Source organism: Micrococcus sp. 63XJN7_8_ISO-PGPR-S23-253 (assembly GCF_056173425.1).
Window position 1 is genome coordinate 337,682 of record NZ_CM149673.1, and the last position, 111,866, is coordinate 449,547.

Here is a 111,866-nt window from a genome sequence, read left to right on the forward strand (position 1 = left end):
AACGACGAGATCCGGGCGATCGCGGCGGCGGCCGGCCACGACCTCGCGGGGGAGCCGACGCTGCCGGAGTGGCTGCACGAGTGGCGGCGCAGCGTGGCCCTGCCGTCGGCCCGGACGCCCCTGCCCCACGCGTGGGACCTCGACACAGTGCGGCGAGGATGAACGTTCGAGTGATATAGGGCACGATGGTCGGGTGAACAACAGACTCCTGATCGTCGCGACCCTCTCGCTGGCCGCGCTCGTCGTCGTGCTGGTGGCCGCCATCGGCGGCGGCGCGTGGTGGGTGCTGGCGGTCCTCCTGGTGGCGCTGCTCGTGCTCGCCGTGTGGGACATGACCCAGAAGCGGCACGCGATCCTCCGCAACTACCCCGTGCTCGGCCACATGCGGTACCTGCTGGAGTCGATCCGCCCCGAGATCCAGCAGTACTTCATCGAGCGCAACTTCGACGGCAAGCCGTTCGACCGGGACACCCGCTCGATCGTCTACGCCCGTGCGAAGGGACTGGACAGCCACAAGGCGTTCGGCACCGAGCGGGACACCGCGGAGATCGGCTACGAGTTCCTGTTGCACTCCACCGCCCCGGTCAACCCGCCGGAGGAGCCCCCCACGGTGCGGATCGGCGGCCCGGACTGCCGCCGGCCCGTGGACATCTCGCTGATGAACATCTCCTCCATGTCCTTCGGCTCCCTCTCCGCCAACGCCGTGACCGCCATGAACAAGGGCGCCGGCCTGGGCGGGTTCATCCACGAGACCGGCGAGGGCGGCCTCACCAAGTACCACCGCGGCAACGGCGCGGACCTGTTCTGGGAGATCGGCTCCGGCTACTTCGGCTGCCGCAACGAGGACGGCACCTTCAGCCCGGAGAAGTTCGCCGAGAAGGCGCTGCTGCCGGAGGTCAAGGGCATCACCATCAAGATCTCCCAGGGCGCGAAGCCCGGCCTGGGCGGCATGCTGCCCAAGGAGAAGATCTCCCCCGAGATCGCCGAGGCCCGCGAGATCCCGATGGACAGAGACTGCCTCTCCCCGGCGTCCCACTCCGCGTTCCACACCCCGCGCGAGATGGTCAGGTTCATCGAGCAGCTCCGCGAGCTCTCGGACGGCAAGCCGATCGGCATCAAGTTCTGCGTGGGCTCCCGCGTGGACGTGCTGGCCATGACCAAGGCCATCTGGGAGGAGCGGATCGCCCCCGACTTCATCATCGTGGACGGCTCCGAGGGCGGCACCGGCGCCGCCCCGCTCGAGTACTCGGACCGCGTGGGCACCCCGCTGACCGAGGGCCTCATGCTCGTGCACAACGCCCTCGTGGGCACCGGCCTGCGCCACATGATCAAGCTCGGCGCGGCCGGCAAGGTCGCCACCGGTTCGGACATCGTCAAGCGTCTGATCCAGGGCGCGGACTTCACCATGTCCGCCCGCGCGATGATGATGGCCACCGGGTGCATCCAGGCGCAGAAGTGCCACACGAACGAGTGCCCCGTGGGGGTGGCCACGCAGGACCCGCGTCTGATGCGCGCCCTCGACGTGGAGGACAAGGGCAACCGCGTCTTCAACTACCACCGCCTGACCGTGCGCGAGGCCGTGCAGATCATGGCGTCCATGGGTCTGACGCATCCGTCCCAGCTGAACACCCGCATGCTGCGCCGCCGCGTGGACCACCTGAGCACCCGCTCGTACGCGTCCATCTACCACTGGCTGCGCACGGACGAGCTGCTCAACGACCCGCCCGCGGGCTGGGCCATGGACTGGGAGGAGGCGGACGCAGACCACTTCGGCGAGCACGCCCGCGTGGACTACCTCACCGAGCGTGACCCCGAGTGGCGCTCCGAGCTGCTGATCCCGGGCCGCGAGGCGGGCGGCGCCCCCGTGCAGGGCTCGCCCATCTCCGGGACGGGCTCCACGCTGGTCGACGCCCGGCGGGCCGAGTCCGTGCCGCTGACCACGTCGCCCATGCCGCGCGTCAGCGCGTTGGGTGAGGGCGAGTCGCTGTGCACGCACGGCGGCCGTGGTCGGGCCCCGCAGGGCCCGGCACCCGCCGCCACCGCCGGCGAGACGCCCACCGACGAGAACGAGGGCCTGCCGGCGGAGGCCGGCGAGCGGCCCGAGCGCCAGGACGGCGCGGAGGTAACCCAGCGGGGGACCACCGGCCGCGTGGAGGGTGAGCACCGTGGGGAGGGCCGCGTCGGCTGACCTGTCCCCGCCCGGCTGACCCTATGTGGCCGACGCCCTGCGACATCACCGCCGTTCTGACCGGCGGTGATGTCGCAGGGCGTCGGTCGTCTCGGCGGGGCAGCCCGGGCGCCCGGGCTAGCCTGGGGCCGTGACCCCTCCCGCCCCCGCCGCGCGCCGCCCCTCCGCGGCCCTGCTGTGGGTGCTGCTGGCGGCGATGGGCGCCGGGCCCCTGTTCAACTACGGCGTCTCCGCCTCCGCCACGGTCGTGATGGAGCGGCTCGACGTCACCTCGGGCCAGCTCGGCACCGTGATGACGGTCGTGTTCGCGGCGGCCGCCGTCGCGGGTGACTACCGGGCCGGCTTCGCCGTCGTCGCGGGCGGGTATCTGCTCGCCCTGGGCGTGGTGCTGCTGCTGGGTCGCCACGTGGGCCGGCGGGGCGCGGCCTGACGCGCAGGGCCAGGATCAGACCCACCGCAGAGGACCGCGCTTCAGCGACATCACCGCAGTGCTGCCCTGCGGTGATGTCGCAGCGCCGCGGTCGAACGGGCGTGCGGCGGAGTGCGGGGGTGTGCGGGGCGCACGGAAGCGCACACGACGACGCCCCCGGTCCGTGCGGACCGGGGGCGTCGGAAGCCGTGCGTCAGGCGAAGATCAGAGCTTCGTCACGTTGGCGGCCTGGAGGCCCTTGGGGCCGTCCTGGGTCTCGAACTCGACGCGGTCGTTCTCCTGGAGCTCCTTGAAGCCCGAGCCCTGGATGGCGGAGAAGTGCACGAACACGTCCGCGGAGTTGTCCTCGGGGGCGATGAAGCCGTAGCCCTTCTCAGCGTTGAACCACTTGACAGTACCGACAGCCATGATGGTGTCCTTTCGATGCGCCCCCGCGGTGCGGTGGCGGTGTTGGACCGCGGCCCGGATGTGGAACGCGGGTGAAGCGGCGAGACTGAACCGCTTGCCCAACACTCATCGACGCCGGCGAGGCCGGGCTGACGAGCAGTGAAGATGGCGGGATACAGCTTGATCAACTTCGGGCTCCATCATTGCACGGATCTCGCCGACCGGGAACCAGGGGCCCGATTGTTCACCTGGAGTTCGCTCAGAGCGCGCGCAGGCCGTGGAAGAGATTGCGGTGCAGGGCGGCCGGGGGAGCGGCGTCCGTGTGATCCGCGAAGGCCGTCACCTCCAGCAGCACCACCGTGTGGTCGCCCGCCGGGACCTCGGCGTGCACCCGCGTCTCGAGCCAGAGCGAGGAGCCCCCGATCAGCAGGGCGTCGTGCGGGCTGTGGTGCACGTCGAGACCGGCGAAGCGGTCGCCCTCGCGGGAGGCCAGCTGACGGCACAGCGGCGTCTGGTCCGCTGCGAGCAGGGAGACGCCGATCGCCCCGGCCCGGCGCAGGCGCGGCCAGGTGCGGGAGCTGTTCTGCGCGGAGAAGGACACGAGGGCCGGCTCCCAGGAGATGCCCACGCCGAAGGAGGAGGACACCATCACCTCGGGGGTGTCGTCGGCGAGGCCCGCCAGCGCGACGACCCCGGTGGGGAAGGCCGAGAGGCCGGAGCGGAGGTTGCCGAGGGACAGGTCGGTGTCCCACGCGGCGGTGTGGGGTTCGTGGGTCAGGGTCATGGCGCGCGTCCTCTTCCGATGACTGACGCGGCTCCGCAGACGGCGGGAACGCGGATCGCCCGGATCCGCAGAGGCGCGGTACTTGCCCGTCGGGGTGTCCGAGGGGCCGAATCATCACCTGGAGCACCCCACTACTGCGTGAGAGGGTTGCCGTCCCGCCGGCCAGGGCCGTGAATGACGGGAACTCGTGATTCTGGGGACCAGCCTACGGACGGGTCCGTGGGGCGGTCAAAGCACGGCGGTCGCCCGGCGTCATGCGAGCTCCTCCGATGTGACGCTTGACACACCGGGCATCCCCGGCCAGGATCGAGTCACTCGAGGGGGGAGGCTCGAGATCGCGGCCCGCGGCCCCCGCAGACGGTTCGCCGAGAGGGATCAGATCATGCGGATGGACATCACGACGAGGCGTGCGGCATTGTCGGCCGCCGTGTCCCCGCCGCTCTCCTCAGTACCGCCATTTCGGGATGCTCCGCTTCCCAGAGCAGCGTCTCCTCCAGCGCGACTGGTGCGTCCAGCCCTTCGGTGGCACCGTCTTCCCCTGCCCGTGCCACGGCGCCGGTCCCGTCCGACACCACGTGGGCCGACGAGGGGCCGGTGCCGCTTCCGGACGAGCTCTTCCAGGACGGCGGCATGACTCTGAGTGAGTACAGCACGTCGGATCAGCCCGGGACGCAGTACATCGACACGGCGTCCGAAACCGTCGTCAAGGAGGGGGTCGGCACGGGGGAGTATCAGGTGACCCTGGACGATGCGCGCCGTGGGGAGCGCTATCGCGTGCAGCTCGTGTGCCCGTCCGATGCGACGGGGAAGAGCGACGTGTACGTCTCCGACTCGCCCACGTCGAAGGGGCAGTGGCAGGCGGGGTCCGAGGCCATGTGCGGTGACTGGTCGGCAGGCCTGCCTCCCCGCCAGAAGGACGGGCCTTTCACCGTCACGGTGCAGGTGGAGAACGATCGCCCGTTCCGGGTGGCCGTCACGAAACTTCTCGGCGGATGACGGCGCGGGCGTCGGCCCACCGTCGGCTCCGGCGGTGGCCCGCCCGGGCCGTTCGGATCGGGGAGGACTGAGACGCTCAGCGTCTGTCGCGGCCGCGCAGCGCGTCCAGCTGCCGGCGGTCCCGCTTGGTGGGCCGGCCCGCGCCGCGCTCGCGGTACGGCACGGCGAGCAGTTCACGCGGCACGGGCGGCGGGGAGTGGTCCACGTACTGCTGCCGGGCCACGGGGGCGCCCACCCGCTTGGCGATCAGCCCGGTGACCTCGAGGATCCGCTCACGTCCGTCCTGGCGCACCCGCACCCGGTTCCCGACGACGACGGGCGTCGCCGCCTTCACGGGCTCGCCGTCGATGCGCACGTGGCCCGCGCGCACGGCCGCCGTGGCCGCCGACCGGGTCTTGTACAGCCGCACGGCCCACAGCCACGCGTCGATGCGGACGCCGCTCACTCCCGCTCCCTCACGCGAAGCGGGCGCGGATCGCGGCGCCGTGCGCGGGCAGGCGCTCGTCCTCGGCCAGCACGCCGATCCCGTCCGCGACCTCCTTGAGCCCGGTCTCCGTGTAGCGGATGCGCTGCTGCAGGCGCAGGAACGTCACGGTGTTCAGACCCGACGAGAAACGGGCCGTCCCGGAGGTGGGGAGCACGTGGTTGGACCCGGCCGAGTAGTCGCCCAGCGGCACGGGGGCGTGCGGGCCCACGAACACGGCGCCGGCGTTGCGGAGGCGCCCCACGAGGGCCTCGGGGTCGCGGGTCTGGATCTCGAGGTGCTCGGTGGCGTACCGGTCGGAGACCTCCACGGCCTGGTCCATGTCCCGCACCAGCAGCACGCCGGACTGCGGTCCGGTGAGCGCCTCACGCAGCTGCTCCTCGTGGAGCTGCCCGGGCACCTGCGCCTCGATCGCCGCCTGCACGTCCCGGAGCAGGTCCTCGGAGTCCGTGATGAGCACGGAGGCGGCCAGCGGGTCGTGCTCGGCCTGGCTGATCAGGTCCGCGGCCACCCAGTCGGCGCGGGCGGTGCCGTCGGCGATCACGGCGATCTCGCTGGGCCCGGCCTCGGCGTCTACGCCGATCACGCCCTGCAGCGCGCGCTTCGCGGCGGCCACGTACACGTTGCCGGGCCCCGTCACCAGGTCGACGGGCGCGCAGAGCCACCCGCCGTCGTCGTCCTTCACGCCGTGCGCCAGCATGGCGACGGCCTGGGCGCCGCCGGCCGCGTAGACCTCGTCCACGCCCAGCAGGGCGCACGCGGCGAGCACGGTGGGGTGGGGCAGGCCGCCGTGGTCCCGCTGCGGGGGCGAGGTCACCGCGAGGCTCCCGACGCCGGCCGCCTGCGCGGGCACCACGTTCATCACCACCGAGGAGGGGTACACGGCGCGGCCGCCGGGCACGTAGAGGCCCACACGGCCCACGGGGAGCCAGTGGTTCTCGACGACGGCGCCCTCGCCGAGCTCGACCGTCGAGTCCTGGGGGTGCTGGGCGGCGTGCACGAGCCGGGCCCGGCGGATCGACTCCTCCAGCGCCGCGCGCACCTGCGGGTCGAGCCCGGTCAGGGCGGCCTCGAGCGCCTCCGCGGGCACGCGCAGGGCCGGCGGGCGGACGCCGTCGAACCGCTCGGCCAGCTCCAGCAGGGTCTGCTCGCCGCCGTGGCGGACCTGCTCGAGGATCGGGGCGACCACCGGCACCACGGAGGACACGTCCACGTTCGCCCGCGGGATGATGCGGGACAGGTCCGCGGTGGCGGTGTCGAGCGGGCGCAGGTCGGTGACGGAGAGCACGGATTCCTCCAGAGGGGCGGCGGCGGGGCGGCGGGACGGGGCGCGACGACGGCCGGGCCCGGACCGCGCGGACGGTCAGGCTCCATTGTGCTCTTCTCCGGGGTGCGTCCGGGGGCGGGTGTCAGACTGTCGTCATGGTCCTCCCCGCCCTGTCTGCCCTCGCGCCCCCGCCCCTGCTGACCGCCCTGGACCGCCTGTTGGCGGGCGAGACCGTGCCGTCCGGGGTGGAGGGGGACTTCCAGGACGGGGCGGCCGCCACCACGCGGGCCTTCGGCGTGGAGTGGGGGACGTTGCTGACCGTGCTGATGGCGTTCGCGGTCGGCGCGGCGGTCGTGTACCTGGCCCTGCAGGTGGCACGCGTCGTGCTCGTGCGCCGCCCCGCGTTCCAGCACGGCGCCGCGCGGCTGAGCCTGCCGGCCGCCGTCGCCGCCGGCCTGCTGGCCTCCCGGATCTGGCTCGGGGTCATGGCCGAGGAGCAGACCTGGTACCGGCCGGCGTCGTTCCTGATGCTTATCGCCGTGGCCGCCGCAGGCGCGTGGGCCGCGTGGCGCCTGGTCGGCGTGATCGAGGCGGGGATCCTCGGCCGCTACCAGGAGACCGGCGTCGAGCACCGCCGCGAGCGACGCATCCGCACGCAGACCATCCTGATCCGGCGCATCCTCAACGCGGTGATCGTGGTGGTGGCCGTCGCCGTGGTCCTGCTGGGGGTGCCCGAGGTGCGCTCGCTCGGGGCCGGCCTGCTCGCCTCCGCCGGTGTGATCTCCGTGATCGCCGGCCTGGCCGTGCAGTCCACGCTGACCAACGTGTTCGCCGGCTTCCAGCTCGCCTTCACGGACGCGATCCGGGTGGGCGACGTGGTGGACATGGAGGGCGTGTTCGGCACCGTCGAGGAGATCACCCTGTCCAACGTGGTGCTCAAGCTCTGGGACGGTCGCCGCATGGTCTACCCGTCCTCGCACTTCACCACCCAGCCGTTCGAGAACTGGACGCGGGTGGGCTCCGAGGTCTCCGGCGTCGTGGAGCTGGACGTGGACTGGCGCGTCCCCATGGACGCGCTGCGCGCGACTCACCCAGCTGCTCGAGTCCACGGACCTGTGGGACGGACGCGAGCACGCGCTGCAGGTGACCGACGCGACCGGCGGGGTCGTGCGCATCCGCGCCGTGGTCTCCGCCCGCAACTCCGGCGACCTCTGGGACCTGCGCTGCCTCGTGCGCGAGGACCTCGTGACCTTCCTGCGCCACGAGCACCCCGAGGGCATCGTGGTGCAGCGCATGGTGGACGGGCACCCCGCCCACGACGACGCGGCCCCCGCCTCCGAGGGCTCCGACGCGGGGGCCCGCGATGGCGACCCGACGGGTCAGCCGGGCCCGGACCGCTCCGGGGTGGCGGCCCGCGAGCCGCGTCCGCGCACCGCGCCGCTGCCGCGCGTCGACGGCGCCGATCTGCGCCCGGACACCCTCACCACGCCGCTGACCCGCGTGGGCGACCACTCCGGTCTGTACACCGGCTCGATGACGGCGGTGCAGCGCAACCGCGAACTCGCCGGCCCGGGCGAGGAGGCGTTCGCCGAGCGGCGCGCCCAGCAGGCCAAGCAGGCGGCGGAGGCCGCGGCGGCGGACGAGGCCGGACGGCGCAGCGGCGCCGGCTCCCACGCGGACGGCCTCCTCGACGACGCCGTCACCCGCCGCCGTCAGGACGACGAGGACTGAGGCCCGGCGGGAGCGCTCAGCGCTCGAGCGTCGGGTCCCCGGGGTCGACGGGCGTGAGCCGACGCCGCTCGGCCATCGGCTCGGACGCGGGCAGGCCGTGGGCGGCCGGGTCCGTCTCGGCCACGTGGCTCACGGCCTCGGGCGTGTGGTCCCCGTACTGCCGGTACTCCTTCACGCACAGCACGGGCTGATCGATCTCCTGCAGCAGCTCGTCCGAGACCGATCCCATGACGAACCGGCCGAAGCCGCCGCGGCGGCGCACGCCGATGACCACGATGGACGGGTCCAGCTCCGCGGCCACGTCCTTCATCTCCTCCACCGTGGATCGGCCGCGCGCGTACTGGCGGAACTCGGCCGTCACGCCGGAGGCGTCCAACCGGGCCTGCACGCCGCGCTGCTGCTCCTCCGTGACGAGGGACTTGGTGCGGTGCTCGCCGCCGGGGCCGGCATTGACCACCACCACGCGCTCGCCGGTGGAGCGGGCGATGTCCAGGGCGGTGTCCAGCGCAGCGTCCGCGGCCTTCGAGGGGGCGTAGCCGACGAGGATGGTCATGGGGTGCCTCCGCGGGGTCGAGGGGTCGGGTCTGAGGTCAGCGTAGTGCGGGCCGGGCCCGCGGCGGAGGGGCTCAGCCCTCGCGCAGGTGGCGCAGGTGCGCGGCCACCGTCTGGACGGCCACGCGGGCCACGGTGCCGGTGAGGCCGGGGTAGATGCGCGGGGCCAGGTCCTCGGGCGTGATCGTCGCCGCCTCGGTCTCGGGCAACGCGGCCAGGGCGGTGCGAATCTGCTCCAGGCGGCCCTCGCGGTGGTGCCGGTAGTCGCGGGCGACGACGTCCAGCGGCTCCGGCACGGGCCCGTGCGCGGGCAGCACCGTGAGCGGGCCCGCCGCCTCGAGGCGGCGCAGGCTGGCCAGGTAGTCGGTGAGGGTGCCGTCCGGGTGGTCGAGCATGGTGGTGCCCGAGCCGAGGATGGTGTCGCCCGTGATGACCGCGCCGTGCGCGCCCGAGTCCGGGACGGCGAACGAGTAGGAGTCCGAGGTGTGGCCCGGGGTGTGCCACGCCAGCACCGGGGTGCCGGCGACGTCGATCCGTTCGTCCGGCGTCAGGACGGCGGCCCCGCCGCGGCACCAGTCCGGGTCCGCGGCACGCACGGGGGCGCCCGTGGCCGCGTGGAACGCGTCCACCCCGCCGGTGTGGTCGGCGTGCCGGTGCGTCACCAGGATGAGCGCGATCCGGCGCCCCTCGGCCGCCGCACGGACGCGCTCGAGGTGGGCGGCGACGTCGTCCTCCGGGCCCGGGTCCACCACGACGGCCGCGTCCGAGTCCGGTGCGGCGACCACGTACGTGTTGGTGCCCGCGAGGGTCATCGGGGAGGGGTTCTGGGCGGTCACGCAGCGCACCAGCGGGGCGGGCGTGAGGCCGGGCGTGGCGGTGGTCGTCGTCATACGCTCGAGTGTATGGAGAACCAGCAGACCGGCCAGGCCGCGGACCGCGGCACCATCGACACGCGCGAGGGGCTCACGGGCAACTACGTGCAGTCCGGGGCGGAGTTCACGCGGGACACGAACTACATCGCGGACCGGATCGTGGCGGACCCGGAGGCCGTGCGGGCCCTGCCCGCGGCCGAGCCGTCCACGGTCGGCCGCGTGGGCGGCGGGCTCACCGAGGGGGCCGAGGCGTGGCCCGTCGAGGCGGGCCGCTACCGGCTCGTGGCGGCGCGGGCGTGCCCGTGGGCGAACCGGACGATCATCGTGCGGCGCCTGCTCGGCCTGGAGGACGCGATCTCGCTGGGCACCCCGGGGCCGACCCACGACGAGCGCTCCTGGACCTTCGACCTCGACGAGGGCGGGAAGGACCCCGTGCTCGGCACCGAGCGGATCCAGGAGAACTACTTCACGCGGTTCCCCGACTACCCGCGGGGCATCACGGTGCCGGCGATCGTCGACGTGCCGACGGGCGGCGTCGTGACCAACGACTACCCGCAGATCACCCTCGACCTCTCGACGGAGTGGGCCGCGTTCCACCGCGACGGCGCCCCGCAGCTGATCCCCGACGCCGGGCCGGAGCGGGACGAGATGTTCGAGGTGATCGAGCGCGTGTTCACCGAGGTGAACAACGGCGTGTACCGGTGCGGCTTCGCGGGCTCGCAGGAGGCGTATGACGCCGCGTACGAGCGGCTGTGGGCCGCGATGGACTGGCTCGAGGAGCGCCTGACGACGCGGCGCTTCCTGATGGGGGAGCGGATCACCGAGGCCGACGTGCGGCTGTTCACCACGCTGGTGCGGTTCGACCCCGTGTACCACGGGCACTTCAAGTGCAACCGGAACAAGCTGGCCGAGATGCCGGCGCTGTGGGGCTACGCGCGGGACCTGTTCCAGACCCCGGGCTTCGGGGACACGATCGACTTCGCCCAGATCAAGGAGCACTACTACGTGGTGCACGAGGACATCAACCCGACGGGCATCGTGCCCGCCGGTCCGGAGCTGGCGAGCTGGCTGAGCGAGCACGGGCGTGAGGCGTTCGGCGGGGACCCGTGGGGCGGCGGCACCGCGCCCGGGCCCGTGCGCGAGGGCGAGCGCGTGGACCCGGAGCACACGCCGCTGCGGTGAGGTCGCTCGGCCCGGCCCGCAACGCGGGTTGAGTTATCGCGGGTGGCGCGGCTGAACACCCGCGATAACTCAACCCGCGTTGGTATGCGCACCGGGTGAGCGCCAGGAGGACGCGCCGGGGATTGTTGAACAATCCCCCCTCATGCCTCAAGATTGTGTGACCGGCACCTCAGCCGGGCCCGATCCGAGAGGACTGCACTGTGTCTCACGCGCCGCAGATCGACCTGAACTCCGACGTCGGCGAGTCCTTCGGCTCGTGGACGATGGGGGACGACGCCGCCATCATGCCCTCCGTCTCCTCCGCCAACGTCGCGTGCGGCTTCCACGCGGGCGATCCCACGGGGATCGCCCAGACCTGCCGTGACGCGGTCGCCGCCGGCGTCACGATCGGCGCGCACGTGGGCTACCGCGACCTGGCCGGCTTCGGCCGCCGCTTCCTGGACTGCACGCCCACCGAGCTGGCCGACGACGTCCTCTACCAGATCGGCGCCCTCGACGCGCTCGCCCGCGCGGCCGGCGGCCAGGTCCGCTACGTGAAGCCGCACGGCGCCCTCTACAACACGATCGTCCGTCACGAGGCGCACGCCCAGGCCGTCGTCGACGGCGTCAAGGCGTTCGGCTCCGACCTCCCGCTGCTGCTCCTGCCCGGCTCCGTCGCCCTGGACAAGGCAGCCGCCGCGGGGCTGCGCGGCGTCGCCGAGGCCTTCGCGGACCGCGGCTACAACCCGGACGGCACGCTGGTCTCCCGCCGTGAGCCGGGCGCGGTCCTCCACGACGAGGACGCCGTCGCCGCCCGCATGGTGCGCCTGGCCACCGAGGGCGTCATCGAGGCCGTGGACGGCACGGACGTGCGCGTCGACGCCGAGAGCATCTGCCTGCACGGCGACACGCCCGGCGCCGTGGCCATGGCCGCGGCCGTGCGCCGCGCGCTCGAGGGCGCGGGAGTGTCCATCAAGGCCTTCGCATGAGCGCCCCACGTCACCCCGCCGCCCCACCGCCGGCCCGCCCGATCCGCTGGGTCGGCACGCAGGGCTTCCTCGTCGAGTGCGCCTCGCTCGAGGACGTCATGGCCGTCCACGCCCATCTCACGGCCCACCCGGAGCGCGGCCAGCGCCAGGTGATGGCCGCCGCCGCGACCGTCCTGGTGACCTTCACCTCGCAGGCCGCCGCCGAGCACGCCGCACCGCGGGTCAGCACCCTCACCCCGGACGCCGGTGAGCTGACGGGGGGTCGGATCGTCGAGATCCCCGTGGTCTACGACGGCGAGGACCTCGCCGAGGTCGGCCGGCTCACCGGGCTCGGCGTCGACGGCGTCATCCGGGCCCACAGCGAGGCCGACTGGTTCGCCGCGTTCGGCGGCTTCGCGCCGGGGTTCATGTACTGCGCCTCCGAGGCGGCCCCGTTCGAGGCGCCCCGCCGCAGCTCGCCCCGCACGGCCGTCCCCGCGGGCGCCGTCGCCGTCGCCGGGGCCTTCTCCGCCGTCTACCCGCGCACCTCGCCCGGCGGCTGGCAGCTGCTGGGCCACACCACCGCAGCCCTATGGGACCTCGGCCGCGAGCAGCCCGCCCTGCTGCAGCCCGGCGACCGTGTCCGCTACGTCCCCGTGCGCCCGACGGCGTCCGTCACCTCCGGCACGGACGCGGCGGTCGACGCCACCCCGCCCGCCGACGCCGCGGCCGGCCTCCCGTCCGCGGCCGGCCGCCGCGGCGTCACCGTCGTCGACCCGGGGCTCCTGACCCTGGTCCAGGACCTGGGTCGCCCGGGCCTGGGCGACCTCGGCGTCGTCGCGTCCGGCGCGGCCGACCGGGACGCGGCGCGCCAGGCGAACCGGCTCGTGGGCAACCGCTCACGCGAGGCGGTGCTGGAGACCGTCCTGGGCGGCCTCACCCTCACCGCGCACGGCCATCAGGTGATGGCCCTGGCCGGCGCCGAGGCCGGCGGGACGATCACCGCGGCCGACGGCGCCACGCGCCGGGTGCCCGCCCGCGCCCCGTTCGTCGTGCTGGACGGCCAGACGCTGACGGTGGACGAGCCGGTCGGCGGCCTGCGCGTGTACGTGGGCCTCCGGGGCGGTCTCGACGTGCCGCCCGTGCTCGGCAGCCGCTCGACCGACACCCTGTCCGGGCTCGGCCCCGCCGCGCTAGCGGCGGGGGACCGCCTCGCCCGTCGCGTCGGCCCGGATGCGAGGGGCGCCGCCGGCGCCTCGGCCGCGAGCCCGACCGCCGCCGGCGCCCCCGCCTCGGAGGAGGCCGGCGTCGTGATGGTGGGGGACCCGGAGACCTCGCTGCGCCCCATGCCCGCGCCCGGCCAGGTGGCCGTGCTGCGCGTGGTCCCCGGCCCGCGCGACGACTGGTTCGGCGAGGCGGGCCTGGAGCGCCTGTTCACGCAGGACTGGGACGTGAGCCAGCAGACCGACCGGATCGGGGTGCGCCTCACGGCCCCCGACGACGGTGCGCCGCTCGAGCGCGTGCGCGAGGGCGAGCTGAAGTCCGAGGGCGCCGTGCGCGGCGCGCTGCAGGTGCCGCCCTCGGGTGAGCCCGTCCTGTTCCTCTCCGACCATCCGGTCACCGGCGGCTACCCGGTGATCGGCGTCGTGGCCCGCGCGGACCTCAGCCTGGCGGCCCAGCTGCCGCCGGGCGCCCGCGTCCGCTTCGTCCCCCATCCCCGCCCCGGCGCCGAGACCGTCGTCGACTCCGCATCGCCCTCCGAGGAGACCCCCGCATGACCACCACCCCCGCCGCCCGCCCCGTGACGCGGGTGCTCATCGCCAACCGCGGCGAGATCGCCGTGCGCGTGGCCCGCGCCGCCCGCGACCACGGCATCGCCTCGATCGCCGTCTACTCGGATCCGGACGCCGACGCCCTGCACGTGGCCGTCGCGGACGAGGCCTTCCACCTGCCGGGCGCGTCCTCGGCGGACACCTACCTGAAGATCGACGCGGTCCTCGACGTCGCCCGCCGGGCCGGCGCCGACGCCGTGCACCCGGGCTACGGCTTCCTCTCCGAGAACGCCGACTTCGCGCAGGCCGTGATCGACGCCGGGATGACCTGGATCGGCCCGTCGCCGGACGCGATCCGCGCCCTCGGGGACAAGATCACCGCCCGCTCCCTCGCCCAGGAGGCGGGCGCCCCGCTGGTGCCGGGCTCGGACGGCCCCGTGCCGGACGCCGCCGCCGCGCGCGTGTTCGCCGAGGAGCACGGCCTGCCGATCGCCATCAAGGCGGCCTTCGGCGGCGGTGGCCGCGGCATCCGCGTGGTGCGTGAGCTCGGCGACGTCGAGGACGCGTTCGAGGCGACCGTCCGCGAGGCCGTGGCCGCGTTCGGCCGCGGCGAGTGCTTCGTGGAGCGCTTCCTGGACCGCCCCCGCCACGTGGAGGCCCAGGTCCTCGCCGACGAGCACGGCCACGTGGCCGTGCTCGGCACCCGCGACTGCTCCCTGCAGCGCCGCAACCAGAAGCTCGTGGAGGAGGCCCCGGCGCCGTTCCTCACGGACGAGCAGCGCGAGCGCATCCACACCTCCGCCCGCGAGATCTGCCGCGCCGCCGGGTACACCGGGGCCGGCACGGTCGAGTACCTCGTGGCCCCGGACGGCCTCATCAGCTTCCTGGAGGTCAACACCCGCCTGCAGGTGGAGCACCCCGTGACCGAGGAGGTCTTCGGCGTGGACCTGGTGCGCGAGCAGTTCCGCATCGCCGCCGGCGAGCCGCTGAGCATCCCCGAGGACCCCACGCCGCGCGGCCACGCCCTCGAGTTGCGCCTCAACGCCGAGGACCCGGCGTACGGCTTCCTGCCCGTGCCCGGCCCGATCGACGCGTTCGAGGCCCCCACCGGCCCCGGGGTCCGCATGGACTCGGGCGTCCGCACCGGCTCCGTGGTGCCGGGGGAGTACGACTCCCTGCTCGCCAAGCTCATCGTGTGGGGCGAGGACCGCGCCCAGGCCATCGCCCGGGCCCGCGACGCCCTGGCCGAGCTGCGCATCGACGGCGTGCCCACCGTGGTGCCGTTCCACCGCGCCGTGCTCGAGCAGGACGCCTTCACCTCGGGGGACCGCCTCGGCGTCTACACCACGTGGATCGAGTCCGAGTTCGCCGCGCCGCTGGCCGCGTCCCCCTACCTGGGCGCCGAGGTGCCCGCCGGCGGCCGCACCGCCGTCACCGTGGAGCTGGACGGCCGCGCCGTGCGCCTGGGCCTGCCCGCGGATCTCTACGGGGCCCTCCTCGGAGGCGGCGGTGCGGGTGCCGCGGCTCCGGCCGACGCCGCGGGCGCCGGGAAGCCCGACGACGACGGCGCCGTGGCCTCGCCGGTCACCGGCACCCTGGCCTCGTGGAAGGTCGAGGACGGCGCCGAGGTGGCTGAGGGCGACACGGTCGCGATCGTCGAGGCGATGAAGATGGAGACGCCGATCCGTGCCCCGCGTGCGGGCCGGATCCAGCTCCTCGTGGCCGAGACCCCGGCCTCGGTGACGCGCGGCCAGGCGATCGCCCGGCTGGGGGCGTGAGGGTGCCGGCGCGCGGCGGTGTCACCGGGGACGACCTCGCGCCCGGCGCCGGTGACGGGGAGTCCGCCCCGGCTCCGGCTCCCGTGGCCGCGGCCGCGCAGCTGCGGCAGCGGATCGCGGCGGCCGGGCTCGTGCCGGGGGAGCGGCTGGGGGAGGTGGCGCTGGCCGCCGAGCTCCAGGTCAGCCGCAACAGCCTGCGCGAGGCGTTCACCATGCTGGCCGCCGAGGGCCTCGTGGAACGCCGGCCGCACCGCGGGGTGTTCGTGGCGGCGCCGGGTCCGGAGGACGTGCGCGGGCTGTACCGCACGCGTCGGGTGATCCAGCTCGGCGCCCTCGAACACGGAGAGCTCACCCCCGGCGCGGCGCGCCACCTGCGCTGTGCCCAGGACCTGCTCTCCGGCGGCCCGGACACCCCCGCGCGGGTCCTGGGCGACGCCAACCATCGCGTCCACGTCGGCATCGTGGACCTGGCCGGCGCTCCCGAGCTCACGCGGCTCATGGCGTCGGTGCAGGCCCGCGTGCGCCTGGCGTTCCACCCCATGGACGAGCAGACGCGCCTGCACGTGCAGTTCGCGGACCGCAACCGGTGGATCGTGGAGCGGCTGCTGGCCGGCGACCTGCCCGCGGTGCACGCCATGTTCGGCGGCTACCTGGACGAGGCGGAGCACTTCGTCCTGGCGCACCTCGCCGCCGCGGGGGACTGACCGCCTCCCCGGGCCCGGGCGGTCACGGGGCCTGGAACATCCGGTCCGGCAGGTCCGTGATGAGCATGTGCCCGGGCGCGTGCGTGATGGCCAGCGGCGGGCGGGACTCCATGATCGCCGCCTGCGGCGTCACCCCGCACGCCCAGAACACGGGCAGGTGGCCCTGCGGGACCTCGACGGCGTCGCCGAAGTCCGGTGCCGACAGGTCCGTGATCCCGAGGCCGGCCGGGTCGCCCACGTGCACGGGCGCGCCGTGCACCGCGGGGTAGCGGGAGGTGATGCGCACGGCGTCGGCCACGCGGTCGGCGGGGAGGGGGCGCATCGAGACCACGAGCGGGCCCGTGAGGCGGCCCGCCGAGGCGCAGCGCCGCGTGGTGCGGTACATCGGCACGTTCACACGGGCGTCCTGGTGGGCCATCCGGATGCCCTCGGCCACCAGGGCGGACTCGAAGGTGAACGAGCAGCCGATCACGAACGTCACGAGGTCGTCCCGCCACACGTCGAGCAGATCCGTGGGGCGGTCCGTCTCGACGCCGTCGCGGTACACCACGTACTGCGGCACGTCCGTGCGGACGTCGCCGTCCAGTGCGGGGCCGTTGACCTCGCCGGCCTCGAACACGCCGAGCAGCGGCAGGGCCTTGGGGTTGCGCTGGGCGAAGAGCAGGACGTCGTAGGCGTGGTCCTGCGGGATCGAGACGAGGTTCGCCTGCGCGTAGCCGTCGGCGATCCCCGAGGTCGGCCGCACGAGCCCCGCGCGGAAGCGCTCGCGGGCCTGCGCGGGGGTCGTGGCGCCGTCCAGCGGCGGCAGCGGCGTCGTCGTGGTCATCTCAGCCACCGGTGATCATCGTGACCATGGGGATGAACCCGCGCACCGCGATGAACACGGACACGATCCACGCCAGCGCGCCGATCACGAGCAGCCACGCCGGGTAGCGGTAGCCGTGCAGCAGGTCGCGGCGGCGCCAGGCCACGTACAGGAGGGCCGCGAAGCCGACCGGCAGGATCATGCCGTTGAACGCGCCGGCGAACACGAGCAGCGTCTGCGGCGCCTGGCGCAGGGCCAGGTAGAGGGCGGTGCAGACCACGATGAAGGCGACCGTCAGCAGGTTGCGGGTGCGGGCGCTGGTGGTGGAGCGGGTGATGAAGCTGATCGAGGTGTACGACGCGCCGATCACGGAGGTCACGGCGGCGGCCCACAGGACGATGCCGAACATGCGCAGCCCGATGTCGCCGGCGGCGGCCTGGAAGGCGGAGGCGGCCAGGCTGTCCTTGGCCAGGACCGCGCCCGAGGCGACGACGCCGAGGATCGCCAGGAACAGGAGGGCACGCATCAGGCCGGTCACGAGGATCGAGGCCACGGAGCTGCGGGTGATGTCCTGGACGTCGTCCACGCCCTTCACTCCGGAGTCGATCATGCGGTGGGCGCCGGCGTAGGTGATGTAGCCGCCGATGGTGCCGCCCACGAGGGTGACGATCACGAAGAAGTCGACCTTCTCCGGCATCACGGACTGGCGCAGGGCCTCGCCCACGGGCGGGGCGGAGGTGATGGCCACGTACAGCATCAGCAGGATCATGACGGCGCCGAGCACCACCACGATCCGGTCCAGGGCCACGCCGGCGCGCTTGGAGAGGAAGATCAGCAGCGCGATGAGGGCGGAGACGGCGCCGCCGATCAGGGGGTCGACGCCGAGCATGGCGTTCGCGCCGAGGCCGGTGCCGGCGATGTTGCCGATGTTGAAGACCATGCCGCCGAGGAACACGAGCGCGGCGAGGACCCAGCCGAGGCCGGGCAGGACGCTGTTCGCCAGCTCCTGGGCGCGCATGCCGGAGACGCCGATGACGCGCCACACGTTCATCTGGACGGCGATGTCGATGAGGATCGAGACCAGGATGGCGAACGCGAACGCGGCGCCCATCTGGACGGTGAACGTGGCGGTCTGCGTGATGAAGCCGGGGCCGATGGCCGAGGTGGCCATGAGGAACATGGCGCCGAGCAGTGCGGTGCGCCGGGTGGCGCTCGCGGCACGGGAGTCGGTCTTCGGCGCGGTGCCCGAGGGGGTCGAGCCGTCCGGTCCGGCGTGGGGGATGTCTGCGTGGGACACGGTGGTCACCTTCGTCGAGGGCGCCAGGCGAGGTGACGGGCGTCACGAGGCGCTGGGGAGACGGTAGCTGTTGTTGAACAATCCTGGCAACAGCGAGGCCGGGTGTCGTGGCATCCCCGTCCGAAGGAACGCCTCACCTGCCTGGCGCGCCCCGCCCCGCGCCGCGACCATGGAGACATGTCGCACACGTCTGAACAGTCCTCGCCCCTGGCCGATCAGGTCCCGCCGGGCGGTCCCGACGAACCGCACGCCGCCGGCGGCGTGCATGCCCGCCTCAACTGGCTCCGCGCCGGCGTGCTCGGTGCCAACGACGGCATCGTGTCCGTGGCCGCCACCGTCGTCGGAGTCGCCGGTGCGACGACGGCGCTCACCCCGATCCTGCTGGCCGGCGCCGCCGCCGTGGTCGGCGGCGCCTTCTCCATGGCGCTGGGTGAGTACGTGTCCGTCTCCTCGTCCTCCGACTCGCAGAAGTCGCTGATCGCCAAGGAGCGCCGCGAGCTCGAGGAGGATCCCGAGGGCGAGCTGGAGGAGCTCGTGCAGCTCTACGAGGCGGACGGCCTGAGCCGGGCCACGGCCGAGGCCGCCGCGCGGGAGCTCAGCGAGAAGGACGTGCTCGCCGCGCACCTGCGCATGGAGCTGGGCATGGCGGAGGAGGACGTCGTCAGCCCCTGGGCCGCCGCCGGGGCCTCCTTCCTCTCGTTCCTCGTGGGCGCGCTGCTGCCCTTCCTGACGGTCGTCCTGGCGCCGGTGGACTTCCGTATCCCGCTCACGTTCGCGGTCACCCTCGTGGCCCTCGCCGTCACCGGCTGGGTCGGGGCCCGGCTCGGCGACGCGCCCGCGCTGCGGGCGGCCGTGCGTGTCGTCCTCGGCGGTGCCCTGGCGCTCGGCCTGACCTTGGCGGTGGGCTCGCTGCTGGGGGCGTCGGTCGCCTGATCCGCGCCGCAGGGGTGGGCCGGCCCAGCGCCCGTGGCCGCGCCGAGCCGTGGCGCGCGGAGCGGCCCTGGGGGCCGAGGACCGTGCGCATACCACAGGCGCCCCCCGTCGAGTTGAAGCGACGCCCACGGTTCGCGTAAGGTGGGACGGCGCACGCCGCGTTGTTCTCGTCGTTCCATCGGTCAGGTGACCGGGCGGACGGCGGGTCGGAAAAGCAACGCGCTCCCGCAGACCGGATCCCGGGACGTCCTCAGGGCGGACCGGGGCTCACCGTCCACACCAGCGATCCCATAAGGAACTTCGGTTGGCTCTCACCCAGCCTGGTCCCCCTTTTCGAGAAGTCGCAGTAAGAGTGCGGTGTCCACACCCGGGGCGGGGCTCACAACAGGTGTCCGCGGACAGGTCCGCGGCTCGCCGCCATGCGGGTTCCGCCCGTCCTTTTACTACTACTTGCCACGAGGAGTGATCATGGCAGCTCACTGCCAGGTAACCGGGGCTGGGCCGGGATTCGGCCACAGCATCTCCCACTCGCACCGTCGCACCAAGCGCCGGTTCGACCCGAACATCCAGAAGAAGACCTACTGGGTCCCCTCCCTGCGCCGCAACGTCACCCTGACGCTGTCCGCCAAGGGCATCAAGACCATCGACGTGCGCGGTATCGACGCCGTCGTGGCGGACCTGATCGCGAAGGGAGTGAAGCTCTGACATGGCCAAGGACAAGGACGTTCGTCCGATCATCAAGCTGAAGTCCACCGCCGGCACCGGGTTCACCTACGTGACCCGCAAGAACCGCCGGAACAACCCGGACCGCATCACCCTGAAGAAGTACGACCCGGTGGTCCGCAAGCACGTCGACTTCCGAGAGGAGCGCTGAGATGGCCAAGAAGTCCAAGATCGCCAAGAACGAGCAGCGCAAGGCCATCGTGGCCCGTTACGCCGAGAAGCGTCTCGAGCTGCGCAAGACCCTCGTGGACCCGAACGCGTCGGACGAGGCCCGCGAGGCCGCCCGCCTGGGCCTGCAGAAGCTGCCCCGCGACGCCTCCCCAGTCCGCGTGCGCAACCGCGACGCCATCGACGGTCGCCCCCGCGGCACCTTCCAGCGCTTCGGCATCTCCCGTGTGCGCTTCCGCGACATGGCGCACCGTGGCGAGCTGCCCGGCGTGACCAAGTCCTCCTGGTGACCTGAGGCCCGGTCTCCGGGCGCTCGGCACCACCGCGACGGCGGCGTCCCTCCTGAGGAGGGGCGCCGCCGTCGTCGTGCATCGGGGATCAGGGCCGCCCAGGTCACGGGAAATCGCGGATTCTCGCGGTTCAGGGGGCGATTCGCCCGCGGAGAGATGGTACGTTCACAATTGGCAGCCCGGTCCGAACGGCCCGGGAACCGTAACCGACGTCCCATAGGGAGGACCCATGGCCATGAACCGCAAGGAACTCGTCGCCGCCGTCGCCGAGCGCTCCGGCAACACCCAGGCCGCCGTCAGCGATGTGCTGGACGCCCTCTTCGAGGTGTTCACCGCCCAGGTCAAGAAGGGCGAGAAGGTCTCGATCCCGGGCTGGCTGGCCGTGGAGCGCACCGAGCGCAAGGAGCGCACCGGCCGCAACCCGCGCACCGGCGAGGAGATCACCATCCCGGCCGGCCACTCCGTGAAGGTGACCGCCGGCTCCAAGCTCAAGGCCGCCGCCTCCGAGTGATCCCGGCCGCGGCGCGGGTCCCCGGACCCACGCCGTACGCCGCAGGACGGGCGCCCCACCCTCGGGTGGGGCGCCCGTCGTCGTCTCCGGCCGCGTAGGATGGGCGGACGATCGTCCGGCCGACGTGGGCCGGGGCCGTGCGGAGAGGAGTCGTGGCATGCGCAGCGCCGTCGCCGCCGCTCCGTGGGCCCCGTCCGACCTCCAGGACCCCGGTCCGCGCGTCGTGCGTGGGCCGGCCCGTCTGGCCCGGGGCTGGGCCGGGGCCCTGGCGATGACCGCCCTGGCCGCGCTGTTCCACACCGCCGCCGAGCCCGGCCACGGGTTCCCCGAGGTCGGCGTCGTCGCCTTCGCGGCCGTCCTCGCCGCCCCGCTCTGCACCGCCCTGGCGGGCCGCGCCCTCTCGCTGTGGCGCACCGCCGCCGCCGTCGCGATCGCCCAGGGGCTGTTCCACGTGCTCTACGGGCTCGCCGCCGGCGGCCACGCCGTGGCGCCGGCCGCCGGCGTCGACCCCGCCCACCTCGGCCACGCCCGCCCCGGCGCCGGGGCCCTCCTGGCACCGGGGGAGGCCCTGTCCGGCGCCCCCGCCGGCCACCTGACCGACCTGCGCATGCTCGCGGCCCACGTGATCGCCGCGGCCCTCACCGTGCTGGTGCTGCGGCGCGGTGAGGCCCTCGTGCTCACCATCGCCGAACGCGTGGTGGCCGCCGTCTGCCCGCCACCGGCCGCGCACGGCCCCCTGCCGACGCCGGCCCGCCTCCGTGTCCCCGTCCCGCCGGTGCTCCGGCCGGCGACGTCCCTCGCCCTCCTCAGCTCTCCGGGGCGGCGCGGCCCGCCGTTCGCCCTCGCGGCCTGAGGACGCCGGCTCCGTCCGCGTCTCGAGGCCCGACCGCGCCCGACGACCCTTCGGAACGGTCCGCCCGCGACTCCCGTCCGGGACCGCGGCAGACCCGTGAGGACACCACCATGCACCACCAGACCACCCCTGTCCGCCGCGCCGCTCGCGCCGCCGTCGGACTCACCCTGCTGCCCGCCCTCGTCGTCGCCGGAGCCGCCCCCGCGGCCGCGCACGACGAGCTCATCCGCACCGCCCCCGCGGTCGGCGAGACGGCCACGACGGCGCCGTCGGAGGTCTCACTGACCTTCAGTGGCGAGCTGATCGATGGCGAGGGCATCCAGAACCTCGTGCAGGTCCGCGACGCCGACGGCAATCAGTGGCAGTCCGCCGCCGGCACCGTGGACGGCTCCACCTTCTCCGCGCCGCTGTGCGAGGGCCTGCCCAACGGCGACTACGAGGTCGCCTACCGCGTCGTCTACTCGGACGGACACTCCGAGGAGCGCTCGTTCGACTTCGCGGTGGACGACCCGGCCGCACCGGCCGCCGGCACCGCGCCGCAGGGCTGCGGCACCGCCGTCGCCGGGGCCTCGACCGCCGCCTCCCCGGAGGCCACGGCAGGCCAGGGCGACGCCGCGCAGCCCGCGGACTCCGACGCGCTGCCCGCCTGGGTGTGGGTCGCCGGCATCGCCGGCCTGGCCGTGCTCGTGGTCGCCTTCCTCCTGATGGGCCGCCGCGCCCGCGCGCTCGGCCACCTCGACGACGGCCGCTGACCTCTGACCCCCGGCCGGCCCCCTGACGGGACCGGCCCCGCCCTCGCGCGCGCCCGCAGGCCCCGCGCGTCGTCGCGCGCCCGCATGACAAGGAACCCCACAGACATGACCACCACCTCCCCCCGCGCCCCTCGCCGCCTCGGCGCCGCCGCCGTGCTCGCCGTCGCCGCCCTCGGCCTGACGGCCTGCGCCGGAGACGACTCCGGCTCCGCCCCGAGCGCGTCGGACGCCTCGAGCGTCGCGTCGGCCACGGACGCCTCGTCGGCCGCGTCCATCGCGGACGGCCAGGCCGCCGGCCTCACGATCACCGACCCCTGGACGAAGGCCACCGAGGAGGGCATGACCGGCTCCTTCGGCATGCTCGAGAACTCCTCGGACCAGGACCTGCACATCGTCGGCGTCCGCTCGGAGCTGGGTGAGACGGTCGAGCTCCACGAGATGGTCTCCGGCGAGGACGGCCAGATGGTGATGCAGCAGAGCCCCGACGGCTTCACCGTGCCCGCCGGAGGGAGCTTCGAGCTCGCCCCGGGCGGCAACCACGTGATGTTCATGGGCCTGACCGACCCGATCGAGCCGGGCGAGGACGTGACCTACGACCTCGAGCTGGAGGACGGCTCCACCCTCGAGGTCACCTCCGTGGTCCGGCCCTTCACCGGCGCCAACGAGTCGTACCACGGCGGCGAGTCCCACGAATCGGAGGACCATGCCGACCACTGACCCCGCCGTCCGGTCGGACGACCACCACGGGCCGGACGGGCGCGAGGACGCCCGCCCGGCCCCGGGGGGCCCCTCCCGCCGCGGCCTGCTCCTCGGGGCGGGCGCGGTGGGCGGCGGCCTGCTGGGCACGGCACTCGGCTACGGCGCCGGCCACACGTCGGCCTCCGCCGCCCCGGGCGCGTCCGCCGCGCCCGGGGCGGGGGTCTCGCCCCCCGAGGTCATGGGCGACACCGGCATCGAGGGCGACGTCGGCCGGGCCGGCTGGGCCGAGCCCGGCGGCCAGGCCGCCCGGGTGGCCGTCAGCTCGCCCGTGGGCACGGACACCGTGCCGTTCCACGGGCCGCGCCAGGCCGGCGTCGACACCCCCGCCCAGGCCCACGCCGTCTTCCTCGCCCTCGACCTGCGCGAGGACGCGGACCGGGTGCGCATCGAGCGGATGCTGCGCCTGCTCACCGACGACGCGGCGCGCCTGACCCAGGGCCGCGCCACGATCGCCGACACCGAGCCGGAGCTCGCCGCCGCCCCCGCGCGGCTCACGGTGACGTTCGGCTTCGGCCCGGAGCTCGTCCGCCGCGTGGCCCCGGACCGGGCCCCGGCCTGGCTGCGCCCGCTGCCGGCGTTCGAGCAGATCGACCGCCTGGACCCCGCGTTCAGCGACGGCGACCTGCTGCTGCAGATCTGCGGCGACGACCGGATGTCCGTGGCCCACGCCCGGCGCATGCTCCTCAAGGCGGCCCGGCCGTTCGCCACCGAGCGCTGGGTGCAGGAGGGCTTCCGCTCCGCGCGCGGCGCCCACCCCACCGGCACCACGATGCGCAACCTCTTCGGGCAGGTGGACGGCACCGGCAACCCGGCCGCGGACACCCCGCACCTCGACCGCGTGGTGTGGGGCGTGGGCGCCGAGCAGGTGGGCATCACCCCGTGGATCGCGGACGGCACGTCCGTGGTGATCCGGCGCATCGAGATGCTCATGGACACGTGGGACGAGCTCGACCGCCCGGCCAAGGAGAAGGTCATCGGCCGTCGCCTCGGCACCGGCGCCCCCCTCACGGGGGAGCAGGAGCACGACGAGCCGGACTTCGACGCCGTCGGCCCCACGGGCTTCCCGGTCATCTCGGACATCGCGCACCTGCGGCGGGCCCGCGGGGAGGAGCCCGAGTACGGGATGCTGCGTCGCGGCTACAACTACGACGACCCGCGCGGGGCGCTGGAGGCGGGCTCCGGCCTGATCTTCGCCGCCTACCAGGCGGACGTGGACCGACAGTTCGTCCCCGTCCAGGCCCGGCTCGCCGAGTCGGACCACCTGAACCTGTGGACCGTGCCCGTCGGTTCGGCGGTCTTCGCGATCCCGCCCGGCTGCGCCGAGGGCGGCTTCGTGGGCGACGCCCTGTTCGCCTGACCCAGGGGCCCGACGACAGCGGGGCCGCTCCCGTCGTCGTCGGGCGTCCGCACGCTTTGAGAGGATGGACCCCATGTCCGCCGCCACCGCCCCCGCCCGGGGCAGCCACCCCGCCGAGAACGACGACGCCGCCCGCCCTGGTCCGTCGGGGCCGGTCGGTGTGCCCCGGTGGATCTGGGTGCTCGTGGCCGCCGCGGGAGCCGCCGGCCTCGCCGCCGCCGGCTGGCTGACCGGCGTGACGGCCGCGCGCCAGCTCTCCGACCCGGGGTGGATCACCCGCTGGGGCGTGCCCGTGGGGGAGCTCGTCTCCAACCTGGCGATGTCCCTGACCATCGCCGCGCTGATCTTCGCGGCCGGGGTCCTGCCGCCGCACGCGGCGGGCACGGAACGGTGGCACCGCTCCGCCCGGCAGCGGCGCGAGGACACGGACGCCGCACCGCTGCCCGAGCACCCCGCGTTCACCCGCGTGATGCGGATCGCCGCCCTCAGCGCCGGCGTGTGGACGGTGGCCGCGCTGTCCGTCGGCGTGCTGTCCTACTCGGATCTCGCCGGCATCCCCGTCACGGCGGGGCAGGGCTTCACGGACGGCCTGGCGGCCTACGTGGTCGGCATCTCCGTGGGCCAGGCGTGGTTCTGGGTCACCGTGATCGCCGCCGTCGTGACCACGTTGGCGATCGCCGTCCGCTCCCACAACGGCCTGTTCTGGACCGGCATCCTGGCGATGCTCGCCCTCGTGCCCCTGGCCCTGATCGGGCACGCGGCGGGCGGTGACGACCACACCGGCGCCGTGAACTCGATCGGCCTGCACCTGCTCGGCGTCGTCGTCTGGGTGGGCGGACTGCTCGTGCTCGTCGCGATCTCGGACACCCTCGTGGGGCCCAACGGGGCGCAGGGGCGGGGCCGCAGCCTGCGCCGGCAGGGCCCGGCGCCCCTGCTGCACACGGTCCTGACCCGCTACTCCGTGCTCGCCGGGCTGGGCCTGGTCACGGTGGCGCTGTCCGGCGTGGTCAACGCGTCGATCCGCATGGACGATCCGGCCCAGCTGCTGAGCCCCTACGGCATCCTCGTGTCGGCCAAGTTCCTGGCGGCCCTGGGCCTCGGCCTGATCGGCCTGCTGCACCGCCGGTGGGTGATCCCCCGCCTCGACGCCGGCCCGGACCGTCCCAGCCCCGCCCCCGCGCGTCGCCTGCTGTGGCAGCTCATCGCCGTGGAGGCCGTGATCATGGGCGCCGTCATGGGTGTCTCCTCCGTGCTCTCCCGGACGGCCCCGCCCGTGCCGGAGGAGATCGCGCCGGACGCCACCCCGGCCCGCATCCTCACCGGCTACGAGCTGCCGCCGGCCCTCGAGGGCGCCCGGTGGATCACGATGTGGCGGTTCGACTGGCTGTGGGTCGCGATCATCGCGTTCCTGTCCCTCTGGTACCTGCGCTCCGTGTGGCAGCTGCGCCGCCGCGGCGACCGCTGGCCCGTGCTGCGCACCGTCGCGTGGTTCGCGGGGCTGGCCGTGCTGCTGTGGGCGACCTCCGGGTCCCCGGCCGTGTACGGCCGCGTCCTGTTCAGCGCGCACATGGTGGGCCACATGACGCTGACGATGCTCAGCCCCGTCTTCCTCGTCCTGGGCGCACCCATCACCCTGGCGCTGCGGGCCCTGCCGGCCCGCACGGACGGGACGCGCGGCCCCCGCGAGTGGATCCTGTGGATCGTGCACTCCCCGTGGGGTCGGTTCATCACGAACCCGATCGTGGCGGGGGTCAACTTCGCCGGCTCGATCCTGGTGTTCTACTACACGGACTTCTTCCGGTTCTCGCTGCAGACCCACGTGGGCCACGAGTTCATGAACGTCCACTTCCTGCTGACCGGGTTCCTGTTCGCCCTGGTCATGATCGGCTCGGATCCGCTGCCGCGCCGGCCCCCGTACGCCCTGCGGCTCGTGCTGCTGATGGCCACGATGGTCTTCCACGCCTTCATCGGCGTCGCCATGACCACCTCCACCGGCCTGATGCAGGCGTCCTGGTTCGGCAACATGGGCCGCGACTGGGGCCCCACCGCCCTGGAGGACCAGCGCATCGGCGGCGCGGTGATGTGGGGCATCGGCGAGTTCCCCACCGTGATGATGGCGGTGATGGTGGCCGTGCTCTGGTATCGCAGCGACCGCAAGAACGCGGACCGGCTGGACCGGCAGGCCGACCGCGACGGCGACGCGGAGCTGCGCCGTTGGAACGAGATGTACGCCCACATGCGCGGCACCCCGGTCACCGACGCCCCGAGCGACGCCCAGCCCGTGGCCCGTGACTCCTCCACCGGCCCCGAGGAGGCCCGTGATGTCCGCTGACCGTGTACGTCCCCTCGCTCGCCCGGCCGCGCCCCGGCGTGGTCGGCCACGCCTCGTGGCCGCCGTCGCCGCCGGCCTGCTGGCCCTGACGGGCTGCGCGGCCGGGGACAACGATCCGGCCGCCGCGTCCGCGCCCGCGGACGGAGTCCACGACGACGCCGGCACCGCGGCGCCCACGGAGTCGGCGGCCCCGGAGGGGCTCGGCCTGGGCGACCGCCAGGACGAGCGCATGGCGGAGGCCGCGGCCGAGCGTGCGGCCACGTTCGGCTTCGTCCGGCAGCGGGCCGCCACGGCAGAGGAGATCGACGCGGCCCGCGAGGACTCCCGGGACCGGCGCGCGGACGCGGACCGGACCACCGTGCAGCCGGCGCAGTGCAAGGCGCCGCTGACCGCCCTGGACTTCTCGCCGATCGCCCTCGACGGGGCCGAGGCCACGCGCGTGGACGTCGGCGCCGACACCTTCACGGGCACGGGCACCGTGGAGGTCGCCCGGCTCACGGGCCAGGGCCGCCAGGACGTCGAGCGGCACATCCAGACCGTCAACGCCCTGCGCGCCGACTGCCGCGAGATGACCATGACCGTGCAGGAGGGGGACGCGACCGTCGACTACCGCCTCGAGGTCTCCGACGCGCCGCTGTCCGACGGCACCCCCGCGCAGTCCGCCCTCGTGTGGGAGCGGACCCTGGCCTCGGAGTCCGAGCCCCAGCTCACGGCCCAGGTGCTCACCGCCGTCACCTCCGACGCCGTGGTGATGGTCTCCTTCGTGGGCCGACCCGAGGCCGGGCGCAAGGAGTTCACCCTCATCGCCGAGGAGATGCTGGCCGCCGCCCTGGCCGCCGACTGAGCCGGACCCGCCCGGCGGCGTCGTCTTTCCTCCTGTGACGCCGCCGGCGTCCGCTCACGGCTGACGCGTCCGGGACGTGCGCCATGATGGTGGGCATGACCGCACCGCAGACCCCGAACCCCGCCCCGTCCGCTGACGCCCCCGCCGCCGTGCCGCGCGCGGCCACCCGGGTGCGCGCGTCCGAGCTCGTGGGCCGCGGCTGGCTGAACACCGGCGGCGAGCAGGTGACCCTCGAGGACCTGCGCGGCAAGGTCGTCCTCCTCGACTTCTGGACGTTCTGCTGCATCAACTGCCTGCACGTCCTGGACGAGCTGCACCCGCTCGAGGAGGAGTTCGCGGACGTGCTCGTCACGGTGGGCGTGCACTCGCCCAAGTTCGAGCACGAGGCGGACCCGGACGCGCTGGCGGCCGCCGTCGAGCGCTACGCCATCGAGCACCCCGTGCTGGACGACCCCGAGCTGACGACGTGGCAGGCGTACTCGGCGCGCGCGTGGCCCACCCTCGTGGTGGTGGACCCGGAGGGCTACATCGCCGCGCACCTGTCCGGCGAGGGGCACGTGGCCGGGCTCTACGGCCTCGTGCGCGAGCTCGTGGCCGAGCACGAGGCCAAGGGCACGCTGCACCGCGGCTCCGGCCCCTACGTCCCGCCCGCGCCCGTGGCCCGGGACCTGTCGTTCCCCGGCAAGGCCGTGTCCCTCGGCGGCCGCGGCTCCCGCCCGGGCTCGTTCCTCGTCTCGGACACCGGCCACCACCGCCTCCTGGAGGTCGCCGAGGACCTGACCACGGTGCTCCGCGCGTTCGGCGGCGGGGACCCCGCCACGGCGGGCGCGGGCCAGGCCGAGCTCGCATTCCCCACGCCCGGGGAGAAGGGCCACGCGGACGGCGGGCCGGACGAGGCGCTGTTCAACGAGCCCCAGGGCCTGGCGCTGCTGCCCGAGGACGTCGCGGAGCGCGTCGGCTACGACGTGGTCGTGGCGGACTCCGTCAACCACCGGCTGCGGGGCCTGCGCCTGTCGGACGGGCACGTCAGCACCCTCGCCGGCAACGGCGTGCAGAAGCTCATCGACTCCGAGCGCGCCAAGGAGGCCGCCGCCGTCGAGGACGAGGAGGACGTCGCCGTCGACCTCGCGGACCTGCCCGGGGAGCCGACCGCGGTCTCGCTGTCCTCCCCGTGGGACGTCGTGTGGCACCCCGCCCTGGGGCGTGTGGTGATCGCGATGGCCGGCACGCACCAGCTCTTCGACTTCGACCCCGTCACGGGCGCGCTCGCGGTGCACGCGGGCACAGCGCTCGAGGGCCTGCTGGACGGTGACGCCGGACGGGCCTGGTTCGCGCAGCCCTCGGGGCTGTCCGTGGGCGCGGACGGTGCGCTGTGGGTCGCGGACTCGGAGACCTCCGCGGTGCGCTGGGTGCGGACCGGGGAGGACGGGCGCCGCGAGGTCGGGACCGCCGTCGGGGCGGGCCTGTTCGACTTCGGCCACGTGGACGGGGAGGCGGACCGCGCGCGCCTGCAGCACCCGCTGGGCGTCACGGCCCTGCCGGACGGCTCCGTGCTGATCGCGGACACGTACAACGGCGCGATCCGCCGGTACGCCCCGGCCGGCGAGGACGCCGCGGGCCGGGCGGTCCCGGCCACGGTGACCACGGTGGCGCGCGGGCTGCTCGAGCCCTCGGACGTGCTCGTGGAGCACGACGCGGACGGGAACGACACCGCGATCGTGGTGGTCGAGTCCAACGCCCACCGGCTCACGCGACTGGCCGTGCCGGAGGAGTTCCTCACCGTGGACGAGGGCGCGCGGCAGACGCAGCGTCCCCGCACCCCGGTGGTGGCCGGCGACCTGGACCTGACGATCGGCTTCGCCGCGCCCACGGGGCAGAAGCTGGACGACCGCTGGGGCGACCCCACGCAGCTGAAGATCTCCTCCTCCCCGGAGGAGCTGCTGCTCGAGGGCGCGGGCACGTCCACGGGGCTGCACCGGACGCTGCGGCTGAACCCCGAGGTCGAGGAGGGCGTCCTGCACATCACCGCCCGGGCCGCCGCATGCGACGGGGAGAAGGGGCAGCCGATCCCGGACCACGCCGCCTGCCACCTGTACCAGCAGGACTGGGGCATCCCGGTCACGGTGCACACCCCGGATCAGGCCCCGGAGGGCGCCGAGACCCGCCTGGACCTGGACCTGCGCGGGATACACTGAGCGCGTCGTCCGCCCCCGACCCCGAAGGCTGCGCCCCACCATGACCACGCTCATCGTCACCTCGTCCGCCCACGGATCCACGCGAGAGATCGCCGAGCGTGTCGCGGAGGTGCTGCGCACGTCGCAGGCCGTCCCGACCGTGGTGGAGGACGTCGAGGGCGCCGCCGCGTGGCTGGCCACGGCGGACGCGGTGATCGTCGCGGCTCCGGTCTACACGGGCTCGTTCGCCGCCGACGCCCGGGCGTTCCTCGACACCCGTCGGGCCGAGCTGGCGGACCTGCCGCTCGTGATCCTGGCCTCGGGCGGCGCGCCCGAGCTGGCCCGGCCGGTGCGGGAGAAACTCGAGTCCTACGGTCCGCGCGAGGTGGCCTACTTCCGCGGGGCGCTCGTCGAGGAGCGCCTGGGCCGGCTGGAGAAGCTCAAGCTCAAGCTCTCCCGCAACGAGCACTACGGCGACTTCCGCGACTGGGACGCCATCGAGGCCTGGGCCAAGACCCTCTCCGGCGCCGGCGTGCGCTGACGCCCCACCGCTGTCGCCGACGAGACGGCGGGGGCGGCGGAGCCTCCGCAGACGCTTTCGTTGACGAAACGGCGCCGGAGGCTCTCGTGTCCGCGGCGAAGGCGAGCGGTTAGCCTGGCCGCATGTCCCCTTCCGCCCGTCGCCCCGCCGCGTCCTCCCGCCCCGCCCGGCCCCGCCCGACGACGGCGCCCCTCGCCCTGCCCGACCGGCCCGGCTGGGTGCGGCTCGCCGCGGGTGCGGTGGTCCCGGGCGTCGTCGCGGCGGTCGCGGCGCTCGCGGCCCTGCAGGTGTTCGTCCTCAACCCGTTGGCCGCCGCGCCCGGCGACCGTGGCCTCGGGAGGATCTACGCGGACCTGAGCGCGGCGGGTGAGCTCGGCATCCCCTTCGTCCTTTCGGCCGTGATCCTGGCGGCCGGGCTCGGTGTGGCCGCGATCCTGTGGTTCCTCACGTGGCGTCGCGAGGAGGTCGACCCGCTGGCGGTCCTCGCCCTGGGCCTCGCCTCGCTCGTCGCCGCGTCCCCGGCCTACTTCATGGCCTCGTTCGGGCCGGGCATGGCGCTCGCGGACGCCTACGGCATCGGCGGGGGCGACCACAGCCCGTGGGCCTGGCCGATCTACGTGGTCAGCGCGCTGGCATTGGCGGGGCTGGTCGCCGTCGTCGTGCTCCTGCTGCGCGGTCCGGCGGGCGGACTCGGCGCCCCGCGGCGCCGAGCCTAGGCCGGCGGGACCGACCTGACCACGACCCCACCAGGACGACAACCACCAGCTCATCCCGCGGCACCGCGCCGAGATGGACGCCGCGGCCCGGGAGGGCGGGCACGTGGCGATGATCTCCACCGGCTGGGACCCGGGCCTGTTCTCGCTGAACCGGGTGCTGGGTGCGGCGCTGTTCCCGCAGCCGCAGCAGAACATGTTCTGGGGCAAGGGCCTCTCGCAGGGCCATTCCGACGCCGTCCGGCGACGGCCGTGCCGCTGCGCGTCTGAGGGCCCAGGGGGAGACGGGGGCGCGCACCATGCTCGAGGTCGCCCCGTACCTGCTGTCGCCCACGGGGCTGGACGAGCTGATCCGCCGGGACGTCTGAGCCGCGGCGAGGCGTCCGGCGCGTGGCACCGGGCCGGGCGCCGTCGTCGTCGGCGTCAGGCCAGCAGCAGGGCGACGGCGATCATCGCCGGGATCGCGACGATCGTGGTGACCAGGATCGTGTCCTTCGAGACGCGCAGGCCCGTGTCGTAGCGCACGGCGGTGACGAACACGTTCTGTGCGGTGGGCAGGGAGGCCAGGACGACGGCGACGAACACGTGCCGCGCGTCCAGGCCGAACACGAACTGCGCGAGCAGCCAGGCCAGCAGCGGATGGACCACCAGTTTCACCGCCGAGGCGAGCAGCACGTCCGCGCGTCGCCCGCCGGACCGCTCGAGCGGGCGCGAGCCGACCAGGGACATGCCGAACGCCAGGAGCATCGCCGGGATGGACAGCCCGCCGATGAGCTCCACGGACTCCATGAGGGGGCCCGGCAACGACCAGCCGGTGAGAGAGAAGACCAGGCCGGCCACCGAGCCCAGGATCAGGGGGTTGGCGACCGTGTGGCGGACCTGGTCGGCCACGGCACGCCCGGGGGAGCGGCGCACCGCACGACGCCGGCCCGCCGTCGTGCGTCGCCGGGCCTCGCGCGCGGTGGCGGCGTCCATCGCGGCCACGTAGAGCGGCGTGTAGATCGCCAGCTGGAAGATGAGCGCCGGGGCGGCCAGGGCGGCGTCGCCGAGGACGTAGGCCGCGATGGGGATGCCGAGGTTCGCCGAGTTCACGAGCGAGGCGCTGAGCGCGGACATGATCCGCTCCGAGGCCGGCCGGCCCTTCAACAGCGGGATCGTCACTGCGAGGTACAGCGCGGCCGCCGCGAACGCGGACAGCGAGGCCACCCACAGCTGGGGGCCCAGCACGGCGCCCACGTCCGCGCGGGAGAGCGTGACGAACAGCAGCGCCGGGTTGCCGATGAAGAACGCCGCGCGGGAGAGCACGGTGCGGCCGTGCTCGCCGAGCACCCCCGTGCGCCCCACCAGGACGCCCACGAGGATGATCACCCACACGACCGCGAAGCCGGAGAGCACCTGGGTCACGGACGGGCCTCCACGGGTCGGGGTGGGGCGGTCCGCGGCGGGGTCAGGGGCATGGCGCGATCCTACGCCGCGGGCGTCGGCTAGCCTGGATCACGACGGCGGCGCCCACCGCCGAGCGCGCCACGCGGCCCGGCCCCGCGCGGCAGGGCCCTGCAGCCCGGCGCGAAGGGGAGCGGATCCTCGGGCTCACCCGCACGCGACGGACGTCGTCCCCGACCCGCGGCGCGGCATGGCCGGGAGCGCGCCTGCGAGGATGCACCATGACCCGTCAGTCCGACCTCAAGACCCTGATCCGCGCCCGCATGGCCGTCACCGGTGAGCGGTACACCGCCGCGGCGGCGGCCCTCGCCGACGAGTGGCAGTCCGCCGAGCGCTACCACGCGACCGTGCTCGCCCGCTTCTTCGACGGGGACCGGCTGCGCTCCATCCCTGCGCGCCGCAAGCCGCGGGTGGCCGTCCTTCTCGAGCTGCTGCGTCGCTTCAGAGCGGGCCGCGCCTACGCGGAGGCCGAGGTCAACGACCTGCTGCGCCCCGCCCACGAGGACGTGGCCACGCTGCGTCGCGAACTCGTGGACTACGGGTTCCTCGACCGCGCCGACGGTGTCTACCGGCTGGCGGACGCCGGGCCCGACCTCGACCCGCGCTTCGCCGCGGACCTGCCGGTCGACCTGGAACGCCGGCTGCGCGAGATCCGCGCGGGCCGGTGAGGCGAGCGGGACGGCGTGGACCGACACGGCCCCGGGTCCCTCGCGTGAGGGGCCCGGGGCCGTCGTCGTGGTGTGGAGCGGGCGACGGGAATCGAACCCGCGTATCTTGCTTGGGAAGCAAGCGCTCTACCATTGAGCTACGCCCGCGCAACCGCTCGGCTTCCGCCTGCGGCGCGGGCACCACCTTACACCAGCCCGGCCGGTGGCCCGGCCCCGCGTCGTCATCGAGCCCCGCGGGCCCGTGCGTCAGTGCACCGGGTCTGCCGCCGCGACCTCGTGCGACCGCACCCGCCGCGTCGCCGCCCGGGCCCGCGAGCGACCGAACGCGTCCGCGTACCGCGTGAGCACCGGCCCGGCGATCACGATGGAGAACTCCCCGCGGATCGTCAGGGCCGCACCCGCTCGCGGCGAGGTAGCCGGTGGCCACCTTCGTGGCGGCCGTGACGAGGGCCAGGGCCAGCGCGGCCGTCAGCACGGGCGGCAGGGTGCGCGGATCCACGCTCATGCCGCACCTCGTAGGTCGTGGCCGGGTCGTCGACGTCCTGGCCGCCGTTTCCCGAACGAAAGCGCGCCAGGGGCCGCCGTTTCCCGAACGAAAGTGCGCCAGGGGCCGTTGTTTCCCGAACGAAAGTGCGCCAGGGGCCGCTGGTAGAGTCCGAACCGCGCCCGGCCGCGGCCGGACGCGTCCGGAAGCCCCCGTCCCGGAAGGACGTCCCATGCGCGACACCACGGCCGACGCGGCCCAGGTCCCCGCCCGCCCCGACGACGCGGCGGTGTACCGCTACCTCGCGTTCGGGGAGGCGGACCGCCCCTTCCTCGTGGGCGGTCCCCGGCCCGCACCGCCCACCCCCGCCGCGACGCCGTCCCCGGTCGCCGACCTCGAGTCGGTCCGCGCCGCGATCCGCGCCCACGGCGGTCCCCTGGCCTCGACCGCGCACATGCGCGGCCGCCCCGCCCCGACGCCGTCGGCCGCCGACGCGTCCCGCGGCCTGCGCGGTGCCGCGCGCACCCTGACCGCGACCCGCCGCGACGTCGCCGCACGCCTGGCCGACTCCCGCGAGCGCGCCGACGTGCCCGTCGAGGCGCTGCTGAACTCGGCCTTCGTCGACGCCCACGCGGACGAGCGCCCCGCCGATCGCGGCGTGCCGCGCGGGCGGCTCGCCGGCCTGGTGGACGCCGTCCTCCCGCCGGCCCGCCACGCGGACGACGACGCCGCGGCCGGCCTGCTGCTCGCCCTGCGCGAGCCGGTCCGCGAGGTGTTCGCCTCCGACTCGTTCGCCGCCCGCCCGTACGCCGACGCGCCCACCGTCCGCGCGCTCTTCGAGGACTTCCTCGCCCACCCGCGCCGGCACGACCCCGAGCGCTTCTGGCGCCTGCTCAACCTCGAGCTCTGGCTGCGCGACGCGGTGGACGCGGACGCCGCCCCGGCCGGCCCCGCCACCGCGGTCGACGAGGCCCCCACCGCCCCGGCACCGGCCAAACCGGACCACGAGCCGAACCCGGGCAAGGAGCTCGACCTGGTCTCCGCCGAGGACGGCCGCCGCTACCGCCGCTTCCCTGTGCAGACCGGCCTGGTGGACCGGGACACGGACCTGCAGGCCTACCTGCGCGGCGAGATCGAGGACTTCTTCCGCGACCTGCCCGCGGACGCGATGCCGCAGGACGCCCCGTGGCACTTCTCCGTGTCCGAGAAGATCGTGGCCATCACCCAGGGCCGCTCCTACTACACCTGGGAGGTCCGCCCCTCCATGGCCGCGCGCGCCCTCTCCCGCCTGGTCACCCGCACGCCCGCGGGCATCGGTCTGGGTGACCCCACCACCATGCAGCTGGCCATCCAGGAGGCCGGCCTGCCGCGCATCGTGCTCTCCGCGGCCGCCGGCGCCGCCGGCAAGGTCGCCGGCAAGCGCGGTGTGTTCTACAACGTGGTGGGCGGCAACGTCCGCGCGATCGACGGGCCCACCACCTACTCCACGTTCCCGGCCAACGTCTCGGCCAAGCTGCCCCCGGCCGAGCCGGACCGGGTGGCCGCCGAGGTCTCGGCGATGATCCGGGCGGCGGACATCCCGGCCTGGGCGAAGGCCTCCTTCGCCGGCACCGTCGTGATGGACGCCAACGACATCGGCCGCAACGCCCTCGGCAAGGACACCGCCGCGTCGGCCGCCGTCCTCGAAGCCGCCTTCGCGGACAACCCGCTGGGCCAGGGCCGCGAGCGCACCCCGCTGGCCGTCGTCGTGCGAATGGACTGAGCCGTGCTGCTCTCCGACCGCGACATCCGCGCCGAGCTCGACTCCGGGCGCGTCGGCCTGGACCCCCTCGACCCGGCGATGGTCCAGCCCGCGTCCGTGGACGTGCGCCTGGACCGGTTCTTCCGGCTCTTCGACAACCACCGGTACGCGCACATCGACCCGCGCCAGAAGCAGGACGAGCTGACCCGGCTGGTGGAGGTGGACCCGGACGAGGCGTTCATCCTGCATCCGGGGGAGTTCGTGCTCGGCTCCACCTATGAGCAGGTCACCCTGCCGGACGACCTCGCCGCCCGCCTCGAGGGCAAGTCCTCGCTGGGGCGGCTGGGCCTGCTGACGCACTCGACCGCCGGGTTCATCGACCCCGGGTTCTCCGGGCACGTCACGCTCGAGCTGTCCAACGTGGCCACGCTGCCCATCACGCTGTGGCCGGGGATGAAGATCGGCCAGCTGTGCTTCTTCCGGCTCTCTTCGGCGGCCCAGTCGCCGTACGGCACCGGGGCCAACCAGAACCGGTACCAGGGTCAGCGCGGGCCCACGGCCTCCCGGGCGCACCGCGACTTCCATCTCACCCGCATCGAGCGATGACCGACGTCGCGCTCCCGCCGGTCGCCTCCGCCGCCCCGCGCCGCCAGGTGGCCGCGTGGGCGCTGTGGGACTGGGGCTCGGCCGCGTTCAACGCGGTCATGGTCACCTTCGTGTTCGGCACCTACCTGGCCTCGGACGCGTTCGGGCCGGACGAGCGGGGCACGGCGTGGCTGTCCACGGCCCTGGCGATCGCCGGCGTCGTGATCGCCCTGACCGCGCCCGTGATGGGCCGGCGCGCGGACGGCGCGGGCCGGCGCCGCCTCTGGCTGGGGGTGATGACGGCGGCGGTGATCGCGTGCACCGCGGCCTGCTTCTGGGTCACCCCGGAGGAGTCCTCGCTGCTGCTGGGCGTCACCCTGATCGCCCTGGGCACGGTGTTCTTCGAGTTCGCGGAGGTGCAGGTCAACGCGATCCTCGTGCACATCTCGACGCCGGCCACGATCGGCCGGATCTCGGGCATCGGCTGGGGCGCGGGCTATCTCGGTGGCATCCTGCTGCTGCTGATCGTGTTCGTGGGCTTCGTCTCGGGGGACGCGCACTGGTTCGGCGTCACGGAGGACGCGGCGCTGAACATCCGGGTGGTCGCGCTGGTGGCCGCGGCGTGGTTCCTCGTGTTCGCGATCCCCGTGCTGGTGGCCGTGCCGGACCCGGCCCCCGCCCCGGCGGCGGACGGCGGGCCGCGCCGTGAGTCGGTGCTGGGCTCCTACCGCGAGCTCGGGGCCACGCTGGCCCGGATGTGGCGCGAGGACCGGAACACGCTGTGGTTCCTCGTGGCCTCGGCGGTGTTCCGCGACGGCGTGGGCGCGGTGTTCGTCTACGGCGCCATCCTGGGCACCACGGTCTACGGGCTGGCGGCCTCGGACGTGGTCCTGTTCGCGATCGCGGCCAACGTGGTGGCCGCCCTGGGCGCCTTCGTGGGCGGGCAGCTCGACGACGCAGTCGGCCCGCGCCGGGTGATCCTCGGTTCGCTGGCCGCCATGGTCCTCGTGGCCGGGGCGCTGTTCTTCGCCTCGGGCACCCTCGCGTTCTGGGTCGGCGGGCTGGCGCTGTGCCTGTTCGTGGGCCCGGTGCAGTCGGCCTCGCGCGCGTTCCTGGGCCGGCTCACCACGCCGCGGACGGCGGGCGAGGTGTTCGGGCTGTATGCCACCACGGGCCGCGCGGTCGGGTTCATCACGCCCGCGCTCGTGACGCTCGCGCTCGCCCTGCACCCGGACAACCGGGTGGTCATCCCCGTGATCGCCGTCGTGCTCGTGGCCGGTGGGCTGCTGTTCGCCCGGGTCACGGAGCCGATCACGCGGAGCGCGGAATCGGTCCGCTGACCCCGGGTGGGGCGCATCCCTCCGCTAGGCTGGACCGTACCCCCGCCCGTGCCTGACGAAGGGACCGCATGCTCGTCATCCTGACCGCGCTCTTCGTCGTCGCGCTCGCCGCCCCGGTGATCTTCCGGTGGACGGGACGTCAGGGGTTCTATCTGCTCGCCGCCGCCCCCGCGGCGGGCTTCGTCTGGCTGCTCACCCAGCTGCCGCACGTGTTCGCGCTGCAGGAGGCGCTCGACGCCGGCCGGCCGGTCCCGGCCTCGGCGGCGCACCTGGACCGCGCCGTGCCGTGGGTGCCGTACCTCGAGATCGAGCTCGCGTTCCGCATGGACGTGCTGGCCGCGTTCATGTCCCTGATCGTGCTGGGAGTCGGCGCGCTGGTCCTGGCGTACTGCGCCCGCTACTTCCGGGAGCACGAGCCGCGCAACGCGGTGTTCGGCGGGCAGCTGCTGGCGTTCGCCGGCGCGATGTTCGGGCTCGTCACCACGGACGACCTGATGGTGCTCTACACCTTCTGGGAGATCACGTCTGTCCTGTCCTTCCTGCTGATCGGCTACTCGGGCCACCGCATCTTCGCCCGCCGCTCCGCCATCACCGCCCTGATCGTCACCACGTTCGGCGGCCTGGCCATGCTCGCGGGCCTGATCATGCTGGCCCACTTCGCCGGGTCCTGGCGGATCTCCGGGGTCCTCGAGGCCGCCCCCGCCCTCATGGCCGACGCCGGGCTGCGCGGGCTGCTCGAGGTCGCCGTCGCCCTGGTGCTGATCGGCGCCCTCACGAAGTCCGCCCAGGCCCCCTTCCACTTCTGGCTGCCGGCCGCCATGGCCGCGCCGACCCCCGTGTCCGCGTACCTGCACGCGGCGGCCATGGTGAAGGCCGGCGTCTTCCTCGTGGCCCGCCTGGCCCCGGAGTTCCACGGCCTCGCCATGTGGCAGGTCCTCGTGATCGGCGTGGGTCTGTGGACCCTGCTGCTCGGCGGCTGGCGCGCCCTGCGGCAGACAGACATCAAGCTCGTCCTCGCGTACGGCACGGTCTCCCAGCTCGGCTTCCTCATGGTGGCCAACGGGCTGGGCACCCGCGACGCCGCCATGGCCGGCCTCGCCATGCTCCTGGCCCACGCGGTGTTCAAGGCCCCCCTGTTCATGGTGGTCGGCATCATCGACCACGAGGCCGGCACGCGCGATCTGCGCCAGCTCTCCGGGATCGGCCGCCGCCACCCGGCCCTGGCCGCCGTCGCCGTGGTGGCGGGCCTGTCCATGGCCGGCCTGCCTCCGCTGTTCGGCTTCGTGGCCAAGGAGTCCGTCCTGGAGGGCCTGGCCGCCCACGGCGTGGCGCACGCGGACGTGTGGGGCTGGACGCCGCTCGTGCTCATGACCGTGGGCTCGGTGCTCACCTTCGCCTACACGTGGCGGTTCCTGTGGGGCTCGTTCGCCGCCAAGCGGGACGAGGAGGGGGCCGCGGTCCCCGTCACGCGCTTCCACACCCGCGTCACCACCCTCGAGCTGGCCCCGGCCGCGCTGCTCGCGCTCGCCGGCCTGGTGCTCGCCTTCCTGCCCGGCCCGGTGGAGGGGATCATCACCGCCCACACGGGTTCCCTGCCGCCGCTGGACCCGGAGGAGGCGCCGGCCTACCTGGCCCTGTGGCACGGCTGGACGCCCATCCTCGCCCTCTCCGCGGGGGTCTGGGTGCTCGGCGCGCTGCTCGCCCTCGGCCGGCCGGGAGTCGAGGCGTTCCAGCGCCGCGTCGAGTTCCCGGTCGACGCCCTGCGCACGTACCGGAAGATCACCGGCGCCCTCGACGAGGTCGCCATCTGGGTCACGGGGCGCACCCAGACCGGCTCCCTGCGCCGCTACCTGGGCATCATCCTGGCCACCGCGTTCCTGCTGCCGGCCGCGTTCCTGCTCTTCCCCGTGGGGCGCAGCGAGCGCACGCTGGCCACCTCGTTCCTCTCCGCGGACGTCGCCTGGTTCCAGACCCCGGCGCAGCTGGTCGTGGTGCTGATGATCGCCGTCGCCACCGTGTTCGCCGTCCGCGCGCGCCGCCGCTTCAAGGCGATCATGCTGGTGTCCGTGACCGGCTACGGCGCCGCCGCCCTGTTCGCGATGCGCGGCGCCCCGGACCTCGCGATCACCCAGGTGCTCGTGGAGACCATCATCCTGGTCACCCTCATCCTGGGCCTGCGCGTGCTGCCGCCGGACTGGTACGACCGCCGCACCGGCTCGCGGCGGATCGCCCGCATGGCGGTCGCCGGCGGCTTCGCCCTGACCATGATGTGGATCGCCGCCACCGCGCTGGCCGCCCGCACGGCGGAGCGGATCTCGCTGCCCATGCCGGAGCTCGCCTACACGGACGGCTACGGCACGAACGCCGTGAACGTCACCCTCGTGGACATCCGCGCGTGGGACACGTGGGGCGAGATCACGGTGCTGGCCGCCGCGGCCACCGGCGTGGCCTCCCTGATCTTCCTGCAGCACCGCGACGGGCGCACCCGCAGCATCGACGACGTCGCCCCCGGCTCCGTCGGCGACTTCGGCGCCGACTCCTCGCTCGGGGCCCGCGAGCTGTCCGTCGTGCGCAGCTTCGCTGTGGACGATCGCAAGGGCCAGTGGCTCGTGGCCGGCCACACGATGGCCCCCGAGCGGCGCTCGATCATCCTCGAGGTCGTCACCCGCTTCATGTTCCCGATCATGATGCTGCTCTCCGTCTACCTGCTGCTGGCCGGGCACAACACCCCCGGCGGCGGCTTCGCCGGCGGCCTGCTCGCAGGCCTGGCCCTCACGCTGCGCTTCCTCGCCGGCGGCCGGTACGAGCTGCAGGAGGCCTCCGTGATCCCGGCCGGGCCCATGATCGGCCTGGGCCTGGCGATCGCCACGCTCACCGGGATCGCCCCGCTCTTCTTCGGCGGGCAGATCCTGCAGTCCTATGTGGTGGAGTTCACCGACCTGCCGCTGTTCGGCGACGCCCTCAAGCTGGTCTCGGCCACGGCGTTCGACATCGGCGTGTACCTCGTGGTGGTCGGGCTCGTGATCGACGTGCTGCGCTCGCTCGGCGGTGAGGTGGACCGCCGGGGCGAGGAGGCCCGCCGCGCCCGCCTGCGCGCCGCGGCCCGCCGTCGTCATCCGCGCATGCCCACCCCGTCCACCCCCGACGCCCCGGAGGCCGCCCGATGATGACCGTCGACCTGGCCCTGCTCCTGGCGATGGGCGTGATGTTCGCCGGGGGGATCTACCTGGTGCTCGAGCGCAGCCTGACGCGCATCCTGCTCGGCATCGTGCTGATCAACAACGGCGCCATCATGCTGCTGTTCCTCGCCTCGGGCGGCACGGGCCTGGCCCCGCTGTTCGTGCGCGGACGGGACCCGCACGAGTACGCGGACACGCTGCCGCAGGCGCTGATCCTCACCGCGATCGTGATCGGCTTCGCCGTGGTCGCGTTCCTGACCGCCATGATCTACCGCTCGTGGCTGCTCGTCCGCGAGGACGAGGTCGAGGTGGACGCGGAGGACGTCAAGATCGCCCGGATGCCCGCCTGGGACGCGGAGGACGACGCGGAGCTCGTGGAGGAGTCCTCCGAGTTCCTGGACGACGCCGCGGACCCCAACGCCCACTACGAGCACGCGACGGAGGCACGGCCCCAGGTGCAGCACGCCACGCCCGCCCCCCAGGCGCCCACCGGATCCGGGGCAGCGTCCCGCGGCCGCCGTCCCGAGGGCGGGGAGCGCGCATGAGCATCGGTTCCGTCCCCCTGACCGACCTGGCCCCGCTGGCCGTCATGCTGCCCGTGCTGGGCGCGGCCGTGACCTTCATGCTCGTGCGCCGCCCCCGCGCGCAGATCACCGTCACGGTCTCCACGCTCGTGCTCACCCTCGTGCTGGACGCGCTGCTGCTGGCCGCGGTCTGGGACACCGGGGTCGCGGCCGTCCACCTCGGCGGCTGGCCGGCCCCGCTGGGCATCAGCCTCGTGGTGGATCGGCTCTCGGCCCTCATGCTCGTGGTGTCGGCGCTGATCACCCTGGCGGTGCTGCTGTACGCCTCGGCGCAGGGGCTGATCAACCGGGACGAGGGTGGGCCGGTCTCGATCTTCCACCCCACGTTCCTGATCCTCGTGGCGGGCGTGTCCAACGCGTTCCTCGCCGGCGACCTGTTCAACCTCTACGTGGGCTTCGAGATCCTCCTGACGTCCTCCTACGTGCTGCTGACCATGGGGGGCACCGCCCAGCGCATCCGCGCGGGCATCACCTACGTGGTGGTCTCCGTGCTCTCCTCGGTGGTGTTCCTGATCGCGATCGCGATGATCTACGCGGCCACCGGCACCGTGAACATGGCGGACCTGGCCGTGAAGCTGGGCGAGCTGCCCACCGACGTGCAGATGGTCCTGCACGTGCTGCTCCTGGTGGGCTTCGGCATCAAGGCGGCCGTGTTCCCGCTGTCCTTCTGGCTGCCGGACTCGTACCCCACCGCGCCCGCCCCGGTGACCGCGGTGTTCGCGGGCCTGCTCACCAAGGTGGGCGTGTACGCGATGATCCGCACCGAGACGCTGCTCTTCCCGGGGGAGCACGTCAACGCGCTCCTGCTCGTGGTGGCCGCGCTGACCATGGTGGTGGGCATCCTCGGCGCGCTGGCCCAGACGGACATCAAGCGCATCCTGTCCTTCATCCTCGTCTCCCACATCGGCTACATGATCTTCGGCCTGGGCCTGGCCACGGAGGCGGGGCTGGCGGCCACCGTGTACTACGTGGCCCATCACATCACCGTGCAGACCACGCTCTTCCTCGTCACGGGTCTGATCGAGAACCGCGCCGGCACCGCGAACATCGACCGCCTCGGGTCCCTGGCGAAGGTCTCCCCGTTCGTGAGCGTCCTGTTCCTCGTGCCCGCGCTCAACCTCGGCGGCATCCCGCCGTTCTCCGGCTTCCTCGGCAAGGTCGGCCTGCTGCGCGGCGGCGTCGAGCAGGCCACGCCCCTGGCCTACACGCTGGTGGGCGTGTCCCTGCTCGTGTCCCTGCTGACCCTGCTCGTGGTGGTGCGCGTGTGGACCCGCGCGTTCTGGCGCCGCGTCGAGGACGTGGAGCACCCGCCCGCCCAGCTCGTGGCCGCCTACGAGCGGGCCGTCGCCCGTGGCGAGCGCCCCCGCCCGCTCGAGCCGGGCCTCGTGCTGCCCACCACGGCGCTCGTGGGCCTGACGCTGGTGTTCACGGTGGCCGCCGGTCCGCTGTTCGCCCTGGCCGACGAGGCAGCCACGGACATGCTCGACCGCTCGCCCTACATCGCGGCGGTGCTCGACGACGCCGCGGCCGAGCGGGCCGCGGCCACCCTCAGCGTCGACCCGACGGAGGTGCACGATGCCCGGAAGTGACTCCGCCCGCCGCGGCGTGGTGCGCTCCGACGGGATCCGGGGCATCGTGGCCCAGTGGCCGCTGATCCTCGTGATGGTGGCCGTGTGGTGCGCCCTGTGGCAGGACTTCGCTCCGCACGTGGCCCTGACCGGCCTCGCCTTCGCGCTGCTGATCATCGGGCTCTTCCCGATGCCGGACATCCCGTTCAGCGGCCGTCTGAACCCCTGGTGGTCCCTCGTGTTCACGGTGCGGTTCCTCGTCGACGTCGTGCGCGCCTCAGTCAACGTGACCGGGACGGTGCTGCTGCGTGGCCGCCGCGCCCGCGGCTCGATCGTGGGCGTCCCGCTGCGCAGCCACGACGACCTCATCATCACGCTCGTCAGCCACGCCCTGGCCCTGGTGCCGGGCTCGATCGTGCTGGACGTGGACCGGGTCCGCTCCGTCCTGTACCTGCACGTGCTCGACGCGACCACGGACGAGGACGTGGCGGGCTTCCGCGCCAAGGCCCTCGACGTGGAGGCGGGCATCATCCGCGCCGTCGGCACGCGTGAGGACCTCGAGCTGGTCCGCCGCTTCCCGAGTTCGGCGCCCCCCGCCGCCCGCCCCCCGAAGGAGGAGGCCTGATGGACCCCATGGACCTGGCCACGTGGGCCGGCGGGGCGCTGCTCGTGGTCGGCGCCGTCGGTGCGCTCTACCGGATCGTGCGCGGCCCCTCGCTGCTGGACCGGGCGGTCGCCACGGACGTGCTGCTCGTGGTGTTCTCCGGGATGCTCGTCCTGGAGATGGCCGTGCACCGCCACACCCACCACGTGGTCCTCGTGGTGCTGGCCGCCGCCGTCGGCTTCGTCGGCTCGGTGACGGTGGCGCGCTTCGCGGAGGACCGGCGCCCGGACCACTCGCTCGAGGACCAGGCGCGCGTGCCCGGCACCACGGACGTGCCGGGCGGGGAGGAGGGCCGATGACCGACACCGCCACGCTCCTGGACTGGCTGGCCGCGTTCCTGCTCGTCAGCGGCGCCTTCTTCTCCCTGGTGGCCGGCGTGGGCCTGCTCGTGCTGCCGGACCTGCTGGCCCGCATGCACGCCGCCGCCAAGCCGCAGGTCCTCGGCCTGCTGCTCATGCTCGCCGGGCTGGCGATCGAGTGGCGCTCGTGGGTGTGGCTGCCCGTGCTGTTTCTGGCGTGGGTCACCCAGATGGTCACGGCCCCGGTGGCCTCCCACCTGGTGGGCCGCACGGGCTACCGCACCAAGCACGCCCGCCGTGAGCTGCTGCACCGGGACGAGCTGGCCGCCGTCGGCCGTCGGGCCGAGCCCCCGGCGGACCCCGGGCCGCGCCGCGCCGGCGCCCGGCCGCGCGGGCGCCGCTGACACCACCGCGCAGAGCACGACGGCCGCCGTCCGGATCGCTCCGGGCGGCGGCCGTCGTCGTGGTGGTGGTGGCGGGGCGGCTCAGACCTCGTGGTCCACGCGGTGCGCGGTGGACTCGGACACCTTGCGGATCGCGGCGCCGGCGCCGCGCTGGCCGGCGACCTTCAGCAGCGCCGCGACGCCCGCGGAGATGAACGCGAAGGACAGGGCCTCGACGAGGGGCAGCGTCTCGTCGGCCGCGTCGTCCGGGGCGCTGTGGCCGGTGACGAGCCGCCAGCCGCCCGCGACCACGCGGGAGCCGACGATGCCGCCGACCAGCGTGATGCCGGCGGACAGGGCTTTCTGGACGAGCGTGTTCATGGTGCGCCTTCCGTGGTCGGGGATATCACGTGCGGTTGCGGTCGCGGCCGACGACGTCGGACGGGCCGGTCTCCAGCCTAGCCCGCGGTGGGCACCGGGTCGCCGCTGACGTGCCGGCCGGGGTCGCCGTCGGCGTCCAGATGGGCCTGCAGCATGCCGGTGAGCTCGTGGTCCACGGGGATCTCGACGCCGTCGACGGCGCGCACCGGCAGGACGCCGCGCACCGAGGAGACGAGCCAGACGCCCTCGGCGCCCTTCAGGTCCGCCGGGACGAGCGGGCCGTAGCCGAGCTCCCAGCCGTCCGCGTGGGCGGCCGCGAAGATCACGGCCTGGGACGTGCCGGCGAGGATGCCCTTCTGGCGCAGTGGGGTGAGGAGGCGGCGGACGCCGTCCTCCCCGGTGCGCACGATCAGCACCGTGGAGGTGGGGCCCTCGAGCAGGTAGCCGTCCGCGCTGGTGAAGACGACGTCGTCGGCGCCGTGGTCGCGGGCGTAGCGCAGGGCGGCCATGTTCACGGCGTAGGAGAGGGTCTTCGCGCCGGTGAGCAGCCACGGGGAGCGCTCGGGGGCCTGCGAGTCGATGCCGCGGTCCAGCAGCAGCACCCGCAGCCCCCGCCGCCGCTCCTCGTCCTCGACCACTGGGGCCGGGCTCAGCAGCGCCCACGCGGTGGGCGTGGGCACCGCGCCGGGAGCCGCGTCCGGGCCGCGGGTGACGGTCAGGCGCACGGCGAGACGGTCCCCGGGCGCGACGTCGTTGGCCTCGGTGAACGCCCGCAGGCCGAGCGCGACGGCGGCCTCCCACGCCGCCGCCTCGGGGGCGGCCAGCTCCAGGGCGGCGGCGGACGCGGCCAGCCGGCCGAGGTGGGCTCCGAGCTTGCGCATGCGCAGGGTCCCGAGCCCGTCGGCGACGGCGAGCGCCGTCTCGAAGATGCCGTCGCCGCGGGTGACCCCCTGGTCCGTGACGCTCAGGTGCGGGACGGCCGGGTCTGCCAGTCGCGGGGCGGGGGCGCCGTCCGTGTCCGTCTCGAGCAGGACGAGGACGGGGGAGCCGGCGGCGGGGGAGAAGGAGGTGGGACGCATCCGCCCAGGATAGACGCCCGTCCCCGGCCGATCGGGGCCGGGGGCGGGCGTCAGGGGGGACGGTCAGGCCCGGTGGGCGCCGCCGTCCGGGGCGGGGCCGGAGGGGTGCCCCGGGGTGTGGGCGCGCTCGAGCTGGGCGCCCTCCACGTCGACGTCCGGCATGATGCGGTCCAGCCACCGGGGCAGCCACCACGCCGCGTCCCCGAGCAGGTGCATCAGGGCCGGCATCAGCAGCAGCCGGACGAGGAACGCGTCCAGCAGCACGCCGAAGGCCAGACCGAAGCCCATCGGGCGGATCATCGCGTCCTCGGCGAAGATGAAGCCGCCGAACACGGAGATCATGATGATCGCCGCGGCCATCACCACCGCGCGGCCCGAGCGCAGGCCGGACAGCACCGCCTGGCGGGCCGGCAGGCCGTGCGCGTAGGCCTCGCGCATGCCGGAGGCGATGAACAGCTGGTAGTCCATGGCCAGGCCGAACAGCACGCCGACCATGATGGTCGGCAGGAAGCTGAGCACCGGGCCCGGGTTGTGGACGCCGAACAGGGCGTCCAGCCAGCCCCACTGGTAGATGGCCACCACCCCGCCCATCGCCGCGAACACCGAGAGCATGAAGCCGCCGGTGGCGATCAGGGGCACCAGGATGGAGCGGAACACCAGGATCATGATCAGCAGGGACAGGCCCACCACTACGCCGAGGTAGAGCGGCAGGGCATCCGCCAGGGTGTCCGAGACGTCGATGAAGCCGCTGGTCGCCCCCGCCACACCCAGGTTCGAGGCGTCGCCGGCCGGGTCCAGGGCCCGCAGCTCGCGCACGAGCTCCTCCGTGGAGACCGCGTTCGGCCCCTCCTCGGGCAGCACCTGGTACATCGCGACCGTGCGGTCCTCGTTGAAGCCCGCCGGCACCACGGCGTGCGCGTGGTCGAGGGCGGCCAGCTGCTCGCCGACGTCGAGCTGGGTGTCCGTGGCGCGCCCCTCGTCCAGGCCGGCGGGCAGGTCCACGGTGACCACGAGCGGGCCGTTGTAGCCCTCGCCGAACTTCTCGGCCGTGAGCGTGTAGGCGAGCTGGGAGTCCGAGCCCTCGGGCTCGGAGCCGCCGTCCGGCAGGCCCAGGCGCATGGACCAGAACGGCACGGCCACGAGGACGAGCAGGGCCACGGAGGCGAGCGCCGTGGCGAGGGCGGTCGGCGTGGACAGCGTGGCGCGGCGGTGGGCGCGGCGCACGGCGTGGGCGCCCTCGCCGAGGGCCGGGGAGGTGTCGGCGAGCCGGGCGCGTTCCCGGCGGGAGAGCACGCGCGGGCCGGCCAGGGCCAGCAGGGCCGGGGTCAGGGTGATCGACACGAGCACGGCGACGGCCACGCAGACCGCGCCCACCGTGCCCATCAGGCCCAGGAAGCCGATGCCGGTGACGTTCAGGGCCGCGAGGGCGATCACGACGGTCACGCCGGCGAACACCACGGCGTTGCCGGAGGTGCCCGTGGCCAGCGCGATCGACTCGTGCAGGTCCGTGCCGCGCCGCAGCTCGTGGCGGTGCCGGTTGACGATGAACAGCGCGTAGTCGATGCCCACGGCCAGGCCCAGCATCACCCCGAGCACCGGGGTCACGGACATCATCTCCACGGCGGAGGAGAACGCGAGCGCCCCGGAGGCGCCCACGCCCACGCCCACCAGCGCGTTGACCAGCGGCAGACCCGCGCCCACGAGGGTGCCGAGCATGACCACCAGCACGATCGCGGCGACCACGAGGCCCACGACCTCGCCCGGGCCGAGCAGGGAGAGCACGGTGGCGTTGAGCTCCTGGGACGGATGCACGGCGACGCCGTCGATGTCCGCGCCGGTGAGGGCGCCGGTGACCGCCTCCTTGTCCTCGGCGGTGACGTCCAGGGTCGGCGTGGTGAAGGTGACGATCCCGACGGCGGTGCTGCCGTCCTCGGACACGGTGCGGAAGTCCTCCGCGAGGGCCAGGGTGCGCTCGCCGCGCTCGGCCTCGACGCGGCCCTCGTCCAGCTCGGCGCGGCCGTCGGCGAGGTCGGCCTCGGCCTGGTCCAGGCGCTCCGCGCCGGCGGCCAGCTGGGCCCGGCCGTCCTCGAGCTCGGCGACGCCACGCTCGTACTCGGCCCGGCCCTCGTCGATCTTCTGCTGCTGCGCGTCCAGCTCAGCCTCGGCCGCGTCCAGGGCCTGCTGCCGTCCCGCGGCCACCTGCTCGCGGCCGGCCTCGAGCTCGGCCTCGGACTCCTGCAGCTGCTGCCGGCCGGCGGCGAGTCGGGCGGCGCCGTCGTCGGCCTCGGCCTGGGCGGCCGCGAGCTGTTCGGCGCCCGCGTCGGCCTCGGCCTGGGCGGCCTCCAGCTGGGCGCGGGCGGCGTCGGCCTGGTCCTGACCGGCCGCCAGCTGTGCCTCGCCGGCGGCGAGCTGCGCCTCCTGGTCGGCGAACTGCGCGGCGACCTGCTCCGCCGGGATGCCGGCGGCCTCGGCCTCGGCCAGTGCGGCGTCCCGGGCCTGCTCGAGCTCGGCGCGGCCCGCGGCCAGCTGCTCGGCCTGGGTGTCGAGCTCGGCCTGTCCGGCCTCGAGCTCGGTCCACCGGTCGCCGAGCTCCGCCTGTCCGGCCTCGAGCTCCTGACGCCGCGCGTCGATCTCGGCCTGCCCGGCCTCGAGGCGCTCCGCCTGCTCCTCGAGCTCGGCGCGGCCGGCGTCGAGCTGCTCCTGGCCGTCGGCCACCTTCTGCTCGGCCTCCCGGAGCGGGGCCAGGGCGTCGGCCGGCAGGGCCTCCAGGCCGCGCTCCTCGAGGTCGGCGCGCGCGGCGTCGAGCGTGGCCTGCCCCTCGTCCAGCTGGGCGGCGGCCTCGGCGAGGCGCTGCTCGCCCGCGTCGGCCTCGGCCGCGCGGCGCTCGAGCTCGGCCCGGCCGTCCTCGATCTCCTGGCGTCCGTCCGCGAGGCGCTGCTCGCCGTCGGCCAGCTCGGTGCGGCCCTCGTCGAGCCGGGTGCGGGCGTCGTCCCGCTGGGCCTGGGCCTCGAACGGGTCCACGACGCCCTCCACGGCCGGCTGCTCGGCGACGTCGTCCAGCAGGGCGGTGATCTGCTCGCGCTGGGCGTCGGTCAGGGGGGAGCCGTCCTGGGTGGTGAACACGACCTGGCCCCTGCCGCGGGAGGCCTCGGGGAACTCCTCCTTGAGGCGGTCCGTGACCTGGGCGGTGGGCGTGCCGGGGATGGTGACGGTGGAGGAGAGCGTGCCGCCGAAGGCGAGGAATCCGCCGACGGCGAGGGCCAGGGCGAGCACCCAGGCGAGGATCACGAGGAGGGGGCGGCGGGCGGCGCCGAGGCCGAGACGGTAGAGCAGTGTCGCCATGGGAAGGGGAGGTCTCCGTGCGCTGGGGTGGGACGCGGCCGGACGCGGCGCGCCGCCTCCGATGCTACACCTAAGCGGAGCGCACCGCTCCGGTCCGGGCGGCGCCGCCGTCAGGTGGAGGGCAGGCGCAGGATCAGGTCCGCCGCGGCGCGCGGGGCGTGCCGGGCCAGGTAGTCCTCCTCCTGTGCGGCCCAGCGGTCCCAGTGGGGGGCGAAGGTGTCGCCGTCCCGGGCCAGCGCCCGCGTGCGTCGCGGGGGGGTCTCGAGCTCGAGCCACACCGCCAGGTCGAGCAGCGGTCGGGCGGCGGTGCTGAGCGCGCCCACGCCCTCGCACACCACGACGTCGGCCGGCGCGGTCCGCCGTGGCGGACCGGGTGCGGCGCGGTGCCAGTCCCACGTGGTCCAGGTCGCCGTGCCGCCCTCCCGCAGCGCGCGCACGACGGCCGGATAGGGGCCGTCGTCGCCCACCGCCGCGGCCAGTCCGTCCCAGCCCCGGTACATGGACTCGATCGCGATCACGTCGACCCGCGCGAACGGTGCGATCCGGGCCGCGAGCGCGGCGGCGAGGACGGTCTTGCCCGACCCCGAGCGGCCGTCCAGGCCGATGAGCGCCGGTCGGGTCACGGGTCCTCCGGTGCGGGGTCCGTCAGTGCGACGGTGGCCGCCTCGAGCACCCGCACCGCAGCCCGCAGCTCCGCGGCGGAGAATCCCTCGAGGGCGGCGCTCAGCCGCTGGGACATCGGTTCGAATGCGCGCTGTCCGTCGCGGCGGGCCGTGTCCGTGTGCTCCACCAGCACGCGCCGCCGGTCGCCCTCGTCCCGGCGGCGGCGGACGTGGCCCGCGGCGGCCAGGCGGTCCACGAGGGCGGTGGCCGAGGCCCGGGTGAGGTGCAGGTGGGCGCCGAGGTCCGAGGCCGTGACGGGCTCACCGGCCGTCGCGCGGGCCATCAGGTACGCGAGGGCTCTGAGGTCCGTGCGGTGCAGGCCGACGCCGCGGCCGGCCTCGTCGACGGCGTGCTCCGCGCTCTCGCTGAAGACGCGCAGCGCGTGGACCACGGCGAGGTGCTCCGCGGGGGCGGAGGGGGGCTGCGTGGTCATGGCCGGGAGTCTAGCCAGCCCCCATGGTTGTTTGATCATCGAACCATCCCCTACGCTCGGTGGCATGCCCACCCCGCCTGACCTCTCCGCCTACCGCACCCCCGCCGCGCCGGGGCGTCCCTCCCGGGGGCTGCGGCTGGGCCTGGCCGCGGCGCTCGCCGTGGTCTGGTTCGCCGTGCTCGGCCTGGGCGGCCCCGTGTTCGGCAGGATCGGCGACGTCTCCTCGAACGACCAGGCCACCTTCCTGCCGGCGTCGGCGGAGTCCACCCGCGCGGGGGAGGAGGCGGCGGCTTTCCAGGACGGCGAGGCCGTGCCCGCCGTCGTCGTGGGCTCGGCGAGCACCGCGGACCCCGCGGCCGCCTTCCCCGCGCTCGCGGACCTCGCGGGCCGGCTGGGCGAGGTGCCGGGCGTGACCGACGTCGCCGGCCCGATCCCCTCCGACGACGGCGCGGCGGTGCAGTTCCTGGCCTTCGTCGACTCCTCGGCCGGGGCCGAGCGGCCCGTGGCCGACGTGGTGGCCGACCTGCGGGAGGTCGTGGCGGACCCGGCGGGCGCCGACCCCGCCCTCGCCGGCACCGTGGCCGCGGACACCGAGTGGCACGTGGGCGGTCCGGCGGGCCTGGTCGCGGAGCTGGGCGGCGCATTCGCGGGGATCGACGGGCTGCTGCTGCTCGTGGCGCTCGTCGTGGTGTTCGTGATCCTCGTGGCGGTGTACCGCTCCGTCCTGCTGCCGGTCCTCGTGCTGCTGACGGCCGTGGCCGCGCTCTGCGGCGCGATCGTGGCCGTCTACGGGATGGCCCTGGCGGGCTGGATCCAGCTCAACGGCCAGGCCCAGGGCATCCTCTCGATCCTCGTGATCGGCGCGGCCACCGACTACTGCCTCCTGCTCGTGGCCCGGCACCGCGAGGAGCTGCTGGTCCGCGCGGACGTCGGGGAGGCGCTGCGGGCCGCCGTGCGCGGGTCCTTCGGCGCGATCACCGCGTCCGCCTCGACCGTGGCCCTCGCCCTGCTGATCCTGATGGCCTCGGACCTCAACTCGACGCGTTCCCTCGGCCCCGTGGCCGCCACCGGCGTGGCGTTCGCGTGGCTCGCCGCCCTGACCCTGCTGCCGGCGCTGCTGCGGCTGACCGGGCGTGCCGCCTTCTGGCCCACGATCCCGTCCCCCGAGCGCGCTCGCCGTCGCGCGGAGCGCCATGCCGCCCGGGGCTGGGCCTTCACCCCGCCGCTCGACGGCGCGGGCCGACCCGTCGCCGGCCTCGAGGAGGACCACGGGGTGTGGACGCGGGTGGGCGCCGTCGTCGCGCGCCGGCCCCGTCTCGTCTGGGTCGCCACGACGGTCGTGCTCCTCGCCCTCTGCGGCGGTCTGCTGCAGCTGCGCGCGGACGGCGTCGCCCAGGAGGACGTGCTGCTCGGCGACTCCGACGCCCGGCAGGCCCAGGCCCTGCTGAGCGAGCACTTCGACGCCGGCGCGGGCGCCCCCGCCCAGATCCTCGCGCCGGCCGGGGACGCGGAGGCGGTGCTCGCCGCCGTCGCGGACGATCCGGGCGTGGCCGAGGCCGAGGTCACCGCAGACGCCCCCGGGACCGCCGCGGGCCCGCCCCCGGGCGCGCTCGAGGCGGAGGGCGGGACGGGCGCCGCGTCCGCGCCGGAGCCGCAGCCTCGCGTGGTGGACGGCCGCGTGCGGGTCTCGGCCACCCTGGCGGACCCGGGCGAGTCCCTCGCCGCGCAGCAGACCGTGGCCCGCCTGCGCGACCGGCTCGCGGACCTCTCGACCTCGGGCGAGATCCTCGTGGGCGGCCCGGCGGCCCAGGCGCTGGACACGAACGTCACCACGCAGCGCGACCTGCGCGTCGTCATCCCGCTGATCCTCGCGATGCTGCTGGTCATCCTCGCGGTGCTGCTGCGCTCGCTCCTGGCGCCCGTGCTGCTCGTGGCGGCCACCGTGGTCAGCTTCGGTGCGGCCCTGGGCGTCTCGGCCCTCGTGTTCCGGCACGTGTTCGGCTTCGAGGACGCCGACCCCACGGTGCCGCTGTACGGCTTCGTCTTCCTCGTGGCGCTCGGGATCGACTACACGATCTTCCTGATGACCCGGGCGCGGGAGGAGACGCCGCGGCACGGCACACGGGCGGGCGTGCTGCGCGCCCTCACCGTCACGGGCGGGGTCATCACCTCGGCCGGCGTCGTGCTGGCGGCCACCTTCGCCGCGCTCGCGGTGATCCCGCTGATGTTCATGGTGCAGCTGGCGTTCATCGTGGCCTTCGGCGTGCTGCTGGACACCCTGGTGGTGCGCACGCTGCTGATCCCCGCGCTCGTCCGGGACATCGGCCCGCGCGTCTGGTGGCCGGCGCGGGCCGCCTGAGCCCGGACGGCGACGGAGGGCCCGACCGGCGGTGCAGTCGGGCCCTCCGTGCATGCGGGCGCCTCAGGGGCGCGCGGTCACTTCTTCTTGGACTTCTTCGCGTTCGAGGCCGTGGCCTTCTTGGCATCCGACTTCTTCGAGCGCGCGCCCTGCGGGGCGGGCGCGGCCTGGTCGTCCTTCACCCGGCCCGCGGCGGCGGCCTCCGTGGCCGCGCCCGCGCTGCTCAGGCGGCCGTCGTCCGTGGTCAGGAAGGAGCGCATGAACCACTGGAACAGCTCGAGCTGGGCCACCTGGTCGATGAGGATGTCCTGGGTGACCGGGTCGAGGTCCTCGGTGGCGTCGATCGCGGCCCGGTGGTCCGTCACGACGCCGTCGTAGACGAGGTCCAGCGCGGCCAGGTGCTCCAGGGTCGTCGCGCGGCCCAGCGTGTAGTCGTCCCACGCACGGGCGGCCACGAGCGCGCCCGGGGTGCCGGCGGGGGAGACGCCCAGGGTGGCGATGCGCTCCGCGAGGACGTCCACCATCCCGCGGACCAGCTCGATCTGGGGGTCGAGCATCTCGTGCACGCCGATGAAGCCGGGGCCCACCACGTTCCAGTGGGCGTGCTTCAGGGTGAGCTGCAGGTCGTTGAGGGCGTGCAGGCGACCCTGGAGGATCTCGGCGGTGCGGCGGCCCGTGCTCAGGGACAGGCCCGGGACGGTGTACTCGGCGGCGTTCTTCTCGGCCATGGTGGTGCTCCTTCTCTGTCGGGACGGGCGCGCCGTCGGCGACGCCCCGTGATCTGCCATCCAACCGCGCGAGACCCCCGCGCTTCCAGGGCCGGGCGCCTGCACCGGGACGGATCAGGGATGGACCCGGGGCCCGGGAATGGATCGCGGACGGCCCGCGTTGACCCCCGCAGAAGCAGAAGTGAGTGAAGTCGACTCAGGTTCACTTGACAGTCCACCACCCCGGTGGCAACCTGAGTCATGAAGGCTCAAGTCCCTGCGGCGCCGGCGCCCCCGGCCCGCGGGTCCGGCCCCCGCTTCACCGTCAGACAGGAAGGACCCCACCATGTCCCGTGCAGTCGGCATCGACCTCGGCACCACCAACTCCGTCGTCGCCGTCCTCGAGGGTGGCGACCCGGTCGTCATCGCGAACGCCGAGGGCGCCCGCACCACCCCGTCCGTCGTCGCGTTCTCCAAGGGCGGGGACGTCCTGGTCGGCGAGGTCGCCAAGCGCCAGGCCGTCAACAACCCGGAGCGCACCTTCGCGTCCATCAAGCGCCACATGGGCACCGACTGGACCACCGAGGTGGACGGCAAGAAGTACACCCCGCAGGAGATCTCGGCCCGCACGCTGATGAAGCTCAAGCACGACGCCGAGGAGTACCTGGGCGAGAAGGTCACCGACGCGGTGATCACCGTGCCCGCCTACTTCAACGACGCCGAGCGCCAGGCCACCAAGGAGGCCGGCGAGATCGCGGGCCTGAACGTCAAGCGCATCATCAACGAGCCCACCGCGGCCGCCCTGGCCTACGGCCTGGAGAAGGGCAAGGAGGACGAGCTCATCCTGGTCTTCGACCTGGGCGGCGGCACCTTCGACGTGTCCCTGCTCGAGGTCGCCAAGGACGAGGACGACTTCGCCACCATCCAGGTGCGCGCCACCGCAGGCGACAACCGCCTTGGCGGCGACGACTGGGACCAGCGGATCGTGGACTGGCTGCTCCAGCAGGCCAAGTCCAAGGGCGCGGACCTGTCCAAGGACAAGATCGCCCTGCAGCGCCTGAAGGAGGCCGCGGAGCAGGCCAAGAAGGAGCTCTCCTCGGCCACCTCCACCAACATCTCGCTGCAGTACCTGTCCGTGACCCCCGAGGGCCCGGTGCACCTGGACGAGCACCTCTCCCGCGCCAAGTTCCAGGACCTCACCAAGGACCTGCTCGAGCGCACCCGCAAGCCGTTCGAGGACGTCATCAAGGAGGCCGGCGTCAAGGTCTCCGACATCGACCACGTGGTCCTCGTCGGCGGCTCGACCCGCATGCCCGCCGTCTCCGACCTGGTGAAGGAGCTGACCGGCGGCAAGGAGCCCAACAAGAGCGTGAACCCGGACGAGGTCGTCGCCATCGGCGCCGCGGTGCAGGCCGGCGTGCTCGCCGGCGAGCGCAAGGACGTGCTCCTGATCGACGTGACCCCGCTGTCGCTGGGCATCGAGACCAAGGGCGGCGTGATGGCCAAGCTCATCGAGCGCAACACGGCCATCCCGACCAAGCGCTCCGAGACGTTCACCACGGCCGAGGACAACCAGCCCTCCGTGTCCATCCAGGTCTTCCAGGGCGAGCGCGAGTTCACCCGGGACAACAAGGCGCTGGGCACCTTCGAGCTGACCGGCATCGCCCCGGCCCCGCGCGGCATGCCCCAGATCGAGGTCACCTTCGACATCGACGCGAACGGCATCGTGCACGTCTCCGCGAAGGACAAGGGCACCGGCACCGAGCAGTCGATGACCATCACGGGCGGCTCCTCGCTGTCCAAGGAGGACATCGACCGCATGGTCAAGGACGCCGAGGCCCACGCGGACGAGGACAGGAAGCGCCGTGAGGCCGCCGACCGCCGCAACCAGGCGGAGCAGTCCGCGTACTCCGTGGACAAGCTCCTGCAGGACAACACGGACAAGCTGCCCGAGGACGTCAAGACCGAGGTGCAGGCCGACGTCGACGCTCTGAAGGCCGCCCTGGAGAAGCAGGACAACGACGACGAGGTCGCCGCCGCGTTCGAGAAGCTCCAGGCCTCCCAGGTCAAGATCGGCGAGGCCCTCTACGCCCAGCAGGGCGCGGAGTCGGCCGACGCCGGCGCCGAGTCCGCCGCCCCGCAGGGCGACGACGAGGACATCGTCGACGCCGAGGTGGTCGACGAGGACGACGAGAAGAAGGCCTGACACCCCGGTGCCGGGGCGGGCGTCCACGCCCGCCCCGCCCGGAGGCCCACGACGCCGGCGGGCCGGCCCGGCAGCGTCCCTGCCAGGCCGGCCCGCCGGCCTTCCCGCACCACCCCCCCGCGCGGCGGACCCGCCGCGCCCACCCGCTTCGAAAGGACACACCATGAGCGCCGACCAGCAGCGTCCGCACGGCTCCTCCGACGCCGAGCGCGGCTCCGAGGAGGAGCCCATCGTGTTCAATGACCGTCGCCGCATCGACCCCGAGACCGGTGAGCCCCGCGTCTCCGCCGAGAGCGCGGCCGAGCAGGCCGAGGACGGCGACGCCCTCGCCCAGGCCGAGCGCATCCTCGACGAGGCCGGGGCCGAGGCGCCGCAGCCCGCGGCCTCGGATCGCGAGGCCGAGCTCGAGACCGACCTGCGCCGTCTGCAGGCCGAGTACGTGAACTACAAGCGCCGCGTGGACCGCGACCGCGACCTGGCCAGGGACGCCGGCGTGCTCAAGGCCGTCACCGCGCTGCTGCCGGTGCTCGACGACATCGACGCCGCCCGCGCCGCCGGCGACCTGACGGACGGTCCGTTCGCCGCCATCGCGACCAAGCTCGACACCGCCCTGGCCGGCCTCGGCCTCGAGCGTCACGACCAGGAGGCCCTGGCCGGCGTCGAGTTCGACCCGGCCGTGCACGAGGCCGTGATGCGCCAGCCGCACGCAGAGGTGCCCGCGGACCACGTGGTCCAGGTCTTCCGCAACGGCTACCTCCGGGACGGCCGCGTGCTGCGCGCCGCCCAGGTGATGGTCTCCGCCGGAGACGAGTGACCCCGTCGGCCGGCGGCCCACCCCGCCGCCGGCCGACCCCCTGACCGATACACACGAGAGGAGGCACCATGGCCTCGCAGGATTGGATGGACAAGGACTTCTACGCGACCCTGGGGGTGTCCAAGGACGCCTCCGATGCGGATGTGAAGAAGGCCTACCGCAAGCTCGCCCGCACCCACCACCCGGACCAGAACCCCGGGGATGAGGCGGCCGAGAAGAAGTTCAAGGAGATCTCGGAGGCGTACGCCGTCCTGAGCGACCCCCAGGAGCGCCAGGAGTACGACGCGATCCGCGCGATGGGCGGCGGCGCCCGGTTCTCCGCCCCGGGCGGTGCCGACGGCGGCGGCTTCGAGGACGTCTTCGGCGGCATGTTCGGCGGCGGGGGCGGCCCCCGCACCACGCAGTCCGGGCCCGACCTGTCGGACCTGTTCAGCGGGATGTTCGGCGGCGCCGCAGGCCAGACCGGCGGCTTCGGCCCCGGCGGCTTCGGCGACGCCGGCTACGCGCGGCCGCGCCCCACGAAGGGCGCGGACCGCACCGCCACCACCACGATCTCCTTCCGCGGCTCGATCCAGGGCACCACGGTGTCCCTGCGCGCCCCGGACGGCGAGACGATCGAGGTGAAGATCCCGAAGGGCATCCGTGACGGCCAGAAGGTCCGTGCCCGCGGCAAGGGCGCGCCCGGTGCGGCCGGCCGCGGCGACCTGCTGGTCACCGTGCGCGTGCGCGAGCACGAGTTCTTCCACCGGGACGGGGACGACCTGCGCATCACCGTGCCCGTCACCTTCCCCGAGGCCGCCCTCGGCGCCACGATCGAGGTGCCCACGCTGGAGCGCCCCGTGAAGGTGAAGGTGCCGGCGGGCTCCCAGTCCGGCCGCGTGCTGCGCCTGAAGGGCCGCGGTGTCGAGCGCGGGAACAGGACGGGTGACCTGCTCGTGGAGCTGCGCGTCACCGTGCCCACCGAGCTCAACGACGACGCCCGCGCCGCCGTCGAGGCCCTGCAGTCCGCCCTGGCCGGCGACGATCCGCGGCGGGAGCTGGCCCGGAAGGCCGCCTGGTGAGCGCCCGCGACGGCGCCGCCCGCGCGGACCGCGGCCGCGAGCGGGGTCCTGACCGGAACGCCCCCGTCTTCGTGATCTCCGTGGCCGCCGAGATGGCGGGCATGCACCCGCAGACCCTGCGCCAGTACGACCGGCTCGGCCTCGTGGTCCCCGCCCGCCAGGGCGGACGGCACCGCCGCTACTCCCTGGCCGACGTCGAGCGGCTCCAGACCGTGCAGGCCCTGAGCGGCGAGGGCATCTCGCTGGAGGGCATCCGCCGCGTGATCGCGCTGCAGCGCGAGGTCGAGCAGCTGCAGGACACCGTGGTCGAACTGTCGGCCCAGGTGGACCGCCTCCACCACGCCTCCCGCCTGGCCCGCGTCTTCACCGTGGGCTCCGGCGGCGACGTCTCGGCCCGGTACGCCGACCGGATGGCCGCCCGCCGCCAGGCCGCGGCACGGACCGAGGCCGACGCCGCGGGCCAGGCCTCCCCGGGTGTCCTGCGGACGCTGCCCTCCGGCGTCGCGGTCCCCCGACGGGTGCTCACGTGGCAGCCCGAGCAGGACTGAGCCGGGCGTCGTTCGGGGCGGCCGCACGGTCCCGCGTCCGAGAGCGGCTGCGCACCGACATGGCCCGGCGCGACGGCCTGGGCCGGCGGGCCCGCAGCGCCCTGGACGGGATCGTCCACGCCCTCAAGCCGGAGGGCATGGACCCGCAGCTGCCCGCCCGGCATCTGCTGGACTACGTCCTCGACGGACCGGACGGTCCGCGCGCCGTGGTCGCCGCGGGGGACCCCGCGACCGCCACCCACCTGACCTGGCTCGTCTCCGGCATGGGCATCCGCCCCCAGACGGCCATGTGGGGGACGGCCCGGGAGGCCGCCCACCTCGCCGCCGCCCAGCGTGCCGCCGGCGCACCCCGTCCCGTCGTCATCGCGTGGCTCGGCTACCCCGCGCCCTCGCCCTGGCGGGTGGTGCTCGATGGCCCCGGCCGGCGCGGCGGCGCGATGCTCGCCGCGGATGTGCGGGCCTGGTGGGAGTTCCTGCGCCACGGGCCGGGGGAGGACGACGACGCCGCCCCGGCCCTGCGCGTCCGCGGGACCGCCGTGCACGGGGCCGTGGAGGCCCACTCGTACGGCTCGCTCGTGGCCGCGCACGCCCTGCGCCTGCTCGCGGACCGGGGCCTGCAGCCCGACGACGCCGAGGCCCCGTGGCCGGCCGAGCGTCCCGTCGAGGCCCTCGTGGTCTCGGGCGCGGTCGGGCTGCCCGCCGCCCTGGCAGCCCGGGCCGCGCACCTCGGCCTGCGGTCCGGACGGGTGTTCCGCGCCCTGGCCCCGGGCGACCTCCTCGCCCGGGTCGGCCGTGCGGTGGGCCGTCGTCGGGACTGGACGGACGCCGCCGTGCTGCCGGTGGCCCCGCGGCCCGGCCTGGCGGGGGCCGCCGTCCGCGGCCACCACACGGCCCGCTGGTCGCCGACGGCCCCCGGGGACGCCCCGAGGGGCTACCGGGACGCCGGGTCCGTGACGCTCGCGGCGACCGCGCGGGTGACCGCCGGCCTGCCGCTGCCGCCCGTCCCGGACGGCGCCGACCCGGCCGGGCCGGTCGCCCCGGCCTGAGCCGTCCCGTCGGGCCCCGTGCTCAGCGGCGGCGGTACGCCAGGTCGAACACGAGACGCCCGGCCCGCTGGGACTTCGCCTCGAAGCTCGTGATCGGTCGACCCTCGAACCGGGGCGCCCAGCCGCCCTCGTGGTCCACGGGGTCCGCGGCTGCCGCGCCGGCCCGCGCCTCACCCAGGCCGGCCCGCAGCGGCCGCTCCTCCTCGGCCGCGCGCTCCCAGCCCGCGGGCAGCGGCTGGGCACCCACCTCGGTCTCCCTGCCCTCGCGGCGCACCCGCGTGAGCGGGGAGTCCTCGCCCGCGGCGCGCCCGGGGAAGAGGTTCTCGAACTCCGGGTGCGCCTCGAGCACCTCGCGCATCTGCACGGCGTAGCCCGACCAGTCCGTCGCCAGCCGCAGCACCCCGCCGGGGGCGAGCACCCGCGCCACGCGGTCCGCGAAGGCGGGGGAGACCAGGCGGCGCTTGTGGTGCCGCTTCTTGTGCCACGGGTCCGGGAAGAACACCCACACCTCGGACACGGAGCCGGGCGTGAGCAGGGCGTCCAGCAGCTCGGGGGCGTTGGCCTCCACGGCGCGGACGTTCTCCAGGCCCTGCTGCTCCACGCGCGTCATGAGCGCGGCCAGGCCGGGCACGTAGACCTCGACGGCGAGCACGTTCCAGTCCGGCCGGTCGGCGGCGGCCTGCGCCGTGGACTCGCCCAGCCCCGAGCCGATGTCGACCAGCAGGGGGGCCTCGCGGCCGAACACCCCCGCCCAGTCCAGTCGGGCCTGGGCGTCCACCGAGGTGGCGCCGCGGCCGCGGGGCACGTCCACGAGGACCCGCTCCGCCTGGCGGTCCCACACGGCCTGCCGCCCCGCGTTCAGGCGCGCACCGCGCCGGACGAAGGAGACCGGCTCCCGTCGGACGAGGGCGGGGTCCTTGTCCCGATTGTGGTCGTGCGCGTGGACGCGCTCGGCGGGCGGCGGGACGGCGTCGGGGCCGGGTGCGTCCGGGCGGGGGCGGGGGAGGTGCTCAGTCATCGCCCCGATCCTGCCACGGCCACGCGTCGACGGCGCAGACCGCGGTCGACGACGGCGCCCGGCACCGGGGTCAGGGGGTGCCGCTGGAGCGGTCTCCCGACGTGGGCGACGCGGGCGCCGAGGCCGTCGTGGCGGTCGGCTCGGGCGCGGACTCGGTCGGGTCCGGCGCGGGGTCCGTGGCCGGCGCGCTCGTGGACGGACCGGACGGGCTCGGGGACGTCGGGGTCGGCGTCGCGGAGGTCGGCGTCGGGTCGGGGGTGCTCGGCGTCGGACTGCCGGATCCCGTGCCCGACGGCGAGGACGAGGTGGGGGGAGACGTCGGGGAGGACGGCGTGGCCGAGCGGGTGGGCGCGGGGGTCGAGGAGGACGGGGCCGTGCTGCTCGGCACCGGAGTGGTCGCGCTGGGCGTCGGGGCCGCCGTGTCGGCGGGCGCGGACGGGGGCGTCACGGGTGCGCCGGTGGCCTCCTCCGTCCACGAGGACGTCTCGGGCTCCGGCTCGGGGGCGGGCTCCGGCTGCTGCTCCTCGGGGGTCGGGGTGGAGCGGTCCGGCAGACGCAGGTCGGCGGGGGCGGAGGCGGCGTCCGCGGCGACGTGGCCCAGGTCGGACAGCCAGGGGGCTGCCGTGTCCCGGGGGATCCGCACCGTCAGCACACCCGCGGCGGCCGGCGCCATGGACGCCTGGTCCGCCTCGAGCAACAGGCTGCCGTCCGGGAGGAAGACCACCGCGTCCCAGACGCGACGGTTCTCCACCTGCTCCGGCGCGTCGACCGCCGAGTCCAGGCGCGAGCCGATCACGTCCGGGTCGTTGGCCATGCGCTGGCGCACCTCGGTGCGGAACGCGTCCCAGCCGTCGGGGGTGAAGAGATCGGCGGTCTCGAGCACGCGGTCCTCGCGGGCCGAGTACCAGATCACGTGCGAGGTGGACACGGAGTCCGTGCCGCGCCGTTCCGTGGCGAGCAGGCGGGCCGCGGCGATGTCCTCGGCCACGACGGCGAGCTGCGGCTGGATCTCCAGGCGCGGGTCCGCGCTGGGGTCGGTGTCCCGGCGGTACTGGTCGATCTGGGCGCGCACGGCCCCGGCCATGGCCTCCGACCAGGCCGGCGCCCCGGGCACCTGCAGCCACGCCCCGTGGTGGTCCGGGTCCTCGCCCTCGAGCACGGCGACGCTCGCCTCCGGCACCCTCGCGAGGTCGTGCGAGGGGACCTCGACCGTGAACGGGGCCATGTCCATGGACGGCAGGGCGGAGGCCGCCGTCGTGTCGGGCGCAGGCTCGGGCTGCGGCTCGGTGCGAGCACAGGCGCTCAGCGCCACCAGGGCGACGGCGGCCAGGCCGAGGGTCGCGCGGCCACGGCGGGGGGAAGGCAGGACGGGACGCATGCGATTCACTTCCGGTGGTCGGAGGACTCCAGGATGGCCTCGACGCGGGCGGCCATCTCATCCGCGGTCGGCGGGCGCCAGTCCGGGTCGTTCCGGCGGCGGGCGTCGCGGCGCAGGCGCAGGACCACCCAGGTCGCGAGGAAGGCCAGGATCAGGACCAGGACGATGTTGGAGAAGACGTCCGCGTACTCGGAGATGACGTGGAACCGCTCCCCGAGCGCGTAGCCGCCGTAGACGAAGATCGCGTTCCAGATGAGGGAGCCCAGCGCCGTGAACAGGGTGAACTTCGCGAGGTTCATCCGCTCGATGCCCGCGGGGATGGAGATCAGGGAGCGGAACACGGGGACCATGCGGCCCAGGAACACGGTCCAGTAGCCGTAGCGGATGAACCAGCGCTCGGTCTTGGCCACGTCCTCCATGTCCACCAGCGGCATGCGGTCCGCGATGCGGTACATGCGGCGGCGGCCGAGCCACGCGCCGATGCCGTAGAGGGCCAGTGCGCCGACGATCGAGCCGACCGTCGCCCAGACCAGCGCGGCATGCGGGCTGAAGGCGCCGCCGGCCGCGGTGAAGCCGGCCAGGGGCAGGATCACCTCGGACGGGATGGGCGGGAAGATGTTCTCCGCGAAGACGGCCAGGCCGACGCCGATCGGGCCGACCGCCTCCATGATGTCCACGACGATGTTGCCGAGCCAGCCGTAGTCGGTGGGCGCGGCGGCGGCCACGCTCAGGGGTGTGACGAGGGGGAGCATGCGCCCCATTGTCCATCATCGACCGCCTCCGCGACGTGGTGGAGGCGCCGACGTCGTCCGCTCTGCGCGCACAGTCGCGCCTCCGGGCGGGCGGGAGCGGGCTGCCGTTGGTAGTGTCAGAGGTGCTGACCGCTCACCGACCGTTCGCGCCACACCCCACTCCACGTGCGTGCCGCGGGCCCTACTGGAAGGAAGACTCCATGAGCATCGTCCAGATTCCGCTGCGCCTGGCCTCCGGCGCGTTCATCCTGAACTCCGGCCTGAACAAGCGCGGCATCTCCGCGGAGCAGGCCCAGGGCCTGCGCGACATGGGCGCCCGCGGCCTGCCCGCGCTGGCCAACCTGTCGCCGGAGCAGTTCAAGAAGTTCCTCGTGGGCACCGAGATCGGCGTGGGCTCGGCCCTGCTGGCCCCGTTCGTCCCGGGCTGGCTCGCCGGCTCCGCCCTGACCGCGTTCTCCGGCGGCCTGTTCTCCATGTACCTGAACACCCCGGAGATGACCGAGGCGGACGGCGTGCGTCCGTCCCAGGAGGGCACCGGCGTCGCCAAGGACATCTTCCTGGTCGGCTCCGGCCTGGCCATCACCGCCGACTCCGTGGCCAACCGCCCCGGCAAGCGCCGCAAGGCCGCCAAGAAGCGCGCCGCCCGCATCGAGGGCGCCCGCGATGCCAAGGTGCAGGCCATCCGCGACGCCCAGGACGAGAAGGTCGCCGCGATCCACGCCGCCCGTGAGGAGCAGGTCGCCGCGCTGCGCGAGGCCCGTGACGAGCTGAAGAAGCTGCGCAAGAAGGCCTGACGCCTCCGCCGCACGCGTGAGGGGCCCCGCCCGGACCATGGTCCGGGCGGGGCCCCTCACGCATGTGCCCGCCCACCGGGCGGGCAGGCTCAGAGGTCGATCTCGGTGGGGTGCAGCACGCGGCGCAGGAAGTCCTGGGTGCGCGGCTGCTGGGGGTCGGAGATCACCGCGGCGGCCGGGCCGGCCTCCACCACGACGCCGCCGTCCATGAACACGACCCGGTCGGCCACCTCGCGGGCGAAGCCCATCTCGTGGGTGACCACGAGCATGGTCATGCCGTCGCGGGCCAGCTGGCGCATGATCGCCAGGACGTCGCCGACGGTCTCGGGGTCGAGGGCCGAGGTGGGCTCGTCGAAGAGCATCAGCTGCGGGTCCATGGCCAGCGCACGGGCGATCGCCACGCGCTGCTGCTGGCCGCCGGAGAGCTGGTCCGGGTAGCGGTCCTCGAGCTCGGCCAGGCCCACGCGGGCCAGCTGCCGACGGGCGATGTCCGCCGCCTCGGCCTTGCCCCGCTTGAGCACCTTGAGCTGGGCCACGGTGCAGTTCTCCAGCACGGACAGGTGCGGGAACAGGTTGAACTGCTGGAACACCATGCCCACGTGGCGGCGCAGCACGTCCAGGTCCACGTCCTCGTCCGTGACCGTGAACTCACCGACCGTGACGACGCCCGAGTCGGGCTTCTCCAGCAGGTTCACGCAGCGCAGGAGGGTGGACTTGCCCGAGCCGGACGGGCCGATCAGGCACACGACCTCGCCGGGGGCGACGTCGAGGTCGATGCCGCGCAGCACGTGGTTGGCGCCGAAGGACTTGTTGAGGCCGGCCACGTGCACGCCGGCGGCGTCCGCGGCGGCCACCGCGCCGAAGGATCCGGTGATGGGGTTCTGCTGGGCCATCTCAGTGCCCCTTCTTGGTCGAACGGGCCTCGAACCGGCGGGCCAGCAGGGACAGCGGCACGGTGATCACGAGGTAGAACAGGCCGGCCACGAGGATCGGCGTCATGCCGGCGTCGAGGGCGGAGATGCCGTCGCGGCCGAACTTGGTGAGCTCGTACTCGTGCGCGGCCAGGCCGAGCACGTAGACCAGCGAGGAGTCCTTGGTCAGGAGGATGACCTCGTTGGTGAGCGGCGGCAGCACGATGCGGAACGCCTGGGGGATCACGATGGTGACCATGGCCCGCCACGTCGGCATGCCGAGGGACCGGGCCGCCTCCATCTGGCCGCGGGGCACGGCCTGCAGGCCGGCACGCAGGGTCTCGGCGATGTACGCGGCCGAGACCATGCCCAGGGCCGCCATCACGACGACGGGGATCGGCCAGGACACCCCGAACGCGAAGGGCACCCCGTAGCCGAAGGCGAGGAACACCAGCAGCGCGGGGACGCCGCGGAAGAACTCGACGTAGGCGGTGGCCAGCCACCGGTACGGGCCGAACGAGCTCAGGCGCATGAGCGCGAGCACGATGCCGCCCAGCAGGCCGACGACGAACGAGGTGACCGTGTAGAACAGCGTGTTGCCCAGGCCCACGAGGATCACGTTGGGGAACATCGGGGCCACGGCGGGGAAGTTCAGGACGTTCTCGGCGAGCGTGCCCCAGTCGATGAGGACGGCCAGGACGACGAGGGCGAGGACGAAGACGGCCGCCTGGATGATCAGGGACAGCCGGCGACGGCGGCGCGCACGGCCGGGCTTCATGGCCGGTGCGGGCGAGACGGGGGCCTGCGTGCTCATCGGTAGTCCTCCTGTGCCTGACCGAACCAGCGCTCCTGGAGCTCGGCCACGGTGCCGTCGTTGCGCAGCTCCTGCAGCGCGCGGTTCACGGCGGAGCCGAGTTGCGCCTTCTGCGGGCCGACCGCCATGCCGAGCTGCTCGCCCGTGGGCAGCGACTCGACCACCTCGAAGCGATCGTCGTCCTTGAGCGAGTAGAGCAGCACGGACTGGTTGCCCAGGGCGGCGTCCACGGTGCCGGCCTGGATGGCCTGGATCTGCATGCCGCCGTCCTCGAACTGCACGGGGCTCAGGCCGTTCTGCTGGGCGTACTCGTCGCCGGTGGTCGCGGCCTGCACGCCGATCCGGCGGCCCTTCGCGGACTCGACGTCGGTGATGCCGGAGCCCTTCTTCGCGACCAGGACGAGGTCGTCGTCGAGGTAGGGGAGGGTGAAGGCCATGACGCGCTGGCGGGCCTCGGTGATGGAGATCGACGAGGCGTTCACGTCGCAGCCGGTGAGCGAGGCACCCGACTCGATGGCCTCGAACGAGGAGTCGATCACGTTCACCCCGAGACCCAGCTTCTCCGCCACCGCCTCGACCAGCTGGATGTCGTAGCCGGTCAGCTCGCCCTTCTCCTCGAACTCGAAGGGCGGGTAGGGGATGTCGGAGCAGACCGTCAGGACGCCGGGCTGGACGAGGCCGTACGAGGTGCTCAGGTCGTCGTCGGACACGATGCCGGCGGATCCGGCGTCGCCGCCGAGGACCGCGCAGCCGGTGAGCAGCGCCGCCGACGCGGTGAGCCCCACGGCGCCGAGGAGGCGGGGGTGGATGCGGGTCATGGAGTGCCTTCTGTGCTGCCGTCGGGAGGACGGGCGTGCGGGTCGGAGGGAGCCGGCAGAGTGACGTGTTCCACCGTGATTGGTGGTCATCGTAGTGCGTCGGGCGCCGTGGCGGGCGCCGGGAGACGACTCGTCCCCGCGGAGCGAGCCGATCGACCGGTGGCCCTGCCGCGGCCCGCCTCGGCAGAGGAAGACTGGCCGTGCGCTGTGGGGATTGTCAGACTGGTCACATCGTCGTCACCCGGTCTGAGAGGTCTGTCATGCTCCGCACCGCCGCCCCCCTGTCCCTGCTCGCCGTGGGCGCCCTCGCGCTCGTCGGCTGCGGTGGGAGAGGCGGCGAGGCCTCGTCCTCCTCTCCCTCCTCCGACGCGTCGTCGGCCTCCCCGGCGACCGTCAGCGCGACCGCGAGCCCCACGCAGGACGCGTCCACGTCGTCCTCCGCGGCTCCCTCGACGGCGGTGTCCACGGCCTCGTCCTCCGCCGCGTCCTCGGTGGCGGCGTCCGCGTCGGCCGACGCGTCGGAGTCCGCCTCGATGGGGGCCGGCTCGGACCTCACGGACGAGCAGGAGGAGCGCGTGGAGGCGCTCGAGGACGTCCTGCTCACGCCTCAGACCGCGCCCGACGGCGTGTTCATGGACATGGAGACCCAGGTCGGCGGCGGGGGTGAGCCGATCAGCACGAGTCTGAGCCTGACGGGCGTCACCCCCACGGGCGCCTGCGCGGACCTCATCGAGCAGATCAACACGCAGCAGGCGCCCGGGCTCGGCGGTGCGCTGGCCCAATACGAGGTGGACCCGGCCGCGGTCACCGGCCTGGCCGGTTCCCAGGCCGGGGCGTTCGGCATGGTCGCGGTCACCGAGGACGGCACCGATCTGCTGGAGCCCTTCGGCGAGCTGGCCGACACGTGCGGCACGTTCGGCGACCCGAACGGCGTCGAGGCGGCCTTCACGACGGTGCCCGGCGTGCCGGACGCGGTCCACATCTCCCTGGGGAACTCGGGCATGGACACACCCGTGTTCACCATGACCGTCGGAGGCGTCACGGACGGGGACGAGCTCGTGTACCTCGGCATGGTGGGCCTCGACGAGGAGATCGCGGCCGAGACGCTGCGTGCCCAGGTCGAGGCGTTCGAGAAGCGGGAGCGCTGACCCGTCAGTCGTCGGGCCGGGGCGTCGGCTCGAGGCGGGCGCCGTCGTCGGACACCGGATCCGCGTGGAACGGGCTGCCCGAGCTGACGTCCTCCGGGCCCCGCTGCCCCGACTCGACCGCGAGGAGGCGCCCCTCCTCGGAGAGCAGGGGTGTGGCCTCGATCGTGAGGCTCTCGCCGGCGCGTACGGCGTCGGCCACGAGCCGGGCCAGGCGGCGGTTGCGGGCCTCGTACCGTTCGGAGTCCTCGAGCACCGCGGTGTGCCGCGTCGCCAGCTGGATCTCGACGGAGGCGTCGATGCCGACGGCCAGCTGGCGGGCACGCAGCACCTCCGCGTCGAAGGCGGCCCCGGCCAACAGCACGATGCACGCCACCCACGCGAGGGCGAGCACGCCGATCGCGGAGTTGATCCGCCCGACCACGGCGAACTGGCCGAACCGGTCCGTGATCCAGCCCAGGGCCACGGTGGCGCCGAAGAGCAGGACCACCACGGCCACGGCGCCGAGCGAGAGCGGGCGGTAACGGGGCTGCCGGACGTTGGGACCCAGGCGGTAGGCGAGGGTCACGATGAGGGCGATCACCACGAGGATGACCGGCCACTTCACCACGTTCCACGTCTGGACCGTCTCCTCCGGCAGGCCGACGGCCTGGCCGAGGCGCTGGGAGAGGTCCCCGCCGACGACCACCAGGATCGTGATCAGCACGGCGCCGAGCATGAGGGCGAGCGTCTCGACGAAGACCACGAGGCGGAAGTGGAGGAAGGGCCGGCCCTCGCGGGTGTCGTGGATGCGGTGCATGGCCCGGTGGAACGCGCCGACGGCGCCCGAGGCGGACACCACGGTGCCGACGGCCCCCAGGACGACGGCGCCGGTGCCGGGCCCGGCCGAGCCGAGGGTCAGGATCCACTCGCGGACGACGTCGGGCGTCAGCGACGGCCAGATCTCGGCGGCCAGGTGGGCCGCGGCGTCCACGGTCTCCTCCTCGACGCCCAGCAGCGAGACCACGGAGAGCAGGGCGATGACGGTGGGCAGCAGGGACAGCGCCCCGAAGAAGGTCATGGCGGCGGCCACGTCCCAGACCTGCAGCTCGAAGAGCCGGTGCAGGGTGCGGCGCAGGACGTACAGCAGGGACACCCGCGGTCGGGTGTACGTGCGGAGGCGCCGGGGCGCTGCTGTGGAGCCGGCCATGGCACCAACGTACCGGCGCGCGGGGGAATAGCCCTGGCACGAGGGGGGTTGAGCTACATAGACTCAACTTTGTCTCGGCGGTGGGAACGGCCCGCCGTCGACGGTTGTCCGACACCCCCGGGACACGGGGGAGAGAAGGAGCGAGGCGCACATGGATGCCAAGTTCACCACCAAGAGCCAGGAGGCGCTCTCGGCCGCGGCCATGAACGCCTCCACCGCCGGCAACCCCCAGATCGAGCCGGCCCACCTGCTGAAGGCCCTGATGGACCAGCGGGAGTCCGTCGCCGTGGCCGTCCTCAAGGCCGCCGGGGCCGACCCCGACGCCGTCTCCACGGCGGCCTCCTCGGCCATCCGGCGCCTGCCCTCCACCCAGGGCAGCACGGTGGCCCAGGCGCAGCTCTCGCGCGCCGCCCTGCAGGTCGTGCAGAACGCGCGCACCCAGGCCGAGCAGCGCTCGGACCAGTTCGTCTCCACCGAGCACCTGCTGCTCGGCGTGGCCGCGGATCCGGGCGATGCCGGTGAGGCACTGCGCTCGAACGGGGCGAGCCTCGAGGCGCTCGCCGCCGCCCTGACCCAGGTGCGCGGCGACTCGCGCGTCACCACCCAGGACCCGGAGAACACCTTCCAGTCCCTGGAGAAGTACGGCACGGACCTCACCGAGGTCGCCCGCTCCGGCAAGCTCGACCCGGTGATCGGCCGCGACGCCGAGATCCGCCGCGTGGTGCAGGTGCTCTCGCGCCGCACCAAGAACAACCCCGTGCTCATCGGCGAGCCCGGCGTCGGCAAGACCGCCGTCGTCGAGGGCCTGGCCCAGCGGATGGTGGCCGGGGACGTCCCCGAGTCCCTGCGCGGCAAGACGCTGATCAGCCTGGACCTGGGCGCCATGGTCGCCGGCGCCAAGTACCGCGGCGAGTTCGAGGAGCGCCTGAAGGCCGTGCTCGAGGAGATCAAGGCCGCCGAGGGTCAGGTCGTCACGTTCATCGACGAGATCCACACCGTTGTGGGCGCGGGCGCGTCCGAGGGCGCCATGGACGCGGGCAACATGCTCAAGCCCATGCTGGCCCGCGGCGAGCTGCGCCTGATCGGCGCGACCACCCTGGACGAGTACCGCGAGAACATCGAGAAGGACCCCGCCCTGGAGCGCCGCTTCCAGCAGGTCTACGTGGGCGAGCCCAGCGTGGACGACACGATCGCCATCCTGCGCGGGCTCAAGGAGCGCTACGAGGCCCACCACAAGGTGGCCATCGCCGACTCCGCGCTCGTGGCCGCGGCCACGCTGTCCCACCGGTACATCACCGGCCGCCAGCTGCCCGACAAGGCCATCGACCTCGTGGACGAGGCCGCCTCGCGCCTGCGCATGGAGATCGACTCCGCCCCGGAGGAGATCGACGTCCTGCGCCGCCAGGTGGACCGCCTGACCATGGAGGAGCTCGCCCTCGAGGGCGAGACGGACCCGGCATCCGTCGAGCGGCTCGAGGCCCTGCGCGCCGAGAAGGCGGACCGCGAGGAGGAGCTCACCGCCCTCACCGCCCGCTGGGACGCGGAGAAGGCCACCCTCAACGAGGCCGGTGACCTGCGCGCCAAGGTGGACGAGCTGCGCTCGCTGGCCGAGAAGGCCCAGCGCGACGGCGACCTCGCCGAGGCCTCCCGCCTGCTGTACGGCGAGATCCCCGCGCTGGAGAAGCAGCTCGAGGAGGCGGACCGCGCCGCCCGTGAGGCCGACCGCTCGACCACCGAGCCGATGGTTTCCGAGGAGGTCACGGCGGACGACATCGCCGAGGTGGTCTCCGCGTGGACCGGCATCCCCGCCGGCCGCATGCTCACCGCCGAGTCCGAGAAGCTGCTCACCATGGAGGAGCACCTCGGCGAGCGGCTGATCGGGCAGCGGGACGCCGTCGTCGCCGTCGCGGACGCGGTGCGCCGCTCGCGGGCCGGCATCGCGGACCCGAACCGGCCCACCGGCTCGTTCCTGTTCCTGGGCCCCACGGGCGTGGGCAAGACCGAGCTCGCCAAGGCGCTCGCGGAGTTCCTCTTCGACGACGAGCGCGCCATGGTGCGGATCGACATGTCCGAGTACGCGGAGAAGCACTCGGTCTCCCGCCTGGTCGGCGCCCCTCCGGGCTACGTCGGCTACGACGAGGGCGGCCAGCTCACGGAGGCCGTGCGGCGTCGCCCCTACTCGGTGGTGCTGCTGGACGAGGTGGAGAAGGCCCATCCCGAGGTCTTCGACATCCTGCTCCAGGTGCTCGACGACGGCCGCCTCACCGACGGCCAGGGCCGCACCGTGGACTTCCGCAACGTGATCCTGATCCTCACCTCGAACCTGGGCTCGCAGTTCCTCGTGGACCCGACCCTGGACGAGGCCGCCAAGCGCGAGTCCGTGATGTCCGTGGTGCGCGCGGCGTTCAAGCCCGAGTTCCTCAACCGCCTGGACGAGATCGTGCAGTTCGACGCGCTCACCGTGGACGAGCTGACGCGGATCGTGGACCTGCAGGTCGAGTCCCTGCAGGCGCGCCTGACGGACCGCCGCCTCACCCTCGAGGTGTCCGACGCCGCCAAGGCGTGGCTCGCCGAGACCGGGTTCGACCCGGCCTACGGCGCCCGGCCCCTGCGCCGCCTGGTGCAGCGCGAGATCGGCGACCGCCTGGCCCGCGGCATCCTCGCCGGGGAGATCGCGGACGGGGACACCGTGGTCGTGGACCGCGTCGAGGGCGAGAACGGCCTCACCGTGACCCGCAAGGGCTGACGCCGGGACCGACGGCTCGTGACCCTCCTCCCTCTGGCACGTCGGGGGCGGTTTCGGGTGGTATCCGGCCTGGATACCACCCGAAACCGCCCCCGACGGCGTCTGCGGGTCGGACGGAGCCGCGCGGGTCAGCGGGTGCCGAGGGCGTCGGCGTCCTGCTGGAGGGTGCCGATCAGGTTGGCCACCGCGCGGGCCGTGTGGGTCAGCGTGGTGATGGAGACGTTGTCGATGTCGTCCTGGGGCGTGTGGTAGTTGTCGTCGCGGATCGACAGCAGGCCCGTCGAGGCGATGCCCGCGTCCACGAACGGCGCGTAGTCCGAGCGGCCGTTGCTGCCCTCGGGCTGGTGCGCGTGGCCGTCGCGGTCGAGCTGCGCGCCGAGCAGGGACTCAGCACCGATCGACCAGTCGGCCGTGAGCACGCCGAGCGTGTTCTGGTGGTCCAGCGGCGCCACCATGTCCAGGTTGGTGTAGAGGATGATGTCCTCGCGCTCCGCGGCGGTCAGGGTGTCCACGTAGTGGTGCGAGCCCAGCAGGCCGATCTCCTCGGCGCCCCACAGGGCGAAGCGGACCTTGCTCTCGGCCTTGTTGGCCTTGGCGGCCTGGCGCGCGACCTCGAGGGTCGCCGCGACGCCCGAGGCGTTGTCGTGGATGCCCGGGCCCTCCGGCACGCCGTCCAGGTGGGCGCCGAGCATCACGACGTCGTCGTCGCTGCCCGTGCGCGTCTCCGCCAGCACGTTCCAGGTGGGCCGCTGCTCCACGAGCTGCTCGAGGTCCAGGGTGACGGTGGCGCCGCCGCCGCGGGTCTGGGCCAGCAGGTCGGCGCCCAGCTCGCGGGTCACGCCCACGGTCCCGACGACGTCGCCCGGCTCGGCGCCCAGGGTGCCGTTCAGTGCGCCCTCGGCGTTGTTGTAGATGATGACGGCCTCGGCGCCGGCCGCGGCCGCGACCTGGGACTTCTGGGCGAAGGTGCAGTCGCCCCGGGAGACCAGGGCGACGCTGCCGGTCAGGTCCGCGCCGGCCCAGTCCGCGTCGGCGCAGCCGGTGGCAGCACCGGAGGGGGCGGAGAGCGGGGCGTCGGTGACCTGCGCCGACGGCGAGGACGTGAAGACGGTGTGCTCGAGGTCACGCTGGACGGGCCCGGTCTGCTGAAGCCGGTCCCGCAAGGTCTCGGTGTAGGTGATCTCGAACTCCTGGAGCTCGACGTCGTAGCCGGCCTCCTCGAGCTCGCCCACAGCGTAGTCGAGGGAGGCCTGGAAGCCCGGCGTGCCCGCGGCGCGGTTGCCGTGCTCGTCCGCGATGGCCGCGAACGCCTCGATGTCCTGGCGGAGGTGGTCCGAGGAGATGGATCGGACCAGCTTCTCCGGGGAGTTCGGGTTGCCGCCGGCGCGGTTCAGGCCGGGGCCCAGGCCGCGGTCGGCGGTCTGCGTGGTGGCCGCGGGGGCCTTCGCGGGGGCGGCCGGGGCCGCTGGTGCGGCGAGTGAGACGGGGGCGGCGGTCAGCGTGGCGGCCAGGGTGGCGGCGGCCAGCAGGGTGGGGGTGCGGCGCATGGGCATCCTCATCGTGGGGGTGGATGTGACGTATGCAACATAGCCCATCGTCCAGCGACCGTGCAGGGTGTGTGTCACGCCCGTCCAGCCGGGTGCCGCACGTGCTGCGGCCGCCCGCGTCGCACCCGGCGCCGCCGCACGTCCCGCCGGACCGGGCCGGCCGTCGTCGTCCTCGGGCCGTCCAGCCGGTCATGTATCCTTGTCCGCACGAACCATATTGACCAGTGAGTACCTCGGCGGGCCCCTGTGCGCCACAGATCCGAGGCGGCGAGAGATGCGAAGGGGGTCACGCTCATGGGGCGCGGCCGTCAGAAGGCTAAGGCCACGAAGCAGGCACGGGAGATGAAGTACTTCTCTCCCGGAACAGACCTCTCGGCACTGGAGCGAGAGCTCACGGGCGGGCGCACGCCCAGCCCGGAGCCGGACCAGGAGCCCGAGTACGAGGATCCCTACGCGGACCTCTACGCGGAGGACGAGGACGACGACGCGCGGGCGCGATGACGCCCGCACGGCATCCGGCCCTGGACGGGCATCAGGCCGCCCTGCGGTCGATCGCCAGGGTGGTGGATGAGACAGCACCGCTGCAGGACCCCGAGACGGCGTCTCGGGGTCTGCTGCGTCTGATGGAGGAGTCCCGCCCGCTCGTGATCACCGGGGCTGGCGTGTCCACGGACTCCGGCATCCCGGACTACCGGGGGCCGAACGGGTCCCTGCACCGCCACCGGCCGATGACGTACCAGGAGTTCCGGGACGACCCCGCCGCCCGCCACCGCTACTGGGCGCGCTCGTTCGTGGGCTGGCGCCGCATGGACCAGGCCCGGCCGAACGAGGCGCACCGCATCCTCGCGCGCTGGGCGGCCGAGGGGCGCATCGCCGGCATCCTGACCCAGAACGTGGACGGGCTGCACGCCGAGGCCGGACGCGCGGCGGGCATGCCGGAGGACCGGCTGATCGAGCTCCACGGGAACCTGGCGCGCGTGGCCTGCCTGAACTGCGGGGCCACCGAGTCCCGCCGTGACCTGGACCTGCGGCTCGAGGCCGCCAATCCGGGCTACCTCGAGCGCGTGGCGATCGACCCGGACGCCGTGAACCCCGACGGGGACGTCTCCCTCGACCAGCACTGGGTGGAGGAGTTCACGATGGTCGGCTGCCGGGTCTGCGGCTCCGTGAAGCTCAAGCCGGACGTCGTGTACTTCGGCGAGTCCGTGCCCGCGGCGCGGCGCGCGGCCGCGGAGGCGATGGCCGACGACGGCGGCGCGGTGCTCGCCGTCGGCACCTCGCTGGCCGTGATGAGCGGCTACCGGTTCGTGCTGCGGGCCGAGCGGGCCGGGCATGAGACGGGGCTGATCAACCTCGGCCCCACCCGCGCCGACGCCAAAGCCCGCTGGCGCTGGCGCGCGCCGGTCGCCGACGCGCTGGCCTGGCTCGACGCCCGCCTCTGATCCCCCCCGCCCACGTTTTCGTGCGGGAAACGGCGGGCGCCGGGGCGCTTTCGTGCGGGAAACGGCGGGCGCCGTGCCCGGGGCCACGCACGACTCCTGCACAGGTGGCGCCGCCGACGTCGTCGTCCACGGTGGCTGCTCCCGCGCGGGCGGGGTCGGCCGGGTTGAGCCATCGTCACGGGCATGGCCACGTCATCCCAGCCCTTGTCGGACATCGTCGAGGCCGGCCGTCCGTTCACCCGTGGCGACCTGCGCGCGGCCGGGGTCTCGGAGCGACTGGTCCGCGGCGGTGACGTGCGGCGCGTGACGCATGGGGTCCATCGGCTCCGGTCTGACCACCTCGGCCCGTGGGCGGAGCTCGGCTACGCCGAGGCCCCCGCTCCCTTCGCACCGGAGGAGACGGCCGCGATCGTGGCGGCGAGCGGGGGAGTGGCCTCCCACCTCACAGCGTTGCTTCTGCACCGCGTGCCGCTGCCGCCGTTCCTGGCGGAGGACGGCACCGTGCACGTGTCCCGGCCACACCCGCGAGGGGCGAGCGTCCGCCCAGAGATCACTTCGCATGCCCGCCTGGTCCCAGCCGCGGATGTGACCGCCCTCCACGGGATCCGCCTGACGAGCCTGGAGCGATCCTGGGCGGATCTGGCCGCACTGCTCCGTCCAGGCATGCTCGAGCCCGTCGTGGCGGCCGGGGACGCCCTCGTCCACCGACCCTGGTCGCCGGAGGGGCGCCGCTCACCACGGACCACGACGGCGGCCCTGCGATCCGCGCTCCTGCGTGCCGGTCGGTTCAAGGGAGTGCGCACCGCCCGTGCCGCCCTCGAGCTGGTGCGGGTGGGCGCGGACTCCCCACAGGAGACAGCCCTGCGGCTGGCACTGGTCCACGCCGGCCTGCCCGAGCCGGAGCTCCAGCTGGTGCTGCACCCGGGCCGGGCCCGGTCGCCGGACGCGGATCTGGGGTGGCGGCGGTGGCGCTTGGTGGTCCACTACGACGGCGGCCACCACCTCGACCCGGCACAGCTCACCGTGGACGCGTGGCGGGACGAGGGGTGGGCGCGCGCGGGCTGGACGCAGATCTGGGTCACGGTGGACGACTCACGGGACGACTTCCGGCGCGTCCTCGCCGAGGTGCAGGCGCACCGGGCTCGGCTCGGCGGGCGGATCTTCGCGTCGTGAACCGCCGTTTCCCGAACGAAAACGCCCCGGTGCCCGCCGTTTCCCGAACGAAAACGCCCCGTGGGGTCAGGCGGCGTACTGGCCGCGCATCAGCACGGCGCCGCCGTCGACGCCCTTGGCGCCCTGCACGAAGTCCAGGCCCGCGGCCGCCGCGCCGTCGGTGAGGGCGCCGATGGTGCCCATCTCCCACGCGTCGATGCCGGCGTCCACGAGCACGGAGATCGACGTCGCGGCCACCTCCGGGTCCACCACGGCCACCATGCCCACGCCGAGGTTGAGGGTGCGCTCGAGGTCGGACTGCGGGACGCGGCCGAGCTCGCCCACCAGACGGAACACGGGCGGCAGGGACCAGGTGTCGCGCTCGACGGTCGCCATGAGGCCCCGCGGGAGCACGCGCGCCAGGTTCGCGGCCAGGCCGCCGCCGGTCACGTGGCTGAACGCGCGCACCGGCAGGTCCGAGCCGCCGTCGTGGCCGTTGAGGCGCTGCACCAGGTCGAGGCAGGCGCGGGAGTAGATGCGGGTCGGCACGAGCAGCTCCTCGCCGAGGGTGCAGCCGAGCTCGGTGACCTCACGGTCCAGGGACCAGCCCGCGGCGTTCACCACGCGGCGCACGAGCGAGTAGCCGTTCGAGTGGATGCCGGAGGAGGCCATGCCGATCACGACGTCGCCGGACTGCACCCGCTCCGCACCCAGGACCATGTCCGCCTCGACCACGCCGGTGGCCGCGCCCGCCACGTCGTACTCGTCCACGGCCAGCAGGCCCGGGTGCTCGGCGGTCTCGCCGCCCACGAGCGCGGTGTCGGCCAGGCGGCAGCCCTCGGCCACGCCGCGCACGATGTCCGCGATGCGCTCGGGCACGACCTTGCCGCACGCGATGTAGTCGGTCATGAACAGGGGCTGGGCGCCGACCACCACGATGTCGTCCACGACCATGCCCACGAGGTCCTGGCCGATGGTGTCGTGCTTGTCCATCGCCTGCGCGATCGCCACCTTGGTGCCGACGCCGTCCGTGGACGTGGTCAGCAGCGGCTTGCGGTACTGCAGCAGCGCGGAGGCGTCCCACATGCCGGCGAAGCCGCCGATGCTGCCTAGGACCTCGGGGCTGTGGGTGGCCTTCACGGCGTCCTTCATCAGCTCGACGGCGCGGTCGCCGGCCTCCACGTCGACGCCGGCCGAGGCGTAGGTGATCGGGGCGGCGGAGGAGGGGGTCTGGTTCGGGGTCACAGCGGGGTCCTGTCCGTCTCGGTGAGCAGCTTCTCGTCGTCGGCGTCCGGGCCGGGCTCGCAGCCCGTGGCGGTCACGGTGGTGGTCGCGCCGTCCTCGTCCAGCACCACGGTGGACGCGGGCGACACGGCGACCGGCTCCAGCAGGCCCTTGCCGCGCTCGCCCTCGTCGGCCAGCGGGATCGGGTAGTCGCCGGTGAAGCAGGCGGTGCACAGGCGCTCGCGCGGCTGCCCGGTGGCCTCGATCATGCCCTCCTCGCTGATGTAGGCCAGCGAGTCGGCGCCGATGGACGCGGCGATCTGGTCCACCGCGGCGCCGTTGGCGATGAGCTCGGCGCGGGTGGCGAAGTCGATGCCATAGAAGCAGGGCCACTTCACGGGCGGGGAGGAGATCTTCACGTGCACCTCGGCGGCGCCGGCCTCCTTGAGCATCCGCACGACGGCGCGCTGGGTGTTGCCGCGCACGATCGAGTCGTCCACCACCACGACGCGCTTGCCGGCCACCACGGTGGACTGGACGTTGAGCTTGAGGCGGATGCCGAGCTGGCGCAGCGTCTGGGACGGCTGGATGAAGGTGCGGCCCACGTAGGCGTTCTTCACGAAGCCCTGGCGGAACGGCAGGCCCGAGGCGTCCGCGTAGCCCACGGCGGCGGGCGTGCCGGACTCGGGCACGGGGATCACGACGTCGGCCTCGACCGGCTGCTCGAGCGCGAGGCGGCGGCCCATCTCCACGCGGGACTCGTACACGGAGCGCCCGGCGATCGTGGCGTCCGGCCGGGCCAGGTACACGTACTCGAACACGCAGCCGGCCGGCTTCGACTCGGCGAAGCGGGTGGAGCGGATGCCCTCGTCGTCGATCGCGATCATCTCGCCGGGCTCGACCTCCCGGATGAACGAGGCGCCGACGGTGGCGAGGGCCGACTGCTCGGAGGCCACCACCCAGCCGCGCTCGAGGCGGCCGAGCACGAGTGGGCGCACGCCCTGCGGGTCGCGGGCGGCGTAGAGGGTGCGCTCGTCCATGAACACGAAGCAGTAGGCGCCGCGGATCTTCGGCAGCAGCTCGAGGGCGGTCTCCTCGAGGCGGTCCCCGGGGGCCCCATGCAGCAGGGCCGTGACCAGGGCGGTGTCCGTGGTGTTGCCCTGCTTCATCTCACCGTGGGTGTGCCGGCCCTCCGCGGCGTGCACCATGCGCAGCAGCTCGGCGGAGTTCACGAGGTTGCCGTTGTGCGCCAGGGCGACCGTGCCGTCGTCGGCGGTGGCGCCCAGGGTGGGCTGGGCGTTGGCCCACTTGTTCACGCCGGTGGTGGAGTAGCGGCAGTGGCCGACGGCGATGTGGCCGCTCAGCGCGGTCAGGGTGGCCTCGTCGAACACCTGGGAGACCAGGCCGATGTCCTTGTAGACGGCGATGCGCCCACCGTCCGAGACGGCGATGCCCGCGGACTCCTGGCCGCGGTGCTGGAGCGCGTACAGGCCGTAGTAGGCCAGCTTCGCGACCTCCTCGCCCGGCGCCCACACGCCGAACACGCCGCATTCGTCCTGCGGCCCCTGGTCCTGGGGGTCGAGGGCGGCGGTCAGGCGGCCGTCGCCTCGTCGGGTGCGCGGTGCGATCACTGCTCGGGGGTCCTTTCGGTGGGGGTGGTGCGGGCGGGCGGGGCACCCGCGTCCACGCGGTCCAGGCGGACGTCCGCCACGGCCGGGTCGTCGGTGCGCTCGAGGACCACGGTGCGCGCGGTCGACCGGGAGCGGCGGTCCAGCAGCAGCCACACGAGCAGTCCGAGCACACTCGTGCCGAGCATGCTCAGCAGGGCCGCGAAGCCGAACGTCTCCGAGAAGGAGAGCGGGATGCCGGAGTACGGGTCCGCGGGCGGGGTGGGGGAGGCATGGACCGCGGTGGTGATCACGAGGGCGATCAGCAGGCCGAGCGCGAGCGCCACCGCGAGCACCGCGGTCAGCCGCGGGGCGCGACGGACGGTGTAGGCGCGCTGATCGGGGGTCGGCTCGGGGGCGGAGGTCATGCGCGCCAGTCTATCGAGCCGGGCGGACGCCCCAGGACCCGGGTTTCGCACCCCGGCGTCGGGGGCCGGAGCGGTCAGCCGCGCAGGGCGTCCGCCGGGCGCTGCCGGCTGGCCACCCACGCCGGGTACAGGGCGCTCACGACGCCGGCCGTCAGCCCGAGGGCGAGCGACAGCGGCGCGGCGGTGGTCGGCAGGACGGCGGCCCAGCCCCGTGCGTGGGCGACGGCGAGGACCGCGGCCGTTCCGGCCGCCGCGCCCACGGCCCCGCCGGCCAGGCCGATGAGGGCGCCCTCGAGCAGGAACAGCCGCGCGATCAGCCCCCGCCCGGAGCCGATGGCTCGGCGCAGCGCGATCTCCGCGGTACGGGACTGGACGGAGAGGTACATTGCGGTGGACGCGCTGATCACCGCGAGGGCCAGCAGGACGGCGGAGAGGACGCCCACGAACGCGCCGAGGTCGTCCGAGACGCCGGCACGCAGGTTCCGCAGGTCCGCGACGGTGCGCGTTGTTACGCGGCCGGGGTTGGCCGGGTCGATCACGAGCGGGGCCGCCTGCGACACCGGGTAGGGGAACCCGGTCTCGGTGCGGACGGTCAGCGTGAGCGAGGGCTGTCGGGCACCGGCCATCACGGGTCGGGTCACGAACACGGCGGCGCCGAGCTGCGGCGTCCGCTCGGACACCCGCACCAGGCCGAGGACGGGCACGGACTGCCCCTCCACCCAGATCCGGTATCCGGGGGAGAGGACGCCTGAATCCGGCGCGGGCAGGTGGAGGGCGCGGGCGGCGTCGGGGGTCACCCAGGCGGCGCGCTCGGCGGCGGACTCGAGGACCGCCTCCGACCCGGCGGGGAAGCGCAGGTCCGCGGCGGCCGCGTAGGACGCCGACGCCGACGCCAGCGTTAGCGCGGCCGCGGGCTCGGGCTCGTCCGGGGCGGACCGGGTGATCCGCGCGTCGGCCGGGCTGATCTCGGCCAGGTGCCCGGCCGCCTGCACGTGGGGGAGCGCGGCCAGGTCGGTGCTCCAGCGGGTGAGGCGATCGTCGCCGGGGTCGAGCAGGCCGTCGTCGGCGGGGAGGTTCACCACCACCTCGTCCAGCGCGGCGGCCGTGAGCCGCGCGCTGACCTGGGCCGTGGCCGTCTGAGAGAGGCCCACGGAGGCGACCAGTCCGCCGATGCCCACGGCGAAGGCGGCCATGAGCAGCACCGTGCGTAGGAAGCGGGAGGAGAGCGAGGAGAGGGCGTCGACCGCGTCGTCCAGCAGGGCCGAGGCCCGGTGACCGGACGCGGGCGGCGACGGCGGCCGCGCCTCCTTCGCCGCGACGCCCCGTGACCCTGGCCCCGCGGCGGCGGAGGGCGTGGGTGCGGACCGCGATTCGGTGAGCACGCCGTCCTCGATGCGCACGTGCCGGTCGGCCTGGGCGGCGATCGCCGGGTCGTGGGTGATGAGCAGGACGGTGGTGCCGCGGGCGTGTAGTTCGCGCAGGTGCTCGATCACGATGCGACTGTTCGCCGAGTCCAGGTTGCCGGTGGGCTCGTCCGCGAGGATGACGCGCGGGCGGGTCGCCACGGCGCGGGCGATGGCCAGACGCTGACGCTCGCCGCCGGAGAGCAGCTTCGCGCGGGTGCCCAGGCGGTGGCCGAGGCCCAGGAGGTCGAGGGCCTCGCCCGCCCGGACGTCCCGTTCGTCCCACGGAACGCGCTGGATGCGCAGGCCGAGGGCGGCGTTGGTGCTCACGGCCTCGTCCCCGAGCACGTGGCTGGACTGGAAGACGAAGCCGAACACGCGCGAGCGTAGCCGGTCCCGCTCGGCCTCGCCCATGGCCGTGGTGTCCTTGCCGTCCACGAGGTAGGCGCCGGCGTCCGGGCGGTCCAGCAGACCGAGGACGTTCAGCAGGGTGGACTTGCCGGAACCGGAGGGGCCCACGATGGCGATGAAGTCGCCCTCATGCACCGTGAGGTCCGCCCCGTCCAGTGCAGGGCGGTCCGCGCCGGCGAAATGCTTTCCCACGCCGCGCAGTTCGAGCAGGGCCGGGGGAGCGTCGGAACGACGGCCCGGATCGACCGCGGCGTGCGGGACCGTGCTCACGAGACCTTCACCCGGTCGCCGGCCTCGAGCTCGCCGGTGACCGCCGCGTAGCCGCCACCCGTGACCCCGACGGTCACGGGGACGCGCCGTTCGTCGGGCCGGGCAGAGGCGCCGGCACCGGAGCCCGTGGCTGTCGCGGCGTCGTCGCGGAGGATCACGTAGGCGTCGGAGCCCATCCCGCGGACGGCGGTGAGGGGCACGGCGAGGCCGGGCTCCGCCGTCGTCTCGGGTGCGGTGCTGACGGAGACGGACTGGCCCACCGGCGGCACCTCCGCGCCCTCGCCGAGGGCGACCGTGATCGTGTGGCCGGCGCGGCCCTCACCCTGGGCGGCCTGGAAGTCGCCGATGGCGGCGACCGTGCCCTCGAGGGCGGCGCTCCCGGCGGCCACCCGCACGGGCTGGCCCTTGCGCAGCGCGGCGGCCTGCGTGACGTCGGCGGTGAACTGCACGCTCGGGGGGCTGGTCTGCAGGCGCAGCAACGGCTGGTCGTCCGTGAGGGTGGCGCCATAGCCGGCGGCGGAGACCACCTGCGCGCCGCCCGAGCCCAGCGGGATGAACTGGCGCCACCCGACGGAGACCGGGGTGTCCTGGGGCAACGGGGCCCCGGCCTCCTGGAAGAGCTCGCGCAGAGCTCGCGCGGTGCGGGCGTCGAGGACGCCGTCCTTCCCGGCCGTGTGGCCCACCTTCTCCAGCGCGCGCTGAAGGGAGGACACGTCCTCGCCCGTGTCACCCTCGGTGAGGTCCCGGTAGAGGGCGAGAGGCTCCGGCAGGAACACGTAGGTGACGCCGGAGACCTCTCCGGCCACGTCACCGGGCCGCACCGTCTGCCCAGGTTTGACGGTCTGGCGCAGCACGACGGCCGGCCCCTCCGCCGTGACGGCCACGCTGCGCGTCTTCCCTGCGGCGACGGTCCCGGCGAAGGAGGCGCTCGTGTCCACGACGCGCTGCTCGACGGCGGCCCACACGTCGATCGGCTGGGACACCGCGGCGGGGTCCGCCGTCCGGGGTGGCTGGAAGAAGCGGCCGGCCACGAACGACGCGGCGAGGAGCGCCAGGACGAGCAGGCCGACGATGGCGAGACGACCGGGGCGGGCCAGGCGACGCCCGGCCCGGTGAGGCCCGGCCGGGCTCACTGGTGGCTCGCGAGGTAGGCGCGGGCTGCGTCGACGTGCTTCGCGGTCTCGGCCTTGACGTCCTGGAGTGCTGCCTCGTTCTGCTTGATCAAGGGCGCCTGATAGCTCGCCTCGATGTCCCCGAGACGCTGGGTCAGCTGCGTCTTCTCGTTGCAGTCGGCCTCGATGCTCGCGATCCGGATCTCCTCCTTCTTGCGCGCCGGATCGGCCGAGCCCTCCTCGCTGGCCTCGAGGATCTGTTGGGCTTCTGCACTGGTCCAGGCGCTCTCGTCATCGCGCGGGGTGAGGCCGTGGTCACGGAGGCAGGTCGTCCATTCCTCGCGGGCTGTCTTCCACGCATCGGTCGCGGACGCGGAGTTGTACGCCTTCGTGGCGAGCTCACCGGGCAGGCCTCCGGAGAGGGCCGCCTCTGGGATGCTCACCGCGTCCATCTGCGCACCGACCTCTCCTCGGCACGCATCGTAGGCCGCGTTGAAGGACGGATCGGACTCATCACTCCACTCTCCGGGAGGAGGGGCCGACTGATCGACCGCGGGGATGAACCCCTCCTGCGCGGCTTGCTCGGGCAGCCACAGGCCGTAGGGGCGGTCCAGGCCGGGGCCGGTCGAGTCGGCCGCTGGGGCCAGTCCCGCGTGCCCGCGGCCGTTGAGGCACTCCCGGAGCACGCTCTGGCTGGCGCGTTGCGTGACATTGAGCTCGTCGACCGTGGCCTGGTACTCCTCCAACGGGAGCACGACCTGTCCGCGGGCACGGTCGAGCTGTGCCTTCGCCGCGGTGTCCGGGACGGGATCGGCAGAGCTGCATCCCGTGACGAGGAGCGTTGCTGCGATCATCGGCGCAAGGGCCATCAGCTTCTTCATGCGGTGCACCTTCGTGTCGAGCCGGCACCGTCCCGTCCGGAGGGACGGAACGGTGCCGACGGAGCAGATCAGTAGGTCCGGTAGGGGGACGTGTCCCAGCTACTGATCCGGTCGTTCCATGTCTCACCCCAGTGGAGGTTCGTTGCCGTGTCGCGGAGATCGTTCCAGTCCATGCGAGTGATGAAGTTCCGGCCGGAATAGCCGTTGTCCTCCCAGAACTTGACGTAACTGCCATAGGTGCGGATCGAGGAGATCTGATCGTTCATGGTGCCGACGTTCGAACGGTCGGTGCCGCCGAGGGGATTGCCGGAGTAGTTCATGTGGGGATAGGCGGACACGGCCTGGGCAGGCGCAGCCAACGATCCGGCGAGAGCGAGCCCGGCGAGGGCGGTGGAGGCAAGTTTCAGAGCCGTGCGCATCATGCACATCCTTGGTGTGACGCCCCGGCGGGGGCGATACGAGTGAGGGTGCGAACGCTTTCAGGCCCCCCCCCCGCCTGGACTGCGGAACAGCTGAGGCGAACCTATGCGACCGCTGGGAGTGTCGCAACTGTACTTTTGTGCAGGTTGATGGCCGCGTGTGTGATCGACATCACAATGGGTTGGCTGGAATGGTCCACAGCCGACGAGCACCCGAGTAGCTGGGAATCCGCCGCGTCCACCCCTCGCTCACGGCCGCACGAGCGGCAGGTGCGCGGCGAGGTCCGCTCGCACGCCCGAGGCGCGCACGCCGCCGGCCGCCGTCGCGTCCGCCCAGGACGTCAGACCTGTCGCCAGGGACAGCCATGTCACGGCGTCCATCTCCACCACGTTGGGCGGGGTGCCGCGGGTGTGCCGGGGCCCGGGGAGGCACTGGGCGACGCCGAAGGGCGGCACGCGCACCTCCACCGAGTTCCCGGGCACGCGGGTCGCCAGCTCCTCGAGCGCGAAGCGCACCGCCGTCGCCCGCGTGGAGCGCGGCAGCGCGGCGGCCGCCGCGGGGTCCTCCGCGTGGGCGTGCGCCCACGCCAGCAGCGCCGCGTGGCCCTCGACGACGGGCACCCGGCGGCGGGGCACGGAGCCGGTGGTCACGCCCCCGCCTCGAAGGCCGGCAGGACGTCCCCCACGAGGTCCCGCACCGGCGCGGCCAGGCGGATCTCGCCGACCGGCTCGCCCCGGCCGAGCACCGGGGGCACGACGGCGGCCAGCACGCCCGGCAGCGTCGCCCGGTCCACGTGGTCCGGGGCGAACCGGGCCAGCAGCGCGAGCGCGACCAGGTCGCCGGCCCGCGTGCCGCCGTCGAGCGCCTTGACGGCCACGGCCGTGCCGTCCGGCGCGGCCATGACGAGCACGCCGTCCGCGCCCGCCTTGGCGAGCAGGCCGAGCTCGCGCATCACCACGGTGTTGGAGCTCGTCTCCCCGTGGACGGCCCACGGGTGCTCGAGCATCGCCGTGGCGACGGCGGCCGCGTGCGGATCCGCGTCGGCGCGGCTGGGCGCCGCGGCGACCCGCCCGATGCCGCGGGCCAGGCCCGCCAGCGAGACGACGGCGGCCGGGGCGCCGCAGCCGTCCACACCGGTGTGGGCCACCGGCTCCCCGCAGTACTCGGCGATCACCGCGTCCACCTCCCGCTGCAGCGGGTGCGCCGGGTCGAGGTACGTGGCGACGTCGTGCCCGGACGCCGCGCACGCCGCGAGGAAGCCGGCGTGCTTGCCGGAGCAGTTGAAGGCCAGCGGGGTGGCGGCGGCGGCCTCGCCGTCGCGGCGGACCTGGGCCACGACCTCGGAGGTGTCCGCGGGCCAGGCCGGCGGGCACCGCAGGGCGGACGCGTCGAGGCCGGCGTCGGCGAGCATGCGCTCGGCCAGCGCCTGGTGCCGGAGCGTGCCCCGGTGCGAGCCGCACGCGATGGACAGGGCCTCGCCCTCCAGCGCCGCCCCGTGGCGCAGCGACGCGACGGCCTGGAACGGCTTCAGCGTGGAGCGCGGATAGATCAGCGTGTCCGCGGGGCCGAGCCCGGCCAGCACTCGCCCGTCGGGGCCGGTCACGACGGCGGCGCCCGCCGTCCGGGACTCGACGAAGCCGTTGCGGACGGTCTCCACGAGCTCGACGGCGTCGGACAGGGCGAAGGTCTCGCCCGCGGGGGCGACGGTGGCGTGGGTCATGCGGTCCAGGGTAGCGAGGGCTCCGGACGCGCCGGGCGTCCGGGGCCGGTGGGCCGGGTCGGGTCCGGCGACGTCACCGGCTCACTCCGCGGAGAGCCGCCCGTCCACCATGGTCAGGGTGCGGTCCGTGGCGGAGAGGAACTCGTGGTCGTGCGTGACCATGAGCGTCGCCACCTGCTCCTCGCGGGTCAGCGTGCCCAGCAGGTCCACGACGGCGGCCGAGCGCTCGCGGTCCAGCGCGGAGGTGGGCTCGTCCACGAGCAGCAGCGTCGGGGAGGCCATGAGCGCGCGCACGATGTTCACGCGCTGCCGCTGGCCGCCCGAGAGCTGGTGCGGGCGCTTGCGGGCCTGGTCGGCCAGGTCCACTCGCTCGAGCAGTTCCAGGGCCCGCGCCCTGGCAGCTTTGCGGTCCGCGCGGGTGGCGTCGCGGTCCAGGTGCACGGTCAGCTCGAGCTGCTCGGCGGCGGTGAGGGACGGGATGAGGTTGGGCTGCTGGAAGATCATGCCGATCTCCTGGCCGCGCAGCGCGGTGCGCTCCTTCCGGGACAGCCCGGCCATCTCGCGGCCGGCCACGGACACGCTGCCGGAGGTGGGCGTCACGAGGCCCGCGGCCACCGCCAGCAGGGAGGACTTGCCCGAGCCGGACGGGCCGACCATCGCGGTGAACGTGCCGGGGAGCAGGTCCAGGCTGACCTCGTCCAGGGCACGCAGCACGCCGCGCTCGCCGTCCGGGTACTCCAGGACGAGGTCGCGCACGGACAGCGCGGGGGTGGCGTCGGCCGCGGCGGCGGGGCGCTCGGCGGCGACGCGGTGGGCGGCCGCGGCGGCCGGGGTGCGGAGGGTGTCGAGGTCGGCCTGCGGGGCGGTGAGGGCGGTCATGGGGAGGTCCTTTCTCCAAGCGGGGGCGAGGCGGAGCCGAGGGGGACGACGGCGCCGGGCGGCGCCGTCGTCAGAGGCGGTCAGTTGCCGCCGAGGGCGACCAGCGGGTCGATCCGGGTGACGCGGAAGACCGCGACGACGGCGGCGAGCATGCCGAGCACGAGGACCCCGGCGGCGGGCACCGCGGTGGTGGCCCACGAGAGCTCGAACGGGACGGCCCGCCCCGCGAACGCGCCGATCGCGGCGGCCAGCCCGGTGCCCACGGCCACGCCGCCGACGAGCACGAACGCGGCCTGCGCGAGCGAGTCCTTCAGCACCCAGCCGTTCGAGCCGCCGAGGGCCTTGAGCACCGCGATGTCGCGGGTGCGCTGCACCGTCCAGATGGACAGGAACGCGATCACCACGAGCGCCGAGATGCCGTACAGGAAGCCCTGCATGGTCATCAGGGAGCCGTTCTCCGACCGGTAGCTGGGCAGGGCGGCGTAGGAGCCCTTCACGGTCTCGGCGACGGTGCCCGCGGCGTCGTCGCCGGCGTCGGCCACGGCGTCGACGTCGGCGCCGGCGTCGAAGCGCACGAGGCCGGCGGTGCCGAGCACCGCGTCGTCGGCGGTGTGCGAGATGGCGTTCCAGTCCTCGAGCGCCAGCCACGTCACGGGGGAGTGGGAGTAGTACTCGGTCGACACCACGTCGGCCACGGTGTACACGAAGCCGGAGACCGCGACGGCGTCACCCGCCTGGGCGTGGAGGGAGTCGGCCACGTCCTGGCTGAGCACGATCTGCCCGGGCTCGACGCCGGCCGGCGCGTCGGAGCCGCCCGGGGTGAGGCCGATGAACGCGGTGGTGGCCACGCCGGTGGTGGGCTCGCCGGACACGTCCGCGCGGCGCTGCGGGTCCGTGTCCACGGGGTGCTCGAGCCCGACGGCCCGACCCTGGCTCACCCCGAGCGGCTCGACGGAGGCCACGCCGTCCGTGGCCGCCCACGCGTCGCGCTGGGCCACGGTGAACTCGGACTGGGTGAACGACGCGGTGGGCTCCTGGCCCGCCGCGCCGCCGAAGACCAGACGCTGCACGCCCTGCTCGCCGAGGCGGTCGATCGCGGCGGTGTTCTGCCCGCCCAGGCCGGCCGTGAGGCCGGAGAGCATGACGAGCAGCAGGCTGATGAGGGCCACCACGGAACCCATGAGGGCGAACCGTCCGGTGGCGAAGCGGAGGTCGCGGAGTGCGAGGAACACGGGGCGCGTCCTTTCCTGGAAGAGGTCTGTCCTGAGGTTGCCTCCACGGTCTCGCGCGGGGAGGGGTCGGCACATCGCCCGCGGCGGCTGGACCCGGTCAACCGAATGGTTGATCCCGGCGGCGCAGCGGCGCGGCCCCGGGGCCGCGGGCCGTTGTCGCGTCTGGGGCGCGCCCTAGGGTGGAGCCATGTCCGTCGCCCCCCGCGCCGCCGTGCCCCCGGCGGCCACCGAGACCGGCACCACCGCCGTGCTCGCCGGCCTGCGCGTGGCCCTGCACGTCACGTTCGCCGCGCTGCTCACCGTGGGGCTGGCGCGCGCGCTCGCGGACCGGTCCCCGGAGGCGTCCGGTCCGTTCCCGGCCACCACCCTGGTGCTGCTGACCGCCGCGCTGGCGGGCGTCTACCTGGCCGGGACCGTGCTGGAGCGGCGCCGGTGGGCCCGGGGCGACGACGTCGGGCGCGGTCCGGCGGTCGCCTGGCTGGCCCTGGTGCTGCTGCTGCTGTGGGGCCTGCTCGTGGCCCACCACGGCGACTTCGCGTGGGTCGCCTTCCCCCTCTTCTTCGTCGTCCTGCACGTGGTCGGCCGGGTGACCCGGCAGGCGTGGGTGCGCCACGTGGTCGGGCCCGTGATGGTCGTGGCGATGGCCGTCGTCGTGGTGGCCGGGATGGCGTCGGGCGCCGGCGGCGTGCGGGTGCCGGCCGTGATCGGCCCGCTGGTGGGCGCCGCCGTGGCCGTGGTGCTCTCCGAGGCGTACCGCGCCCTGCACGCCGAGTCCGAACGCCAGCGTGCCGTGGCCGAGCAGCTGCGCGCCGCGCAGGCGGAGCTCGCGCGCACGGAGCACCGGGCGGGGGTGAGCGCCGAGCGGGAGCGGCTCGCCCGCGAGATCCACGACACCCTCACCCAGGGGCTGGCCTCGATCGTGCTGGTCTCGCGCGCGGCCCAGGACGCGCTCGACGCCGCCGACCCCGCCCTGGCCCGGCAGCGCATGGAGACCGTGCGCGCCACGGCCGTCGAGAACCTCGCCGAGTCCCGCCGCTTCGTCCGCGACCTGCGCGGCACCGGGGCGCCGTCCCTCGTCGAGGCGCTCGAGCGCGCGGTCGCCGGGTTCGCCGACCGGCAGGCCGCCGCCGGGACGCCCGTGGCCGCGGACGTCGAGGTCGTGGGGGAGCCGGTCGCGGTCGCCGAGGCCGTGGAGACCGCCGTGCTGCGGGCCGTGCAGGCGTCCCTGGCGAACGTCGGCGCCCACGCGGGCGCCCGGCGCGCCCGCGTCACGCTGGGCTACCTCGGCGACGAGCTCACGGTGGACGTGGCCGACGACGGCGCGGGGTTCGACCCGGCCGTCGTCGTGGCCCGCGCCCGGGCCGGAGCCTCCGGTGCCGACCCGGGGGCGGGGACCGGCGTGGGACTGGCGAGCGTGCGCGAGCGCCTCGCGGCGGTGGGCGGCGAGGCCACCGTCGAGTCCGCCCCCGGCGAGGGCACCGTGGTGGCGCTGCGGGTGCCACTGGCCGCCGCCGGGGCCGGCCGGGGCGCGGATCCCGAGGAGACCGAGAGTGAGGAGACCGCATGAGCGTGCGCGTGATGCTGGTGGACGACCACCCCGTGGTGCGGGCGGGGGTGCGGGCCGTCGTCGAGGCGCACCCGGACCTGACCGTGGTGGCCGAGGCCGCCGACGGGGCGGAGGCGATCGGCGTCCTGGAGGCGGGAGAGCCCACGGTGGACGTCGTGCTGATGGACCTGCAGATGGGCGCGGGCATGGACGGCGTGACCGCCACCCGCGCCGTGCGGGAGCGGTGGCCGGGGGTGCAGGTGCTGATCCTGACGACCTTCGACACGGAAGCGGACATCCTCGCGGCCGTGAACGCGGGCGCCGCCGGCTACCTGCTCAAGGACGCCCCGAGCGAGGAGATCGCCTCGGCGGTGCGGCAGGCGGCGGCGGGGCGCAAGGCCCTGGCCCCGCAGGTCGCGGCCACGCTGATGGGGCGCATGTCCGGCGGCTCCGAGGTGCTGTCCGAGCGGGAGATCGAGCTGCTCGAGCTGATCGCGCGGGGCGCCACGAACAAGATGGCCGCGAAGGAGCTGTTCATCTCCGAGGCCACCGTGAAGACGCACCTGGTGCACATCTTCCAGAAGCTCGGCGTGGACAACCGCACCCGCGCCGTCGACGAGGCCCGGCGACGGCGCATCATCCGCTGACGGGCAGGCCGGGGCGGCCGGCGTTCGAGGGCCCGGCCCCGCTCAGCGGCGCCGCACGTACCGGGTGATCACCGCCGCGGCGACGGCGGCCAGCGCCAGCACGCCGAGCGCGGCGGGCAGGCTGAGGTCGCCGCGCTGGACGCCGAACCCCCGCAGCGTCCAGAAGACGATCAGGGCGCACGTGAACATCACGCCGACGAACGTCCAGACCGTGCGCAGCCCGGGGCCCAGTCCCGCACCGGGCCGATGGCGGGGGTCACGGGGGTCACCGTCGTCGCCGGGCTGACCGTGGTGGAGGGGAGGCATCGTCATGCGCTCCACCGTAGGGGCCACGGGCCGGGCCGGGCCAGGGCCACCGCGTAGGCTTGAGGCTCGTGAAGACCCTTGTGCTCGGCAACGGCGGCCGCGAACACGCGCTGCTCACCGCCCTCTCCCGTGATCCGCAGGTCAGCGCCCTCCACGCGGCGCCCGGCAACGCCGGCATGGCCGACCTGGCCACCCTCCACGCCGTCGAGGCCACCGACCCGGCCGCCGTCGTGGAGCTCGCGCGCGAGCTGGGGGCCGACCTCGTCGTCGTCGGTCCCGAGGCCCCGCTGGCCGCCGGCGTCTCCGACGCCCTGCGCGAGGCCGGGTTCGCCGTGTTCGGCCCCTCGCAGGCCGCCGCGCAGCTCGAGGCGTCCAAGGCCTTCGCCAAGCAGGTCATGGCCGCCGCGGGCGTGCCCACCGCCGGCTCCCGCGTGTGCACCACCGCCGCGGAGGCCGCCGCCGCCCTCGACGAGTTCGGCGCCCCGCACGTCGTCAAGGACGACGGCCTGGCCGCAGGCAAGGGCGTCGTGGTCACCCCCGACCGCGCCGAGGCCCTCGCCCACGCCGAGGCCTGCTTCGCCGCCGGCGGCACCGTGGTGATCGAGGACTTCCTGGACGGCCCCGAGGTCTCCCTCTTCGTGATCTGCGACGGCGAGGACGCCGTCGCCCTCACCCCCGCGCAGGACTTCAAGCGCATCCACGACGGCGACGCCGGCCCCAACACCGGCGGCATGGGAGCGTACACACCGCTGCCGTGGCTGCCCGAGGGCTTCACGGACGAGGTGATGGACCGGGTGGCCCGCCCCGTGCTCGCCGAGATGGCCCGCCGCGGCACCCCGTTCACGGGCGTGCTGTTCTGTGGCCTGGCCGTCACCGCCAAGGGCGTGGAGGTCATCGAGTTCAACGTGCGCTTCGGCGACCCCGAGACCCAGGCCGTGCTCGCCCGCCTCGAGACGCCCCTGGGCGGGCTGCTCGCCGACGCCGCGGCCGGCCGGCTCGGTGCGGACCGCCGGCTCGAGTGGAGCGACGACGTCGCCGTGGACGTGGTCATGGCCTCGGCCGGCTACCCGGCCTCCTCCTCGACGGGCGACGTGATCAGCGGGCTGGCCGACGCGGCCGCCCTCGAGGGCGTGCACGTGATCCACGCCGGCACCGCGGCGTCCGGTGAGGACGTGGTGACGGCGGGCGGCCGGGTGCTGGCCGTCGTCGGGCGCGGGGCGGACCTGGCCCAGGCGCGCGAGCGCGCCTACGCGGGCGTCGAGCGGATCCGGTTCGACGGCGCCCAGTGGCGCACGGACATCGGACTCAAGGCCGAGCGCGGCGAGATCACCGTGCCCGGGACGGAGGGAGCGAAGTGAGCGGGGAGCGCGTGGGGTTCACGGGGGCCGAGGCCCTCGAGCTGCCGGGCTGGCGGCACGTCTACTCGGGCAAGGTGCGGGACCTGTACGAGCCCGCCGACGCCGAGCCGGGACGGTCCGCGACGCTGCTCGTGGTGGCCTCCGACCGGATCAGCGCCTACGACCACGTGCTGGAGCCGCCGATCCCGGACAAGGGCGCCATCCTCACCCGGCTGACCCTGTGGTGGTTCGAGAAGCTGGCCGAGGGCTACAACGGGGCCCACGCCGAGCCGGTCGAGCACCATGTGGTGAGCACGGACGTGCCCGCGGCCGTGGCCGGGCGGGCGATGGTCGTCAAGCGCCTGGACATGTTCCCCGTGGAGTGCATCGCCCGCGGCTACCTGACCGGGTCCGGCCTGGCCGAGTACCGCGCGTCGGGCACGGTGGCCGGCCTGCCGCTGCCCGCCGGGCTCGTGGACGGCTCGCGGCTCGACCCGCCGATCTTCACGCCGTCCGCGAAGGCCGAGGTCGGCGAGCACGACGAGAACATCACGTTCGAGCAGATGGTCGAGCGCGTGGGCACCGAGGCCGCCGAGCGCCTGCGGTTCCTCACCCTGGACCTGTACGCGCGCGCCGAGGCGATCGCCCGCGAGGCCGGCATCATCCTGGCGGACACGAAGGTCGAGTTCGGCGTGGACCCGGCCACCGGCCAGGTGGTGCTGGGCGACGAGGTGCTCACGCCCGACTCCTCCCGGTTCTGGGACGCCGAGGACTACGAGCCCGGCCGCACCCAGGCGAGCTTCGACAAGCAGTTCGTCCGCGACTGGCTCACGGGCCCCGACTCCGGCTGGGACAAGGCGAGCGGGGAGGCCCCGCCGGCGCTGCCCGCCGACGTCGTGGCCAAGACCCGCGACCGCTACGTGGAGGCGTACGAGCGCCTGACGGGCCGCCCCTTCGACGCCTGACCCGCACTTTCGAACGTGGGATAGGCCCTCTCTCACGTTCGAAAGTCCCCATTCGCCCGATTTCACGTTCGAAAGTTCGGGGCGGGGTGGGGCGGGGCGGCTCCTGCACAGGGGCCCGGCCCCGCACAGGAGGGGGCCGGACGCCCGCCCGCGACGACGGCGCCCGCATCCTGGCCGCATGCCACGCCGCCCCGCACCCCTCCCGCCAGCCCTCGCCGGCCGCGTCTTCACCCGGCGCGAAGCCCTGGACCGCCTCTCCTCCGACCGGCTGCGCAGCCTCGACCTGCGCCGGGTGACCCACGGGGCACACCGCGCGGTCGTCGACGTGCCGGGGTCGTGGGCCGCGCTCGGATACCCCCGCCCCGTGGCGGCCCTGCCGCCGGAGGAGGCCGCCGCCGTGGTGGCTCTGACCCGTGGGGTCGCCTCGCATCTGACGGCGGCGCGGCTGCACGGGCTCGTCCTGCCGTGGTGGGCCGAGGAGGACACACGGGTGCACGTGAGCCGGCCGCACCGCACGGGTCGGACGGGGCGCGCGGGCGTCGCCTGCCACGGACGCACGGTGCCGGCCGAGGACCGCGTGGAGGTGCACGGGGTCCCGGCCACCTCGCTCGAGCGGACGTGGGTGGACCTCTGCTCCCTGCTGCGGCCGGATCAGGTGGCGGACGCCGTCGTCGCGGGGGACGCGCTCGTGAACCCACCGTGGGTGGACGGGTCCCGACTCCCGCCGCGCACGACGGCGTCGCGGCTCTCCGCGGCGCTGGAGCGGGCGGGCCGGTTCAAGGGCGTGCGGGTGGCTCGGGCCGCGCTGGCGCTGATCCGGGTGGGGGCGGACTCGCCTCCGGAGACGCGGCTGCGGCTGGCCCTCCTCGACGCCGGCCTCCCCGAGCCTCGCCTGCAGGCGAGGCTGGTCTCACCGGCGGGGGAGCGGACCGACGCGGACATGGTGGTCGAACGATCCCGCGTGGCCCTCCACTACGACGGCGGCCACCATCGCACGCCGGAGCAGCAGCGACGCGACGCACGGCGGGACCGTCTCTGGCAGGAGGCCGGCCACCTGTCCATCACGGTGATGGGCGCCGACCTGGCCGAGGACTTCCGGACCGTGGTGGCCGCCGTCGTCCGCCACGACCGGGCCGTGCGGGCGACCTCCACCACCTCCGGCCCCGCCCCCGCCGCAGGACTTTCGAACGTGAAATCGGGCGAATGGGCACTTTCGAACGTGGGATAGGCCCTCTCTCACGTTCGAAAGTGCCCGGCCCGGGGCCCATCAGGCGAGCGAGTCCTCCCAGGCCCGGTGCAGCGCCGCGAACCGGCCGTCGGCCGCCACCAGCTCGGCGGGGCTGCCGTCCTCGACGATCCGGCCGTCGTGCATCACGAGCACCCGGTCGGCGGTCTCGACGGTGCTGAGCCGGTGGGCGATGATCAGCGCCGTCCGGTTCCCCAGCAGCCGCTCCAGCCCGGCCTGCACGAGGCGCTCGCTCGGCAGGTCCAGCGACGACGTCGCCTCGTCCAGGATCAGCACGGCGGGGTCCGCGAGGAACGCCCGAGCGAAGGACACGAGCTGCCGCTGCCCCGCGCTGAGCCGCCCGCCGCGCTTGGCGACGTCGGTCGCGTAGCCCTCGGGCAGTCCCAGGATGAAGTCGTGCGCCCCCACCGCCCGGGCGGCCGCCTGGATCTCGGCCTCGGTGGCGTCGGGCCGGCCGAGGGCGATGTTCTCCGCGATCGACCCGGAGAACAGGAACGCCTCCTGCGTCACCATCACCACGTTGCGCCGCAGATCCGCCTGGCTGAGCTCGCGCAGCTCCACCCCGTCCAGCGTCAGCGAGCCGGTGGACACGTCGTAGAACCGGGCGATGAGCTTGGCCAGCGTCGACTTGCCCGCGCCCGTCTGGCCCACCACGGCCACGGTCTGACCCGCCGGGATCACGAGGTCGAACTCCGGCAGCACCACCCGGTCCGGCCCGTAGCTGAACACCGCGTCCCGGAACTCCACCCGCCCGGACGCCACGCCCGCCCCCGGCGCGTCGGCCCCGGGCAGCGGCGTGGGCTCGGCCGCCTCCACCACGGTGGGCTCCTCCTCGAGCAGGCCGGAGACCTTCTCGAGCGCCGCCGTCGCGGACTGCAGCGACGAGTAGAACATCGCCACCATCTCCATGGGCTGGAACACGCGCCGCCCGGCCAGCAGGAGCGCCACGAGCACCCCCACCTCGAGGTCGCCGTCGAGCACGCGCAGGCCCCCGGTCACGAGCAGCGCCGCCACCGTGAGGTTGCCCGTCGCCACGAGCACCGGCTGCAGGATGCCGAACAGGTTGAGCGTGGCCACCATGTCGTCCCGGTAGGCCGTGGCCAAGTCGCGGTACCGCGCGTCGTTGTCCCGTTCCCGTCGGAAGGCCTGGACCGCGCGGATGCCGGTCATGGTCTCCACGAAGTGCACGATCGACCGCGCCGAGGACACCCGCGACCGCCGATACGCCTCCTCGGACCGCACCTGGTACCAGCGCGTCACGATCGCCACCGGCACGGCCGCGCCCAGCAGCACGAGGAACGACGGCGGGTCCAGCAGCAGGATGGACGCCGCGGTGAACGACATGAACATCAGCCCGGACACGAGCGAGGACACGCCCTGGTCCAGCAGCTCCCGCAGCGCCTCCAGGTCCGAGGTCTGCCGCGAGATCACCCGCCCGGACGTGTACCGCTCGTGGAACCCGAGGCTCAGCCGCTGCGTGTGCCGGAACACGCGCAGCCGCAGGCTCAGCAGCATGGCCTGGCTGGCCCGCGCGGTGAGCCACGTGTACGCCCCCAGCAGGCCCCCGGAGACGAGGGCCGCCGCCACGTACGCCCCGCCCACGGGGACGAGGATGGGCCAGACGGACTCGCCGGCCCGCACGGCCTCGACGACGCGCGGCAGCTCCGCGTCGATCGCCCAGGCGATGATCAGCGGCCCGGCCGCCCGCGCCGCGTTGGACACGAGCACGAAGAGCACGGTGAGCAGCAGCGTCCCCCGGACCGGCCGCGCGAGCTCGCCGAGCAGCCGGAAGGACCGGCGCCGGATGTGGCGGCGCTCCGCGCGGGTGTAGTCGAGGTCCTCTTCTGCCCCCACGCCGCGCACGCGGCTCACGTCGGCGGCGCTCATGCCTGCTCCTCCGGTCGGCTCGAGATGATGTGCCGGTACACGGCGCTGCGGGCCAGCAGTTCGGGGTGCGTCCCCACGTCCTCGATCCGCCCGTCCGCCAGCACCGCGACCCGGTCCGCGAGGGCCACGGTGGAGGGACGGTGCGCCACGATCAGGGTGGTCGTCCCGTCGAGGACCTCGCGCAGGCGCGCGGTCACGGCCTCCTCGGTGCGCACGTCGAGGGCGGAGAGGGGGTCATCCAGCACGAGCACGTCCGGGCGCGCCGCGATCGCGCGGGCGAGGGCGATCCGCTGGCGCTGTCCGCCGGAGAGGCTGAGGCCCTCCTCGCCGATCTCGGTCTCGACGCCGTCCGCCAGGTCCGCCACGAAGCCCGCCTGCGCGGTCTCGAGCGCGAGGTCGAGCAGGGCGTCCGCCGCGGGGGAGTGGAGGCCGTCCGCGAGCACGTCCGCCGGGGCGCCGAGCAGCACGTTCTGCCGGATGGTCGCGGAGAACAGCGTGGCGTCCTCGAACGCCACGGACACCCGCCGGCGCAGCTCCTCGAGCGGCATCCGGCGCACGTCCACCCCGTCCACGCAGACGGAGCCCGCCGTGACGTCGAGCAGCCGGGGGACCAGCTGCAGCAGCGTCGACTTGCCGGCGCCGGTCGCGCCGACCAGGGCCATCGTCTCGCCGGGCACCAGCTCGAGGTCGACGCCGTCGAGCAGGTCGCGCTCCCCGCGCCCCGGGTCCGCGTCCGGCCAGCGGAAGCGCACCCCGCGGAACGCGAGCGCGCCGGTGGCCGGGGGCACGACGGCGGCCTCCCCGGTGGGCGAGGCGATGTCCACGGGCGTGGCAAGCACGTCCACGTGGCGGTCGATCGCCGTGCGGGCCGAGAGCGTCATGCCCATCAGCTGGCCCACCGACTCGACCGGCCCGGCCAGCACGGCCGCGGTGGCGAAGTAGGCGGCGAGCGCGCCCACCGTCAGCTCCCCGGTCGCCACGAGCCACAGGCCCAGGGCGAGGCCCAGGCCCAGCACCGTCTCCGGCAGGGCCACGATCAGCGCGATGAACCGAGCCAGCACGGACGCCTTGTGCACCTCGGTGCCCTGCAGCGTGCGAGCGCGCCCGCGGAAGCCGTCGAGGGCGTGCGCGCCGCGGCCGAACGCCTTGAGGACGCGGATGCCGTGCACCGACTCCTCGACGGACGTGGCGAGGTCCCCGGCCTGGTCCTGGGAGAGCCGGGACGCGGCGCGGAAGTCGTTGCGGAACCCGAACGACGCCCACATGATCGGCACGGCCGCGGCGAGGTAGAGCAGGGCCAGCTGCCAGGACAGCAGGAACAGCAGGACGAGGCCGACGGTGATGGTCACCACGTCCACCACGAGCATGACCGAGCCGAACGCGATCCACCGCCGCAGCAGCGAGAGGTCGCCCTGAGCCCGGGAGAGCAGCTGCCCCGAGGGCCACGCGTCGTGGAAGGCCACCGGCAGGCGCTGGAGCCGTTCGAACAGGGCGATGCGCGCCCGGTTCTCCACCCCGGCGGCCGGCGGGAGGATGAAGTACCGGCGCAGGCCGATGAACGCGGCCTCGGCGAGGCCGAGCACGGTGAGCAGGCCGGCGGCCCGCCACACGTCCGCGCGGGAGTCGGGGGAGGAGGGCCGGGCGAGCACGGTCTCCGTGAACACGGTGTCCACGAGCAAGTGGATGACCTGCGGGATGGCCAGGGCCACGAGGCCCGCCGCCATGGCCGAGGCGAGCCCGAGCACCCAGCGCGCCCGCACGCCCTCGAGGTACGGTGTGATCCCGCCCAGGGCGTCACGCAGGGACGAGGCGTCGGGAGAGGTGGTGCGGGTCACGGGGCTCCACTGTACCCGCGGCCCCGGACGGGACAGGCGGCTCAGCCCCGCGGGACCAGGTCCAGCACCACGGCCTCGGGCCGGCACGCGAACCGCACGGGGGCGGACGGCGCGGTCCCCAGGCCGGCCGACACCTCGAGGGGGACGGTCCGCCCCGCGGCCGTCCACGTCGAGACCCCGGAGGCCTGACGGCGCGGCAGGTCGCAGTTGGTGACGAGCGCACCGAGGAACGGCACGCACACCTGCCCGCCGTGGGTGTGGCCGGCGAGCAGCAGGTCGGCGCCGTCGGCGGTCATGGCGTCCAGCACGCGGCGGTACGGGGCGTGGGTGACGCCCAGCCGGAACCGCCCGTCGCCGCCGGCCCGCCCGGCGCCCTCGTCGGGTGCGGCGCCGGGGAAGCCGGCCCAGGCGTCCAGACCGAGGTGCGGGTCGTCGGTGCCGGCGGCGAGGACCTCGAGCGTGGTCCCGGCGCGGGTCGGCACGGCCAGGGCGACGCCCCGGTTCGTCAGGTCGGCCCAGCCGGCGGCGCGGAACGCGCCGAACAGGACGTCGGAGGGAAGCCGGGGCCGGTCCTCGTCCATGCGCGAGGGGCCCGCGAAGTACCGGAGGGGGTTGGCCGCCTTGGGAGCGTAGTAGTCGTTGGAGCCGGGCACGAACACCCCGGGCCGCGCCAGGAGCGGCCCGAGCGCGTCGAGCACGAGCGGCACCGACGCCGCGGCGGACACGTTGTCACCCGTGTTGACCACGAGGTCAGGCTCGAGTGCATCCAGCCCGTGCAGCCACGCCCGCTTGGCCCGGTGCCGGGGCAGCAGGTGGATGTCCGAGAGGTGCAGCACCCGCAGCGGCGCCGACCCGGCCGGCAGCACGGCCAGTCGGTGCGTGCGCACCGTCCGGGCCTCGGCCTCGGCGAGGCCCCAGGCCAGGCCGAGGCCCGCCGTCGTGGCCAGCCCGGCGGCGGCAGGCGCTGCGGCGCGGAGCATGCGGCGGGCGGGGGAGGCGGCGGGGCGCATCGCGGTCAGAAGCCCGGGACCGCCTCGGGCAGCGGCCCGCCTCGGTCCAGGTCGTCGATGTGGAACTGGCGTCCGTCCGGGTGCTCGCCGGCCTCGCCCGGGTCCTCCGACTGCGGGCCGTCCCACTCGGGCAGTTCACCCGGCGGGAACTTCTCCTTGGCCATCTGGTTGTACTCGAGCCAGGACGGGCCGTTGATGGAGGTCGAGTAGAACGGGTTGCGGACCTCGCCGTTGACGGTCTCGCCCGTCATGGACTTCAGGTTGTTGTAGCGGCCGGTCCACACGGCGGTGGCCAGCTTGCTGGTGAACCCGACGAACCACGTGGAGGACACGTTGTCGTTCGTGCCCGTCTTGCCGCCGAACTCGTAGCCGGCGCCCTCCTCGGCGATGTTGAAGCCGCCGATGTGGCGCAGGACCGGCATCAGCTCCCGGACGTGGTCCGGGTCGATGACCTGGTCGCACTGCGGGTCGGCGACGTCGTACTGGTTGCCGGCGGTGTCCGTGACCTCCAGGATGGCGCGCGGCTCGCAGTACAGGCCGTTCGCGGCGATGGCGGCGTACGCCCCGGCCAGGGACAGCGGGGCCACCGAGTCCTTGCCGAGCAGGAAGGACGGGTCGTCCGGCTGCAGCGGGGAGCTGTCCAGGGCGCGGGTGATGCCCAGCTGGGTGGTGAGGCTCGTGATGTCGCACAGGTCCAGCTGGTACGCGGTGGCGACGGTCGGGGTGTTCACGGACCAGAAGAGACCCTCGTCCACGCGCACCTGCCGCAGCATGCCGGGGATCACGTTCTTGAACTGCCAGGTGCCGCCGACCGTGGTGTAGCCGCCCGGGCGGCACGAGGCCGCGAAGCGCGTGCCCGTGGGGTAGACGTTCCGGGAGGCGTCCACGGAGTCGACCAGGCGGTTGCCGTTGCGCAGCCACGTCAGGGCCACGAAGGGCTTGAGCGTGGAGCCGGCCTGGAAGCCCTGGCCGCCGCCCCACTGCTTGTCCACGTTGAAGTTCAGCGAGGTGTGGCCGAGCTCGTCCTGGATGGCGTACTCGGTGTTCTGGGCCATGGTGCGGATGTTGCCGGTGCCGGCCTCCACCGAGGTGAGCGCGTGGCCGGCGCCCAGCGACTCGTTGTTGGGCACCGAGGCGCGCAGGTTCTTCTCGGTCTCCTTCTGGAGCGTCGAGTCGATCGTCGTGCGGATGGTGAGTCCGCCGCGGTCCAGCAGGGCCTGGCGGGACTGGACGTCCGGGCCGAACGTGGGATCGGCGAGGATCTGCCGCTCCACGTAGTCACAGAAGTAGGTGCCGAACTTGGCGTAGAGGCAGCCCGAGGGGCGGGACTCCATGACCACCTCCATCGGCTGGGCGACGGCGTGGTCGTACTCCTCCTGGGAGAGGTAGCCGTTGTCCTTCATCGCGTTCAGCACGAGGTTGCGCCGCTCCGTGGCCTCCTCCGGGTTGCGGGCCGGGTTGAACCGGGTGGGGGACTGGACCATGCCGGCCAGCGTGGCGGCCTCCCAGCTCTCCAGGTCGGCGGCGGACTTGCCGAACACGTACTGCGAGGCGGCCTCGACCCCGTAGGCACGGCCGGAGAACAGCACGATGTTGAGGTAGCCCTCGAGGATCTCGTCCTTCGACATCTGCTTCTCGACGGCGACCGCGAGCTTGATCTCCTTGACCTTGTCCGCGATGTTCTTGGAGCCGGAGAGCGTGAGGCGGGAGTCGCCGCGGATCTGCTGCACGTTCACCAGCATGTTGTTCACGAACTGCTGGGTGAGGGTGGAGGCGCCCTGCGTGGAGTCGGAGGTGGCGTTGTTCACGGTCGCGCGGATGAGGCCGCGCGCGTCCACGCCGTCGTGATCGTAGAAGCGCTCGTCCTCGATGGCCACGATCGCGTGCTGCATGTGCTCCGAGATCTCGTCCAGCGGGACCGGGGTGCGGTTCTCCTCGTAGAAGACGGCGATCTCCTCACCGTCCTCCGAGAGGATGCGCGACGGGACGGAGACCGGCTCCGCGGGCAGCTCGTCCGGCAGCTCGTCCAGCATCTCCCGGCCCGACGCGGCGGCGACACCGGCCAGGCCCGCGACGGGCAGCAGGAGGGCCGCCACGAGCAGGCCGGCCACCGCCGAGAGGCCCACGAAGGCGAGGAGGCGGCCGAGAGCGCTCGAGGGCGCGGGGAAGCGGGTCGTGCGGGAGGCCATGGGCGCGAGTGTAGCGCGGGCACCTGGGACCTCTTCCGGGGTCCGCGCCGGTGGCTAGGGTGGGTCCCATGACTCAGCAGACGCAGTGGGAGTACGCCACGATCCCCCTCCTCATCCACGCGACCAAGCAGATCCTCGACCAGTGGGGCGAGGACGGCTGGGAGCTCGTCACGGTGATCCCGGGCCCCGAGGGGAACAACCCCGTGGCCTACCTCAAGCGTCCGAAGGCGGCGTGAACGTGACGGAGCAGTCCTCGGCCCCCACCTGGGGCGACGGCGCCGTCGCGGCCCGCCTCGCGGAGCTCGGCATCGACCGACCCGCCGTCGCGGCGCCGGTCGGCTCCTACGTCCCGGCCCTGCGGGACGGCGACCTCGTGCTGACCTCCGGCCAGCTCCCCTTCGTGGCCGGCGCCCTGCCCGCCACCGGCAAGGTGGGCGCGGAGGTCACCCCCGAACGCGCCCAGGAGCTCGCGCGGACGTGCGCCGTGAACGCGGTGGCCGCGGTGCACGAGCTGCTGGGCGACCTGGACCGGGTCGCCCAGGTCGTCAAGGTCGTCGGCTTCGTGGCCTCCGACCCCGCGTTCGCCGGTCAGCCCGGCGTGGTGAACGGCGCCTCGGACGTGCTGGCCGAGATCTTCGGCGAGGTCGGCCGCCACGCGCGCTCCGCCGTCGGCGTGGCCGTGCTGCCCATGGACGCTCCCGTCGAGGTGGAGATCACCGTCCGTGTCCGCTGATCCGGCCGGCCTGCTGCTGCCGGTCCCGGAGCAGGAGGAGGACCTCACCCGCCAGTGGTTGGACCGGCGCTTCAGCCAGGTACGCCCGGCCCGGCCCGGGTCGGCCGTCGTGCTCGTACGCGACGGCGACGACGGCCCGGAGGTCTTCCTCCGGCACCGCGCGGGACGCACCCCGCTCGGCCGCGTGGGCCTGCCCGGCGGCGCGCTCCTCGAGTCCGACGCCGACTCGTGCCCGTGGTACGGGCCCGAGCCCTCCCAGTGGGCCCACACGTTCGGGACAACGGACCGGCGGCGTGCGCGGCAGCACGTGGTGGCCGCCGTCCGTCAGCTCCACGACGAGGCCGGAGTGCTCCTCGCCGGTCGCTCCGACACGGACGTCGTGTCCACGGCGCGCATCGAGACCTGGGGTGGGGGCCACAGCTCCCTCGAGGAGGGCTCGGAGAGTCTGCCCCATCTGCTGGCCGCGCGCGGCCTCGGGGTGCGCGCCGACCTGCTGCGCCCCGTCATGCGCTGGCATTCCGCGCCCCACGTCCACCGACGCTTCGACACGGCTGTGTTCGCCACGACGACCCCACCGGTGCAGTCCACGCCGACATCCGAGGAACCCGGTCCCGAACTCCAGGCGTGGGTGCCCGCGTGTCGCGCACTGGCCGGCCCGCTGCGGCTGCCCGGACCCGCCGGGGCGGAGGGCATGGCACCCTTCGACCAGGTGGCGACCCCGCTGACGCAGGTGATCGTGCGTCGGGTCGCGGCGCACCGGACGGCCGCCGCCTTCCTGCTCTCCGCCACGCCCTGTGCCCGGCGCGGCCCGGTGCCGGAATACCACCTGGTCACCGAGGCCGGCGACGACGGCATCCCCCGGATGCGCGTGGAGCGGGCCCCCCGGGACTGACCGGGGTGGCCCGCTCCACGGCAGGGCGAGGGGCGTCAGCGTGAACGCTGGCGCAGACGCTGCAGGTCCAGGATGACCACGGCGCGGTTCTCCAGGCGGATCCAGCCGCGCTGGACGAACTCGGCCAGGGCCTTGTTCACGGTCTCGCGGGACGCGCCCACCAGCTGGGCGAGCTCCTCCTGCGTGAGGTCGTGCGCCACCAGCAGGCCGTCCGCGGCCGGGCGGCCGAAGCGGTCCGCGAGGTCCAGGAGCGCCTTGGCCACGCGGCCCGGCACGTCCGAGAACACCAGGTCCGCCAGGGACTCGTTGGTCTTGGACAGGCGCTGGGCCAGGGCCTGGAGCAGCTGGACCGACACATCCGGCGACGAGGCGATGGCGCGGCGCAGGTTCTCGTGGCGCAGACCGGCCAGGCGCGTGGCGGACACCGCGGTGGCGGTGGCGTTGCGCGGGGCGGGGTTGAACAGGGCCATCTCGCCGAAGATCTCGCCGGGGCCGAGCACGGCCACGAGGTTCTCGCGGCCGTCCGAAGCGGTGCGGCCGAGCTTGATCTTGCCGGACATGATCACGTACAGCTGATCGCCCTGGTCGCCCTCGTGGAACGCGGACGCGCCGCGGGAGAGCTCCACCTCGGTCAGCTCCGAGGTGAGGATGGCGAACACCTCGTCGTCCAGGTTGGTGAACAGCGGAGCCTTCCGCAGAACCTCGAGATCCATGTGTGCGTGTCCTCTCTGTGGCCAGTTCCTCACACCGCGGCGGAGGAGCCGCCCGGTTCACTGGCGTCCATTGTGCCCCATACCCCAGTGCGGGCCGATACCCTGGATCCCCCACCGGGCGCGCGGGCGGTCCCCGTGCGTGGCCGGTGCCGTCGCATCCGAAGGAGGTCGCCCATGCCGCTGGGTCTGACGTGGCTGGACGTCCTGCTCATCATCGGGCTCGCGATGCTCCTGGTCCAGGGTCACCGTCGCGGCCTGTGGGTGGTGCTGGGCAACCTCGTCGGCCTGGTCGGCGGCGCCGCGATCGCGTTCTACGCCCTGCCTGAGGTGGCGAAGGTCGTCACCGCGCCGCAGTGGCGGTGGGCCGCGCTGATCGCCACCCTCGTCCTGCTCGTGGCGGCGGGCCAGTACGTGGGCGCCGCCATCGGCGAGGCGATCCGGCTGCGCGTGAACCTGCCGGCCCTGCGACTCGTCGACCGCCTCCTCGGCGCGCTCGCCGCCGGTCTCGCGGGCGCCCTCGTCCTCTGGCTCGTGGCGTTCTCCATCGCGGCCTCCGGCTCCACCGCGGTCACCCGTGAGGTGACCCGCTCGCGGGTGATCACAGCGCTGGACACCGTGATGCCCGACTCGCTCCTGGCCTGGGCCGCCCGCTCGCGCTCCGCCGTCGCCGACCTGGACGTGCTGCCGGAGCTCGAGCTGCCCGCCCCCGTCCCGGAGACCGACGGCGGCGTCCGCGCCGCCCCGGCCCCGGCCGTAACGCCGGGGCTGCCCTCGGCCGCCTCCTCCCCGTCCGACACCGCCACGTCCGCCCCGCCCGCGACGTCCGCCGCGGCGACCCTCGAGGAGCCCGACGACGCCGCCGCGGCCTCGTCGTCCACGTCCGCCGCGCCGTCGGCCACGACGGCCGCCCCCGCCTCGTCGGCGTCGACGGCCGCCCCCTCGACTCCCGCCGCCTCCTCGGCGTCGGCCGCCGTCGTCCGGCTGACCGGGACGGCCGCGCAGTGCAACCAGGTGCAGAGCGGCTCGGGCGTGGCCGTGGCCCCGGACCGCGTGCTCACGAACGCGCACGTGGTCCTCGGCGTGGACGCCCCCACCGTGACGGACCGCGCCCGCGGCGTGCACGCGGCGCGGATCGTCCACCTGGACACGGCGCACGACCTCGCCGTCCTGGCGGTCGACGACGCGGACCTGCCCGTCATGCCGGTCGGGGCCGAGCTGACGGGCGGCGCGTCGGCCTCCGTCCTGGGGTACCCCGACGGCGGCCCGTTCGCCTCCACCCCCGCGGCCGTGCAGGCCGTCGGCGAGGTGCCGCTCGGCGACGTCCTGACCGGGGCCGCGAGCATGGTGGACGTCTACACCCTCGCGGCGGACATCCGCCACGGCTACTCGGGCGGCCCGGTGGTGGACGCCGCCGGGAACCTGGCCGGTCTGGTGTTCGCCCGGGCCCCGGGCTCGGACGCCGTCGGCTACGCCCTGACGGCGGACACCATCGCCCCCGTCGTCGCCGCGGCCCCGCAGATGACGGCCACGGTCCCCTCGGGGGACTGCGTCCCGGGCGGCTGAGCCGGCGCCGCGCCACGCGCCTGACGCCCGCATTCCGGACCGGACTGTCCGGCAACGGCCCGCGTCGACTATTGTGGCCGCCGTCACACTCGAGTTTTCCCGACCCTCGGAGGTCCTGCATGTCCAGCACCGTCTCCGCGCCGGCGCCCGCGCCGGCGCCACAGCGCACCCGGGAGGAGTTCACCGGCCGGTGGGCCTTCATCCTGGCGGCCATCGGCTCCGCCGTGGGCCTCGGCAACATCTGGCGCTTCCCCTACGTCGCCTATGAGAACGGCGGCGGCGCGTTCGTCATCCCCTACCTGATCGCGCTGCTCACCGCGGGCATCCCGCTGCTGTTCTTCGACTACGCGATCGGCCACCGCTTCCGCGGCTCCGCGCCTCTGGCATTCCGACGCCTGTCCCGGTGGACCGAGACCGTCGGCTGGTGGCAGGTGCTCATCTGCGTCGTCATCGGGATCTACTACGCCGCGATCATCGGCTGGGCGATCATGTACACCTGGTTCTCCGTGGACCAGCGGTGGGGCGACGACCCGGAGACCTTCCTCATGGGCGACTACCTGCAGGTCGCCGACGACCCGTCCCCGTCCTTCGACTTCGTCTCGGGCGTCTTCTGGCCCATGCTCGCCGTCTGGGTGATCACGCTGCTCATCATGGGCTTCGGCGTGCGCCGGGGCGTGGCCCTGGCCTCGATGGTCGGCATCCCGCTGCTCGTCGTGATGTTCCTGATCCTCGTCGGCATCGCCCTCACCCTGCCGGGCGCCGCCCAGGGCCTGGACGCGCTGTTCACGCCGAACTGGTCCGCGCTCGCGGACCCGGGCGTCTGGATCGCCGCCTACGGTCAGATCTTCTTCTCGCTGTCCGTCGGCTTCGGCATCATGATCACCTACGCCTCCTACCTCAACCGCCGCACGAACCTCACCGGCTCCGGCCTGGTGGTCGGCTTCTCCAACTCGGGCTTCGAGATCCTGGCCGGCATCGGCGTGTTCTCCGCCCTGGGCTTCATGGCGCAGGCCTCCGGCGTGTCCGTGTCCGAGGTGGCCGGCAGCGGCATCGGCCTGGCGTTCATCGCCTTCCCCACCCTGATCTCGCAGGCCCCGCTCGGCGCCCTGATCGGCGTGCTGTTCTTCGGCTCGCTCGTGGTCGCCGGCTTCACCTCGCTGATCTCGATCCTCGAGGTCGTCATCTCCGCCGTGAAGGACAAGCTCGGCTGGGGCCGCTGGACGGCCACGATCGTGGTGATCGGCCTGTCCGGGGTGGTCTCCCTCGCCCTGTTCTCCACCACCACGGGCCTGCAGATGCTGGACACCATGGACGCGTTCGCCAACAACTTCGGCATCGTGGGCGCGGCGCTCCTGTCGGTGCTCCTGGTCACCGGCGCGCTGGGCTCGGCCCGTCGCATCACGGCGCACCTCAACGCCGTCTCCTCCTTCAAGGTCGGCCGCGGGTACGTGCTGCTGATCGGCGTGCTCATGCCGATCGTGCTCGCCTACATCTGGCTCTCCTGGATCATGAAGGTGATCGCGGAGGGCTATGAGGGCTACCCGGGCGACTTCCTCGGCGTCTTCGGCTGGGGCATCGCGCTCGGCTCCGTCGCCCTGGCCGTCCTGCTCTCCCTGATCCCGTGGTCCCGCAAGTCCAACCTCTACGCGGAGGACCTGGACAGCGAGATCCACGGCGACCTCATCCCGCACAACGCCGTGCCCCAGGGCACCGTCCCCACCGGCGCCCTGCCGGTGATGCCCGCGGCCACCACCCGGAAGGAGCTCTGACCGATGAGCACCGCAGCGATCGTCATGATGTCCCTGGCCATCCTCCTGGTGTGGGGCGGCCTCGCGGTCTCCGCCGTCCACCTGCTCCGCCACCCGGACGACTCCTCGGGCGATCTCGCCATCGGGGGCGAACTGGCCCCCGCCGAGTGGGAGCGCGAGGATGGCCGTCTCGACGCGCAGCACCGGTGAGACGATGCGGGCCCCCGGTCCGTCCGCGGCGACCCCGTCCGCGGCCCCGGTCGCCGGCGGAGCCGCGGGCGTGGTCTCCGCCTCCCTGCCGGTCGTGGCGGTGGACGGGAGCCTGCCGACCCCGCCCTACCGGCAGATCGTGGACGCGGTCCTGGCCGGCGTCGCCTCCGGATCCCTGGCCCGCGGGGACCGACTGCCGCCCGTGCGCGCGCTCGCCGCCGAGCTCGGCGTGGCACCGGGCACCGTGGCCCGGGCCTACAAGGAGCTCGAGGCGCACGGCACCATCCGCACCCGGGGCCGCGCGGGCACGTTCGTGGCCGCCTCGGCGGACGCCCGTGCGGATGCCGCACACCAGGCCGTGCGCCGCTGTCTCGACACCCTGCTCGAGCGCCTCGGCTACACACCCGACGAGGCCGTGGAGCTGGTCCGCCGGGACGCGGCCGCCCGCGCCTGAGCCGGGCCCGCCCACCGACGACGCCGCCCCGGACCGCACGCAGCGTGCGGACCGGGGCGGCGTCGTCGTGCCGGCTCAGGCCTTCGGCGCGAGCGTCTCCACGATGCGCTGCATGACCGTGGGGTCGGCCAGCGTGGTGGAGTCGCCCGGGTCGCGGCCCTCGGCCACGTCCTTGAGCAGGCGGCGCATGATCTTGCCGGAGCGCGTCTTGGGCAGCTCGGGGACCACGAGCACGCGCTTGGGCTTGGCGATGGGGCCGATGTCCTTGCCCACGTGCTGCCGCAGCTCCTCCTCGACCTCGGCGACGTCGCGGTCGGCCGCGGCGGCGACCTCGGTGAGCAGGACGAACGCGACGACCGCCTCGCCCGTGGTCTCGTCCTTCGCACCGACCACCGCGGACTCGGCCACGGACGGGTGCGACACGAGGGAGGACTCGATCTCGGTGGTGGACAGGCGGTGGCCGGAGACGTTCATGACGTCGTCCACGCGGCCCAGCAGCCAGATGTCGCCGTCCTCGTCGTAGCGGGCGCCGTCGCCGGCGAAGTACATGCCGGGGAAGCGGGACCAGTAGGTCTCCTTGAAGCGCTCCCGGTCGCCCCAGATGCCGCGCAGCATGGACGGCCACGGCTCGCGCACCACGAGGAAGCCTGCGCTCGTGTCCGTCATGGGCTCGCCGAGCTCGTCCACGACCTCCAGCACGACGCCGGGCACCGGCCTCTGGGCGGAACCGGGCTTGAGGGTGGTCACGCCGGGCAGCGGGGTGAGCATGTGGGCGCCCGTCTCGGTCTGCCACCAGGTGTCCACGATGGGGCAGCGTCCGGCGCCGATGACCTCGTGGTACCAGCGCCAGGCCTCCGGGTTGATGGCCTCGCCCACGGAGCCGAGCACGCGCAGGCTGGAGAGGTCGTACTCGTCCGGGATGTGCCGGCCCCACTTCATGAACGTGCGGATCGCCGTCGGCGCCGTGTAGAGGATGCTCACGCCGTACTTCTGCACGATCTCCCACCAGCGGCCCTGGTGCGGGGAGTCCGGGGTGCCCTCGTAGATCACCTGGGTGGCGCCGTTGACCAGCGGTGCGTAGGCGACGTAGGAGTGCCCGGTGACCCAGCCGACGTCGGCGGTGCACCAGAAGACGTCCGACTCCGGGTGCAGGTCGAAGGTGTCGTGGTGGGTGGCCGCGGCCTGCACGAGGTAGCCGCCGGTGGTGTGCAGGATGCCCTTCGGCTTCCCGGTGGTGCCGGAGGTGTACAGGATGTAGAGCGGGTGCTCGGCGTCGTGCCACACGAGCTCGTGCTCGTCGGACTGGCCGTCCACGACGTCGTGCCACCACAGGTCGCGGCCCTCGGTCATCTCGACCTCGGCCTCGTTGCGGCGGACCACGAGCACGTGCTCGGCGGTGTGGCCCGGCGCGGAGAGGGCCTGGTCCACGGCGGGCTTGAGCATGGAGGGCTTGCCGCGGCGGAAGGAGCCGTCCGCCGTGACGACGAGCTTGGCCTCGGCGTCGTCCACGCGGGAGCGCAGGGCGTCGGAGGAGAAGCCGCCGAACACCACGGAGTGGACCGCGCCGATGCGCGCGCACGCGAGCATCGTGATGACGGCCTCGGGGATCATCGGCAGGTAGACGGCCACGCGGTCGCCCTTGGTCACGCCGAGGGACTCGAACGCGTTGGCGGCGCGCCGGACCTCGGCGGCCAGGTCGGCGTAGGTGTAGGTCCGGGTGTCGCCGGGCTCGCCCTCGAAGTGGATGGCCACGCGGTCGCCGTGGCCGGCCTCGACGTGGCGGTCCAGGGCGTTGTACGCGGCGTTGGTGGTGCCGCCGACGAACCACTTCGCGAAGGGTGCGTCGGACCAGTCCAGGACGTCGGTGAAGTCCTGCTCCCAGTGCAGGAGCTCGCGGGCGCGGCGGGCCCAGTAGGCCAGGCGGTCCTCGGCGGCCTCCTCGTACAGGTCGGCTCCGGCCACCGCCTGGGCGGCGAATTCGGCCGGGGGCGGGAACGTGGGGATCTGCTCGTCCATCGACGGGGTCCTTTCGAGGTGGTGCGGTCGGTGCGTGGCGCGGATGTGACGCGTCCCACACTAGTCTCCCGCCTCAGCATGCCGCGCACGGCGGCGTCGTCACAAATCCTCGGGTCCTGTGTGTCGCATCGCGCCCGAAAGCGGGGGCCGGACCCGGTGTGGACGTCGGCACGCGCCCCGCTCCCTAGGATGGTCGGACCTGAGCGGATCGCACGAGGGCGGGAGGACGCGCGGATGGAGACGGAGCCGACGGGCACGCCGACCGGGGAGACCCGGCTGGCCCTGGTGCGCCGGGCGCGGCGGATCAACCGGATCCTGGCCGAGACGTACCCGTACGCCGTCGCCGAGCTGGACTTCGAGACGCCGTTCGAGCTGCTCGTGGCCACGGTGCTGTCCGCCCAGACCACCGACGTGCGGGTCAACGCGGCCACGCCGGCGCTGTTCGCCCGCTTCCCGGACGCCCACGCGATGGCCGCGGCCACCGAGCCGGAGCTGCAGGAGCTCGTGCGCTCCACGGGGTTCTACCGGAACAAGGCCTCCGCGATCCTGCGGCTGTCCCAGGAGCTCGTGGCCCGGCACGACGGCGAGGTCCCCGCCCGTCTCGAGGACCTCGTGGCGCTGCCCGGGGTGGGGCGCAAGACCGCGTTCGTGGTGCTCGGCAACGCCTTCGGCCAGCCCGGGATCACCGTGGACACGCACGTCGGCCGGCTCGCCCGGCGCCTGGGGTTCACGGACGAGACCGACCCGGTGAAGGTCGAGCACGCCGTGGGCGCCCTGTTCCCGCGCCGGGACTGGACGATGCTCTCCCACCGGCTGATCTTCCACGGCCGCCGCGTGTGCCACGCGCGCCGCCCGGCGTGCGGGGCGTGCCCGATCGCCCGCTGGTGCCCGTCCTACGGCGCGGGGGAGACTGACCCCGAGCGGGCGCGCGCCCTGCTCGCCTACGAGCTCAAGCCCGGCCGGGAGGAGCTGCTCGAGCTCCTGCGCGCGGGGAGGACGCGCCGGGAGCTGCGCGCCCTCGGCCACGGGCTGGAGGCCTGAGCGCTCAGCCTGCCCGCCCGCTCAGCCGGCGGTGAGGCCCGCGAGGATCGCGTCGACGGCCCGGCGCGCGTGCACCCCCACGCCCGCGAGCGTGGCCGAGGCGGCCCCGCACCAGTCGTCGTAGCCGAGCAGGTGCAGCCCCGGCACGTCCACCGAGGCGGTCGGCAGAGCACGCTCCGTCGCCGGCGCCCCGGAGGGGCGGCGGGTCAGCTCGAGGCTCCTCAGATGGCGCAGGTCCGCCCGGAAGCCCGTGCACCAGACGACGTCATCCACCGGGTGCTCGGCCCCGCGCACCCGGGCCGCGGCGCGGCTGGCGGCGGGCCAGCCGTGGCTAGCGCCGGCGTCGTGGTCCCAACGGACGCCCTCCGGCGTGAGCGCCGTGGGCGCGGGGACCGCGTGGAGCCCGGCCTCGTCGCGGGCGCGGATCACCGAGGGCACCATGACGATGTCCCCGAGGTCGCCCACGCGCGCCTCGGAGCGGCCCAGCACGCGCGCCGAGGCCCGATCGAAGAGCACCCGCCCGTCGACGTCGTCCGGCATGAACCGGGGCGGACGCCGGGTGGCCCACGTGGTGGCGACACCCGCCAGCAGCAGGTCCGCCGCGATCTGGGCGCCCGAGTTGCCGCCGCCCACCACGAGGACGCGCCGCCCGGTGAACGCGTCGGGGGAGCGGTACGCGGCGGAGTGCCGCTGCGTGCCGCCGAAGCGGTCGGCGCCCGGGAGGGCCGGCACGAACGGGCGGGTGAACGAGCCGGTCGCGGCGACCACCGCGCGGGCGCTCAGGGCCGTGCCGTCCTCGAGTCGCAGGGTGAACGGAGGGGACGCGGCGGCGTCGTGCGTCACCGCCGTGACGCGCACGCCCCGGTGCACCGGCAGCCCGTAGCGGTCCTCGTAGACGGCCAGGTACGCGACGACGTGCCCGGCGTCCGGGGTGCCGGGGCCGGGCGACGGCGGCATGGGTCGGCCCGGCAGGGAGGAGTGCTCGGCGGGGGAGAACAGGCGCAGGGAGTCCCAGTGGTGCGGCCACGCGCCGCCGGGCTGGGCGGACGCGTCGAGCAGGACGAACGACGGCGGCGGGCCCGGCCGGCGTCCGCGGTCGACGTCCCGCGCGGCCCGCGCCAGGAAGTAGCCGGCCGCCAGTCCGGCCTGGCCGGCGCCGATCACCGCGACGTCCACCGGATCCGGGGACGCGGTGGCCGCCGGGGGCGAGGTCAGGGGAGCCGTCATGCCCCGAGGCTACGACCGGCGGCTAGCGTGGGGGCCATGCCTGAGACCCCCGCGAGCCCCCGCCCGACCTCCCGCGACGCCGCCGGGACGTCTGAGGCGTCGCTGACGGGTGCGCGGGACCAGCTGGCGGACCTCGTGGCCCACTGGGGCACGGCCCCTGCGGACGCGCCCGGTCGCCACGACCCGGCTTCGCTCACCACCATCCCGCCCGAGGCCGTGCCGATGTGGGGCTTCGACTGGCCCCGGTCCGGCGATCCGCGCCCCTCCGCCGTGCTGATCCTGTTCGGCGCCCTCGACGACGTCCCCGCCCGTCACGACGCCGAGCGTGTGCACCCGCACGTGGACGTGCTGCTGACCCAGCGCGCCGCCACCCTGCGCCAGCACGCCGGGCAGATCGCGTTCCCCGGCGGTCGCGTCGACCCCGAGGACGCCGACGTCGTGGCCACGGCCCTGCGCGAGGCGCAGGAGGAGACCGGCCTGGACCCGGCCGGCGTGGAGGTCCTGGGCGTGCTGCCGGCGGTGCCGGTGGTGGTCTCCGGGCACGTGGTGCACCCGGTGCTCGGGTGGTGGCGGGACCCCAGTCGCGTGGCGGTGGTCGACCAGGCCGAGGCCGCGGCCGTGTTCCGGATGCCGGTCGCGGACCTGGTGGACCCCGCGAACCGGTGCCGCGTGGCCCGGCCCGGCGGCCGCCGCGGCGAGACGCCGGGCTTCCTCGTGGGCGAGCGCCTGGTGTGGGGGTTCACGGCGGCGCTGCTGGACCGTGTGTTGGCGCTGCTGGGCTGGGACGTGCCGTGGGACGACTCCCGCGTGCGTGACGCGCGGACCCACCGGATCCTGCGCGACTGACGGCTGACGGCTGGGCGCCGCCGTCCGCTCCTGCACAGGCGCCGGAGGGCGGGTTCGTGTCCCCAGCGGCGGGGCCGGGACCGCGGGCACCCGGGCGGGACGGTGGACTGGACGGGCCGGCGGCCGCGGACCGCGGCGGCCGCCCCGACCCGCAGGAGGCCCGCCATGCGCCCGTTCGTCCCCGCCGCCCCGGCCCGCCCGCCCCGGGGCCGACGACGCCGCCCCGCCCCGCCCGAGGGCAGCCGACGGTTCCCGTGGCCCCGCACTGACCCGGCCGAGCCGGAACGCACGCAGGTCGCCGCGCCGCCGCTGGCCACACCCGCAGCGGGCCCCGGCGGGCTGGACGCCGCCGTCGTGCGCCGGCGCGTGGCCGAGGCCCGTGCGTCGGCCGCCGACGGGGCGGAGCCGCCGCTGGCCCCGCTGATCGCCGAGGCCCTCGACGCGCCGATCGACGACCCGCGCGTGGCGGCGCTGGTCGATGAGCTCGACGGCTTCGGCCCGCTCGCACCCTGGGTGCGCACCCCGGGCGTGACCGACGTGCTCGTGGACGGCGCGGGCGCGGTGTGGACCGACGGGGACGAAGGCCTCGTCCGCCGCCCCGGTTGGCTCGACCCCGAGACCGCCCGGGAGCTCGCGGTGCGGCTGCTGCACCGGGCCGGCCGCCGCCTCGACGCGGCGGTGCCGCTGGCCGACGCCCGCGTGGGCGGCGTGCGCGTCCACGCGGTCCTGCCCCCGGTCAGTGGCGGCGGCACCCTGCTGAGCCTGCGGATCCCGGCCGCGACGACGCCGTCGCTGGCCGCGCTGGCCGACGGCTGGCCGGACGGCGCCCTCTGGGCCGACGCCCTCGAGGCGCTCGTGCGCGACCGTGCCACCGTCCTGGTCAGCGGCGCGACCGGGGCAGGCAAGACCACGCTGCTCTCCGCAGCCCTCGGCCGGGTGCCGGGGGACGAACGGATCGTCGTCGTGGAGGACACGGCCGAGGCCGCGCCCGATCACCCGCACGTGGTCGCACTGCAGTGCCGCGCCGCCAACGCGGAGGGCGCCGGCGAGGTCGGACTGGCCGAGCTCGTCCGCCACGCGCTGCGGATGCGGCCGGACCGGCTCGTGGTCGGCGAGTGCCGCGGCGCCGAGGTGGCCGACGTCCTCACCGCCCTGAACACGGGACACCAGGGCGCGTGGGGCACCCTGCACGCCAACGCCGCCGCCGAGGTGCCCGCCCGGCTGACGGCCATGGCCTCCCTGGCCGGCTGGCGGCCCGAGACGGTGGCCGCGCAGGCCCGCGCCGGCGTGGACGCCGTGCTGCACGTCGCCCGGGACGGCCACGGGCGGCACCCCGTCGAGCTCGCCGTCCCGGACCCGCGCGCCGACGGGTTCGCCCTGCTGCCCGCCCTCACATGGCGGCCCGGGACGGAGGCGACGGGCGGGCGGACCGTCGAGGGACCCGGCGTGCCCGCGCTCG

The 111,866-nt window shown here is 74.4% G+C and carries 102 protein-coding genes, 1 tRNA gene, 4 pseudogenes and 1 riboswitch (2 of these 108 running past the window's edge); of the genes and pseudogenes, 63 read left to right on the forward strand and 44 right to left on the reverse strand.

Annotation, left to right across the window (positions count from 1 at the left end; translation table 11 throughout):
- From AC0VX4_RS01575 to AC0VX4_RS01585, 3 genes are all read left to right on the forward strand, one after another.
- Positions 1–162, forward strand: the final stretch of a protein-coding gene (locus AC0VX4_RS01575) for an acyl-CoA thioesterase (protein ID WP_475464485.1). 420 nt of this gene lie to the left of the window's left edge; 162 of the gene's 582 nt are visible here — the last part of the coding sequence; the start codon falls outside the window, past its left edge; it ends in the stop codon at positions 160–162.
- Positions 163–193: 31 nt separating this feature from the next.
- The gene (locus tag AC0VX4_RS01580) at positions 194–2,188 is read left to right on the forward strand and encodes an FMN-binding glutamate synthase family protein (RefSeq protein WP_475464486.1); all 1,995 of its coding nucleotides are present in this window, start codon (positions 194–196) and stop codon (positions 2,186–2,188) included.
- Between the two features lie 130 nt (positions 2,189–2,318).
- A complete protein-coding gene (locus tag AC0VX4_RS01585) occupies positions 2,319–2,618 on the forward strand; it encodes a hypothetical protein (RefSeq protein ID WP_060774867.1) in 300 nt (99 codons plus the stop codon).
- Between the two features lie 204 nt (positions 2,619–2,822).
- On the opposite strand, the gene AC0VX4_RS01590 is transcribed toward AC0VX4_RS01585, so the two are convergent.
- Positions 2,823–3,026 carry a cold-shock protein gene (locus AC0VX4_RS01590; protein WP_002855790.1) on the reverse strand — a complete coding sequence of 68 codons (204 nt, stop codon included), beginning with the start codon at positions 3,024–3,026 and terminating at the stop codon, positions 2,823–2,825.
- Positions 3,027–3,264: 238 nt separating this feature from the next.
- Complete coding sequence (locus tag AC0VX4_RS01595; protein WP_002855792.1) at positions 3,265–3,789, reverse strand: flavin reductase family protein; 525 nt, start codon at positions 3,787–3,789, stop codon at positions 3,265–3,267.
- A 73-nt stretch (positions 3,790–3,862) separates the two neighbouring features.
- A riboswitch (SAM riboswitch) is annotated at positions 3,863–3,982 on the reverse strand.
- Between the two features lie 401 nt (positions 3,983–4,383).
- On the opposite strand from AC0VX4_RS01595, the gene AC0VX4_RS01600 reads away from it, so the two are divergent.
- On the forward strand, positions 4,384–4,785 hold the full coding sequence (locus AC0VX4_RS01600; RefSeq protein ID WP_002855796.1) for a hypothetical protein: 402 nt from the start codon (positions 4,384–4,386) through the stop codon (positions 4,783–4,785).
- Positions 4,786–4,861: 76 nt separating this feature from the next.
- On the opposite strand, the gene AC0VX4_RS01605 is transcribed toward AC0VX4_RS01600, so the two are convergent.
- Together AC0VX4_RS01605 and hisD are read right to left on the reverse strand one after the other, a co-directional pair.
- Positions 4,862–5,230 (reverse strand): RNA-binding S4 domain-containing protein, encoded by a 369-nt coding sequence (locus AC0VX4_RS01605; protein WP_002855797.1) that lies wholly within the window; start codon positions 5,228–5,230, stop codon positions 4,862–4,864.
- Between the two features lie 10 nt (positions 5,231–5,240).
- Positions 5,241–6,557 carry a histidinol dehydrogenase gene (gene hisD, locus AC0VX4_RS01610; RefSeq protein WP_144824385.1) on the reverse strand — a complete coding sequence of 439 codons (1,317 nt, stop codon included), beginning with the start codon at positions 6,555–6,557 and terminating at the stop codon, positions 5,241–5,243.
- A gap of 506 nt (positions 6,558–7,063) precedes the next feature.
- On the opposite strand from hisD, the pseudogene AC0VX4_RS01615 reads away from it, so the two are divergent.
- Positions 7,064–7,489, forward strand: a pseudogene (locus tag AC0VX4_RS01615) (mechanosensitive ion channel family protein); the annotation flags it as partial.
- A 190-nt stretch (positions 7,490–7,679) separates the two neighbouring features.
- A complete protein-coding gene (locus tag AC0VX4_RS01620; protein WP_475464487.1) occupies positions 7,680–8,267 on the forward strand; it encodes a hypothetical protein in 588 nt (195 codons plus the stop codon).
- A gap of 16 nt (positions 8,268–8,283) precedes the next feature.
- Here AC0VX4_RS01620 and AC0VX4_RS01625 read toward each other — a convergent pair whose 3' ends face one another.
- Both AC0VX4_RS01625 and AC0VX4_RS01630 read right to left on the reverse strand, forming a co-directional pair.
- Positions 8,284–8,820 carry a universal stress protein gene (locus tag AC0VX4_RS01625; protein ID WP_002855803.1) on the reverse strand — a complete coding sequence of 179 codons (537 nt, stop codon included), beginning with the start codon at positions 8,818–8,820 and terminating at the stop codon, positions 8,284–8,286.
- Positions 8,821–8,893: 73 nt separating this feature from the next.
- A complete protein-coding gene (locus tag AC0VX4_RS01630; protein WP_049161175.1) occupies positions 8,894–9,709 on the reverse strand; it encodes an MBL fold metallo-hydrolase in 816 nt (271 codons plus the stop codon).
- Between the two features lie 12 nt (positions 9,710–9,721).
- On the opposite strand from AC0VX4_RS01630, the gene AC0VX4_RS01635 reads away from it, so the two are divergent.
- From AC0VX4_RS01635 to AC0VX4_RS01655, 5 genes are all read left to right on the forward strand, one after another.
- Positions 9,722–10,873 (forward strand): glutathione S-transferase family protein, encoded by a 1,152-nt coding sequence (locus tag AC0VX4_RS01635; protein ID WP_475464488.1) that lies wholly within the window; start codon positions 9,722–9,724, stop codon positions 10,871–10,873.
- A 200-nt stretch (positions 10,874–11,073) separates the two neighbouring features.
- Positions 11,074–11,841, forward strand: a complete 768-nt coding sequence (locus AC0VX4_RS01640; protein ID WP_227448775.1) for a LamB/YcsF family protein — start codon at positions 11,074–11,076, stop codon at positions 11,839–11,841.
- Entirely contained in the window at positions 11,838–13,598 is a 1,761-nt protein-coding gene (locus tag AC0VX4_RS01645) for a 5-oxoprolinase subunit B/C family protein (protein WP_475464489.1), read from the forward strand. Before AC0VX4_RS01640 ends, AC0VX4_RS01645 begins: the two co-directional genes overlap by 4 nt.
- Entirely contained in the window at positions 13,595–15,370 is a 1,776-nt protein-coding gene (locus tag AC0VX4_RS01650; RefSeq protein ID WP_475464490.1) for an acetyl/propionyl/methylcrotonyl-CoA carboxylase subunit alpha, read from the forward strand. The genes AC0VX4_RS01645 and AC0VX4_RS01650 overlap by 4 nt, the downstream gene beginning before the upstream one ends.
- A complete protein-coding gene (locus AC0VX4_RS01655) occupies positions 15,367–16,074 on the forward strand; it encodes a GntR family transcriptional regulator (RefSeq protein WP_227448773.1) in 708 nt (235 codons plus the stop codon). Before AC0VX4_RS01650 ends, AC0VX4_RS01655 begins: the two co-directional genes overlap by 4 nt.
- 22 nt (positions 16,075–16,096) lie before the next feature.
- On the opposite strand, the gene AC0VX4_RS01660 is transcribed toward AC0VX4_RS01655, so the two are convergent.
- Together AC0VX4_RS01660 and AC0VX4_RS01665 are read right to left on the reverse strand one after the other, a co-directional pair.
- On the reverse strand, positions 16,097–16,909 hold the full coding sequence (locus AC0VX4_RS01660) for a putative hydro-lyase (protein ID WP_475464491.1): 813 nt from the start codon (positions 16,907–16,909) through the stop codon (positions 16,097–16,099).
- On the reverse strand, positions 16,902–18,185 hold the full coding sequence (locus tag AC0VX4_RS01665) for an NRAMP family divalent metal transporter (protein WP_475464492.1): 1,284 nt from the start codon (positions 18,183–18,185) through the stop codon (positions 16,902–16,904). Before AC0VX4_RS01665 ends, AC0VX4_RS01660 begins: the two co-directional genes overlap by 8 nt.
- Before the next feature lie 168 nt (positions 18,186–18,353).
- On the opposite strand from AC0VX4_RS01665, the gene AC0VX4_RS01670 reads away from it, so the two are divergent.
- From AC0VX4_RS01670 to AC0VX4_RS01740, 15 genes and pseudogenes are all read left to right on the forward strand, one after another.
- Positions 18,354–19,109: a VIT1/CCC1 transporter family protein gene (locus AC0VX4_RS01670; RefSeq protein WP_255166813.1), complete on the forward strand. Its 756-nt coding sequence runs from the start codon at positions 18,354–18,356 to the stop codon at positions 19,107–19,109.
- A 468-nt stretch (positions 19,110–19,577) separates the two neighbouring features.
- A complete protein-coding gene (rpmB, locus tag AC0VX4_RS01675; protein WP_002858335.1) occupies positions 19,578–19,814 on the forward strand; it encodes a 50S ribosomal protein L28 in 237 nt (78 codons plus the stop codon).
- A 1-nt stretch (position 19,815) separates the two neighbouring features.
- Entirely contained in the window at positions 19,816–19,983 is a 168-nt protein-coding gene (rpmG, locus tag AC0VX4_RS01680; protein ID WP_002858336.1) for a 50S ribosomal protein L33, read from the forward strand.
- A gap of 1 nt (position 19,984) precedes the next feature.
- On the forward strand, positions 19,985–20,290 hold the full coding sequence (gene rpsN / locus AC0VX4_RS01685; RefSeq protein ID WP_002858338.1) for a 30S ribosomal protein S14: 306 nt from the start codon (positions 19,985–19,987) through the stop codon (positions 20,288–20,290).
- Positions 20,291–20,519: 229 nt separating this feature from the next.
- The gene (locus tag AC0VX4_RS01690) at positions 20,520–20,801 is read left to right on the forward strand and encodes an HU family DNA-binding protein (protein ID WP_002858339.1); all 282 of its coding nucleotides are present in this window, start codon (positions 20,520–20,522) and stop codon (positions 20,799–20,801) included.
- A gap of 157 nt (positions 20,802–20,958) precedes the next feature.
- Positions 20,959–21,654 (forward strand): hypothetical protein, encoded by a 696-nt coding sequence (locus AC0VX4_RS01695; protein WP_475464493.1) that lies wholly within the window; start codon positions 20,959–20,961, stop codon positions 21,652–21,654.
- A 110-nt stretch (positions 21,655–21,764) separates the two neighbouring features.
- Positions 21,765–22,406, forward strand: coding sequence for a copper resistance CopC family protein (locus AC0VX4_RS01700; RefSeq protein WP_060774880.1), 642 nt, complete (start codon positions 21,765–21,767; stop codon positions 22,404–22,406).
- Positions 22,407–22,511: 105 nt separating this feature from the next.
- The gene (locus tag AC0VX4_RS01705; RefSeq protein ID WP_060774881.1) at positions 22,512–23,123 is read left to right on the forward strand and encodes a copper chaperone PCu(A)C; all 612 of its coding nucleotides are present in this window, start codon (positions 22,512–22,514) and stop codon (positions 23,121–23,123) included.
- Positions 23,110–24,522: a Dyp-type peroxidase gene (locus tag AC0VX4_RS01710; protein ID WP_475464494.1), complete on the forward strand. Its 1,413-nt coding sequence runs from the start codon at positions 23,110–23,112 to the stop codon at positions 24,520–24,522. The genes AC0VX4_RS01705 and AC0VX4_RS01710 overlap by 14 nt, the downstream gene beginning before the upstream one ends.
- Positions 24,523–24,595: 73 nt before the next feature.
- Positions 24,596–26,854: a bifunctional copper resistance protein CopD/cytochrome c oxidase assembly protein gene (locus AC0VX4_RS01715; RefSeq protein ID WP_475464495.1), complete on the forward strand. Its 2,259-nt coding sequence runs from the start codon at positions 24,596–24,598 to the stop codon at positions 26,852–26,854.
- Between the two features lie 55 nt (positions 26,855–26,909).
- A complete protein-coding gene (locus tag AC0VX4_RS01720; protein WP_036335326.1) occupies positions 26,910–27,698 on the forward strand; it encodes a hypothetical protein in 789 nt (262 codons plus the stop codon).
- 95 nt (positions 27,699–27,793) lie between these two features.
- Positions 27,794–29,893, forward strand: coding sequence for an NHL domain-containing thioredoxin family protein (locus AC0VX4_RS01725; protein ID WP_248073297.1), 2,100 nt, complete (start codon positions 27,794–27,796; stop codon positions 29,891–29,893).
- Between the two features lie 40 nt (positions 29,894–29,933).
- On the forward strand, positions 29,934–30,413 hold the full coding sequence (locus AC0VX4_RS01730) for a flavodoxin domain-containing protein (protein ID WP_002858354.1): 480 nt from the start codon (positions 29,934–29,936) through the stop codon (positions 30,411–30,413).
- Between the two features lie 122 nt (positions 30,414–30,535).
- Positions 30,536–31,129 (forward strand): hypothetical protein, encoded by a 594-nt coding sequence (locus tag AC0VX4_RS01735; protein ID WP_049161208.1) that lies wholly within the window; start codon positions 30,536–30,538, stop codon positions 31,127–31,129.
- Between the two features lie 37 nt (positions 31,130–31,166).
- A pseudogene (locus AC0VX4_RS01740) lies at positions 31,167–31,379 on the forward strand (diaminopimelate dehydrogenase); the annotation flags it as partial.
- A gap of 170 nt (positions 31,380–31,549) precedes the next feature.
- On the opposite strand, the gene AC0VX4_RS01745 reads toward AC0VX4_RS01740, so the two are convergent.
- A complete protein-coding gene (locus AC0VX4_RS01745) occupies positions 31,550–32,530 on the reverse strand; it encodes an AEC family transporter (protein WP_049161209.1) in 981 nt (326 codons plus the stop codon).
- A 260-nt stretch (positions 32,531–32,790) separates the two neighbouring features.
- On the opposite strand from AC0VX4_RS01745, the gene AC0VX4_RS01750 reads away from it, so the two are divergent.
- Positions 32,791–33,237, forward strand: coding sequence for a DUF2087 domain-containing protein (locus AC0VX4_RS01750; protein ID WP_065572502.1), 447 nt, complete (start codon positions 32,791–32,793; stop codon positions 33,235–33,237).
- A gap of 73 nt (positions 33,238–33,310) precedes the next feature.
- Here AC0VX4_RS01750 and AC0VX4_RS01755 read toward each other — a convergent pair.
- Both AC0VX4_RS01755 and AC0VX4_RS01760 read right to left on the reverse strand, forming a co-directional pair.
- Positions 33,311–33,384, reverse strand: a tRNA-Gly gene (locus AC0VX4_RS01755).
- A gap of 99 nt (positions 33,385–33,483) precedes the next feature.
- Positions 33,484–33,745 (reverse strand): annotated as a pseudogene (locus AC0VX4_RS01760) (cation:proton antiporter); the annotation flags it as partial.
- A gap of 208 nt (positions 33,746–33,953) precedes the next feature.
- Between AC0VX4_RS01760 and AC0VX4_RS01765 the strand changes: the two are divergent.
- From AC0VX4_RS01765 to mnhG, 9 genes and pseudogenes are all read left to right on the forward strand, one after another.
- The gene (locus AC0VX4_RS01765) at positions 33,954–35,483 is read left to right on the forward strand and encodes a hypothetical protein (protein WP_475464496.1); all 1,530 of its coding nucleotides are present in this window, start codon (positions 33,954–33,956) and stop codon (positions 35,481–35,483) included.
- Positions 35,484–35,486: 3 nt separating this feature from the next.
- Positions 35,487–36,068 (forward strand): dCTP deaminase, encoded by a 582-nt coding sequence (dcd, locus tag AC0VX4_RS01770; RefSeq protein WP_237069039.1) that lies wholly within the window; start codon positions 35,487–35,489, stop codon positions 36,066–36,068.
- Positions 36,002–37,387 (forward strand): annotated as a pseudogene (locus AC0VX4_RS01775) (MFS transporter); the annotation flags it as partial. The gene dcd and the pseudogene AC0VX4_RS01775, both read left to right, overlap by 67 nt.
- Positions 37,388–37,455: 68 nt before the next feature.
- Positions 37,456–40,554 carry a Na+/H+ antiporter subunit A gene (locus AC0VX4_RS01780; protein WP_216879488.1) on the forward strand — a complete coding sequence of 1,033 codons (3,099 nt, stop codon included), beginning with the start codon at positions 37,456–37,458 and terminating at the stop codon, positions 40,552–40,554.
- The gene (locus tag AC0VX4_RS01785; protein ID WP_052001218.1) at positions 40,551–41,111 is read left to right on the forward strand and encodes an NADH-quinone oxidoreductase subunit K; all 561 of its coding nucleotides are present in this window, start codon (positions 40,551–40,553) and stop codon (positions 41,109–41,111) included. The genes AC0VX4_RS01780 and AC0VX4_RS01785 overlap by 4 nt, the downstream gene beginning before the upstream one ends.
- On the forward strand, positions 41,108–42,739 hold the full coding sequence (locus AC0VX4_RS01790; protein ID WP_475464497.1) for a Na+/H+ antiporter subunit D: 1,632 nt from the start codon (positions 41,108–41,110) through the stop codon (positions 42,737–42,739). Before AC0VX4_RS01785 ends, AC0VX4_RS01790 begins: the two co-directional genes overlap by 4 nt.
- Positions 42,726–43,343, forward strand: a complete 618-nt coding sequence (locus AC0VX4_RS01795) for a Na+/H+ antiporter subunit E (RefSeq protein ID WP_036317160.1) — start codon at positions 42,726–42,728, stop codon at positions 43,341–43,343. The genes AC0VX4_RS01790 and AC0VX4_RS01795 overlap by 14 nt, the downstream gene beginning before the upstream one ends.
- Entirely contained in the window at positions 43,343–43,681 is a 339-nt protein-coding gene (locus AC0VX4_RS01800; protein ID WP_036317163.1) for an MrpF/PhaF family protein, read from the forward strand. Before AC0VX4_RS01795 ends, AC0VX4_RS01800 begins: the two co-directional genes overlap by 1 nt.
- Positions 43,678–44,085: a monovalent cation/H(+) antiporter subunit G gene (gene mnhG / locus AC0VX4_RS01805; protein WP_102708546.1), complete on the forward strand. Its 408-nt coding sequence runs from the start codon at positions 43,678–43,680 to the stop codon at positions 44,083–44,085. The genes AC0VX4_RS01800 and mnhG overlap by 4 nt, the downstream gene beginning before the upstream one ends.
- An 81-nt stretch (positions 44,086–44,166) precedes the next feature.
- Here mnhG and AC0VX4_RS01810 read toward each other — a convergent pair whose 3' ends face one another.
- From AC0VX4_RS01810 to AC0VX4_RS01830, 5 genes are all read right to left on the reverse strand, one after another.
- The gene (locus AC0VX4_RS01810) at positions 44,167–44,445 is read right to left on the reverse strand and encodes a DUF4235 domain-containing protein (protein WP_036317169.1); all 279 of its coding nucleotides are present in this window, start codon (positions 44,443–44,445) and stop codon (positions 44,167–44,169) included.
- Between the two features lie 77 nt (positions 44,446–44,522).
- The gene (locus tag AC0VX4_RS01815) at positions 44,523–45,524 is read right to left on the reverse strand and encodes an aminotransferase class IV (protein ID WP_475464498.1); all 1,002 of its coding nucleotides are present in this window, start codon (positions 45,522–45,524) and stop codon (positions 44,523–44,525) included.
- A gap of 63 nt (positions 45,525–45,587) precedes the next feature.
- Entirely contained in the window at positions 45,588–48,866 is a 3,279-nt protein-coding gene (locus tag AC0VX4_RS01820) for an MMPL family transporter (RefSeq protein ID WP_475464499.1), read from the reverse strand.
- Between the two features lie 110 nt (positions 48,867–48,976).
- Positions 48,977–49,489: a nucleoside/nucleotide kinase family protein gene (locus AC0VX4_RS01825; RefSeq protein WP_475464500.1), complete on the reverse strand. Its 513-nt coding sequence runs from the start codon at positions 49,487–49,489 to the stop codon at positions 48,977–48,979.
- A complete protein-coding gene (locus AC0VX4_RS01830; RefSeq protein ID WP_002858392.1) occupies positions 49,486–49,962 on the reverse strand; it encodes a MarR family winged helix-turn-helix transcriptional regulator in 477 nt (158 codons plus the stop codon). Before AC0VX4_RS01830 ends, AC0VX4_RS01825 begins: the two co-directional genes overlap by 4 nt.
- A 64-nt stretch (positions 49,963–50,026) precedes the next feature.
- Here AC0VX4_RS01830 and AC0VX4_RS01835 point away from each other — a divergent pair, with 64 nt between their 5' ends.
- Positions 50,027–52,321: an MMPL family transporter gene (locus AC0VX4_RS01835; protein WP_475464501.1), complete on the forward strand. Its 2,295-nt coding sequence runs from the start codon at positions 50,027–50,029 to the stop codon at positions 52,319–52,321.
- Between the two features lie 77 nt (positions 52,322–52,398).
- Here the strand turns inward: AC0VX4_RS01835 and AC0VX4_RS01840 are convergent, their stop codons facing one another.
- Positions 52,399–53,049 (reverse strand): Dps family protein, encoded by a 651-nt coding sequence (locus AC0VX4_RS01840; RefSeq protein ID WP_002858398.1) that lies wholly within the window; start codon positions 53,047–53,049, stop codon positions 52,399–52,401.
- Between the two features lie 325 nt (positions 53,050–53,374).
- Between AC0VX4_RS01840 and dnaK the strand changes: the two genes are divergently transcribed.
- The 5 genes from dnaK to AC0VX4_RS01865 all read left to right on the forward strand — a co-directional run bounded on the left by dnaK (position 53,375) and on the right by AC0VX4_RS01865 (position 58,703).
- The gene (gene dnaK, locus AC0VX4_RS01845) at positions 53,375–55,234 is read left to right on the forward strand and encodes a molecular chaperone DnaK (protein WP_044658849.1); all 1,860 of its coding nucleotides are present in this window, start codon (positions 53,375–53,377) and stop codon (positions 55,232–55,234) included.
- A gap of 163 nt (positions 55,235–55,397) precedes the next feature.
- Positions 55,398–56,048 (forward strand): nucleotide exchange factor GrpE, encoded by a 651-nt coding sequence (locus tag AC0VX4_RS01850; RefSeq protein ID WP_044658850.1) that lies wholly within the window; start codon positions 55,398–55,400, stop codon positions 56,046–56,048.
- Positions 56,049–56,116: 68 nt separating this feature from the next.
- The gene (locus tag AC0VX4_RS01855) at positions 56,117–57,109 is read left to right on the forward strand and encodes a DnaJ C-terminal domain-containing protein (protein WP_044658851.1); all 993 of its coding nucleotides are present in this window, start codon (positions 56,117–56,119) and stop codon (positions 57,107–57,109) included.
- Positions 57,106–57,657, forward strand: a complete 552-nt coding sequence (locus AC0VX4_RS01860; RefSeq protein WP_002853945.1) for a heat shock protein transcriptional repressor HspR — start codon at positions 57,106–57,108, stop codon at positions 57,655–57,657. Before AC0VX4_RS01855 ends, AC0VX4_RS01860 begins: the two co-directional genes overlap by 4 nt.
- Positions 57,636–58,703, forward strand: a complete 1,068-nt coding sequence (locus AC0VX4_RS01865; RefSeq protein WP_240008929.1) for an alpha/beta hydrolase — start codon at positions 57,636–57,638, stop codon at positions 58,701–58,703. The genes AC0VX4_RS01860 and AC0VX4_RS01865 overlap by 22 nt, the downstream gene beginning before the upstream one ends.
- 22 nt (positions 58,704–58,725) lie before the next feature.
- Here the strand turns inward: AC0VX4_RS01865 and trmB are convergent, their stop codons facing one another.
- The 3 genes from trmB to AC0VX4_RS01880 all read right to left on the reverse strand — a co-directional run bounded on the left by trmB (position 58,726) and on the right by AC0VX4_RS01880 (position 61,851).
- Positions 58,726–59,721, reverse strand: a complete 996-nt coding sequence (gene trmB / locus AC0VX4_RS01870) for a tRNA (guanosine(46)-N7)-methyltransferase TrmB (protein ID WP_002853950.1) — start codon at positions 59,719–59,721, stop codon at positions 58,726–58,728.
- 70 nt (positions 59,722–59,791) lie between these two features.
- A complete protein-coding gene (locus AC0VX4_RS01875) occupies positions 59,792–61,099 on the reverse strand; it encodes a hypothetical protein (protein WP_145032717.1) in 1,308 nt (435 codons plus the stop codon).
- 5 nt (positions 61,100–61,104) lie between these two features.
- Positions 61,105–61,851 carry a DedA family protein gene (locus AC0VX4_RS01880; protein ID WP_206395882.1) on the reverse strand — a complete coding sequence of 249 codons (747 nt, stop codon included), beginning with the start codon at positions 61,849–61,851 and terminating at the stop codon, positions 61,105–61,107.
- A 200-nt stretch (positions 61,852–62,051) separates the two neighbouring features.
- On the opposite strand from AC0VX4_RS01880, the gene AC0VX4_RS01885 reads away from it, so the two are divergent.
- Positions 62,052–62,645 carry a hypothetical protein gene (locus AC0VX4_RS01885; RefSeq protein ID WP_002853955.1) on the forward strand — a complete coding sequence of 198 codons (594 nt, stop codon included), beginning with the start codon at positions 62,052–62,054 and terminating at the stop codon, positions 62,643–62,645.
- Between the two features lie 89 nt (positions 62,646–62,734).
- On the opposite strand, the gene AC0VX4_RS01890 is transcribed toward AC0VX4_RS01885, so the two are convergent.
- The 3 genes from AC0VX4_RS01890 to AC0VX4_RS01900 are packed head-to-tail and all read right to left on the reverse strand — an operon-like array spanning position 62,735 to position 65,188.
- Positions 62,735–63,538, reverse strand: a complete 804-nt coding sequence (locus tag AC0VX4_RS01890; RefSeq protein WP_002853962.1) for an amino acid ABC transporter ATP-binding protein — start codon at positions 63,536–63,538, stop codon at positions 62,735–62,737.
- Between the two features lies 1 nt (position 63,539).
- Positions 63,540–64,370 (reverse strand): amino acid ABC transporter permease, encoded by an 831-nt coding sequence (locus tag AC0VX4_RS01895; protein WP_002853968.1) that lies wholly within the window; start codon positions 64,368–64,370, stop codon positions 63,540–63,542.
- Positions 64,367–65,188: an ABC transporter substrate-binding protein gene (locus tag AC0VX4_RS01900; protein WP_002853969.1), complete on the reverse strand. Its 822-nt coding sequence runs from the start codon at positions 65,186–65,188 to the stop codon at positions 64,367–64,369. The genes AC0VX4_RS01895 and AC0VX4_RS01900 overlap by 4 nt, the downstream gene beginning before the upstream one ends.
- Positions 65,189–65,448: 260 nt before the next feature.
- On the opposite strand from AC0VX4_RS01900, the gene AC0VX4_RS01905 reads away from it, so the two are divergent.
- Positions 65,449–66,336, forward strand: coding sequence for a hypothetical protein (locus AC0VX4_RS01905; protein ID WP_241179199.1), 888 nt, complete (start codon positions 65,449–65,451; stop codon positions 66,334–66,336).
- Positions 66,337–66,340: 4 nt separating this feature from the next.
- Here AC0VX4_RS01905 and AC0VX4_RS01910 read toward each other — a convergent pair whose 3' ends face one another.
- Positions 66,341–67,522, reverse strand: a complete 1,182-nt coding sequence (locus tag AC0VX4_RS01910) for a YihY/virulence factor BrkB family protein (RefSeq protein ID WP_036334112.1) — start codon at positions 67,520–67,522, stop codon at positions 66,341–66,343.
- A gap of 151 nt (positions 67,523–67,673) precedes the next feature.
- Between AC0VX4_RS01910 and clpB the strand changes: the two genes are divergently transcribed.
- Complete coding sequence (gene clpB / locus AC0VX4_RS01915) at positions 67,674–70,268, forward strand: ATP-dependent chaperone ClpB (RefSeq protein ID WP_002853975.1); 2,595 nt, start codon at positions 67,674–67,676, stop codon at positions 70,266–70,268.
- Positions 70,269–70,396: 128 nt separating this feature from the next.
- Here the strand turns inward: clpB and AC0VX4_RS01920 are convergent, their stop codons facing one another.
- On the reverse strand, positions 70,397–71,815 hold the full coding sequence (locus AC0VX4_RS01920) for a M20/M25/M40 family metallo-hydrolase (RefSeq protein WP_475464502.1): 1,419 nt from the start codon (positions 71,813–71,815) through the stop codon (positions 70,397–70,399).
- 294 nt (positions 71,816–72,109) lie between these two features.
- Here AC0VX4_RS01920 and AC0VX4_RS01925 point away from each other — a divergent pair, with 294 nt between their 5' ends.
- The 3 genes from AC0VX4_RS01925 to AC0VX4_RS01935 all read left to right on the forward strand — a co-directional run bounded on the left by AC0VX4_RS01925 (position 72,110) and on the right by AC0VX4_RS01935 (position 74,430).
- Positions 72,110–72,316 carry a DUF3073 domain-containing protein gene (locus AC0VX4_RS01925; RefSeq protein WP_002853979.1) on the forward strand — a complete coding sequence of 69 codons (207 nt, stop codon included), beginning with the start codon at positions 72,110–72,112 and terminating at the stop codon, positions 72,314–72,316.
- Positions 72,313–73,257, forward strand: a complete 945-nt coding sequence (locus AC0VX4_RS01930; protein ID WP_002853981.1) for a Sir2 family NAD-dependent protein deacetylase — start codon at positions 72,313–72,315, stop codon at positions 73,255–73,257. Before AC0VX4_RS01925 ends, AC0VX4_RS01930 begins: the two co-directional genes overlap by 4 nt.
- A 183-nt stretch (positions 73,258–73,440) precedes the next feature.
- Positions 73,441–74,430 (forward strand): hypothetical protein, encoded by a 990-nt coding sequence (locus AC0VX4_RS01935; RefSeq protein WP_036334113.1) that lies wholly within the window; start codon positions 73,441–73,443, stop codon positions 74,428–74,430.
- A gap of 66 nt (positions 74,431–74,496) precedes the next feature.
- Here the strand turns inward: AC0VX4_RS01935 and purM are convergent, their stop codons facing one another.
- From purM to AC0VX4_RS01990, 11 genes are all read right to left on the reverse strand, one after another.
- The gene (gene purM / locus AC0VX4_RS01940; protein WP_002853984.1) at positions 74,497–75,654 is read right to left on the reverse strand and encodes a phosphoribosylformylglycinamidine cyclo-ligase; all 1,158 of its coding nucleotides are present in this window, start codon (positions 75,652–75,654) and stop codon (positions 74,497–74,499) included.
- Positions 75,651–77,264: an amidophosphoribosyltransferase gene (purF, locus tag AC0VX4_RS01945; protein WP_002853985.1), complete on the reverse strand. Its 1,614-nt coding sequence runs from the start codon at positions 77,262–77,264 to the stop codon at positions 75,651–75,653. Before purF ends, purM begins: the two co-directional genes overlap by 4 nt.
- Positions 77,261–77,668, reverse strand: a complete 408-nt coding sequence (locus AC0VX4_RS01950; protein ID WP_002853986.1) for a hypothetical protein — start codon at positions 77,666–77,668, stop codon at positions 77,261–77,263. The genes purF and AC0VX4_RS01950 overlap by 4 nt, the downstream gene beginning before the upstream one ends.
- Before the next feature lie 74 nt (positions 77,669–77,742).
- On the reverse strand, positions 77,743–79,752 hold the full coding sequence (locus AC0VX4_RS01955; RefSeq protein ID WP_475464503.1) for an ABC transporter ATP-binding protein/permease: 2,010 nt from the start codon (positions 79,750–79,752) through the stop codon (positions 77,743–77,745).
- Positions 79,749–80,885, reverse strand: a complete 1,137-nt coding sequence (locus tag AC0VX4_RS01960) for an efflux RND transporter periplasmic adaptor subunit (RefSeq protein ID WP_002853990.1) — start codon at positions 80,883–80,885, stop codon at positions 79,749–79,751. Before AC0VX4_RS01960 ends, AC0VX4_RS01955 begins: the two co-directional genes overlap by 4 nt.
- Entirely contained in the window at positions 80,882–81,745 is an 864-nt protein-coding gene (locus AC0VX4_RS01965) for a hypothetical protein (protein WP_002853991.1), read from the reverse strand. The genes AC0VX4_RS01960 and AC0VX4_RS01965 overlap by 4 nt, the downstream gene beginning before the upstream one ends.
- A gap of 68 nt (positions 81,746–81,813) precedes the next feature.
- Positions 81,814–82,167, reverse strand: a complete 354-nt coding sequence (locus AC0VX4_RS01970; protein ID WP_002853993.1) for a hypothetical protein — start codon at positions 82,165–82,167, stop codon at positions 81,814–81,816.
- Between the two features lie 246 nt (positions 82,168–82,413).
- The gene (locus tag AC0VX4_RS01975) at positions 82,414–82,815 is read right to left on the reverse strand and encodes a sterol carrier family protein (RefSeq protein WP_002853996.1); all 402 of its coding nucleotides are present in this window, start codon (positions 82,813–82,815) and stop codon (positions 82,414–82,416) included.
- Entirely contained in the window at positions 82,812–83,885 is a 1,074-nt protein-coding gene (locus AC0VX4_RS01980; protein ID WP_475464504.1) for an asparaginase, read from the reverse strand. The genes AC0VX4_RS01975 and AC0VX4_RS01980 overlap by 4 nt, the downstream gene beginning before the upstream one ends.
- Positions 83,886–83,966: 81 nt before the next feature.
- On the reverse strand, positions 83,967–84,764 hold the full coding sequence (locus AC0VX4_RS01985) for an ABC transporter ATP-binding protein (protein ID WP_002854000.1): 798 nt from the start codon (positions 84,762–84,764) through the stop codon (positions 83,967–83,969).
- 80 nt (positions 84,765–84,844) lie between these two features.
- Entirely contained in the window at positions 84,845–85,996 is a 1,152-nt protein-coding gene (locus AC0VX4_RS01990; RefSeq protein ID WP_002854002.1) for an ABC transporter permease, read from the reverse strand.
- 187 nt (positions 85,997–86,183) lie between these two features.
- Between AC0VX4_RS01990 and AC0VX4_RS01995 the strand changes: the two genes are divergently transcribed.
- The gene (locus AC0VX4_RS01995; protein WP_475464505.1) at positions 86,184–87,563 is read left to right on the forward strand and encodes a sensor histidine kinase; all 1,380 of its coding nucleotides are present in this window, start codon (positions 86,184–86,186) and stop codon (positions 87,561–87,563) included.
- Positions 87,560–88,189, forward strand: a complete 630-nt coding sequence (locus tag AC0VX4_RS02000) for a response regulator (RefSeq protein WP_002854005.1) — start codon at positions 87,560–87,562, stop codon at positions 88,187–88,189. The genes AC0VX4_RS01995 and AC0VX4_RS02000 overlap by 4 nt, the downstream gene beginning before the upstream one ends.
- A 42-nt stretch (positions 88,190–88,231) precedes the next feature.
- Here the strand turns inward: AC0VX4_RS02000 and AC0VX4_RS02005 are convergent, their stop codons facing one another.
- Complete coding sequence (locus tag AC0VX4_RS02005) at positions 88,232–88,501, reverse strand: hypothetical protein (protein WP_002854007.1); 270 nt, start codon at positions 88,499–88,501, stop codon at positions 88,232–88,234.
- Between the two features lie 62 nt (positions 88,502–88,563).
- On the opposite strand from AC0VX4_RS02005, the gene purD reads away from it, so the two are divergent.
- The 3 genes from purD to AC0VX4_RS02020 all read left to right on the forward strand — a co-directional run bounded on the left by purD (position 88,564) and on the right by AC0VX4_RS02020 (position 92,025).
- Positions 88,564–89,853, forward strand: coding sequence for a phosphoribosylamine--glycine ligase (gene purD / locus AC0VX4_RS02010; protein WP_060775059.1), 1,290 nt, complete (start codon positions 88,564–88,566; stop codon positions 89,851–89,853).
- Positions 89,850–90,797, forward strand: coding sequence for a phosphoribosylaminoimidazolesuccinocarboxamide synthase (locus tag AC0VX4_RS02015; protein WP_002854011.1), 948 nt, complete (start codon positions 89,850–89,852; stop codon positions 90,795–90,797). Before purD ends, AC0VX4_RS02015 begins: the two co-directional genes overlap by 4 nt.
- 178 nt (positions 90,798–90,975) lie before the next feature.
- The gene (locus AC0VX4_RS02020; RefSeq protein WP_475464506.1) at positions 90,976–92,025 is read left to right on the forward strand and encodes a hypothetical protein; all 1,050 of its coding nucleotides are present in this window, start codon (positions 90,976–90,978) and stop codon (positions 92,023–92,025) included.
- A 39-nt stretch (positions 92,026–92,064) separates the two neighbouring features.
- Here AC0VX4_RS02020 and AC0VX4_RS02025 read toward each other — a convergent pair whose 3' ends face one another.
- The 4 genes from AC0VX4_RS02025 to AC0VX4_RS02040 are packed head-to-tail and all read right to left on the reverse strand — an operon-like array spanning position 92,065 to position 98,964.
- Positions 92,065–93,930: an ABC transporter ATP-binding protein gene (locus AC0VX4_RS02025; protein WP_049158663.1), complete on the reverse strand. Its 1,866-nt coding sequence runs from the start codon at positions 93,928–93,930 to the stop codon at positions 92,065–92,067.
- A complete protein-coding gene (locus AC0VX4_RS02030) occupies positions 93,927–95,765 on the reverse strand; it encodes an ABC transporter ATP-binding protein (protein ID WP_475464507.1) in 1,839 nt (612 codons plus the stop codon). The genes AC0VX4_RS02025 and AC0VX4_RS02030 overlap by 4 nt, the downstream gene beginning before the upstream one ends.
- 41 nt (positions 95,766–95,806) lie before the next feature.
- Positions 95,807–96,775 (reverse strand): metallophosphoesterase, encoded by a 969-nt coding sequence (locus AC0VX4_RS02035; protein ID WP_136940378.1) that lies wholly within the window; start codon positions 96,773–96,775, stop codon positions 95,807–95,809.
- A 5-nt stretch (positions 96,776–96,780) separates the two neighbouring features.
- Positions 96,781–98,964 carry a transglycosylase domain-containing protein gene (locus AC0VX4_RS02040; protein ID WP_002854016.1) on the reverse strand — a complete coding sequence of 728 codons (2,184 nt, stop codon included), beginning with the start codon at positions 98,962–98,964 and terminating at the stop codon, positions 96,781–96,783.
- A 68-nt stretch (positions 98,965–99,032) separates the two neighbouring features.
- Between AC0VX4_RS02040 and AC0VX4_RS02045 the strand changes: the two genes are divergently transcribed.
- The 3 genes from AC0VX4_RS02045 to AC0VX4_RS02055 are packed head-to-tail and all read left to right on the forward strand — an operon-like array spanning position 99,033 to position 100,589.
- Complete coding sequence (locus tag AC0VX4_RS02045; RefSeq protein ID WP_010080276.1) at positions 99,033–99,200, forward strand: DUF4177 domain-containing protein; 168 nt, start codon at positions 99,033–99,035, stop codon at positions 99,198–99,200.
- Positions 99,197–99,697 (forward strand): RidA family protein, encoded by a 501-nt coding sequence (locus AC0VX4_RS02050; RefSeq protein WP_002854018.1) that lies wholly within the window; start codon positions 99,197–99,199, stop codon positions 99,695–99,697. Before AC0VX4_RS02045 ends, AC0VX4_RS02050 begins: the two co-directional genes overlap by 4 nt.
- On the forward strand, positions 99,687–100,589 hold the full coding sequence (locus AC0VX4_RS02055) for an NUDIX hydrolase (protein ID WP_002854019.1): 903 nt from the start codon (positions 99,687–99,689) through the stop codon (positions 100,587–100,589). Before AC0VX4_RS02050 ends, AC0VX4_RS02055 begins: the two co-directional genes overlap by 11 nt.
- Positions 100,590–100,624: 35 nt before the next feature.
- Here the strand turns inward: AC0VX4_RS02055 and AC0VX4_RS02060 are convergent, their stop codons facing one another.
- A complete protein-coding gene (locus AC0VX4_RS02060) occupies positions 100,625–101,302 on the reverse strand; it encodes a Crp/Fnr family transcriptional regulator (protein WP_002854021.1) in 678 nt (225 codons plus the stop codon).
- A gap of 174 nt (positions 101,303–101,476) precedes the next feature.
- Here AC0VX4_RS02060 and AC0VX4_RS02065 point away from each other — a divergent pair, with 174 nt between their 5' ends.
- From AC0VX4_RS02065 to AC0VX4_RS02080, 4 genes are all read left to right on the forward strand, one after another.
- Entirely contained in the window at positions 101,477–102,865 is a 1,389-nt protein-coding gene (locus AC0VX4_RS02065) for a MarP family serine protease (protein ID WP_002854023.1), read from the forward strand.
- 119 nt (positions 102,866–102,984) lie between these two features.
- Entirely contained in the window at positions 102,985–104,634 is a 1,650-nt protein-coding gene (locus AC0VX4_RS02070; RefSeq protein ID WP_060973804.1) for a sodium-dependent transporter, read from the forward strand.
- 3 nt (positions 104,635–104,637) lie between these two features.
- Positions 104,638–104,823, forward strand: a complete 186-nt coding sequence (locus tag AC0VX4_RS02075; RefSeq protein ID WP_475464508.1) for a methionine/alanine import family NSS transporter small subunit — start codon at positions 104,638–104,640, stop codon at positions 104,821–104,823.
- Entirely contained in the window at positions 104,795–105,277 is a 483-nt protein-coding gene (locus AC0VX4_RS02080) for a GntR family transcriptional regulator (RefSeq protein WP_036334115.1), read from the forward strand. The genes AC0VX4_RS02075 and AC0VX4_RS02080 overlap by 29 nt, the downstream gene beginning before the upstream one ends.
- A gap of 75 nt (positions 105,278–105,352) precedes the next feature.
- Here AC0VX4_RS02080 and acs read toward each other — a convergent pair whose 3' ends face one another.
- Entirely contained in the window at positions 105,353–107,293 is a 1,941-nt protein-coding gene (acs, locus tag AC0VX4_RS02085) for an acetate--CoA ligase (protein WP_227448750.1), read from the reverse strand.
- 234 nt (positions 107,294–107,527) lie between these two features.
- Between acs and nth the strand changes: the two genes are divergently transcribed.
- A complete protein-coding gene (nth, locus tag AC0VX4_RS02090) occupies positions 107,528–108,334 on the forward strand; it encodes an endonuclease III (protein WP_002856976.1) in 807 nt (268 codons plus the stop codon).
- Positions 108,335–108,355: 21 nt separating this feature from the next.
- On the opposite strand, the gene AC0VX4_RS02095 is transcribed toward nth, so the two are convergent.
- Positions 108,356–109,561, reverse strand: a complete 1,206-nt coding sequence (locus AC0VX4_RS02095) for an NAD(P)-binding domain-containing protein (protein ID WP_475464509.1) — start codon at positions 109,559–109,561, stop codon at positions 108,356–108,358.
- A 36-nt stretch (positions 109,562–109,597) separates the two neighbouring features.
- Between AC0VX4_RS02095 and AC0VX4_RS02100 the strand changes: the two genes are divergently transcribed.
- On the forward strand, positions 109,598–110,407 hold the full coding sequence (locus tag AC0VX4_RS02100; protein ID WP_475464510.1) for an NUDIX hydrolase: 810 nt from the start codon (positions 109,598–109,600) through the stop codon (positions 110,405–110,407).
- A gap of 165 nt (positions 110,408–110,572) precedes the next feature.
- Positions 110,573–111,866 carry the 5' portion of a CpaF family protein gene (locus AC0VX4_RS02105; protein WP_475464511.1) on the forward strand. Its footprint extends 32 nt past the window's final position, so only the first 1,294 of its 1,326 coding nucleotides appear in the window; the start codon lies at positions 110,573–110,575; its stop codon lies off the right edge, out of view.

Bases quoted from the DNA above. Each gene is read 5' to 3' on its own strand.
- AC0VX4_RS01590 (WP_002855790.1), bottom strand. From the start codon at position 3,026: ATGGCTGTCGGTACTGTCAAGTGGTTCAACGCTGAGAAGGGCTACGGC.
- AC0VX4_RS01595 (WP_002855792.1), bottom strand. From the start codon at position 3,789: ATGACCCTGACCCACGAACCCCACACCGCCGCGTGGGACACCGACCTG.
- AC0VX4_RS01625 (WP_002855803.1), bottom strand. From the start codon at position 8,820: ATGACCATCCTCGTCGGCTACGCCCCCTCGAAGGCCGCGGACGCTGCG.
- AC0VX4_RS01630 (WP_049161175.1), bottom strand. From the start codon at position 9,709: ATGACGACGACCACCGCCACGCCCGGCCTCACGCCCGCCCCGCTGGTG.
- AC0VX4_RS01635 (WP_475464488.1), top strand. From the start codon at position 9,722: ATGGAGAACCAGCAGACCGGCCAGGCCGCGGACCGCGGCACCATCGAC.
- AC0VX4_RS01645 (WP_475464489.1), top strand. From the start codon at position 11,838: ATGAGCGCCCCACGTCACCCCGCCGCCCCACCGCCGGCCCGCCCGATC.
- AC0VX4_RS01650 (WP_475464490.1), top strand. From the start codon at position 13,595: ATGACCACCACCCCCGCCGCCCGCCCCGTGACGCGGGTGCTCATCGCC.
- AC0VX4_RS01670 (WP_255166813.1), top strand. From the start codon at position 18,354: ATGTCGCACACGTCTGAACAGTCCTCGCCCCTGGCCGATCAGGTCCCG.
- rpmB (WP_002858335.1), top strand. From the start codon at position 19,578: ATGGCAGCTCACTGCCAGGTAACCGGGGCTGGGCCGGGATTCGGCCAC.
- rpmG (WP_002858336.1), top strand. From the start codon at position 19,816: ATGGCCAAGGACAAGGACGTTCGTCCGATCATCAAGCTGAAGTCCACC.
- rpsN (WP_002858338.1), top strand. From the start codon at position 19,985: ATGGCCAAGAAGTCCAAGATCGCCAAGAACGAGCAGCGCAAGGCCATC.
- AC0VX4_RS01690 (WP_002858339.1), top strand. From the start codon at position 20,520: ATGGCCATGAACCGCAAGGAACTCGTCGCCGCCGTCGCCGAGCGCTCC.
- AC0VX4_RS01695 (WP_475464493.1), top strand. From the start codon at position 20,959: ATGCGCAGCGCCGTCGCCGCCGCTCCGTGGGCCCCGTCCGACCTCCAG.
- AC0VX4_RS01700 (WP_060774880.1), top strand. From the start codon at position 21,765: ATGCACCACCAGACCACCCCTGTCCGCCGCGCCGCTCGCGCCGCCGTC.
- AC0VX4_RS01705 (WP_060774881.1), top strand. From the start codon at position 22,512: ATGACCACCACCTCCCCCCGCGCCCCTCGCCGCCTCGGCGCCGCCGCC.
- AC0VX4_RS01710 (WP_475464494.1), top strand. From the start codon at position 23,110: ATGCCGACCACTGACCCCGCCGTCCGGTCGGACGACCACCACGGGCCG.
- AC0VX4_RS01715 (WP_475464495.1), top strand. From the start codon at position 24,596: ATGTCCGCCGCCACCGCCCCCGCCCGGGGCAGCCACCCCGCCGAGAAC.
- AC0VX4_RS01725 (WP_248073297.1), top strand. From the start codon at position 27,794: ATGACCGCACCGCAGACCCCGAACCCCGCCCCGTCCGCTGACGCCCCC.
- AC0VX4_RS01730 (WP_002858354.1), top strand. From the start codon at position 29,934: ATGACCACGCTCATCGTCACCTCGTCCGCCCACGGATCCACGCGAGAG.
- AC0VX4_RS01735 (WP_049161208.1), top strand. From the start codon at position 30,536: ATGTCCCCTTCCGCCCGTCGCCCCGCCGCGTCCTCCCGCCCCGCCCGG.
- AC0VX4_RS01750 (WP_065572502.1), top strand. From the start codon at position 32,791: ATGACCCGTCAGTCCGACCTCAAGACCCTGATCCGCGCCCGCATGGCC.
- AC0VX4_RS01765 (WP_475464496.1), top strand. From the start codon at position 33,954: ATGCGCGACACCACGGCCGACGCGGCCCAGGTCCCCGCCCGCCCCGAC.
- AC0VX4_RS01780 (WP_216879488.1), top strand. From the start codon at position 37,456: ATGCTCGTCATCCTGACCGCGCTCTTCGTCGTCGCGCTCGCCGCCCCG.
- AC0VX4_RS01785 (WP_052001218.1), top strand. From the start codon at position 40,551: ATGATGACCGTCGACCTGGCCCTGCTCCTGGCGATGGGCGTGATGTTC.
- AC0VX4_RS01790 (WP_475464497.1), top strand. From the start codon at position 41,108: ATGAGCATCGGTTCCGTCCCCCTGACCGACCTGGCCCCGCTGGCCGTC.
- AC0VX4_RS01795 (WP_036317160.1), top strand. From the start codon at position 42,726: ATGCCCGGAAGTGACTCCGCCCGCCGCGGCGTGGTGCGCTCCGACGGG.
- AC0VX4_RS01800 (WP_036317163.1), top strand. From the start codon at position 43,343: ATGGACCCCATGGACCTGGCCACGTGGGCCGGCGGGGCGCTGCTCGTG.
- mnhG (WP_102708546.1), top strand. From the start codon at position 43,678: ATGACCGACACCGCCACGCTCCTGGACTGGCTGGCCGCGTTCCTGCTC.
- AC0VX4_RS01810 (WP_036317169.1), bottom strand. From the start codon at position 44,445: ATGAACACGCTCGTCCAGAAAGCCCTGTCCGCCGGCATCACGCTGGTC.
- AC0VX4_RS01815 (WP_475464498.1), bottom strand. From the start codon at position 45,524: ATGCGTCCCACCTCCTTCTCCCCCGCCGCCGGCTCCCCCGTCCTCGTC.
- AC0VX4_RS01820 (WP_475464499.1), bottom strand. From the start codon at position 48,866: ATGGCGACACTGCTCTACCGTCTCGGCCTCGGCGCCGCCCGCCGCCCC.
- AC0VX4_RS01830 (WP_002858392.1), bottom strand. From the start codon at position 49,962: ATGACCACGCAGCCCCCCTCCGCCCCCGCGGAGCACCTCGCCGTGGTC.
- AC0VX4_RS01835 (WP_475464501.1), top strand. From the start codon at position 50,027: ATGCCCACCCCGCCTGACCTCTCCGCCTACCGCACCCCCGCCGCGCCG.
- AC0VX4_RS01840 (WP_002858398.1), bottom strand. From the start codon at position 53,049: ATGGCCGAGAAGAACGCCGCCGAGTACACCGTCCCGGGCCTGTCCCTG.
- dnaK (WP_044658849.1), top strand. From the start codon at position 53,375: ATGTCCCGTGCAGTCGGCATCGACCTCGGCACCACCAACTCCGTCGTC.
- AC0VX4_RS01850 (WP_044658850.1), top strand. From the start codon at position 55,398: ATGAGCGCCGACCAGCAGCGTCCGCACGGCTCCTCCGACGCCGAGCGC.
- AC0VX4_RS01855 (WP_044658851.1), top strand. From the start codon at position 56,117: ATGGCCTCGCAGGATTGGATGGACAAGGACTTCTACGCGACCCTGGGG.
- trmB (WP_002853950.1), bottom strand. From the start codon at position 59,721: ATGACTGAGCACCTCCCCCGCCCCCGCCCGGACGCACCCGGCCCCGAC.
- AC0VX4_RS01875 (WP_145032717.1), bottom strand. From the start codon at position 61,099: ATGCGTCCCGTCCTGCCTTCCCCCCGCCGTGGCCGCGCGACCCTCGGC.
- AC0VX4_RS01880 (WP_206395882.1), bottom strand. From the start codon at position 61,851: ATGCTCCCCCTCGTCACACCCCTGAGCGTGGCCGCCGCCGCGCCCACC.
- AC0VX4_RS01885 (WP_002853955.1), top strand. From the start codon at position 62,052: ATGAGCATCGTCCAGATTCCGCTGCGCCTGGCCTCCGGCGCGTTCATC.
- AC0VX4_RS01890 (WP_002853962.1), bottom strand. From the start codon at position 63,538: ATGGCCCAGCAGAACCCCATCACCGGATCCTTCGGCGCGGTGGCCGCC.
- AC0VX4_RS01895 (WP_002853968.1), bottom strand. From the start codon at position 64,370: ATGAGCACGCAGGCCCCCGTCTCGCCCGCACCGGCCATGAAGCCCGGC.
- AC0VX4_RS01900 (WP_002853969.1), bottom strand. From the start codon at position 65,188: ATGACCCGCATCCACCCCCGCCTCCTCGGCGCCGTGGGGCTCACCGCG.
- AC0VX4_RS01905 (WP_241179199.1), top strand. From the start codon at position 65,449: ATGCTCCGCACCGCCGCCCCCCTGTCCCTGCTCGCCGTGGGCGCCCTC.
- AC0VX4_RS01910 (WP_036334112.1), bottom strand. From the start codon at position 67,522: ATGGCCGGCTCCACAGCAGCGCCCCGGCGCCTCCGCACGTACACCCGA.
- clpB (WP_002853975.1), top strand. From the start codon at position 67,674: ATGGATGCCAAGTTCACCACCAAGAGCCAGGAGGCGCTCTCGGCCGCG.
- AC0VX4_RS01920 (WP_475464502.1), bottom strand. From the start codon at position 71,815: ATGCGCCGCACCCCCACCCTGCTGGCCGCCGCCACCCTGGCCGCCACG.
- AC0VX4_RS01925 (WP_002853979.1), top strand. From the start codon at position 72,110: ATGGGGCGCGGCCGTCAGAAGGCTAAGGCCACGAAGCAGGCACGGGAG.
- AC0VX4_RS01930 (WP_002853981.1), top strand. From the start codon at position 72,313: ATGACGCCCGCACGGCATCCGGCCCTGGACGGGCATCAGGCCGCCCTG.
- AC0VX4_RS01935 (WP_036334113.1), top strand. From the start codon at position 73,441: ATGGCCACGTCATCCCAGCCCTTGTCGGACATCGTCGAGGCCGGCCGT.
- AC0VX4_RS01950 (WP_002853986.1), bottom strand. From the start codon at position 77,668: ATGACCTCCGCCCCCGAGCCGACCCCCGATCAGCGCGCCTACACCGTC.
- AC0VX4_RS01965 (WP_002853991.1), bottom strand. From the start codon at position 81,745: ATGAAGAAGCTGATGGCCCTTGCGCCGATGATCGCAGCAACGCTCCTC.
- AC0VX4_RS01970 (WP_002853993.1), bottom strand. From the start codon at position 82,167: ATGATGCGCACGGCTCTGAAACTTGCCTCCACCGCCCTCGCCGGGCTC.
- AC0VX4_RS01980 (WP_475464504.1), bottom strand. From the start codon at position 83,885: ATGACCCACGCCACCGTCGCCCCCGCGGGCGAGACCTTCGCCCTGTCC.
- AC0VX4_RS01985 (WP_002854000.1), bottom strand. From the start codon at position 84,764: ATGACCGCCCTCACCGCCCCGCAGGCCGACCTCGACACCCTCCGCACC.
- AC0VX4_RS01995 (WP_475464505.1), top strand. From the start codon at position 86,184: ATGTCCGTCGCCCCCCGCGCCGCCGTGCCCCCGGCGGCCACCGAGACC.
- AC0VX4_RS02000 (WP_002854005.1), top strand. From the start codon at position 87,560: ATGAGCGTGCGCGTGATGCTGGTGGACGACCACCCCGTGGTGCGGGCG.
- AC0VX4_RS02005 (WP_002854007.1), bottom strand. From the start codon at position 88,501: ATGACGATGCCTCCCCTCCACCACGGTCAGCCCGGCGACGACGGTGAC.
- AC0VX4_RS02020 (WP_475464506.1), top strand. From the start codon at position 90,976: ATGCCACGCCGCCCCGCACCCCTCCCGCCAGCCCTCGCCGGCCGCGTC.
- AC0VX4_RS02025 (WP_049158663.1), bottom strand. From the start codon at position 93,930: ATGAGCGCCGCCGACGTGAGCCGCGTGCGCGGCGTGGGGGCAGAAGAG.
- AC0VX4_RS02035 (WP_136940378.1), bottom strand. From the start codon at position 96,775: ATGCGCCCCGCCGCCTCCCCCGCCCGCCGCATGCTCCGCGCCGCAGCG.
- AC0VX4_RS02040 (WP_002854016.1), bottom strand. From the start codon at position 98,964: ATGGCCTCCCGCACGACCCGCTTCCCCGCGCCCTCGAGCGCTCTCGGC.
- AC0VX4_RS02045 (WP_010080276.1), top strand. From the start codon at position 99,033: ATGACTCAGCAGACGCAGTGGGAGTACGCCACGATCCCCCTCCTCATC.
- AC0VX4_RS02060 (WP_002854021.1), bottom strand. From the start codon at position 101,302: ATGGATCTCGAGGTTCTGCGGAAGGCTCCGCTGTTCACCAACCTGGAC.
- AC0VX4_RS02065 (WP_002854023.1), top strand. From the start codon at position 101,477: ATGCCGCTGGGTCTGACGTGGCTGGACGTCCTGCTCATCATCGGGCTC.
- AC0VX4_RS02070 (WP_060973804.1), top strand. From the start codon at position 102,985: ATGTCCAGCACCGTCTCCGCGCCGGCGCCCGCGCCGGCGCCACAGCGC.
- AC0VX4_RS02075 (WP_475464508.1), top strand. From the start codon at position 104,638: ATGAGCACCGCAGCGATCGTCATGATGTCCCTGGCCATCCTCCTGGTG.
- AC0VX4_RS02080 (WP_036334115.1), top strand. From the start codon at position 104,795: ATGGCCGTCTCGACGCGCAGCACCGGTGAGACGATGCGGGCCCCCGGT.
- acs (WP_227448750.1), bottom strand. From the start codon at position 107,293: ATGGACGAGCAGATCCCCACGTTCCCGCCCCCGGCCGAATTCGCCGCC.
- nth (WP_002856976.1), top strand. From the start codon at position 107,528: ATGGAGACGGAGCCGACGGGCACGCCGACCGGGGAGACCCGGCTGGCC.
- AC0VX4_RS02095 (WP_475464509.1), bottom strand. From the start codon at position 109,561: ATGACGGCTCCCCTGACCTCGCCCCCGGCGGCCACCGCGTCCCCGGAT.
- AC0VX4_RS02100 (WP_475464510.1), top strand. From the start codon at position 109,598: ATGCCTGAGACCCCCGCGAGCCCCCGCCCGACCTCCCGCGACGCCGCC.